Here is a 115,343-nt window from a genome sequence, read left to right on the forward strand (position 1 = left end):
AAGTTACATTCTTTAACAAAGGAGCCATACTCAAAGAGTTGGACAGTATCCCGGAAAACTCCTATCTTGAGTTGGATGTTAGGAACACCCGTTATCTGGACAACGATATCATTGAGATTTTGGATGATTTTTCGGAAAAGGCAAAAAACAAAAACTTGGATATCAAGTTGATATCCGAAAGAGGCATTGTGGAAAATCCCGAAAGTTATATCCAATTCTTTAGGCTAAATCCAAAAAAATAACACGTAACAGAAGAATAATGAAAGCACATACCAAAGAAACACAGGCCGCCATGACACCGGAAAAGGCCCTACAAGCCTTGAAAGATGGCAATCAACGTTTTCAACAAAACAAAAAGGCCAACAGAGACCTGTTGCAACAGGTGAAGGAAACCAAAGATGGACAATATCCCTTTGCCACTGTGCTAAGTTGCATTGATTCCCGGGTTTCCTCAGAGCTAATTTTCGATCAGGGCATGGGGGACATTTTCAGTATTCGCATCGCAGGTAACTTTGTGAACCAGGACATTCTTGGAAGCATGGAGTTTGCCTGCAAATTGGCGGGCACAAAACTGGTCTTGGTCCTGGGACATACATCGTGCGGGGCTGTAAAAGGAGCTTGCGATCATGCCCGTTTGGGAAACCTTACCATGTTGATCAACAAGATAGAACCAGCAGTTTATGAAACAAAGGAGCCAAAGGACGAATCGCTGCGAAATTCCAAAAATTTGGCCTTTGTTGATGCCGTTGCGGTAAAAAATGTGGAATTGGCCATAGAAAATATAAGGGGTCAAAGTGTTGTTCTTAAGGAAATGGAAGACAATGGAGAAATACAGATTGTAGGAGGCATGTATGACATAGCGGACGGGAAGGTCCATTTTCTGTAGTCCATTACCCAACAAACCCAAGGATAGGCCAATGTTTAACACTTTATTGGCCTATTTTGGTTTTCTAAAATCGCTATCTTAACCTGATACTAGAACCTAATCATGTTCAAACATTTACAAGGAGACCTTTTTGGTGGAATTACTGCGGGAATAGTGGCTCTGCCCTTGGCATTGGCCTTTGGTGTGAGCTCCGGGTTAGGCCCCAGTGCCGGACTTTATGGTGCTATTTTCATCAGTTTCTTTGCTGCCCTTTTTGGTGGCACCAACACCCAAATTTCTGGCCCAACCGCTCCCATGACGGCGGTGAGCATGGTCGTAATCGCCGGAATTGTTGCCATTAACGATGGGGATATAAATAAAGCCTTGCCTGCGATATTGACCATATTCCTATTGGCCGGTATTATGCAAATTGGTCTTGGTTTGATTGGTCTTGGGAAATATATAAAGTATATCCCCTATCCAGTGGTGTCCGGATTTATGACAGCGATAGGAGTGATCATTCTGGTCACACAAATTCTCCCTGCGGTCGGTTATTACCCCAAAGAGGATAAAGAATACGTTGGTCAATTTATGGCCGATGCCGAGGAAGAGATCCTTGAGAACATCCTACGCGAAGAAGCGGGAGAAGGTATTTTGGTTTTGGAGGATTTTGAGGAGACCATTAGAAGAGCCAGCAAGATTACAGAGGCAGATATGCTAAAAGAGGCAAAAACCCTGGCCGCTAAGGAAGCTTCAGGCGTTGTGGGCACTTTTAAGGTGCTCTCCCGGGCATTAAGGAATATAAATTGGTTGGAGTTGGCGTTGGCATTGGCCACGATTCTGATTATCTACGGTTTCAAAAGAATTACCAAGGCCATCCCCAGCACCTTGGTCGCATTATTGGTTGTTTCTGGGGTTGCCTATGGTTTTGGATTGAATTATCGCCCAATAGAGGAAATCCCAACGGGACTTCCCCTGCCAAATTTGGAGATCATAACGGGATTCAAGCTTAGTTCCATCACCCCCTACGTGTTCACTTCGCTTACCTTGGCGTTGCTTGGCGCCATAGATTCCTTATTGACATCGGTGGTTGCGGACAATATGACCCAGACCAAGCACCAACCCAACAAAGAATTGGTTGGGCAAGGCATAGGAAACAGTGTTGCGGCCATTTTTGGTGGTATCCCCGGTGCAGGAGCCACCATACGAACTGTAGTGAATATCAATTCGGGTGGAAAAACCAAACTTTCCGGAATGGTCGCAGGTGTTCTGCTATTGATTATTCTATTGGCACTGGGGCCGGTTGCCTCTCAAATTCCAGCTGCGGTTTTGGCCGGTATTTTGGTTACCGTGGGAATCGGGGTCATGGATTACAAAGGGCTCAAGGCCATTCCCTACCTTCCCAAGGATATAAAATTGGGTCCAATTGCCCTTAGTTCTGAGGTGCTCATCATGCTATCGGTAATGGTGCTTTCCTCCATCTGGAACCTAGTCTATGCCGTTGGAATCGGCCTTGTATTTGCCTCCCTGATGTTCATGAAAAAAATGGGGGACCTCACCGCCACACGCTCGGATGTAAGACCCCTACAGCGGGAGAAATTATGGGCCGACGAAAAGGACTTTCCAAAAGAATTGCAAAAGGAAGTATTCATAAAACACGTAAAAGGGCCTTTGTTTTTTGGATCTACCAATGAGTTTCAACAGTTGGCGGAGCAAATTCCCAACACGGCATCAACCGTGGTCATACGTTTGGGAAGGATGCAATACATGGATCAAACGGGGCTTTATGCCATGGAAGATGTTCTTCAAGACCTGATAAAGAAAAATATAACCGTGCTATTGGTGGATATTCTTGATCAGCCCCGATATATGATGGAACGTATTGACATTATTCCAGATCTTATTCCCGAGAAACACATTTTCAAGAATTTCGATACCTGCCTGCACTGGTTAAAAAATCACGTTGAAAATTCGCATAAGCCCTAATCCCAAATAACGGTTTGTTTCTTTTTTTAAAATTTCCTGAGGACTCCGGGCCCATCTACCTAGAAACAGTGGAGGGAAGATTGCCTGTGGAGCCTTTCAACACCTACAGCAATATGATTTTTCTATTGCTACTGGTTTATTGGGGCCTGAAGGTGTACAGGAGTCCAAAAAAACACCTCTTTCTTGCCTCAGTGCTCCCTATAATCGGCATAAGTTATATCGGTGGCACGGTATACCACGCCACCCGGAGCCATGAGTTTTGGCTTCGCTTGGATTGGATGCCCATAATGCTTTTGTGCATGGCTTTGGTTGTATATTTTGTCGTTAAGTTGGTTCATAAATGGTGGAAGCGGTTGGTGCTTCTTGTCGTATTGTTCGGCATCTCTTTTTTGCTTAGAGTGATCCCCATTCCTGTTACCCTTCGCATTTCGTTGGGATATGTCATCACCGCAATGACCATTTTGTTCCCAATAGTCTGGTATCTGATCCGGACCAGGGGGCAAAACATGATTTGGGTGCTATTATCCTTCAGCACTTTCGGGGTTGCCGTCTTCTTTAGAAGCATCGATTTGAAGCAAGATATCTTGCCCATGGGTACACATTGGCTTTGGCACTTGTTTGGTGGAGTTGCCGTTCATTTCCTGATTACCTATATATTCAAGGACAATTTGCTAAATTTGTCCGCCAATAGCGCCGACCATGATTGAGACCATTAAAAAGCATTTAGAGGAAGTCAAAACCTTTACATCCACGTCCAAAGATGAGATTGAAGCCTTTCGAATCAAATATTTGGGAAAAAAAGGGTTGCTGAACGAGTTCTTCGCCGAATTCAAAAATGTTGCCAACGACCAGAAAAAGGAATTTGGACAGGTTGTCAATCTGCTAAAGACCGCGGCCACCGAGAAGGTAAATTCGTTAAAATCGAACCTTGAGAACCAAGCGGAATCCGTTGGCAAATATGGGGATCTGACACGCCCTGGCGAACCTATTGAAATTGGGGCACGGCATCCCATCTCGATTGTAAAAAATCAAATTATCGATATTTTTTCCAGAATAGGGTTCAACGTTTCCGAAGGGCCTGAAATCGAGGACGATTGGCATAACTTCACCGCATTGAACCTGCCAGAGTACCATCCAGCGAGGGATATGCAGGACACCTTTTTCATCCAGACCGATCCCGATATTTTGCTGAGGACCCACACCTCATCCGTCCAAGTACGCTACATGGAAAACAACAAACCGCCCATACGCACAATTTCTCCTGGAAGGGTTTACCGGAACGAGGCCGTTTCGGCACGATCACATTGTTTCTTCCATCAGGTAGAAGGGCTATATGTGGATAAAAATGTTTCCTTTGCGGATTTGAAGCAAACACTGCAGTATTTTACTTCGGAAATGTTCGGAAAATCAAAAATCCGTCTTCGTCCTTCCTATTTCCCTTTCACGGAACCCAGCGCCGAAGTGGATGTGTATTGGGGCCTAGAAACCGAAACCGACTACCGCATGACCAAGGGCACCGGTTGGCTCGAAATTATGGGATGTGGTATGGTGGATCCCAACGTGCTTAGAAATTGCAATATTAATCCCGACGTGTATTCTGGTTTCGCTTTTGGAATGGGCATTGATCGTATTGCGTTGTTGTTGCACCAAATCTCGGACATCCGTCTTTTAAGTGAAAACGATGTGCGGTTTTTGGAGCAGTTCAAATCATCCTTCTAAAAAGGAATTGGTTCGTCCTATCCCTTAAAAAGCAAAATCCGTATCTTTCCAAATCTTCAATAATCATACCCAGCACTATGATCACACGAATGTTCTTACTGCTCACATTTTTTGGATTGAATGTGGTTTTGGCACAAGAGTTCTTGCCAAAAGTTGACCAGACCCGTTTGGAAAATCGCATATTCCAGCTCGCCCAATTTGGCATCCAGGAAAATGGGGAAACGGAGCGGGTAGCCTTCAGCGATGCCGATATTGCTGCTCGACAGTGGGTTATCAAGATTATGGAGGACTTGGGTCTGGACGTACGGATTGATTTTGCCGGGAACATCATCGGTCGCAGAGAGGCAAATGACAATTCAAAGAAACCTATTTCCTTCGGTTCCCACATAGACCGGGTGCCCAATGGTGGCAATTATGACGGATGTGTGGGCTCCATGGCTGCCTTGGAAGTGATTGAAACGCTAAATGAAAATCAAATTGAAACTGCACATCCATTAGAAGTCATCATTTTTCCCAATGAAGAAGGGGGTGTCATGGGGAGTAGGGCCATGTCTGGAAGTTTGGGGAAAGCGGCATTAAAAGTGGTCAACTCCACAGGTTATTCCATGGGAGAGGGAATTATGCGTATTGGAGGTGATACCACAAGAATTGCAGAGGTGGTGCGCCCCAAGGGCAGTATGGCGGCCTTTTTGGAGCTCCACATAGAACAGGGGGGCATTTTGGAGAAAGAAAAATTGGAAATCGGCATTGTTGAGGGTATTGTGGGATTGAATTGGTGGGACGTCGTCTTCACAGGCTTTGCCAACCATGCGGGCACCACTCCGATGGATGCCAGACAGGACGCTCTACTGGCCGCCGCCAAATTCATTGTTGCCGTAAATGAGGTCACCAACAGTTTTGAAGGCAGTCAGGTAGGTACGGTTGGGCGTATAAAGGCGGAGCCGGGAGCACCCAATGTAATTCCAGGAAAAGTAGTCGCTAGTTTGGAGATTCGTGATCTATCCTCGGAGATTATTGATAATGTTTTTCAAGCTATAAAAACGGAAGCTGAAAAAATTGCCGCGGAAAGTGAGGTGAAGATTGAATTCTTTTCTTTGGACACGACAGCAGAGCCTGCCCTGACAGATCCTAACATAAAAAAGGAGATTGAGATCGTTTCAAAAGCACTTGGCCTATCGTTCAAATATATGCCCAGTGGTGCTGGACATGACGCCCAAGATATGGCGAGGATAGCCCCTACCGGAATGATTTTCGTCCCGAGCAAGGGAGGCATAAGCCATTCCCCAAAAGAATTTACTTCGGCTGAAGACATGGCCAATGGGGCCAATGTGCTTATGAACACCATAATCGCTTTGGACCAAAAACTGGATTAAAAACGGTCAGCGTTGTTTCCTTTCGGATATGAGTTTTAAAAAAGCATTGGCAATCAGCCCAATGCTGAACCAATAGGTGGCCAATATAACGGGTGCCGACCAATATAGCTGTGTTTTAAACTTGTCAATAGCTATGAGCGTATCCGAAAACATAAACAACAAGACCGCAAGTCCAATCCAGGCATAAGCCTTTTTTCTTTGGGTCAAATACAGACTTGCTCCTCGCCATGCCATAAAAACAATTACCATCACATAAAGGGCCACGGGTATCATTAGGTCTCCCAAATCCTGCTTTAACCATAAAAACAACCCTGTTCCAATTCCAAAAAAAACTATAAGGGCCATCCCCTGGAACTGGAACCTCTCCAATTTGATAAACACTGAGGCGAAAAGCAAATGGGCCACCGAAAAAGAGGCCAATCCGAAAACGAAATAAGCGGGCCAGAGTAGAAGAATATCGCCCAACAAACAAAAGACCAAGGCTGCCAAAACCATATTCCAAAGGTTGGTTCTATTGGTTTTTGGGGTTAAAAACAGCAGGGACAATATCAAAATTGTGGTAAGCGGTTTAAAGAGTGCATAGCCGGATGCATTCCCAATAAGTTCCAAATAGATGGCGATACCACCGGACAGTGCGGCGAGCATATTCAGAACAACTTGTATCCTATGGTTTTGAACTACCATTCACTAAAGGGGTTTTTGCTCAACTGGGAGTTATAGTACTTCACATCCCCGGTTACCTCTTCCCCTAGCCATTGGGGTCTTTCAAAAACTTCATCTTCGTGTCCGAGTTCTATCTCGGCAATGACCAGTCCTTTGTTCTCTCCCAAAAATTCATCCACTTCAAAAGTATGTGCTCCCACAGGTACCTCATGGCGCATTTTTTCAAGAATAACGCCTTCGCATAGGTCTATTAGGTTGGTGGCCTCTGCAACACTGATTTGAATCTCCCATTCAAATCGGGTGGTCCCGGTATGGTTGCTTGCCCCTTTTACGGCAATGAACCCCGCAGTGCCCTTGATGCGCACTCGCACGGTCCGTTCTGGGTGTGTATTGAGAAATCCCTGTACAATCCGGGTGTGTGAAATGGTGAAATCCTTATAGGCATCCGATTCTACCAAAAACTTGCGCTCAATTTCAAGATGTTCCATTTTCTGCCAATGTTTTCAATTGTTCTGAAGTTATCCGTTCCTTTTCATATGGGTTGTTGGCCAACCAAAGTATAGCTTTTGCAATACTTTCCGGTGCTATGGTTTTATAGTGCCTAAGCGGCCCTATCATCAAGAAATCAATGGCGTTCATGAGCTTTTTGAAGAATAGTTCGCCTGGTCGCTTCTCTTTGCGCTCCCCTCCGATAAGCGAAGGCTGCAAAATGTGGGTTTTTCGTATTCCAAGCTGTAGCACTTCCCGCTCCATTTCTCCCTTTACCTTATTATAAAAAATGGAGCTTTCATGGTTGGCACCCATAGCTGAGATCACAATAAAAGTAGGTATTCCATTGATGCGGCACAGCTCCGCAGCCTGGACGGGTATCCCATAATCAATTTTCTTGTACATGGACCTATCCGGGGTCTTGGCCTTGGTGGTCCCTACACAGCAATGGACCTCATCGGCCTTGAAACGTTCCGAAAAAGTCTGGAGATCCAGTAAATCCCCAATGATTTTTTCCAGTTTTGGATGTTGGACGGGAAAGTCCCGCCGAGAAAACACGATTACTTTATGATAGCGTTGGTCTTGCAGGAGCAGTTCCAACAGTAGTTCCCCGACCAAACCGGTCGCTCCCAATACTATGGCCGTCTTTTTAGGATTGTCCATCAAACTAAATATACCCTAAATTTGAGTATGGACTTCGATTTTCCCTTAAGAAAGATTATCCATGTGGATATGGACGCCTTCTATGCTTCCGTGGAGCAACATGACAATCCAGAACTGAAGGGAAAGCCAATTGCCGTAGGTGGTGGTTCCAAACGGGGGGTGGTTTCCGCGGCGAGTTATGAGGCTCGAAAATTTGGGGTTCGCAGTGCCATGGCCGGGTACATTGCCAAAAGAAATTGTCCGGACCTGATTTTTGTAAAGCCCCGATTTGACCGTTACATTGAGGTTTCAAAGCGTATTAGAAACATTTTTTTTGAATACACCGATTTGGTTGAACCACTTTCATTGGATGAGGCCTATTTGGACGTTACCGAAAACAAAAAGGGAAATCCATCCGCAACATTGATGGCCCAGGAAATCAGGCAAAGAATCTTTGAGGAAACTGGCCTGACGGCTTCAGCCGGGATTTCCATAAACAAGTTTATTGCCAAGGTGGCCAGTGATTACAACAAGCCCAACGGGCAGAAAACGGTGAATCCCGAAGCGGTCATCCCATTCTTGGAGGCATTGGACATTAGAAAGTTTTATGGTGTCGGTAAGGTCACCGCTGAAAAAATGTACAAGCTCGGCATTTTTATGGGAAAGGACTTAAAAGGAAAATCCCTGGAGTTTCTGGAAGACAACTTTGGCAAAAGTGGCAGCTATTATTATCAAGTGGTGCGGGGCATCCACAGCAGTCCGGTGAAACCGCACCGTATCCCCAAATCGGTCGGTGCGGAGCGCACTTTCTCCGAAAACCTGAGCAGTGAGGTCTTTATGCTGGAAAAATTGGAAAGTATTGCCTCCGAGCTTGAAAGAAGGCTTCAAAAATCAACGATCTCGGGTAAAACCATCACCCTCAAAATAAAGTATAGCGATTTTACCTTACAGACAAGGAGCAAAACACTTCCATACTTCATTTCCCAAAAAGACCTGATCCTGGAAACGGCCAAAGAACTCCTTTACCAATCCGAACTTCAAAACTCGGTGCGTTTGTTGGGCATTTCATTGGCGAACCTCAATACGGATAAGAAAAAAGAACAGGAAAAAGAAGAAATGGTATCAGTCCAACTGCAGTTTGATTTTTAAACCTAATGTACTCTTGCTCAACCCATTATTTCTTGTTTACTTTGTATATATGCGACGTCCCGAATTGCACCAACATATCATATCAGTAGCTGGAAATCTTTTTTATACCCAGGGATACAATTCCACAGGCATCAACGAGATCATAGACAAATGTGGCATTGCCAAGGCCACGCTGTACAGTCATTTTAAATCCAAGGAAGACCTTTGCATTGCGTATTTGGAACATAGGCACGAGACCTTCATCAAAGACCTCGGGGACTATATCGGTCGTAGGAAAAGCGGCAGGAACCAACTTTTGGCCGTTTTTGATTATCTACAGGAGCTGTATCGCTCAGAGGCATTTCATGGCGGTTGGGGATTGCGGGTATTGGGGGAACTCTCTCCCAAACAGACAAGGATCTTGAGTGTACTCCAGAAACAGAAAAAAGCCTTTTTGTTGTTCTTGGGAGAAGTGGTAAGCCAGAACATTTCTAACGTTTCCAAGGCAGAGATCGAGAAAATATCTGGAGGGCTTTATCTTCTTTTTGAGGGTGCGATCATGGAGAGCCATTTGTTCAAGAACGATTGGCCCATCTATTTGGCCAAAAGCATAGCGCCATCCCTTTTTGCTGGTTCGGCCGTAAAATAAAACCCCATCTAAAGATGGGGTTTTTAACTTATAATCTATTGTAATTTCCTTTATTTCACAACCAACGTATTGTCCGTGCTGGTCGGGTTCAAGGGACAGAAATATACATACTCTCCCTGGGTCAACACCGTAGGCTTTGATGTTTGCTTTTCATTGGTGGAAACCGGTGCGGTAACATAGGCGGTTTGAATGTGGTTTTCGGGTTTGCTCACATCTTCTCCCTTTTTCACCAAAACAAATCCCACGTTGTGGTCCACCCCATTGTTGGCAATCTCAAAAACATAGGTGCCGGGGGCCACAGTGAGTGTCTTTTGAGTGAATTCCCCTGGAACCTGTTCCAAATGGATGGTCTTCACGGCCATATTGTCCATCGAATCTTGGGCATTTGCCATAAAAATGGCGCCGAAAACAAAAACTAAACTTGCAATTACTTTTCTCATTTTTTCTTTCTGATTTTTAATTGATTTGATTTAAATTTCTACTGTTTCCAATGGCTGGGCAACCGGAAAGTCAATTGGAGTATCAGCAGTATTGTTGATATAGTTGGATATGGTCTTATCTCCTACCAGAAGGATGGTGTCGATCAAATTTTCTTTGGTCCATCCAGCTTCGAAGAAGTTTTCCAAAACAGGGGCATCCGTTGCTCCCCTATTCTCGGTGATGTTCTTGGCCAAACGGGCCAATGCGTCAAGTTTGGCATCAAAAGAAGCCTTTCCATCCCTTAGTTCCAAGATCTGGCCCTCGGTGAAGCCGTTCATTTTGGCAATTGCCGTGTGGGCGGACAAACAGTACAAACATCCATTAACCTCACTCACGGCCAAGTTCACTACTTCTTTCTCCTTGGCTTTCAGTGATGTTTTGGCGTTGGCAAAGTTTAGGTAATTTGCCAAGGCATTTTCTGAATGTGCGTAGGTGGCATATAAATTTGGGACAAACCCCACCGCTTTTTCCAAGTTGTCAAAAATTGCCTGGTTACCGGTACTTACTTCTTCTCTTTTAGGTACGTTCAATGTGCTCATGTTCTATTTATTATGTTATTATGTATTAATTATTTTGCTACGAATGGTTTTTCGGCATCACAATAGAAATCGTGATGAAACTTTTGTTCACAATGGTTGGGTGTGATCAAGGTGCTTGTGGCCGCTTTTGGCGACATCCTGAAAATCGTTATCAGGTTAAAAATGGATTTTTCTATTTGGTTCATCTTCACTTCGTTTTAAATTACAAGGCAAAGATGCGGTGAATGAAGAGGTGGGTGTTAGGAACAATTTCCCGACTGCTTGTCCAACTTTCCCTTAGGCGGTCAAAAGCAGCTTTTCTCGATACTCCGTAGGGCTGATCTGAAACATTTTTTTGAAGAATTTGCTAAAATGCGCAGGGTCGTTGAACCCCAGCTCGTATGCTATTTCCTGATTTTGCCTGTCTGTATAGTTGATGAGTCGTTTTGCCTCAAGTGCAATCCGTTCCATGATTATCTGCTGTGGTGTTTTCTGGTTGTAGGTTGCAAAAAGATTGGAAAGCGTCTTGGGCGATTTGAACAACATTTCGGCATAGTCACTAACTTTTCTTTTGGTCTTGTAGTGCTTGTCCACCAAAAAATTAAACCTTCTTATAATATCGACTTGCCCATTGTCCAAGGACTTTACAATTAGCTGTTCCCTGGCCAAGCGTGTACTCATGATGATCAATCGCTTCAGGAGCATGCGCAGCATATCGCCCTGAATATTGTCCGGTGTGGCAAATTCTTCAATGAACATCCCATAGAGCAGGTCATATTTTATGGATTGGGCCTCAGGTATGGTGATAATGGGAAGATCCTGGGTTCCATAGAACAAAATTCCGTTGCATGACACCTCGCTGTCATGGTCAAAGACACAGTAAAATTCCTTGTTGAAAAGTATAGCTGCAAGCGGCAGGTCCATCTTGGCAAAAGAAACCACGTGCAGGTTGGTGATGGTTACCATTTGGTTGGGCAAAAGCTCCACATTAACCCCATCTACCATAAAGGTTACCGCTCTGTGGTTTTTGTTCCATAAAAATTTAATGGTGTTCGCCGTGGTCTCGAACGCATTTTCATCTTTGGCAATGTCATCCGTGAACCCCAAAATAGCTCCAAGTTTGGCATCGTTGAACTGGTGCTTCATACCTTTATAGTTTGTTGTAATTTCTTGGAAATTTGCATTCTCTTGAGCTTTAGTCATCAATATTTGTTGATACTTACAGCCTCATTTCAATCAGTTTGGGGCTAATATTTAAACAAGACTGTTAATATATTGCCCATGTTTTTCGGTTTTTATAGTATTGGGTATGAAAAAGATGCGGTTTTATGATGAGGCGGTGAACCGTTTCATGGCAGACAAGAGGTTTTCTACCTATCCCATTGGCTCCATTGAATTTTTTGCGGAGCGTTTCAACATTATCAACGGAAATTTATTTGACACACAGCACTTAAAAGTCCTGGCCGATAAGGAAAATTGGCGGGACAATTACCCCTTTCAGGACGAGATTATGGACAAGGAGCATGTGGTCGTGGTAACTGACAAACACCTCAACATTGTGTATGCCACACAGAACATGCGATTGATGAATGGATATAGACCGGAAGAGGTAATTGGCAAAACCCCCAAGCTATTTCAGGGAAGGGATACTTGCCAAAAAACCACCCAAAGGGTCGCAGAGGCGATTAAGGGCCTATTGCCTTTTGAGGAAATATTGACCAACTACAGAAAGGACGGTACTTCCTACCAATGCTGGATCAAGGGGTCACCAGTTTTTGACAAGCAAGGGAATGTTGTAAATTTCATAGCTTTTGAAAAGCAGGTAGCCTGATCTTCCCCGGTGCCTAAAAACTACAGGTCTCTATTTCGGTCACCCTAAGGGTATTCACCATTCCTTTTTCCTTGATAGGCATTGCCGCTAAGCTGATCAGCATATCCCCTACGTCCAAAAAGCCTTTTTTGCAGGCAATTTGGTTCACGTCCTCAATGGTTTCATCTGTGGAAACATACCTGTCATAATAAAAGGCCTTTACCCCCCATAACAGGTTGAGTTGCGTCAAAATCCTCCTATTGGATGTGAACACCAAAATATGTGCGCTTGGTCGCCAAGCAGATATCTGAAACGCGGTGTATCCACTATTTGTCAAAGTGGAAATGGCCTTTGCCTGAATTTCATTAGCCATTAATGCGGCATGGTAGCACACCGACTTGGTGATGTACCTTTTGGTCCTGATATGGGGTGGGGTCTGTGGCACCTTGATCAATGAGGAGCCTTCCACACTGGATAAAATGCTGCACATCTTTTCTATGACCTGTACGGGATAGTTGCCCACCGAAGTCTCCCCGGAGAGCATAACGGCATCGGCCCCGTCCATAACGGAGTTGGCCACATCGTTTACCTCGGCCCGGGTAGGGGTAAGGCTTGTGATCATGGTTTCCATCATCTGGGTGGCAATGATGACCGGAATCCTTGCCTTTTTGGCACGTAGGACCAGCTGTTTCTGGATCAGGGGAACCTCCTGGGCCGGTACCTCCACACCCAAATCTCCCCGAGCAACCATCAATCCATCACAGTAGGCGACAATTTTATCGATATTTTCGACCGCCTCAGGCTTCTCAATTTTTGCAATGATGGGGATTTTATGCTCAGAATGTTCCTCAATCAGCTTTTGAAGGTCGATAAGGTCCTGGTTGTGCCTTACAAAGGATAGTGCGATCCAATCCACTTCTTGTTCAATGGCAAATATGGCATCCTTGATGTCCTTTTTGGTCAATGCGGGCAGTGAAATGTTGGTATTGGGAAGATTGACCCCTTTTTTGGATTTCAAGGGCCCTCCCTGTACCACCACAGCCTTTACCTCATTTTCTCCATTGGTGGCCTTTACCTCAAAAATCAGTTTTCCATCATCCAGCAATATGCGCTCGCCCGGCTTTACATCTTTTGGAAAGTTCTGATAGTTCATGTAAACCCGTTGGGCCGTTCCCTCGAAGGGCTCTCCTGTTACAAAAGTTATCTCGTCGCCCGGTGAAACAACCGCTTCCCCGCCCATTACCCCTACACGGAGTTTGGGGCCTTGCAAATCTGCCAATATGGACGTGTTTACCTCCAGTTCCTCATTGAGCTCTCGAATCATTTTTATCCGGTTGGCCACATCATCATAGGCGGCATGGGAAAAGTTTATCCTGAAAACATCGACCCCGGCCTCTATCATTTGTTTCAAGACCTCCTTTTTACTGGTGGCCGGCCCGAGCGTTGCTACTATTTTGGTCTTTTTTCTTGTTGGCATTGTTAAAAGATTAAATTTCTTTTTGATTTTAAGGATTGTATCTCAACGGAATAAGCGGTAACCACATTGGGAATATTGTTGATTTTTCTGATCAATGGATCAATCAGGGATTCATCGGCAACTTCTACTTTAAGAAAATAGTCAACTTCTTTGCGCTCTTCTACCAGATAGCTTTTTTTTAGGGAAGTGCCGCTGGCAAAAAAACCTTCGGATGGTATCTCCTCCTCTACCTCACATATGTTGGAAACGAGGGTCCAATAATTGCCGTTCAGTTCATCATCCCAATCAAAAATTGAAAATGATACTTGTGCTCCCACCAGAAAATCATTTGCCATTCGCTTAAGCCGTAAGCCACAATCCCCATTGATCGCGTAGGCAATGGCATGATCCGCCAAACTGGAATGAATGGCAATGAGCCCAAATTCATCATCATAAAGGTCCGCCGATATCCTATGCGTTGTCAACATGTGCTAAAAACGAACTGTAAATATAGTCTTAATCCGTTTGAAACACCAGTTGGTGCGGGACAATACCCATTATAAAATCTACGAAAACGTTTGAGTCTGTGCTTTTTTGGGGCTATTGATTCTCTATTCGGTTCTGGAGTGCGAAGTAAGCTCTTTTGGAAGCCTTTTCCTCGGCCTTTTTCTTGGAAGTCGCCCTTGCCTTTGCCATTAACCGCTCCCCAATGGTCAATTTGACCGCAAAATGTTTTAGCTCGTCCTTGCCGGTATCCTCATACACCGTATAGTTGAAGGTCTTTTTCTGCTTTTGGCACCATTCAATCAGCAAACTTTTGTAACTGATTACCTTGCCCTCCAATTGTTCTATGTCCACATAGGGCTCTATGACCCTTTGGTTGATGAATTTTTCACAGTAGCTGTATCCCCTATCCAGATAGATGGCGCCAATCAACGCTTCAAACACATTGCCATGGATGTTCTCTCCAAAATGCGACTTGGGAATCCGGCTTTCCACATAACGCAGCAGGCCTAAATCCTTTCCAAGTTCGTTAAGATGTTTTCGGCTGACCACCTTTGAGCGCATTTTGGTGAGATATCCCTCATCGCCCTCCGGAACTTCGTTGTACAAATGTTTTGAAATTATGGTCCCCAGCATGGCATCGCCCAAAAACTCCAGCCTTTCATAGTTCATCGGATTCCCATTGGAATCTTTCTTGTTCACGGAGCGATGCAGAAAGGCCTTTTTGTAGATGTTAAGATTCTTTGGCCTGAACCCCAAGATTTTCTTCATCCCCAAAAAAAAATCCCCATCCTTTTTAGGATGGGAATTGAATATTTTTGAGGTGAGCTTCATAGCTACAAAACTACCCTATTTTTTTGAACAGTATGCAGGCGTTGTGTCCGCCAAAACCAAAGGTATTGCTCATGGCCACATTGACCTCCCGATCCTGTGCCTTGTTCAGCGTAAGATTTAGGGTGGGGTCTATTTCATTGTCCACCACGCTATGGTTTATGGTCGGGGGCACAATACTATGGTGCATTGCCAAAATGGAGGCTATGGCCTCAATGGCGCCTGCCGCCCCGAGCAAATGCCCGGTCATGGATTTTGTGGAATTAATATTGATGTTGGAGGCATGCTTGCCAAAAACCTGCGATATGGCCTTAAGCTCGGCCACATCTCCCAAAGGTGTCGACGTACCGTGTGTGTTTATCGCATCCACGTCTTCCGGTTTCATACCTGCATTTTCAAGACAGTTCTCCATCACCTTCACCACTCCAATACCATCCGGATGCGGTGCGGTCATATGATAAGCATCACTCGAGAGGCCTCCCCCGGCCACCTCGGCATAGATTTTTGCTCCCCTGGCCTTGGCGTGCTCATATTCTTCCAATATAATGGCACCGGCACCTTCTCCCAATACAAAACCGTCGCGGGTTGCATCAAAGGGCCGTGATGCTGTTTCAGGGCTATCATTTCTTGTGGAAAGGGCGTGCATGGCATTGAACCCACCCATTCCGGCTATGGTCACTGCGGCTTCACTTCCTCCGGTGACAATCACGTCGCAATGGCCCAATCGAATATAGTTGAGAGCATCTATCAATGCGTTTGCCGAAGAGGCACAGGCAGAAACCGTGGTGTAGTTGGGTCCCATAAATCCATGCTTGATGGAAATATTGCCTGGGGCTATATCCGCTATCATTTTGGGGATGAAGAAAGGGTTGAACCTTGGTGTTCCATCTCCCTGGGCATAGCCGATCATTTCATTTTGAAAAGTCTCCAGACCCCCTATTCCAGCTCCCCAAACAACACCTACGCGGAATTTATCTACAGTGTCGAGGTCCAAACCGGAATCGGCAATGGCCTCATCGGAAGATATAAGGGCATATTGGGTGAATCTGTCAAGTTTTCTGGCTTCTTTCCTGTCAAAGAAATCACTGGGGTCATATCCCTTGAGCTCGCAGGCGAATTTTGTCTTGAACTTTTCCGTATCAAAATAGGTAATTGGGGCAGAGCCACTCTTTCCGCTCCGCAGTCCTTCCCAATAAGCTTCCAAATTATTGCCGATGGGTGTTAGCGCACCCATACCGGTAACCACTACTCGCTTTAACTGCATTGAACTAAAATTTTACCCTTTTGAACCTAATTTATAAAAAAAATTATCCATGCGACCATCATCACATGGATAATTTATAGTCTTTAATAAATTATCATAAAATTACTTCGCTTCTTCTATATAGCTAATGGCCTGGCCAACAGTTGCAATGTTTTCCGCCTGATCATCAGGGATTTGGATATCGAACTCTTTCTCAAACTCCATGATAAGCTCAACAGTGTCCAAGGAATCCGCCCCTAAATCGTTGGTAAAGCTTGCCTCAGCAACAACTTCATTTTCATCAACACCCAGTTTATCAACGATGATTGCCTTTACTCTTGATGCAATGTCTGACATAATTATTTGGTTTTAAAAATTTAATCGTTGGCAAAAATATAAAACTTTGGTTTAAATACACCATTTGTCGTTAAAATGTGCCTCAAATTAAACATCATACGGTTGAGAGCATTACTTTAGCCTACAAATTTAGGTCGTAGAACGAAGCTTTTCCTTTCCCATGAAACGAATTGTCATCCTTGCATCTGGCAGTGGGTCCAATGCGGAAAACATCATCACCCATTTTAGCTCAAATCCGGAAGTGGAAATTGTCGCTGTGCTAACCAACCGTAAAGACGCAAAGGTATTGGAGCGATGCGCAAGGTTGGAGGTGCCGGCCCTTTACTTCAACAAAAAGGCGTTTTCAGGATCGGATGTATTGCTTCGGTTGCTTAAGGGTTTGACTCCAGATCTTATCGTTCTTGCCGGGTTCCTTTGGAAAATACCTTCCCATTTGATCCAGGCCTTTCCCAATAAAATAATAAACATACACCCCGCGCTGCTTCCCAAATATGGAGGAAAGGGGATGTACGGAGACCATGTGCACAGGGCCGTAAAGGACAATTCCGAATCCGAAACGGGCATTACCATCCATTATGTCAATAAAAATTACGACGAGGGCGCAATCATCCATCAGGCCAAAACTTCAATAACTCCCAACGATACCGTTGGCAACATTGCCCAAAAAGTGCACCAACTGGAATATGAGCATTTTCCGAAAGTGATCGAAAAAATAGTGCTGGAGCATGGCAAAGAAAGCTAAATTCTATGTGGTCTGGAAGGGCAAACGGCCTGGAATTTATGAGTCTTGGGATGACTGCAAAGCCCAAATTGAAGGTTTCAAGGGAGCCCAATACAAGTCTTTTTCCACATTTGCCGAGGCAAAAAAGGCCTTCAACGGTAACTATCTGGAATATAAAGGAAAATCCAAGGGAAAGGAAGAGTTGTCGCCGGAAGCACTTCTGAAGATTGGCGACCCCAACTACAATTCCATTGCCGTTGACGCAGCCTCCAGTGGAAATCCCGGAAAAATGGAATACCAGGGTGTGGATACCAAAACAAAAAGGGTCCTATTCAAACAGGGGCCATTTCCGGAGGGCACCAACAACATCGGCGAGTTTTTGGCCTTGGTGCATGGCTTGGCGTTCTTAAAAAAACAAAAAAGCAATCGTGTCCTGTATTCCGATTCGCGAATCGCGATAGGATGGGTGCGAAAGGGCAAGTGCGGTACCAAACTGAAAAAAAATTCTAAAAACCAAGCACTTTTTGAACTTGTTGCGCGCGCTGAGGACTGGTTGAAAAAAAATCGCTACACCACCCCCATTGTAAAATGGGAGACCAAGGCGTGGGGGGAGATTCCCGCTGATTTTGGACGAAAATAAAATCTCCCGGCAAGCAAATTCCCAAATTTTTGCAATTGAACCCCACGTTGTGCGAAATGGAATTGCTAAACCGTATATTTGCACAAAATTTTTGTGAATGGGCAAATTGCTGATCGTTGGAAGCGTTGCTTTTGATGCCATTGAAACACCGTTTGGAAAAACGGGGAAAATTTTGGGAGGTGCTGCCACCTTCATCGGATTGGCCGCTTCCCAGTTTAAGGTAAAGTCTGCAATCGTGTCTGTGGTCGGTGACGATTTTCCCAAATCCTATTTGGATCTGCTCGAGGATAGGAACATTGATATTTCTGGTATTGAGATCATAAAAGGCGGAAAGACCTTTTACTGGAAAGGTAAATATCACAACGACCTGAACTCAAGGGACACTTTGGTCACAGAATTGAACACCCTGGCCAATTTTAACCCCATTGTCCCAAATGGTTTCATGGATGCCGATGTGGTGATGCTGGGCAATCTGCATCCGAATATCCAGATGAGTGTAATTAACCAGATGGAAAAACGACCAAAGTTGACCATTTTGGATACCATGAACTATTGGATGGACAACACCTGGGATGAGTTAATGGCCGTGATTCAAAAAATAGATGTGATTGCCATCAATGATGCAGAGGCCCGTCAAATGACCCAGGAATATTCCTTGGTAAAGGCCGCTGCCAAAATCCAGGAAATGGGGCCCAAGTATGTGGTCATAAAAAAGGGGGAGCACGGTGCGCTATTGTTTCATGAAGAACATATCTTCTTTGCCCCGGCACTTCCTTTGGAAGAAGTTTTCGATCCCACAGGGGCGGGGGATACTTTTGCTGGTGGGTTTTCCGGTTATCTAGCGGAAGCAAGGAACATCTCCTTTGAAAATATGAAGAACGCCATTATACAAGGGTCGAACCTCGCCTCCTTCTGTGTGGAACGTTTTGGCACTGAACGAATGTTGGAACTACAGAGGCATGAGGTGGAGAATAGGCTAATGCAGTTTAAAGAATTGACTCAATTCAATATTGAATTGAACTAAATATGCCCTGGACACTGTCGGGGCTTTTTATTTTAGTTTTGTTATGAGTGACGCCATCAAGCACGAATGCGGGATATCATTGATCCGTTTGCTTAAACCCCTTGAATACTATAAAGAAAAGTATGGTACGGCTTTTTATGGGGTGAACAAAATGTACCTGATGATGGAAAAACAGCACAATCGCGGACAGGATGGTGCAGGTTTTGCCAGTATAAAGCTCGACATGAGCCCCGGGGAACGATATATGAGCCGTGTGCGATCCGCGGACCCACAGCCCATACAGGATATTTTTGATCAAATCAATGCCAGGATCAATACGGCAATGACCGAAAATCCCAACTATGCCGATGACGTGCAGTTGCAAAAAAAGAACATCCCCTATATAGGTGAACTGCTTATGGGCCATGTGCGCTATGGTACCTTTGGCAAGAACAGCATAGAAAGCGTTCATCCATTTTTAAGGCAAAACAACTGGATGCACCGTAACCTTATTGTTGCCGGAAACTTTAACATGACCAATGTTGACGAGCTTTTTGGCAATCTGGTGGAACTGGGACAACATCCCAAGGAAATGGCGGACACCATTACGGTAATGGAGAAGATTGGGCATTTTTTGGATGATGCCGTGGCCAAGCTATACAAACAAATAAAGAAAGAGGGCTATAACAAAAGGGAGGCCTCACCTTTGATAGCCGAACGACTGAATGTTGGAAAAATTCTGAGAAAGGCCTCCAAAAACTGGGATGGTGGCTATACCATGGGCGGCATGTTGGGGCACGGCGATGCCTTTGTTGTTAGAGATCCAGCGGGAATACGCCCAGCCTATTATTATAAAGATGATGAAATTGTGGTGGTAGCCTCCGAAAGGCCCGCAATCCAGACGGTATTCAACGTAAAATATGAAGCTGTACACGAATTGGATCCTGGACACGCCCTTATCATCAAGAAGAACGGCGCCACCAAATTGCAGCAGATCCTAAAACCCACGGAACGCAAGGCATGCTCTTTTGAGCGCATTTACTTCTCACGCGGAAGTGATAAGGAAATCTATCAAGAACGAAAGATGTTGGGGAAGTTGTTGTTTCCCCAGATCTTGAAGTCCATAGACCACGATTTGGTCAATACCGTTTTCTCCTATATTCCCAATACTGCGGAGACCTCATTTTTTGGTATGGTCAAAGAGGCGCAGAACTACCTCAACAAAAGAAAGGAGGAACAGATTTTGGCCATGGGGCCCAAGATTACCCGAGAAGAACTCCATGAAATATTGGACGTTCGGCCCCGCATTGAAAAAGTGGCCATAAAGGATGCAAAGCTCCGCACCTTTATTACCCAAGATAGCAGTCGCGATGACTTGGTTACCCATGTCTACGACATCTCGTACGGTTCCGTAAAAGAAACCGATAATTTGGTGATCATTGATGACAGCATCGTGCGGGGAACGACATTAAAAAAGAGCATTCTCAAAATCCTGGATCGCTTGTCGCCTAAAAAAATAATAGTGGTTTCCTCGGCCCCTCAAATACGGTACCCCGACTGCTATGGGATAGATATGGCCAAACTTGAGGACTTTGTTGCCTTCAAGGCGGCCCAAGCCCTACACCAAGATCATGGCACTACCGAGATAATTAAGAACATCTACGAAAAATGTGTGGCCCAGATACATTCCAAGGATAAAGACGTGGTAAACTACGTAAAGGAATTTTATGAACCATTTACGGCCCAGCAGATTTCCAAAAAAATCGCAGAGATTCTGAGTCCAGATGATATTAATGCGGAGGTCGACATCATTTACCAAAGCATTGAGAGCCTGCATGAGGCATGCCCGAACAACTTGGGCGATTGGTATTTTACCGGCAACTACCCTACCCCGGGGGGCAATCGGGTAGTCAACAGGGCATTCATCAACTTTTACGAAGGCAAGAACCAAAGAGCCTATTGAGGCACCCGCAAGGGCAAGAATACCATCTGTGCAGTTCATCGATGAAACGAGTAGATTAACGGGTTTTTGTACATTGGGCAATCCGCAAACCTACTTTAGTGTTGCCATAGCATAAGTAGGTTAAGTTCATGGTAAGATTTGGGGCAAAAAAGGTGGAAGCTATTCCACCTTTTTTATTTTTCCTTAGCCTCAAGCCACCCATTACTATTTATTTCCATTAAAGAATTTAGCGTTAGTACCGATAATGGCATTTCATCCGAAATTAAAGGGTTTCATCTAAAAGCTTTTTCCAAAAGGGGGCCTCTGCACTACATTTGGAGGACCATAGCATAAGTAGGTTAAGTTCATGGTAAGATTTGGGGAAAGAAGGCGGAGATCACTCCGCCTTCTTTATGTTTGAATACCAAGGATTTATCCATTTTAATGGAGAACTACCGAATCCATTTTTTTTCAAAAAATCAAAAATTTACCCAAAACCCTTTGTTATTTCTCACAATACCAGTATTTTAGTCTCGCCATAGCATAAGTAGGTTAAGTTTATGGTAAGATTTGGGACGAAAAGGGTGGGGGCTTCCCCGCCCTTTTCTATTTTGTTGTCATTTGCAATAAAAAAAGCCGTTCAACATAGTGAACGGCCATTCTTTTTTTTGGATTCCAGATATCTACCTGCCCGCCTTGTAATTGTCGGCCACCTTATCCCAGTTGATCACATTGAAGAACGCTGAAATATAATCCGGTCTCCGGTTTTGATAGTTTAGGTAATAGGCATGCTCCCAAACATCAAGTCCTAAAATGGGATGCCCGCCACAACCTACTCCGGGCATTATGGGATTATCTTGGTTAGGGGTGGAGCAAATCTCCAGCTTGCCCCCTTTGTGCACGCACAACCAGGCCCAACCCGACCCAAATCTTGTTGCAGCCGCCTTACTGAAATTTTCTTTAAATCCATCAAAAGAGCCAAAGGAAGCTTTAATGGCATCACCAAGGTCTCCACCGGGGGTTTCCCCTCCATTGGGAGACATCACTTCCCAGAAAAGGGAATGGTTGTAAAAACCTCCGCCATTGTTCCTTACAGCGGCATTGGACATATCCAGATTGGATAGAATTTCCATGATATCCTTTCCCTCCAAAGCGGTGCCTGCGATGGCCCCATTCAGATTTGTGGTATATCCGTTGTGGTGTTTTGTATGGTGAATTTCCATGGTGCGTGCGTCAACATGGGGTTCTAGGGCATCGTATGCATAAGGTAATTTTGGTAATTCAAAAGCCATGATCAATTGTTTTATTGTTAATATTTACTTCCCGTAAAAATACGGGTTTTAACACATATATTCCGCTAAATCCATGTTAAGTTAGGCTCGGGAATCCGTAATTTGCATCAAAAAGTTTTTTGGAAGATTCTTGTTTTAAAATATTCAGTGCCTCGGCCGGTTCCGGAAAAACATATGCCCTGGCCAAACAATATCTCAAGCTATTGCTTTCCCATCCTTCTCCCTCGGGATTTAGGCAGATTTTGGCCATGACATTTACCAACAAGGCCGTGAGCGAGATGAAGACCCGAATCTTGGATCAGCTCCATGCCTTTGGCAACGATCCAACACCAAAAAACCAGATTCCCTTGTTTCTACAGCTTTGTGAGGAGCTCGGAATGGATGAGAAACAGTTGAGGGCAAGGGCAAACCTCGTGCTAAAGCTGATCCTACACAATTATTCCTTTTTTGAGATATCCACCATTGACAAGTTCAACCACAAGATCATCAAGACATTTGCCCGGGACCTTCACCTTTCACAGAATTTTGAGGTGGAACTGGACACCGACCTGCTGTTGGAAGAAGCGGTGGGAAGGCTGTTGGAACGAACCGGTACGGACCAGCAATTGACAGAGGCACTAATAGCCTTTTCACTGGAAAAGATTGATGATGACAAAAGCTGGAACATTGCCTTTGATCTAAAGGAAATTGGAAAGTTGCTCTTTCAGGAAAACCATGCGGCCCATGTTGAGGCACTGCGTTCCAAATCGATTGATGATTTTCGGGAAATCCAGAAAAATTTGGCGTCCCAGATAGATGCGATGGAACAGAAAGCAAGGGCCGAAGCAGCAAATGTTCTACAAGAGATTCGCGGACAAGGTTTTGATTTTGAGGATTTTCCGAGAAAAACACTCCCCAACCACTTTCAAAAAATAATGGAGGGAAAATTCAATCCGAGGGAGCTTTATACCAGCAAAACCCTTGAGCCCAACTTGATAGAAGGCAAGATACTAAAGGCCAATGACAACCGGGATGTTTCTGTCCTGTCCAACACTATTCTTACAGCGTATCTATCCATCAAAAAATATATATACCGCCACAGCTACCTCAAGAACATGTATGGCAATATCGTTCCCATGACGGTTTTGAACGAAATAGCCAAGGAGATCAAAAATATTGAGTTGGAAAGGGATATCACTCCCATTTCATCCTTTAACACCATCCTTTCGAAAGAAATAAAAAACCAACCCGTGCCCTTTATTTATGAACGCATGGGAGAAAAATATCGCCATTATTTTGTTGACGAATTCCAGGACACCTCGAGGATGCAATGGGAAAATTTGATCCCACTCATCGGCAATGCCTTGGAAAGTGAGAATGAAAGGAGCGAACGGGGCTCACTTTTTTTGGTTGGCGATGTAAAACAAGCTATTTACCGTTGGCGTGGAGGAAGGACCGAACAATTTTTAAATCTCATCAATACCAGAACCAATCCTTTTGTGGTGGCACCCACCGTCCACTCCCTAGATACCAACTGGAGAAGTCTGGATGAGATCGTGGGGTTCAACAATGCCTTTTTTGCCGCTGTGGCGCCCACTTTGGAAAATGAGGATTACCGAAATCTATTTCTGAAGGATTCCCACCAAAAAACGAACAATAAGCCTGGAGGTTTTGTGCAGCTCACCTTTTTGGAAAAAAATGGGGAGAACCAAGATGCCGTTTACTGCGAAAAGGTTCTGAGCACAATTAATTATATTGTTTCGGCTGATTATACCCATTCCGATATTTGCGTGTTGGTCAGGGACAACAAAAAGGGAGTGCTCTTGGCCAATTTCCTTGCCCAGAACAATGTGCCTATCATTTCGTCGGATGCGCTACTGTTGAACAAAAATGAAAACGTGGCTTTTTTAATTGCGGTGCTCCGGGTTTTTGAGAACGAACAGGATCTGGAAGCTGCATACCTTATATTAAGGTACTTGTGCCAAGATAAAAGCGATAGGCATGGATTCATTTCCAAAAACCTGTTCCAAATAGCTGATTTTCTTTCTTCGGAACACGGATTCAATATTGGCGCGCTAAAAGGGCATCCAGTGCTTACCATCCTGGAAAATGCCATAGTGCAGTTCAAGCTTGCCAACGATGCCCCTGCCCATATTGTATCCTTAATGGATACGGCCCTTGAGATTGAAAAAAGAAAAGGTCCCAGTGTGCATGCCTTTTTAAATTATTGGGAAGTAAAAAAGGAGACCCTGTCCATTGCCGCTCCTGAAGGTGTTGATGCGGTGAACATCATGACCATCCATAAGGCCAAAGGACTTGAATTTCCATTTGTGATATTCCCATTTGCCAACACACTTTTGGATGATAAAAGAAAGAAGAAAAAGATATGGGCCCCCTCAAGCAATAAGGATATAGATCTGGGATTGGAGGAATTTCTGATCAACAGTACCAGGGACATGTTGACCTATGATGAAGAAGCGGCCCAAATCTATATTGATGAGGAGCAGAAGTCGATTTTGGATGCCATGAATGTGCTGTATGTGGCTCTAACCCGGCCAGTAATGGGACTTTATATATTCACGGACGAGGCCAAACCCTTGGCCTCCATTAATGAAGCGTCCTCCTATTCTGACCTTTTCCAATGGTATGTTCAGCAAGTTGATGTTCCAAAGAATGCAGATCTCATCTATACTTTGGGTGCATTTCCACAAAATCTAGGTACAACTGATAAGTCAACCACGTCTCAACAGGACATTACATACATAACAAGGGGCAAAGGAGATTCTGAATTTGCGATTTCAACAAAAACCGGGCGCTTATGGGACGATGAAAGGCTAGAGGCCATAGAAAAAGGTAACCTTATACATTTTGCGCTGAGCCAGATACATACCTTGGAAGATATTCCAAAGGTGATAAAAATGATGTTGGACTCCGGAGATCTGCCCCAAGCTTCTGCCGAGGAGATAAAACAAAAGATTCTCGATGTGGTAACCCACCCCCACCTAAAAGCCTACTATTCCGCCGGTGTCCAAATATTGAACGAACGGGAAATCCTCACCAGAACCGGCGTTTCCCTTCGACCGGATAGGATAACCATTTCCAGAAACCGGGCCACCATAATAGATTATAAAACTGGAAGTCCCATACCAAAACACAAGGCCCAGCTTATTCATTATAAAGAAGTAATAGAGGAAATGGATTTTGAAATAGAAAATGCCATTATTGTTTATATTGACGAAAAAATAAATCCTGTTTTTGTTTAAACTGAACTACCATGTACGGAAAAATTAAGGAACACCTGGCCGAGGAGTTGGAAACCATTAGGGAAGCTGGGCTTTTTAAGAAAGAAAGGGTGATTACCTCCCCACAAGGAGCGGTCATAAAAATTTCAACGGGCCAAGAGGTCATCAATTTCTGCGCCAATAATTATTTGGGGCTTTCATCCCATCCCGAAGTGATCCAAGCGGCAAAGGATACATTGGACTCCCACGGCTTTGGGATGTCCTCGGTACGTTTTATCTGCGGCACCCAGGATATCCATAAAGAATTGGAGCAAAAGATCGCAGACTTTTATGGCACGGAGGATACCATATTATATGCAGCGGCCTTTGATGCCAATGGAGGGGTGTTCGAACCGTTGCTTACCGCAGAGGATGCCATTATCTCGGATTCACTTAACCATGCATCCATTATAGATGGTGTTCGGCTTTGCAAAGCAAAACGATACCGCTACGCGAACAACGACATGGCCGATTTGGAGGCTCAGCTTAAACAGAGTGTCCAGGACCAAGCCCGTTTCAAGATCATTGTCACCGACGGGGTGTTTTCCATGGATGGGCTCTTGGCCCCGTTGGACAAAATCTGCGCCCTCGCTGAAAAATACGATGCCATGGTTATGATCGATGAATGCCATGCCGCCGGTTTCATAGGTGAGACTGGCAGGGGTACCCTGGAAGAAAAGGGCGTCATGAACAGGATTGATATCATAACGGGCACACTGGGCAAGGCACTTGGCGGGGCCATGGGTGGATATACCACCGGAAAAAAAGAAATCATTGAAATGCTCAGGCAGCGTTCCCGCCCCTACCTTTTCTCCAACTCATTGGCACCGGCCATAGTCGGAGCGTCCATCAAAGTATTTGAAATGCTCCAAAACGATACATCCCTTCGGGATAAGCTGGAGCAAAACACGGCATACTTTAAAAAAGGAATGAAAAATGCTGGGTTCGACATCATCGATGGGGACTCCGCCATTGTTCCTGTGATGCTTTACGACGCCAAAATGTCCCAAAAGATGGCGGATATGTTGCTTGAGGAGGGAATTTATGTCATCGGATTCTTCTACCCCGTAGTGCCCAAGGACAAGGCAAGGATTCGTGTCCAACTCTCTGCCGCTCACGAGAAACACCACTTGGATCAAGCCATAGAGGCCTTTGTTAAGGTGGGTAAAATGTTAAAAATCGTTTAACGGTTATAAAAGTTCTATGTAATGCATCAAAAAAAAAGAATGTTTGATTTTGTTAATAAGTCTTAACAACTTACATTTGCTGCTGATAAACACTTAAACTTAAAATTTTGAGCATGAAACATCTTAGCAAATTATTGGTTGTTGCCCTTGTCTTCGTAGGGTTTAACAACATACAAGCGCAAGACGAGAATAATCCATGGCAGATCAGTTTTGGTATAAATGCGATTGATGCTTATCCAACTAACGATCCAAACAATGCCTTCTCAAGTACTTCATTGTTTGACGAATACTTCAACGTTTCCGATCACTGGAATATCTTGCCGTCTGTTTCCTATGTTGGCGTTTCCAAATATATTGGAGATGGTTTTTCTGTAGGGGCCAGAGGTTCTATCAACAGAATTGAGAAATTGGGTGATGCCGTTGCTGACGACCTTTCTCACTACGCTATAGATGGTACCATTAAATATAATTTCCTAAAAAATACCACTGTAGATCCTTTCGTGGAAATCGGAGGGGGTTACACCTGGGTAGATAACATTGGTGCCGGAACTGCCAACGGAGGTGTTGGTGTAAACTTCTGGTTCTCAGAAAATATTGGTCTTACTTTACAGACCCAATACAAGCATGCCTTTGAAGATTACCTAATAAGACACTTCCAGCACATGGCTGGTATCAGCGTTCGTTTTGGAGGTACTGATACTGATGGTGACGGAATCTACGACAAAGACGATGCTTGTCCAGAAGTTGCTGGATTGGAAGCATTCAATGGTTGTCCTGATTCAGACGGTGATGGTATCGAAGATGGTAAGGACGATTGTCCAAACGAAGCTGGTTCAAAAGAACTTAACGGATGTCCTGATGCTGACGGTGACGGTATTGCCGACAAAGACGATGCTTGTCCAAACGAAGCAGGTCTTGCTGAATTGGCTGGATGCCCTGATGCTGACGGTGACGGTGTTGCCGATAAGGATGATGAGTGTCCTAACGAAGCTGGTCCAGCTGAAAACAATGGATGCCCATGGCCAGACAGTGATGGAGACAGCGTTCTTGACAAAGACGATCAGTGTCCTCAAGTAGCAGGTACTGTAGCCAACAATGGTTGTCCAGAAGTTACCGAGGAAGTTCAGAAGCAGTTGAACGACTACGCTAGAACTATCTTGTTCGACACTGGTAAAGCCACTATCAAAGCTGAGTCTACTTCAGTAATGGTTGACATCATCCAAATCTTGAATGAGTATCCTAATGCTAAGTTCACGGTAGAAGGACATACTGACAGTGTAGGTAGCGAGTCTAACAATCAACGTCTCTCTGAAGCACGCGCACTTTCTGTAAAAGACTTCTTGGTCGACAAGGGTATCGATGCGTTCAGATTGTCAGCAGTTGGTTATGGTGAGGCCAAGCCTATCGCCACAAACAACACAAGAGCTGGTAGAGCACAAAACAGAAGAGTTGAAATCAACTTGGTTAAATAATAAGAAATAACATTTCTTTTGAAAAAGGCGCTGCGATTGTAGCGCCTTTTTTATTTTTAGTATATGGCCGAGAGTTTTCTGGAATTCATCGTTGAGGATCTACATAGCAAGAAAATAGATGTGGCCAACTGTACTTTTGTCCTCCCTAGCAAACGCTCAGGAACCTTTCTAAAAAAGTACATTGCCGCTAAACTGGGTAGAACCATTTTCAGCCCAGAGATATGGTCCATTCAAGATTTTATTGCGGACATTGCCAGCATGTCGCCCACTTCCAATGTAGATTTACTCCTGGAACTCCACAATGCTTACAAAAAATCCGACACTTCTCAACCAGATGACTTCCCTTCCTTTTTAAAATGGGGAAACATATTGCTTCAGGATTTTAATGAGATTGACTCACACCTGATTCCTGCCACTGACATCCTTAACTATTTGTCGGCCATAAAAGAAATTGACCATTGGGCCGTAAATAAGCAGAAAACCAAACTTGTTGAAGACTATCTGCAACTATGGAATAATCTCGAGTCAATATATGGTCATTTCAATAAGGCCCTCATGGAAAAAGGCAAGGGATATCCTGGGTTGATTCAACGAACGGCGCTGCAAAAGCTGGAAGAATCCAGATATACCAAAAAAGACGAAAAGCTTGTCTTTGTCGGATTCAATGCGTTGAGTGCTGCAGAGGAAAAAATAATCCAACACTTTTTGGATTCTGAAAATGCGCTGATTTACTGGGACATTGATTCGTATTTTTTCAATGACCCAATTCATGATGCAGGGCTTTTTATCCGAAAATATCAAAATGAATGGCCCTACTATAAGAACAAATCCAGCATTACACCCCAAAACAACTTTCTCTTGGCTAAAAAAATCTCCATCACGGGAATCCCCAAAAATATCTCCCAGACAAAATACGTAGGTTCACTTTTACAGGATATTCAATCCAAGTCTACTTCAGTTCTTGAGAATACTGCCGTTGTGCTTTCCGACGAGTCATTGTTATCTCCCATGCTAAAAGCAGTTCCATCAAACATTGCCAACGTGAACATTACCATGGGGATGCCTTTGGACAAAACGGTTCTTTTCTCCTTTTTCCATGACTACCTGGAGCTTCATTTGTCCATGTCCGAGCGCGGCTATTTCTACAAACCTGTTCTGGAGTTCCTTTCAAATCCATACGCCGCAATACTTTCCAGCAACCACGCTCTGGATTTTGCACAAAAACTTGTTGAGCGCATTAAACAAAACAACTGGGTCTATGTTTCCGGCGATAACCTATCATATTTGGCCAAAGAAAATAATCTCGTCCCAGAGATTTTTCCAAAAAAGGCGATTTCACCCATAGGCTGGATCAACTCCAGTATTGAACTCATCACCCGCTTGAAGTACATTTTTCAAGAGCAGTCAAGCGCTTTGGAGCTGGAAAGACTATACCGGTTTTTCACCCTCTTCAACCAACTACGGCAATATCTACTTGATGGGAACGTCAAACTGGATATGAAATCCCTGAAGAGTCTCTATAAACAGTTGGCTTCCATGGAAACATTGGATTTTATCGGCGAGCCCTTGAACGGGCTCCAGATCATGGGGGTCCTGGAGAGTAGAAACCTGGATTTTGACACGGTTATCATTACCTCGGTGAACGAAGGCATTATCCCATCGGGAAAATCCGGCGGTTCCTTTATTCCGTTTGATGTGAAACGGGATTATGGTCTCCCCACCTACAAGGAAAAAGATGCCATTTTTGTATATCATTTCTATCGACTAATTCAAAGGGCTAAGAATATATACATTACATACAACACCGAACCGGATGTTTTGGAAGGTGGGGAAAAAAGCAGATTGGTGGCCCAATTGCTCTCGGATGTAAACCTTGAGCCTTATGTGACGCATACTATCGCAACCCCTGCAGTAAAACTGAAGGAATCCCCTGATCTACACATTTCAAAGCACGGTTTGCTTTTGGAAGACATAAAAGCATTCGCCGGAAAGGGATTTTCGCCAACCTCCTTGACCAACTATATAAAAAATCCCATCGAATTTTATACCAGGAACATACTAAGAATCAATGACCTGGAAGAAGTTGAGGAAAACATGGCGGCCAATACTTTTGGAACCATTTTGCACAACAGCTTGGAGGATTTATATACACCTCTGGTGGGAACGACCGTGTCCGTTGAACAAGTGACCAAACTAAATCTGTACATTGAGGATGTACTGAAGCACAATTTCCAAAAAGTCCTTCCCGGGCTAGATATCTCCAAAGGTTCTTATTTTTTGGTATATAACGTTTTGGCCAAATATCTGCGAAACTTCATTGCGCTGGAGGAGGACCAACTCAAGAACAACAGCATCAAACTGATTGCCCTTGAGAAAAAATATGAGATGAAACTGCACATCCCTGAATTGGATTTTCCGGTAGTTCTTAAAGGAACATTGGACCGTATTGATGAAATTAATGGAACAACCCGAATAATTGACTACAAAACGGGCCGTGTGGAGGCAAAAAATGTTACCATCAAGGAGTGGGAAGAATTGCTCACCAATTATGATAAAAGCAAAGCTTTCCAGTTGCTGAGCTATGCCTATCTATATAGCAAAAATGAACAAAAGGATGTCCTCCAAGCCGGTATTTACGCGTTTAAAACATTGGGTAAGGGGCTTCTGTACTTTAAAGACCAGAATAATGCACTTATCGACCCCTCTGTTCTTTCCACCTTCGAAAATCATCTAAAGACGCTTATACTCGAAATCTGTGATGTGCAAAAACCCCTTGTTGAAAAAAAGGAGGGTTCACTTTAGGTCCGGACGCGTTGGACGCACTTCTACCTTACTGGGCAACGTCCTCGGGTGCATCTTCAATAGATCAACCACCAATTTCCCAATATCCTCAGGTTGAATTTTCCAGGCATCCTTTTCAGAGGGCTCATTTTGGTTAAAATGGGTAGCGACGGAACCTGGCATAATGGTAGTAGCCTTAATATTGTATTTTCTAAGGTCCAACATGGCGGCTTGGGTAAAGCCAACAACACCAAACTTGGTGGCATTGTATCCCGCACCCTGGGCAAAAAAATTGGTCCCGGCCAAACTGGCCACTGTCATATAGTATCCCTCCGATTTCTTCAATGCCTCCACCGAGGCTTTTAAGGTATGGAAAACGCCATTCAGATTTGTGTTTATCATCTCATGCCAATCATTGCTGTTCAATTCATCCACCGATGCAAAATGGCCTATACCAGCATTGGCTATTACCACATCGAGCTGTCCCCATGCCTTCAGAATGGAAGCAATGGCGCGTTCTTCATCTTCCAAACAAGCAACATCGGAAGCTAAACCCAATACATTTTCACCATTCTTCAGTAGCTTGACAGCATCGCTTACGCCCAGTTCATTTCTTCCACTAATAGCCACCTTCATTCCATGCTCCAGCAAACTTTTTGCCACTCCAAAGCCAATTCCCTTGGTGCCTCCGGTTATATAGGCAACCTTCCCATTTAAATCCATAAGTACTCGTTTAGATCAAAGTTCGTGAAATAAAGTCCATAAAAAAAGCACCTCAACCGAGGTGCCTTGTGGAGAATACCGGATTCGAACCGGTGGCCTCTTGCATGCCATGCAAGCGCTCTAGCCAACTGAGCTAATCCCCCGGAGAGCGCAAAGGAAGTACTTTTTGCGAAAGTATCAAAATTTGTTGTTCCTGCCTCAGTCCTTTTTAACACTCAGGACCAATACGGGAATGGGAACATAAAACTCAGACTTCAGGACCGTGTTCTTTTCCCAAAGTTTTTTGAAAAAGCCCCGTTTCCTCCTAAAAACGCACAACATATCGGGGTGTTGGTTTTGATAGTGTTCCATGACACCGAGGTACGTCGTCGCATTCTCAGAAATGGTCAGGTGGCTGCTGATATCCATTAGGGCCGTGTTAACCTGCAGGTCCTCTTCAGAATATCCCGGTCTTTTGACCAAGAGCAATTCTATTGTGGCATCGAATTTATTTTTGATGGCAATAAGCGGGTTCAATGCCCGTGGCCTTTTCAAAATACCGGAGCCAAAAGCAGTCATTATCTTCTTTACGGGAGCAAACTGGGTGCCCTTGGGTACAATCAAGGTGGCAATATTGGTTTTTTTAATGATCCTGCCGGAGGTATTTCCCAAATACAACTCCTCTTGAATGTCGTTGCTCCTCGGTGCTATGATGATGAGATCTATCCCCAACTCTCTGTCAATTTCCGTTAGCCCATCAATAATGTCCCCATTGTAGGTGGCAATTTTTATTTCAACATTTTTGGTGTCCACCTGTCCAATAACTTCCATTAAATGCTCTTTGCTGCTTTTGGCCACCTTTTTCTCAACATTTGCCAGACTTCCTACGGTTGAGGTCACCGAAAACACATCCATCACAAAGACCTTTGAACCAAATTGCGCTGCAAAGTCAATGGCATATTGAAGAGTCAGGGATGAGTCCGGTGAAGTTCCAATGGGTACTAGTATATTATTCATTCTATGGTGGTTATGTTTATCCATTAAATTTACAACATAATTAAAACGAATCCATAAAAGGACATGCAAAGATACCCGAAATAAAGGATATTACCAGCATGCGTGGGCCGTGGACGCCATCTTTAGAGCGAACAAAGTGAACAACTCCTTCCTTATTATGCTCCAGTGCACTACCTTGCATCGGTTTTGAGCACGGAAGTCAGTTTAAAATCAATTAACCGCCTTGCCATTCCCGCCACCATTTCGGGGATTGCGGAACCTGTCCTTTCCATTACGGACACGGCCATTGTGGGTAATGTTCCAGTGGATGGCCTGGAATCTTTGGCCGCAGCCGGTATTGTGGGCTCTTTTTTGTCCATGCTAATTTGGGTGTTGGGCCAGACCCGAAGTGCTATTTCAGCCATCATATCCCAATATCTGGGAGCTGGAAAGCTTAACGAGGTAAAAAACCTCCCTGCGCAGGCAATATTTTTCAATCTACTGCTCAGTATCGTTGTGCTCCTATCCACAATTTTCGTCATTGAGGATATTTTTAAGCTTTTCGAAGCCTCCGGAAAAATCCTCGAGTATTGTGTGTCCTACTACTCCATTAGGGTTTGGGGATTCCCGTTGACACTGTTCACCTTTGCCGTGTTCGGTATCTTTCGCGGACTACAGAACACCTTTTATCCCATGGTAATCGCCATAATCGGGGCCGGACTCAATATTTTATTGGATTTTGTCCTGGTCTATGGGATTGATGGGTTTATCCCTGCCCTCTATTTGGAAGGTGCCGCCTGGGCCAGTTTGATCTCGCAAGGGGTAATGGCCATCTTGGTGTGCATTCTTTTGGTGAAAAAGACGGACATCAGCCTAAAATTGGTTTTTCCACTGAACAAAGAGATAAAACAACTGCTTTTTATGAGCCTGCACCTTTTTATAAGGACCCTAGCCCTGAATGCTGCCCTTATGATCGCGGTTCGCGAGGCGACGGTGTTGGGCGACCACCATATTGGAGCGCATACCATTGCCATTAATCTTTGGCTGTTCGCGGCTTTCTTTATCGATGGCTATGCTGCAGCCGGCAATAGTATGGGAGGAAAGTTATTGGGTGCCCAAGATTTTGTTCGGCTTATCGATTTGGCCAAAAAAATAATGTTGTATGGCCTTTTCATAAGCTTCATATTGATGGTGGCCGGATTCATTTTCTATCGCCCGATCGGACGTGTTTTTTCCAATGAAACCCTTGTGCTGGAAACATTCTATGATATTTTTTATATAGTCATTCTCAGTCTCCCAATAAATACGATGGCTTTTGTTTTTGATGGTCTCTTTAAAGGTATGGGCGAAATGAAATACCTGCGGAATGTATTGCTCTTGGCAACCTTCTTGGGATTTGTTCCCGTTCTTTACCTTGGCAAGTACTTTGGTTTGGGGCTTCATGCCATTTGGATTGCCTTTGTGGTCTGGATGATGGTCCGGGGTTTGGCATTGGTTTGGAAATTTAGGGTAAAAATCATCCCCTTGGCCCAAAACCCTTAATTTAGCAGCTATATTAAATTGTGAACATGCCCACGGACAGACCCAACGGAAGCCTTTACACTAAAATCGAGAACCACGTGGCTTGGGTGGAATTTGGACATCCTGCCAGTAACTCCTTTGTTTCCGAACTGTTGGAACGTTTGGCGAGGGAGTTCTATAAATTGTCCGAAAACGATGCCATTTCGTTAATCGTTTTAAAATCGGAAGGTGATCGTGCCTTTTGCGCCGGGGCCTCCTTTGATGAGCTTGTGGCCATTACCAATATAGAGGATGGGAGAGCTTTTTTTAGTGGGTTTGCCCATGTCATCAATGCCATGCGCAAATGTAGCAAACCAATTATAGGACGTGTTCAGGGGAAAACTGTTGGTGGCGGAGTAGGCCTTGCCGCTGCATGTGACTATGTGTATGCCACAGAAGCCGCCAGCATCAAACTTTCTGAAGTCTCCATAGGTATTGCGCCCATGGTGATTGCGCCCGCCGTGGAACGAAAAATGGGCAAAGCAGCTCTTGCAGAGCTTTCTTTGAACCCCGCCGAGTGGAAAAATGCCTATTGGGCCAGGGAAAAGGGGCTGTTCTCCAAGGTGTTTGATTCCATTTCGGATATGGATAAGGAGTTGGAGTTTCATGTTCAAAAATTGGCTTCCTATAATGCGGACGCCCTCGCAGCGATGAAGCGCATACTTTGGGAAGGAACCGACCATTGGGACACCCTTTTGCTGGAGCGTGCGGAGGCTTCTGGTCGACTTGCCCTATCCCCGACCACAAAAAAAGTATTGGCAAAGTTTAAAAAATAAACAATGGAAATAGTTTCGTTTTTTAACAGTGACCTTGTTTTTCCCCTAATGGCCCTGTTGGTCATTGTGGTGTACGTTTTGACCAGGATTCGCAATAGAAAGCGCTTTAAAAGATAAATGAAAGTCATTTCCCTACAAAAAGGTAAAAAGGTCTACTTCGCCAGTGACAACCATTTGGGTGCACCAACCCAAAAGGACAGTTTGCCACGGGAAAAGAAGTTTGTGGCCTGGCTGGATTCCATCAAACATGATGCGCAGGCCATTTTTTTGATGGGAGACCTTTTTGATTTTTGGTTCGAGTACAAAACAGTTGTCCCCAAAGGATTCACCCGTACCCTTGGCAAACTTGCCGAGCTCTCCGATAGCGGCATCCAGATAACCTATTTTGTGGGCAACCATGATTTGTGGATGAACGGCTATTTTGAGGAAGAACTGAATATCCCCGTTTACCACGAACCCCAGCATTTTTTGATCAATGATACCTCTTTCTTCATTGGTCATGGGGATGGTCTAGGTCCAGACGACAAAGGTTTCAAAAGAATGAAAAAAGTTTTCACCAATCCCATTGCGCAATGGTTTTTCAAGTGGTTGCACCCCGATTTGGGCGTGCGCCTGGGAAAGCATCTATCCGTAAACAATAAGATCATTTCTGGGGAGGCCGATGCAAAGTTTATGGGCGAGGACAAGGAATGGCTTGTTCTTTATGCCAAACGAAAATTGGAAACCCGGCATTATGACCATTTCATTTTTGGGCACAGACATCTGCCTATGGAAATCAAGTTAAGCAAAACATCAACCTATACCAATCTTGGGGATTGGATCTCCCATTTCACTTATGCGGTTTTTGACGGTAAGAATCTTTCACTCCATTCGCAAAAGAACATGTCCCAACCCCAGAAATAAAAGCTTTACCGGGGCCAGGGCATTCTCGTGAATATGGATTTTCACTATGGCATCTATTTTACTGCCGCCTGTGCCGCGGCAATCCGTGCAATGGGGACCCTAAAGGGTGAGCAGCTTACATAATTGATTCCTGTTTGGTAACAAAACTCCACAGAGCTTGGTTCACCTCCATGCTCACCACAGATTCCCACTTTAAGATCACTGTTGGACGCCCTGCCTCTTTTTGTGCCCATTTCAACAAGTTGTCCAACTCCTTCTTGGTCGAGAATTTCAAAAGGGTCTGCGGCCAATATTCCTTTTTCCAAATAGATTGGCAGGAACTTTCCGGCATCGTCCCTTGAATAACCGAAAGTCATTTGGGTTAGGTCATTTGTCCCAAATGAGAAAAACTCGGCTCTATTGGCAATCTCGCCCGCGATCAATGCTGCCCTTGGCACTTCTATCATGGTGCCTATGGAAAAGTCAACCTTGTCGTCATATTCTTCAAAAACAAGCTGGGCGGTTTCCCTGATCACCTTTTCTTGTTCCACAAATTCACTAACGGTCCCTACTAGAGGAACCATAATTTCAGGTTTGGCCGCAATTCCTTTTTGCTTTAAGCTTAGGGCTGCTTCCAAAATGGCCCGGGTCTGCATCTCGGTAATCTCGGGGTAGGTGTTTCCAAGACGACATCCCCTATGGCCCAACATGGGATTGAACTCTTCAAGTTCCGCCACCTTGGATTTTACAGCTCCCAAGGAAATATGAAGATCTTCTGCCAATTCCTTTTGCGTCGCCAATTGGTGTGGGACAAATTCGTGCAAGGGTGGGTCCAACAACCTTATGGTCACCGGCAAACCGTTCATCACCTCAAATATTTCCTCAAAATCTTTGCGTTGCATGGGCAACAAATCCTCCAAAGCTGCTTTTCTGCCTTTTACCGTGCTGGCCAAAATCATTTCCCTCATGGCCTTGATCCGGTCCACTTCAAAAAACATGTGCTCTGTCCTTGCCAGTCCAATACCGGTGGCGCCAAAGCTTTTAGCTATTTTTGCATCCTTTGGGTTATCGGCATTCGCTCTAACTTCCATGGTCCTGAACTTATCCGACAAGGCCATAATTTCGGCAAATTCTCCAGTAAGCTCCGGTTCCATGGTGGCCACTTTTCCCTCCAGGACATTGCCTGTCGAACCGTTCAAGGAAATCCAATCGCCCTCGTGGTATACTTTGCCATCAACGGTCATTGTTCTTTTTTTGTAATTAATCTTTAATGCGCCCGCACCGGAAATACAACATTTTCCCATTCCCCTGGCAACAACTGCCGCATGGGAGGTCATCCCTCCGCGAGCTGTCAAAATACCTTTTGCCAAGTTCATTCCCTCAAGATCTTCGGGAGAGGTCTCTATCCGAACCAGGATTGAATTCTTGAATTTTTTGGCCTCATCCGCAAAAAAAACAATCTGCCCAGTGGCAGCTCCCGGTGATGCTGGCAATCCCTGGGCAATCACATGGGCTCTCTTCAAGGCCTTGGGGTCAAACACGGGATGTAACAATTCATCCAATTTATTGGGCTCTATCTTTAGCAAGGCCTCTTTTTCACTCAAAAGGCCTTCCCTCAATAAATCCACAGCAATCTTGACCATGGCCGCTCCTGTACGTTTGCCGTTTCGGGTCTGGAGAATCCAGAGTTTTCCATCCTGAATGGTGAACTCCATGTCCTGCATATCCCTGTAATGCTTTTCCAGCACCTCTTGATAATTGAACAACTCCGTGTAGATCTTTGGCATGATTTCTTCCAAAGAGGGATAGTTTTTACGTCTTTCATCCTCATCTGTCTGTGCCAGTTCCGCCCACCGGATTGAACCCAATTTAGTAATCTGTTGGGGCGTGCGCACACCAGCCACCACATCTTCGCCTTGGGCATTGACCAGGTACTCGCCATTAAATTCGTTGGACCCGGTGGCGGCATCACGGGTAAAGCATACCCCTGTAGCCGAATTATCACCCATATTTCCAAAAACCATAGCCTGCACATTAACAGCAGTACCCCAATCTGAGGGTATTCCATTGATTTTTCGATAATATATTGCCCTATTGCCGTTCCAGCTGTCAAAAACAGCCATGACGGCTCCCCATAACTGCTCCCAAGGGTTATTTGGGAAGTTGCGCCCGGTTTTCTTTTTTACACTGTCCTTAAAATCATAAACAAGGTCTTGAAGGTCTTGCACGGTGAACTGTGTGTCGTGCTCAATGCGTCTTTTCTCCTTAAGATGGTCTATTATTTCCTCAAATGGATCTTCATCTTCCTTGGTCGCCGGTTTCATACCCAACACGACGCTGCCGTACATTTGGATGAACCGGCGATAGGAATCCCAGGCAAAGCGTTCATTATTGGTTTTCTTGGCCAGGCCAATTACAGAATCGTCATTCAACCCCAAATTGAGTACCGTATCCATCATCCCTGGCATGGATACCCTGGCTCCCGATCTTACCGAAAGCAATAGCGGGTTCTCATTGTCCCCGAACTGCGTCCCCATGTTTTTTTCAATTTTCCGGATTGAAGCTGCCACCTCTTCCTCAAGCAGTCCAATCACCATATCCCTACCTTGGCCATTGTACTCCGTACACACTTCCGTAGTGATCGTAAATCCCGGAGGCACAGGAATTCCCAACCTGCTCATTTCGGCCAAATTGGCTCCTTTTCCCCCGAGCAAATTCTTCATTTCGCTACTTCCATCGGCATTTTTGTCTCCGAATGTATAGACCCTTTTTTTTGTTTTTGTCAAAATCTCCATTGAAATTAGTCTTTAAATATCCGCAACTTCGAAGGTAAGCTGCTTGACAACGGGGATTTATGACCAAAGTCATGAAAGAGGAAAACAGTGTTAAAATTCTTGCTGAAATTCGGGCTTAATCCTGATCGTCCACATCTTTTGACAAATCCAACCGTCTAAATGCAGGAGATGCCAAGGCCGTTGTGCCAACGGTCAATAAGGTCATGATGCCGCCGAAGACCACAGCTTGGACCGTGCCCAAAAGCTTGGCGGCCAATCCACTCTCAAATGCGCCAAGTTCATTGGATGATCCCACAAAAATGGAATTTACCGAGGCTACCCTGCCACGCATATTGTCAGGGGTCTTCAATTGCAATATGGTTTGGCGAATGATCATGGAAACACCGTCAACGGCACCACTAAGGAACAGGGCCAACACTGAAAGCCAAAACAGTTCGGAAATCCCGAAAACGATAATGCACACTCCAAAGCCAAATACCGCCCAGAGTAATTTTTTGCCTGCATTTTTGTGCAGGGGAAACCTGGTAGAGCCCAACATGGTGATGGATGCCCCCACTGCTGGCGCAGCCCGTAATATGCCAAACCCTTCGGAGCCTACATGAAGAATATCCTGTGCATAAATTGGCAGGAGAGCCACGGCTCCGCCAAAAAGGACGGCAATCATATCCAGCGTCAATGCGCCCAAAATGGCCTTGTTGCCAAACACAAACCGGAGGCCATCCCTTAAACTTTGGAATACAGGCTCACCTATCTTAGGGTTTAAAATAGGTTTGGGCGGAATCTTCAGCAAAAACAGAAGCGCAAGTACTGAAAAGGCAAAAATGACGCACATGGACCAATGGATACCAATCCAACTAATGGAAAAACCAGCCACCGCAGGGCCCAAAACGGAAGCGAGCTGCCAAGTGGAACTACTCCAAGTGGCCGCGTTGGGATAGATTTTTTTGGGGACTATCAACGCAATCAATGAAAAGATTGTGGGCCCAATAAAGGCACGGACCAAACCGCCCAAAAAAACCAAAAAATAGATTGTATAAAGAATTTTGTCTTGTTCCAACGCTGCCTCCAGCTTGGGATGGCTTACCAAAAACAATCCAAGACTGATCACGGAAAAGCCAAGAATGCATTTGATCAAAAGGTTCCTTTTTTCCTTTTGATCTACAACATGGCCGGCAAAAAGCGCCATGCCCACAGCGGGAATCACTTCCATCAATCCGATAATGCCCAAGGACAAGGGATCTTTGGTAAGGGAATACACCTGCCATTCAATTACGATGAACTGCATGGACCATGCAAAGACCATGGCAAAACGGACCGCTAAAAAAATGTTGAATTCTTTAAAGCGAAGAGCGGCGTAGGGATCCATAAAGTTTAGCGAAGGTCTTTCAGTTTTAGTTGAAGGCTCACGGTGCCGTTCCATTCATTTTCATCCAGTGAAAATACGACATCGAACTTGCTTTTGTTCTTTACCAGGTTTAGTTTATGGCCCAAATTGAAACCGATGCCTCCGAAAACAGGGGACCCTTTTTGGTAAACCGAAAGCTTCAGGTGCTTTTCGTCTTCCCCAACACCTCGTGCATAGCCCGTATCCTGAACGCCTTCGGCCATGAAGACCGGGGTCATGTTCCCGGGGCCAAACGGAGCAAACTGGTTCAATATGCGCATCAATTTCGGGGTTATTTCATTCAAATCCATTTTTGCGTCAATGCTCATGTCTGGTTTTAACAAATTAGGATCTATGCTGCTGGAAACCACTTTTTCAAACTGTTGTTTGAATGTTAGGTACTGCTCTTCCAGCATGGTAAGCCCGGCGGCGTACTTATGCCCTCCAAATTGCTCCAAACAATCCGCGCATTCTTCCAACGCATTATAAATATCAAATCCTTTTACAGATCGTGCTGAAGCCGCGAGTCTGTCCCCGCTTTTGGTAAAGACCAATGTGGGGCGATAATGCGTCTCTGTCAACCTGGATGCCACAATGCCAATGACGCCTTTGTGCCAGTTTTCATTGTAGACCACTGAGGTATAGCGTTCCTCTTCTTGGTTATCCTTAATTTGCTTCAAAGCTTCCTCGGTAATCTCTTGGTCCAAATTTCTCCGTTCCGCATTGAAGGCTTCTATCTCCAGGGCAAACTGTTGGGCTGTGGAATCATCAACCTCCGTTAAGAGATTGACAGCGTGTTCCGCATGCTTCATTCGACCGGCGGCGTTAATTCTGGGTGCCAGGATAAAAACCACGTCGGAGACAGTTATTGCCTTCTTTTTAATCTGTCCCAATATTGCCTTGATACCTGGGCGTGGGTCTGTGTTGATAACCTTAAGGCCATAATGTGTCAAGATTCTGTTTTCCCCGGTTATTGGGACAATATCCGCGGCTATCGCCGTTGCCACGAGGTCAAGATAGGGAACCACGGACTCCAATGTGCCGCCCCACGTTGTGCTCAGGGCCTGGATAAGTTTGAAACCGACCCCACAACCACAGAGTTCTTTGTAAGGATAGGGGCAATCATCTTGTTTGGGATCCAAAACCGCCACAGCGTCGGGTAGAATATTTCCTGGACGGTGATGGTCGCAAATTATAAAATCAATCCCTTTATCCTTTGCATATTTTATCTGCTGCACAGCTTTGATGCCGCAATCCAAAGCAATGATTAGGGAGAAGTCGTTATCCGATGCAAAATCGATTCCATTAATGGAAATTCCGTACCCTTCAGCATAACGGTCTGGAATGTAGGTGGCCACATTGGGATATCTTTCCCTCAAAAATGAGGACATCAGGGCCACTGCTGTGGTGCCGTCCACATCGTAGTCCCCATACACCAAAATGTTTTCGCCATTCGCCATGGCCAATTCAATCCGAGTGACGGCCTTTTGCATATCCTTCATCAAAAAGGGGTCGTGCAATTCAGTAAGCTGTGGCCTAAAAAACCGCTTGGCCTCACTGTAATTGGTTATGCCCCGCTGAAGTAAAAGATGGGCTATTATGGGTTCAACTTTCAATTCCCCTGATAGCTTTTTTATTTCATTTGGGTCTGGCTTGGGTTTAATGGTCCAACGCATTTTTATAATGTTCAAGGGTTAAGTTCAATTCAAAGTTCAAGTTCAGGTTCAGGACTGCTTTTTTCGAATTATTGCGGAAATGATTTTAATCAATTGTTCTATTTCATCCAAAAGAAAATCTCTTGTTTGCTCACCGCCATAATCTATCTTGCCCATAATTCTAAGATTTACCCTGGACTCCTTCAGCTCTTTTAGGGTTGTGGAAGCTTTATGGCGATAATCTTTGCTGGTAAGGGCGCCTTGGGCCTCTCCAAAATTTAAAGCTGCGCTTCCCCCAGAACGAAGCAACTGGTTACCATAATATTGCCCTGTAAAATCCCTTGGAAGATCTTTACAAAAGATGGCGATGTTAGCAGCTAGTTCAACGAATCTGTCCTCCAAATCAAATTTTCTCTGTATCATGTTATTGCATGTTTTTGATTTGAGGTTGACCAAAATGTTTTGTTCCTATCTTATACTTGAACTTAAATCTTGTGATTGGACTTACGTGTCATCTATGATGAAAAAATGTCTGAATCTCTAGTTCGGCAAATCTCCGAAACATCTCCATGACACCACAATATTTTTCCACCGACAAATCCACTGCCCGTTGCAACTTGTCCTCTTTTAAATTGGACCCATGAAAATGGTATTCAATGGTAACCCTATCATAATACTTGGGGTGCTCATCGGTTAAATTGGCCACAGTTTCTATGCTAAAGTCATCCACTTCCAGTTTCATCTTCTTTATCAACGATGCCACGTCGAGTCCCGAACAGCCTGCCAATGCCGATAGCATCAATGCCTTAGGCCGCAAACCAGAGCCTTCTCCTCCATCCTCGGGCGCTGCATCGATTCGCAAAGTATGGTTTGATGGATTGGTGCTCTCAAAAGCCATCTCTCCCAACCACTTGGTGGTCACATGATTTGTATTTGCCATAATTTTTGTTTCTTGTGAAAGCTAAAAATACAATAAAATAGACCCACAATGGCATTAGTGAAACCCCTTGACCCGAATCATGATGTAGAGACCAAAAAACTGGCAGAATTCTTTAATGAAACCCTGGGTTTTTGTCCAAATTCGGTATTGACCATGCAGCATCGTCCTGCGATTTCCAAAGCTTTCATTAACCTGAACAAAGCAGTGATGGCCAATGAAGGCCGTGTTACTTCTGCATTAAAAAGAATGATTGCCTGGGTTAGCAGCAATGCCACAGGGTGCAGGTATTGCCAGGCACACGCCATCCGGGCTGCGGAACGCTACGGTGCGGAACAAGAGCAACTGGACCATATTTGGGAGTACACGACACATCCGGCTTTTTCCGAAGCGGAACGGGCCGCTCTGGATTTTTCACTGGCGGCCTCACAAGTGCCAAATGCCGTGAACGCCGAAATAAAGGAACGGCTTTACCAATATTGGAACGAAGGGGAGATTGTGGAAATGTTGGGGGTAATCTCATTGTTTGGGTATTTAAATCGTTGGAACGACTCCATGGGCACTTCCATTGAGGATGGCGCTGTGGAAAGTGCCGAGCAATATTTGGCCAAAACGGGATGGGAAAAAGGGAAACACGATGGGTCTAGGTATTAGATTCTAGAAGATAGACCGCTGCGTTTTTAGATTAATTTTTTTGGCATCACTCCATCATATTGTAACTATCATAGTCGCTGTGCATTCTTTAATAATAGATAATAAATATTATTTATTATATTTGCATAGATAAAAACTATGGAGATGTTATTTCATTTCAAAAACCCCCCAAAGTTTAAAGGAAAGTATTCTTTCAACATTACTTTAGTAATTGTTTTCTTTCTTGTATTTCTAACATTAGCAGTATTTTTTTTGATTGCTTTCTTTTCTAGTCAAATCGCTTCAATAATAGCGGCTGTTTAATACTAAATAAGCGAAAAAAGCTTATTACAAGCAGCATTTATTGATCTGAATCAATCTTTATCCGTGATCAATACCAGAACTTTGCTGTAATCAAAAAACGAACGGTCATGGCAAGCTTAATTGTTTCTCCCGAAAATCAAATTCAAAGGCTAAATGCGGTTCTTGCCGAAGTGGAGCAACTTCAAAAACTTGATCTGCAAACTTTGTCCACTCCGCCAGGGCCAAAATCATGGAGCATCGTTGAAGTACTTGAACACTTGAATGTTGCTTATGGATTATATCGACAAAAACTAGATCAGCTTCTTAAAGATGCTCCCGAGATCCAAAAGGATTCCAATACATTCAAAGTAAGAACTTGGCAGAAAATGATCATCAACATACAGCGTCCAAAAGGCGGTGTGCGAAAATGGAAAATGAAGACCTTGAAACGTTTTGAGCCCCTTTTGAACAGACAAGGTTTGGATGAAAAAACAGTTGCAGGAATCTTTATCAGTTTTTTTGATGCCCATTTGCATTTGAAGGACTGTATTTTGCAAAGCAGGGGGAAAGATGTGTCCCAACAACAGGTTACCTCGGCCATAGGCCCCCTGGTAAAGTTTTATCCGCCGGAGGCTTTTGAGTTTTTGTTAAGTCATTTGGAACGGCATATGGCCCAAATCGACGAAATCTTGCAAAAGAAGGAGGTAAGCGCATAAAGGGGTCTGTCGATTTTTACCAACTCCCTTTATTCTGTATTTTTAGGCCTCATTGATTCCTTAGATCAAATGGACGAAGAGGCCTACCAAAAGCTAAAAGTGTTGTTTTCTGATGTTTCCCTTTCCCAAAAGGAAGAAGAACATTTTAGGTCCCTTTGGTCAATCAAAAAATACAATCAATATGATCTGATTACCGAGGCGGGCAGTACGGAACGCTATTTTTATGTTGTGCTCACGGGTGTTCAGGCCATTTATGTCTTGAATGAAAAGGGAGAAAAAGTGGTGCTTGGTTTTTCCTATTCCGGTAGTCCTTCGGGTGCTTTTGATTCCTTTATGCTACAAAAACCTTCGGATACCTTTTTAGAAGCTCTGAAACCATCAGAAATGCTGGCCATCAACCTTCAGGATTATTTGTCGCTTTTTCAGAAATATCCTGATTTTTATATCTGGGGGAACAACTTTTTTCAAACTATTCTGTTCGGCCGTCTAAGTCGTGAGGTAGAGCTGCTGACACTCTCCGCAGAACAGCGCTACAAGGCTTTTATGCAGCGTTGCCCAGATGAGCTCAAGGTGATTCCGCAAAAATACTTGGCCTCATATCTGAATATGAAGCCTGAGACCTTCAGTAGGTTAAGGAGTTCCGTAATGTATTAGGATCCTAGATATTTGGAGATCTCAGTTTTCAATTCTGGTAACACTTCGCTTTCAAACCAAGGGTTCTTGCTCAGCCAAAATCGGTTTCTGGGTGACGGGTGTGGCAAAACGAAATATTTGGGAAGATAGTCCCTATAGTTTTTAACCGTCTCCGTCAAATTCCTATTCCGCTGCTCTTTTAGATAATACAGTTGTGAATGTTGTCCAATTAAAATGATCAATCCAGTCTTTGGCATGAGATTCAAAAGCGATTGGTGCCATTTGGGAGCACATTCGGGCCTTGGTGGCAGGTCACCAGACTTTCCCTTTCCTGGGTAACAGAATCCCATGGGCATCTGGGCAATCCTGGTTTCGTCGTAGAACGTCTCGTTCGACACGCCCATCCAACTGCGAAGTTGTTTTCCGCTTGGGTCGTCCCAAGGTATGCCCGTTCCATGTACTTTGGTACCCGGAGCATGGCCTATGATCAAAATCTTGGCGCTTGGGTTCGCGGCCACTATCGGCCTTGGGCCCAGTGGTAAATGGTGCGAACAAACAGTGCAATTTCTAATCTGTGAAAGTAGTTCCTTCATCCCGTATCATTATTTGAAAAATAACAAGAAATACCCTAACGGATCACCATTAGGGTATTTTCATCACACAATCAATCAGAAAAAATCGAAATTTAGTTGTGGGTCTTCTTCAACTTTTCCCAGTTGGAGTTGGCTTTCTTCACAAGTCCATTATGATTGTTCTCCGCCAACCATAGCTGTTGGGCATCGAGCTCCAGGTTGTAGAGGTACAAAAAGTATTTTCCATCTTTTACAATGAACTTGTTGGGGTCTGGCCTAAACTTTGCTCCAGCATAGACACCAAATGCGCAGTAGCCTCCATATTCTGGCAAATACCTGCCCGGATTTTTGTCAAACTTTGCTTTCTGCTCTGCATTGGTGAAGTAGTAAACCACCTTGTCATGTTCAGATTTGAATTCTTTGACACCTTTCTGTGCAATGCCCAGATCAAGATAGGATACCGGACTGTAGCCTTGGAGGGCAATATTGCTATTATCGATGTTGTTTGCCTTATTGTCTTGGGAAAAGGCTGTACTTGCAGTGATTACTGCAAAAATAAATAGTGATATGTTCTTTAAAGTATTCATTATTTGTGTTTTAAATTGTTTCGAATTATTTGCTTGCGCTGAGTGAGACCACCAGAAAAACGACAGTCGCGTTGAACCAATAGTAGACGGCATCAATACCTGTGAAGCCAAAAACAAAAGGAACAATCATAAAGGTTACTGCAACCGCCAGGTCTATGGCCAAGTGCCCTTGAAAAGGAATTATTTTCAGAAGACTTAGCTTATAGTCGGTCAATAAGCTGGCTCCAAAAACCGCCAATCCGGTGAAAAAGGAAAACCAGATGGCCATTGCCGAGGATTCTCCCAAATTAAGTAAAAAGGGGGCGACCACAAGGCCCAGTCCCGCTGAATAATCGGCCACGCCATGAAGTGTTGGTGTAATAAACCTAAGTTTCATTGGAGCGGTTTAGGCGTTAAAGTATTCCTCGTGTATCACTTGGCCCTGGTCATTCCAGATTCTCCTGATGACCTCATGCCAGTAGACCTTGCTGTCATCCTTCATCAAAAAGTCAAAGGTGAATTCTGAAGCGGAGACATTGCCATCCACCAAGGTCCTGTGCAGTTCAATGCCGTTTACCTTGGCTATGGCATCCAAAAAGCCCTTCATTTTTTCCACCATCTGCGCTTTGCCTGCGGTGGTCACGTTGTTGTAGTCCGAAGTATTTGCGTTTTGGGCAAAGTACTTCTCAACAGCATCAACAATTGCACCTTGTGCAACCATGCTGTCCATTTCTGTAGCTTGGGTTCTAATATCCATTTGCTATGCTTTTACTGATTAAACAATAGTTTTACTTGTAATTACACGGCAAATTTCCTGCTACTTTAAAAGCTGGTCGCTACAAAAAAAGCGCGTTTTCTTGTACTTTTTCCATTTTGAATTCGGTTGGGTTTACCCCGGTCTGATGTTTGAAGAACGTAGAAAAATGATTGGGCTCCTCAAATCCCAAATGAATCGCGACGTCCTTTATTGGGATGTCTTTTTCCAAAAGTTGTTTTGAGGTCTTGAGCACCTCATTGCGAATGAGTCTTCCGAGGGACTCGTTCATACGTTCCTTGGTCTTTTTGGCAAGTGCTTTCACGGACAGGTGCATTTTATCGGCGTAAAAAGCCAATGATCTTTCTTGTTGATGATATTTTTGAACGAGGTTCACAATGTCCTCCACGAATGTGTCTTTCCTTTCAAAATCAAAATTTTCCCGAAACTGGGTGGGACTGTACCCCGTGCTGTTTTTGAAAACCCTATTGAAATACGCTGGGTCCTTAAAGCCCATTTCATGGGACACCTCTTGTATGCTCTTATGGGTAAATACCACCTCCTTCTTGCTCTCGACCAATCTTTTTTCGCCCAACATGGCTTTTACAGTTACACCAACCTTGTTCTTGAACAGGGATTGCGCACGATTTCCTGTTTCATGGAACAATATGGTAAAATCTTGGTTGGTCAAATGGTTTGGGTACTCCCTGTCAATGATTTCCTTGATATCGAAAATGGCCTCATATTCATCCCTGCTGGAATTGAATGGATTTAGCGAGAACCACTGTTTTAAGGATGCATTTATGATTGCTTTGCTGTTTTCTTCAAAAATCGTTTTGGCAAGAAACTTTTGGCAGTCCGAACATGCTCTAAAATCGATATGCCCCAAAGAGATCAGATGTTTGAACAATACCCGCACATCCTTATCCTCAAAAACCTCACTATTTGGAAATTCCAGGGTTCCCACCTCAAAATCGTTGGAGAGAAACTTGATATACTGGCCCTTTTCCAAAAAAATGATCTTATCCATCCAATCCGTGTAGTTCTTAAAATCGACTTGGATAGATCCGCGTCCAGAGATTATATGGAACAGCGTGTGTTTGGTTATAAAATGGACTTTGTTGATTTCTGGATTGAATTTCCGGAACATGGTTCATCAACTTTTATGAATTGTCGGAAATTGGTTGTTTTTCTGACTTATTTGCCAAAGAAAATTTATCCCCAGAAATTAACGTATAAGGTGGATTGTGATCATACCCCAAAAAGTTCCTGTTGCCATACTCAAAATAGCAAGTATTATGGCATGGGGCATCCAGTTTTTTCTATAGGCAGCCGTAACGGCCGGTGCTGTTGCTATGCCTCCCACGTTGGCCATGCTTGCAATGGGAACCCAGGCCATGTTCACATTCATCAGTTTTGCAGCAAACACCATGAACAGGAAGTGTCCTAGCAGCCAAATAACTAGGAACCCGAAAAAGGACGGGTCAAAACCAAACAGGTCAAAACGAAGCTTTAATCCCAAAATTGCCATGACCACGAGGATCAGAATGCCTCCCATTTTAAGGGAAAAACGGAAGTTCCATCGTGGCAAAAAATTTCCCACAACTAATCCTAGCAGGGAAAGCACGACCACTTTGGCAACGAAAGTTTCGAACAACAGATGCGTTGCAAGCACAAAGGCTAAGAGCATCAAAAGGGTAAACCACTTCGGCATGGGTTCATGTTGTGCCTCTCGGATGGTTTCCGGGAGTAGACGATCTGTTATACCCAGAGCCGAATTCAGAGAGTCGCTCCTCTTAATGGTCTGGAACATGAGAATGGTCCATACGTTCACCAAAATATTGTCCATCACCAATATGGAAAGAAAAATGCCCTCTGGACATTCCACCAATTCCTTGAGCACCAATTGACTTGTACTGCCTCCAATCCAGCTTCCCACGATGGGGGGTATCCCTTTCCAGAACCCATTGGTGTAAAGGGTTGTTTCCACCAACTCGGTTTCACTGAAGAAGGTGATGAAGGCCGCAGGAAAAAGTGCTATGAACAATGACCCCGCCAGGAAAAGCAAAATAGGCCTATAGCCAATGGCCTTCAATTGCGCCAAGGAAAGACTTGCCATGACAGCAACAATGGTAAGCGGGATGAAGAAGTCCTTGCTGACATCATGTATGGATGCCTGAGAAAAATCCAGATCAAGCACATGTGACAAAATGGATGGGATTATGTAGCACAAGAGAATGGAAGGAATCCATTCAAAAATGGTTTTGATCAACTTGTTTTCCAGGCGGTCCAAAAGATAGATTGCCGCAACGGTTATGACAGTGATGCCCCATGGAAGCCAACTCATGGTTTCTCTAAAATTCCGAGGTGCAGGATTCTTCCGCCCGAGATGCTTACTGGGTTTGTACTCTTTCCAATTACGACACCATCCTCTGGAGCATAGTATGTTTTGATTATGGCTCCAAAAGAATCAAAGAGGACCGCTATTGGTTCGTCCTTTCCAATTTGCTGGTTCAATTCCGGCAAAACGTCCAAATAACCCCCTCGGTCTGTGTATACCCAATACGATTTTTTGCATACATTCCTTGTGGGGGGAATTTCGACCTTTCCATCAATAAACTTGAGCCAAATCAAAAGATTCTGAATCCCATTGACACCACGCTCTATAAATTCCTTTTGGAAAACCTGGGGGTTGCCATACTCCATGGTAATGCTTTTTACCCCGTTCTGGATGGCAAAAGCGCGCATCGTCAGCCCCGTGGCTTCGCCAAAACTTGCCTCCCCCTTATTGGATACGATGATGTCCGGTTGCAGTATTCGAAGCATGGTGGCCAAGGTATCATCATCCATGTTGCCCCGACCGTAAAGGCTGTTCACACGGCCAAAGCTCGCCGTATGCAGGTCAATATGGTAATTAAAGAGCGGGATAATTTTTTTTCCGATTTGAAAAGCCATCTGTTGGGAACGATTGCCCTTTTCCTTTCCAGGAAATAGTCGGTTTAGATCCTGCTGGTCTACAAATTCACGTTGTTGCCTTCCGATGGCCAAGGGATTCAATCCAGGAATCGCAATGATCGTTCCTTTCATTTTTGAAGCATCAATCCTGGAAAACACCTTATGGATAATCGCAATGCCGTTTAGCTCATTGCCATGGATTGCGGCCGTGAGTCCAAGTACCTGTCCTTTTTCAGTGCCCTTGGCAATCAAAACAGGAACCTGAATGGGTTCGTTGAAATTGTCCTCTCCCAACTTCAGCCAAACCTTGTGGGTTTTTCCCGTCTCAAAAATGGACAATACAAGCGTATCCAAAACCGGAATGGGGGTGGTTTGGGCACAAACCCCCATGGAAACAACAAAAAAGAAACATGGAAGCACCCAGGTTTTCATTGTTTCAAAATTTGATGCTAAAGATAGTTTTTATTTTTTCCCACCCACAACAAGGACAAACTCGCCTTTGGGCGGATTCTGAGAAAAGTGTTCCAGCAGCTGGGCCGAAGTTCCCCGAAGGGTCTCTTCATAGAGTTTGGTGAGTTCCCTGGAAATGGAAATGGGTCTATCCTCTCCAAAATACTCCACAAACTGGGTCAGGGTTTTGATCAATTTGTGAGGCGATTCGTAGAAAATCATGGTACGGGTTTCCCCTGATAGCTCCTGCAATCGGGTTTGTCGACCTTTCTTCAATGGCAAAAATCCCTCAAAAACAAAACGGTCGTTGGGCAGGCCACTGTTCACCAATGCTGGCACAAATGCAGTAGCGCCTGGAAGGCACTCCACATCAATATCGTGTTCCACACAAGCTCTGGTAAGCAAAAAACCTGGGTCCGAAATAGCTGGAGTACCTGCATCGGATATTAGTGCCATCTGAAAATCACCCTTTAATTTTTGAATCAAGCCATCCAATTGCCTGTGCTCGTTGTGCATGTGATGGCTCTGCAGGGGAGTGCCTATATCAAAATGTTTGAGAAGTTTGCCACTGGTGCGGGTATCCTCCGCCAAGATCAAGTCAACTTCGCCGAGGACTTTAATGGCCCTTAGGGTCATGTCGTTAAGATTTCCGATTGGTGTTGGCACCAAAAAAAGCTTTCCCATGGGCCAAAGTTACACCTTACATCCTAAAGAAACTTGGAAAAATCTAGGCAAACCTGCGGGATACCAGAGCCAATAAACGCGTCTCGTACTCTTCCTTACCTTCCCAATTATTGTATTCGGGCTTTACCATGTTCTTGATAAAGGCAATGGAGCGTTCTTCCGTGTCTATGGTGTTCAGTTGGGATAGTACACGATCGTAGTCCTCCATGTTCTGGTTGAACAAATGTTTCACAAAGGCCAATTTATCGTTCAATCCTATCTGTAATTCGTTTGCAAAGCTGTCATTTATGGATTTCAATTTTCCGGTACTGTCGGTAGGGCCAAGATTGTCCCTGTCATTTTTCATGTAATCGGGTTTGGCAACAAACTCCGTGAAAATATGTTCCAGGGCTTTTTCAGTGGGCATTTCCGATACCATATCCTTTATGGTGTCCATTCCCGGGGTTATGATGTCCTCTTCATGGGGATTGTTTTCTGGAACGGCCATATTGCCACTGAGCACCGCATGGGCCATTTTTTCAAATCTACTGGCTATCACATTTTTGGATACATCCACCTCAACATCGCTCAGCTTTTCATCTATGAACTTGAGTACCGCCAACTTTTCGTAAATCTCCTTGGCCTGGTCATACAGTTGTGTTAGGTCCCTATCTTCCCTCGTCGTTATTATCTCGGTTGACAGTTTAATCAACTCTTCCCTTAACTTCCTGATCATCGCTATACTTCTTTACCATAAAAATATAACCATTTTGTGGTTAGCCATACGAACAAAAGGTTAAATTTTGATACAAAAGCTAGGCGGTTTTTTTTAGTAGCTTTGTGCTTTGCCAGAACCAGGACAAAAACCGCCAAATTTCTGTAACAATTGCAATATGTTTCTTGAGAACACGGTCAACCCCAAAGAACAGTTCGGATGGATAGAGGTCATCTGCGGTTCCATGTTTTCTGGAAAGACGGAGGAACTTATCCGCAGGTTGAAACGGGCACAATTCGCCAAGCAAAAAGTGGAGATTTTTAAACCCATTGTGGACACTCGTTATAACGAAGAAATGGTGGTTTCGCACGATGCCAATGAAATTCGTTCCACACCCGTGCCGGCCGCGGCCAATATTAGATTGTTGGCGGATGACTGTGACGTAGTGGGAATTGACGAAGCCCAATTTTTTGACGATGAGATCGTAACGGTTTGCAATGACCTGGCCAATAAAGGGGTACGGGTAGTGGTGGCCGGGCTGGACATGGATTTCAAGGGCAATCCCTTTGGGCCCATGCCCGCACTCATGGCAACAGCGGAATATGTGACCAAAGTGCATGCGGTTTGCACCCGAACTGGAAATTTGGCCAACTACAGTTTTCGAAAGTCCAAGGACAACAAGCTGGTGCTCCTGGGAGAGACCGAGGAATATGAACCGCTCAGCAGGGCGGCTTTTTACAAGGCGATGCTCAAGGAAAGAATTAATCAATTGGATGTGGAGGCAGAAGAAATACAGGTAAAAAAGAAAATGGCCAATGAATAGAATTGGTGAGACCACCCTGGAAATTGACCTAAACGCCCTGGCGCATAACTATGCCTACCTGAAATCCAAGACCTTGCCAGAAACCAAGTTCCTAGCCGTGGTCAAGGCCTTTGCCTATGGCAGTGATATGGTCGCGGTCGCCAAAAAATTAGAAAACTTAGGAGTCGACTATTTTGCCGTGGCCTATGCCAAAGAAGGTGTTTTGCTGCGCGATTCGGGCATTGAAAGACCCATATTGGTATTGCATCCGCAACCTGCCCATTTGGACTGCATCATTGAGCGCTGTCTGGAACCCAGCCTGTACTCCACCAATGTATTTGGTCAATTTTTAAAAACAGCCCAGGAAAAGAAGCAACATGCCTATCCCGTGCACATCAAGTTCAACACAGGGCTCAACCGGCTTGGGTTCAGGGAGGAAGACGTTGAATTCATTTTGAAACAATTGTGGCAACACAATGAAATCAAGATCAAATCCATTTTTTCCCATTTGGCGGCTTCAGAAGACCTGAATGAACAAGAATTCAGCAAAAACCAAATCGCCACTTTCGAAAATATTTCATCCCTCCTAATTGAAAAACTTGGTTATAGCCCTTTGCGACATATCCTAAACACTTCCGGTATTTTGAACTACCCGCAAGCCCAATTTGAAATGGTGCGAAGCGGCATCGGGCTGTACGGATATGGAAATGATGCGGAAGCGGATGCCAAATTAAAGCCGATCGCCACCCTAAAAACCATTATTTCACAAATTCATAAAATCAAACCAGATGAAACGGTGGGATACAATCGAGCCTTTAAATCGGATGTGCCAAAAACTACGGCTACGCTTCCGCTGGGACATGCCGATGGTATTGGCAGGCAGTATGGCAACGGAAAGGGATATATAATGATCAATGGAAAAAAGGCCCCCATTATTGGCAACGTATGCATGGACATGATTATGGTGGATGTGGACGGTATTGATTGCAAAGAGGGTGATGAGGCACTCGTCTTCGGTCCAAAAAAATCAGCAGAGGCATTTGCGTCGGGCGCAAATACCATCTCTTATGAACTGCTCACGGCCATCTCACAACGTGTGAAGCGTGTAGTGATCGGAGCGTGATTTTGTCTGTTTTTTGCGCAAGCTATATTTTTTTTGATTATTTTGTTTTTCTATTAACCAATACCTTAACTATAACATGGGATTTTTAAAAGAGTTTAAAGACTTTGCGATGAAAGGAAACCTGGTGGACATCGCCGTAGGTTTCGTTATGGGTGCCGCCTTCAACAAAGTGGTGTCCTCTTTCACCGGGGGAATAGTTTCCCCATTGATCGGCCTTTTGTTCAATGCCGATTTCAACGATTTAAAATATGTAATCAGCGAGGGAACCGTGAATGATGCCGGAGAAAAGGTGGGAGAAATAGCCGTTATGTACGGTGAGTTCCTTACCAACGTAATCGACTTCTTGATTGTGGCCTTTGTCATGTTTGTCGTTGTAAAAGCTGTCAACAAGATGAAAAAGCCTGAAGAACCAGCTGCTCCTGCCGGACCTACCGCAGAAGAATTGCTTGCAGAGATTCGGGATGCACTGAAGAAATAAGATTTGATTTCCCATTGATTTGGGAAACCGCTACACCACAGTAACCCAAAACCGTCAGCGTGCTTCGCAACACGTTGGCGGTTGTTTTATTTATAACATTTTGTTAAATAATGATTACAAACCATATTTGGTCTTGTATAAATGATAGTCTGATTTACCTTTGCCCCAAGAATTAAAAAGATGAAAGTAGCAGTTGTAGGTGCCACCGGCATGGTAGGCGAAGTTATGTTGGCGGTTTTGGCGGAGCGCGATTTCCCAATATCGGAGTTGATATTGGTGGCCTCCGAACGTTCAGTTGGCAAAAAGTTGGTTTATCAGGACAAGGAATATACCATCGTCGGTCTTGAAGATGCCGTTGCCTCCCGACCTGATATTGCCATTTTCTCGGCGGGAGGGGATACTTCCTTGGAATGGGCTCCACGATTTGCCGAAGTTGGCACCACGGTCATCGACAATTCTTCCGCATGGCGCATGGACCCGACCAAAAAATTGGTTGTCCCCGAAATCAATGCCCATGTCCTTGCCCCGGAAGACAAGATTATAGCCAATCCCAATTGTTCCACCATTCAATTGGTCATGGCCCTGAATCCCTTGCACAAAAAATATAGAATGAAACGTGTGGTGGTCTCTACCTATCAATCCGTATCCGGAACCGGGGTAAAGGCTGTCCAACAAATGGAAAATGAAGCAGCGGGCATCAAGGGGGAGATGGCCTACCCCTATCCCATCAACCGAAATGCATTGCCCCATTGTGACGTGTTTCTGGAAAACGGCTACACCAAAGAAGAAATGAAACTGGCCCGTGAGCCGCAAAAAATATTGGACGACCGTACTTTTTCCGTAACTGCAACGGCTGTTCGGATTCCCACCGCCGGAGGGCATTCAGAATCCGTGAATGTGGAATTTCACCAGGATTTTGAGCTGTCAGAAATCCGAAAGTTATTGAATGAAACCCCGGGCGTAGTGGTACAGGACAATCCGGACACCAACACCTACCCAATGCCCATCTATGCCAATGGAAGGGACGAGGTGTTCGTGGGCCGTATCCGCAGGGATGAGACCCAGCGAAATAGCCTCAACATGTGGATTGTGTCGGACAACCTTCGCAAAGGCGCAGCTACCAACGCCGTTCAAATTGCGGAATACTTAGTGGAGCACAACTTGGTCTCTCCAACCACGGGCGCAATTTCATAAAATAAGTTAAAGACATTTCAGCGGCATCAGGATTGGTGGTTTTTGTGGTATTTTTATCGGAATCAATCCGAAAACATGCAAAAACCATATTTTATTGTCACAGTTTTTTTACTCGTGGCCTGTGAAACGGCTACACAAAGAGAGCCTATTATCGTGAACTATCCCCCAACTGAAAAAGTTGACACGGTGGACACCTATTTCGGAACCGAAGTAAAGGACCCCTACCGTTGGCTGGAAGATGACCGGAGTGAAGCAACCGAAGCTTGGGTAAAGCAGCAAAATATGACCACCTTTGGGTATTTGGAAAAGATTCCTTTTCGCCAAGACCTAAAAAACCGATTGGAAAAGCTTTGGAACTATGAAAAATTGGGCTCCCCGTTCAAAGAAGGGGATTACACCTATTTCTATAAAAACAACGGACTCCAAGACCAATATGTGGTTTATCGCAAAAAAGAAGGGGGAGAAGAGGAAGTGTTTCTTGACCCCAACACCTTTTCCGAAGATGGTACAACCTCACTTATGGGCCTGAGTTTTACCAAGGATGGTTCCAAGGCGGCCTATCTTATCTCCGAAGGAGGTAGCGACTGGCGCAAGGGCATTGTCATCAATACAGAAACCATTGAGGTCGTGGAGGACACCTTGGTCGACATCAAGTTCAGTGGAATTGCCTGGAAAGGGAACGATGGTTTCTTCTACTCTAGTTATGACAAACCCGACGGCAGCGAACTTTCTGCCAAAACAGACCAACACAAGCTGTATTATCATAAATTAGGAACTCCCCAGTCGGAAGATGAATTGATTTTTGGTGGAATCCCTAGCGAGAAACATCGTTATGTCTGGGGCTCGGTATCCGAAGATGAACGTTACTTGTTTATCCAGGCCGCTGTATCTACTTCTGGAAACAAATTGTTTATGAAGGACCTATCGGTTCCCGATGCCCAATTGATCACTATTTTGGATGATACATCTTCCGACACTTACTATATTGATAACGATGGGCCACAATTATTTTTGGTTACCAACTTAAATGCGCCCAATAAAAAGATAGTAACGGTCGATGCATCCAATCCTATCCCAGAACATTGGAGCGACATAATCCCCGAAACCGAAAACGTGCTGACCGCTGGCGCTGGTGGTGGGTATTTCTTTGCCGAGTATATGGTCGATGCCATCTCCAAAGTGTTTCAATACGATTATCAGGGCAAGTTGCTCCGGGAGGTTGAACTGCCCGGTGTGGGTAGTGCCAACGGCTTTGGTGGCAAAAAAGAAGAAAAAGAGTTCTATTTTTCCTTTACCAACTATAATACCCCAGGTTCATCCTATAAATTTAATGTGGAGACGGGCGAATATGAACAATATTGGAAGCCCGAAATCGACTTTGATCCTGATGATTATGAGTCCACTCAGGTGTTTTATACCTCTAAGGATGGGACAAAAGTGCCCATGATCATCACCCATAAAAAAGGCTTGGAACTTAACGGAAAAAACCCCACCATACTTTACGGGTACGGCGGATTCAACATTAGCCTAACCCCCTCTTTCAGCATAGTGAACGCGGTTTGGATGGAACAGGGCGGTGTTTATGCGGTGCCCAACCTTCGTGGGGGTGGGGAATATGGTAAAAAATGGCACCTTGCCGGAACCAAACTTCAAAAACAGAACGTTTTCGACGATTTTATTGCCGCTGCGGAATACTTGATCGAGAACAAATATACGTCCAAGGAATACTTGGCCATTCGTGGGGGATCCAACGGAGGGCTTTTGGTGGGGGCCACCATGACCCAAAGACCTGATCTGATGCAGGTGGCGCTTCCCGCAGTGGGCGTGTTGGACATGTTGCGCTACCATACCTTCACGGCAGGTGCCGGGTGGGACTATGACTATGGAACCTCGGAAGAAAGTGAAGAGATGTTCAATTACCTTAAAGGATATTCCCCCGTGCACAATGTAAAGGAAGGCGTTGCCTATCCGGCAACTTTGGTCACCACGGGCGACCATGATGACCGGGTGGTTCCGGCACACAGTTTCAAGTTTGCGGCAGTGCTTCAGGAAAAGCAGGCCGGGGCAAATCCGACCCTAATCCGGATTGAAACCAAAGCTGGGCATGGTGCGGGCACCCCAGTGAGCAAAACAATAGAGCAATATGCCGATATTTTTGGGTTCACTCTGTACAACATGGGTTTTGATAAGCTTCCAAACCAGGCAGTTTTAAAGGAATTCAAGGACTGACCATGTATTTGATTCATTTATGTTCTCTCTGATAGCATCACCATGTTAAAAGTTCATGTGGACTCTTTTGGTTATGAGGGCCAGACCGTTTTGAAGGACATTTCCTTTGAAGTGCCCAAAGGGCAGCATTTGGCCATAATGGGTGAAAGCGGTTCTGGAAAAAGCACTTTGTTGAAAATCATTTACGGTCTTTTACATGTTGAAAAAGGTGCCATATTTTGGGGAAATCAAGAAGTATTGGGTCCCAACTTCAACTTGGTTCCCGGCGAATCCTACATGAAATATCTTTCCCAGGATTTTGACCTGATGCCCCATACCACCGTAGAGGAGAACATTGCCCAACATCTTTCCGTATTTGAGCAGGATGCCCATCCACAGCGGGTGGCTACCCTTTTGGAACTTATTGAAATGGAAAAATATGCACGGGTAAAGGTTAAAAAATTAAGTGGCGGTCAACAACAGCGGGTGGCCCTAGCAAGGGTCCTGGCCCAAGAGCCGGAAGTGCTTTTGTTGGATGAGCCTTTTGGACACATTGACAACTTTAAAAGAAATTCCTTGAGGCGAAACCTATTCCAATATTTGAAGGAAAAAGGGATTGCCATCATCATGGCTAGCCATGATCCCAACGATGTGCTCCCGTTTGCCGACAGAACGCTTATCCTAAAAAATGGCCTGGTCGTTGCCCAAGGGCAAACCAGGGACCTCTACTCCAATCCTCCCGATTATTATACCGCTTCTTTGTTCGGCGAGGTAAACGAAGTACCAATCAGCCTGCTTAAATCCTACGCTGCCATTGACAGATCCGTATTGGTGTATACGCATGAGTTCAAGGCTTCGGACACATCTGGAGTAAAGGTGCTAGTGGTCAGGTCCTACTTCAAGGGAAACCATTTTTTGAATGAAGGTGTTGCGGATGAGAAAACATCACTTTACTTCAATACGCCAAATGAACTGAAAGTGGGCGACACGATTTTTCTTAATGTATCTTTGGAGACCATCAATCGGCGTCTTCATATTGGAAAGAAACCAAATAATTAAGGAACTGTCTTTTAAGGCCATTCGAAGTGGTGGTGCAGGCGGTCAACATGTCAACAAGGTCTCTTCAAAAGTGGAGCTTACCTTTGACGTTGTAAATTCCGAGGGGCTTTCGGACCAAGAAAGGGAGCGCGTGCTTTTAAAACTTGAGTCCAGATTGACCCAGGATGGGGTGCTGAAGCTGCAGTGTGATGAATCCAGAAGTCAACATAAAAACAAGGGGCTTGTGACAAGTCGTTTTTTTGAGATGTTAAAGAAGTCCCTGGAGGTTCCGAAAAAGCGAAAGCGCACAAGACCTTCCAAATCGGCCATCGAAAAGCGATTGAAAACAAAAAAAATAAAGGCTTGGAAAAAAGTGGGGCGAAAACGACCTCCTTTGGAATGACCATCACATGGTATCCAAAATCGTATATTTCTTCCCATTGAATGCAAATTCCTCTCCCATTTCCTTCCCAATAAGCAACCTTGCCATCGGTGAACCTGCCGAAATGCAGTACACGTGGTTCCCATTATCAATAAAAACCTCCGAGGAAATAGCTATAAAGTAATCGGCTAGGCTGGTTTTTACCAAACTTCCCAAACTGACTTTAGTGGTGTTTGAACCAATGCCGATTCGCCGGAGTACGCTTCGTGATTTTTCAATGTCCGATAATTGCTGGGAAAGTTTTTCCTGTTCCAACTGCACCATCGCCCTGCCGGTCTCGTGCTTGTCCCCAGCACTGCTTTTGGTCTCCGAATCCAAGGATTCGCGCAGACCAGCCATTTGTTTTAAGATTCGCTGTTCTCGATTTTCGAGCTGGGACCGACAATGTTGCAACAACCTTTCCTTGTTCATGCCAAATCAGCCAGTTCCTTGCCCACCAAACTGCCCAGGGCCACTCCCATGCCCCCCAATCGAACACCGCAGAAAACCCTCTCAGAAACTTGTTTTACAATCGGCACTTTTTGTTTGCCAATACCCATGATTCCGCTCCATCGTTGGTCAATTTCTACCTTTTGGTTTGGCAAGATTACATCCTTGAGCAATTCTTCAAGTCTTTGCTGAATAAGCGGAGTCTGTCCAAAATCTGAGGTTTCCTCTCCCTTTAAATCCAAGTTACGGCCACCGCCGAACAGTATGCGATTATCTATGTTTCTGAAGTAGTAATAGCCTTCATCAAAATGAAAGGTTCCTTTTATGCTTAAATCCTTGATGGGTTTTGTGATCAAAACCTGTGCCCTTGCGGGCCGGACAGTTTCGGTTTTAAGGAGTTTTGATGCAAATCCGTTGGTGGCCACAAATACATTCCCTGTATCAAATTCAAAGTCTTTGGTAATTATAACCGCCCCTTTACCGAAATCCCGGACCGATTCCACCTCGATACCGTTCAAAACGGGTATGCCATTGAGCAAGCACGTTTGTAACAAGGCTTGCATCATCTTACCTGTATCCAATTGCCCTTCAAGCTGATGTGTGATATACTTGCCTTGAATCTTGCCAAACTGGAACCTGTTGTTGTTCAAAATGAATGGCCCCTTGCCAAAAATTGGTCCGAGCATCCGGTTCATGCCCTCCATGCCATACAAACAGGATTGGTACAATTCTGAATGCCCTTCCAAAAAGAGTTCATGTCCCCCGAGCTGTTCAAAACCAATCTCCTTATCGCCCAACAATTTCCGTAAGGCTAGAATGCCCTCCCATCGTCTGCGGACCAAGTCCACCACTTCATCTTCAGTATGTGTTTTTAAATCGGACAATAGTTCCGATATACTTCCGAAACAGGCAAAGCCTGCATTTTTGGTGCTTGCTCCCTGGGGCAGGCTGCCCCGCTCCAAAACCAGTACCTTACTTTCAGGGTGCTTTTTCTTTAATTGAAGGGCACAGGTAAGACCGACAATGCCGCTTCCAACGATGGTAAAATCGACATTGGCAAACCATGTTTTATATTCCCAATAGCTTAACTGCATAAAACAAAAGCCCCGATATCTCAGGGCTTTTTTTAGTATTGATATTTTGGGTCCATTTTAAACCCTTCCATGAACTTGGTGGTGTAGTTTCCTGCCAAATAATCTGGATGGTCCATAAGTTGTCTGTGGAACGGGATGGTGGTCTTGATTCCTTCAATAACAAATTCATCCAAGGCCCTTCGCATCTTATTGATGGCCTCCTCCCTGGTCTGAGCGGTTGTTATCAGCTTTGCGATCATGGAATCGTAGTTGGGCGGAATCATATATCCGCTGTACACGTGGGTATCAAGGCGCACGCCGTGTCCCCCAGGGGTATGCAGGGTCGTTATCTTACCTGGAGAAGGTCTAAAATCGTTGTAAGGGTCTTCCGCATTTATCCTGCACTCGATGGAATGCAGTTTTGGATAATAGTTCTTCCCTGAAATAGGCACCCCACCTGCAACCAAGATTTGTTCCCGAATCAAATCGTAATCCACTACCTGTTCGGTAATGGGGTGTTCCACCTGAATACGGGTGTTCATTTCCATGAAATAGAAATTGCGGTGTTTATCGACCAAAAACTCCACAGTCCCGGCTCCTTCATACTTGATGAATTCCGCTGCCTTGACCGCTGCTTTACCCATGGCTTCCCGAAGGGAATCGGTCATAAAGGGCGATGGGGTCTCTTCGGTCAATTTTTGGTGCCTCCGTTGCACGGAACAATCCCGCTCAGATAGGTGACAGGCTTTCCCATATTGGTCCCCCACCACTTGAATCTCGATATGGCGGGGTTCCTCAATCAATTTCTCCATGTACATACCTCCATTGCCAAATGCAGCAGTGGCTTCCTTTACGGCACTTTCAAAATTCTTTTCTATTTCATCCTCGGACCAAATGGCACGCATACCTTTTCCACCACCTCCCGCGGTGGCCTTGATCATCACGGGATAGCCCATCTTTTTGGCCTCCTTCTTGGCATGGGCCACATCCTTTAGCAGCCCGTCGGAACCGGGAACGGTGGGAACACCTGCTTTTTTCATGGTTTCCTTTGCAGTGGCCTTGTCTCCCATTTTTTCGATCTGCTCTTCGGAAGCACCTATGAATTTAATCTTGTGCTCTGCACAGATCTTTGAGAACTTGGCATTTTCGGAAAGAAACCCATACCCAGGATGAATTGCATCGGCATTTGTGATTTCGGCCGCAGCGATGATGTTTGGTATCTTTAGATAGGATTCGCTGCTGGGCGCAGGTCCAATACATACGGCTTCATCTGCAAATCGGACATGGAGACTTTCCTCGTCGGCCTTGGAATAGACCGCTACCGTTTTAATCCCCATTTCCTTACAGGTGCGTATAATCCTTAGGGCTATTTCGCCTCTGTTGGCAATCAATATTTTTTTAAACATAACACCTTTTGATTTTCAAACCCCATATTCCATTTACCGCCAACCGTGGTGGCTCTGGAACATGGGCCGTGATATTTATGATGGGTCTACCAAAAACAACGGCTGATCGAACTCTACCGGGGAAGAATCCTCTGCCAAGATCTTGACAATTTTACCGGAAACTTCCGACTCAATGTCATTGAAAAGCTTCATGGCCTCGATAACACATAGCACATCCCCTTTTCCAATGGTGCTGCCCACCTCAACAAAAGAGGGTTTATCGGGAGAAGGCTTTCTGTAAAAAGTTCCTATTATGGGAGACTTGATGGTTATATATTTTGATTCATCATCGGCCTTTTTTGGTTCTGTTGGAGCCGGTGCAGCAGGTTCCGCTGCGGTCGGCGCAGGGGCGGTTGCAACAGGTGCCTGTGGCATTGGCAGCTGTTGTACGATGGTTGTCTCAGGAGTGCTGTAGGGGGTCCCTGTTCGGATAGTGATCTTAATATCCTCCATTTCCAGCTTTACTTCACTGGCGCCCGATTTTGCAACAAACTTGATCAAGCTTTGAATTTCCTTAATATCCATGGAATGTGATTTAGTTAGTTTTTATTTTGAATTATAGGCCCATTTCAAATAAATGGCACCCCATGTAAAACCACCACCGAAGGCGGCAAAAATTAAATTATCTCCTTTTTTAAGTTGTTTTTCATAGTCGCTCAACAACAAAGGCAGTGTGGCCGAGGTGGTATTGCCATATCGGTCTATATTGATCATGACCTTTTCCGGTTCCAGTCCCATTCTCTTAGCGGTGGCGTCTATGATTCGCCTATTGGCCTGATGGGGCACCAACCACTGTACATCCTCATGGGAAAGGTTGTTGCGCTCCATGACCAGAGCGGACACATCGGCCATGTTGGAAACGGCAAACTTAAAGACAGATTTGCCATCTTGGAAAACATAGTGTTGTTTGTTCTTGACCGTTTCCTCGGATGCGGGCAAAATGGAACCCCCTGCGTCTATTTTTAGAAATTGCCTGCCGACCCCATCTGTCCTCAAATATTCATCTTGAAGGCCCAACCCCTCGTGATTGGGTTCAAAGAGCACCGCTCCAGCACCATCGCCAAAAATGATGCATGTGGTACGATCGGTGTAATCAATGATGGAAGACATTTTGTCGGCTCCTATGAGAAGAACTTTTTTGTACCTGCCGGACTCAATATAGCTTGCCGCTGTGGACATACCGTATAGAAAACTGGAACATGCCGCTTGAAGATCGTACGAAAAGGCATTTACGGCCCCAATTTCCGATGCTACGTAGGCGGCCGTGGCTGCCACAGGAAGGTCCGGTGTGGCGGTTGCCACCAAAACAAAATCAATTTCCTTGGGGTCTACACCGCTTTTTTTGATAAGATCCTCTGCTGCTTTTATGGCCAAATAGGATGTTCCGGCGTTTTCCTTTTTAAGTATCCTACGTTCCTTTATTCCCGTTCGGGTGGTGATCCATTCGTCGTTGGTGTCCACCATGGTTTCCAGCACTTTGTTGGACAGCACAAAATCTGGAACGTAGCTTCCCACAGCTGTAATCGCTGCCGTTGTTTTTTTCATACTAGCGTCTTTTTATGTCAAAAACCTTGAAATTTGACCCAAAAGCTTTGAAAAATAGTCATTTTATATGACTTTTTTATTAAAATGGCCTCGTTTTTAAAAATTAAACTTGGTCCATAAAAAAACTCCCGCTGATGTGGTAACGGGAGTTGGTTCATTAAGGGGTACCGTGGTTTATGCAGCGGTTTCCTCTTCTGTTTTGTCAATCAAAACCTGGCCTCTGTAATAGAGTTTGCCCTCATGCCAGTGCGCCCTGTGGTACAGGTGCATTTCTCCGGTCACGGAGTCTTTGGCAATTGTGGGCATGGACGCCTTGTAGTGGGTTCTTCTTTTGTCCCTTCTGGTTTTTGATGTTTTTCTTTTAGGATGTGCCATTGTAACCTATTTGTCCGTTAATAATTTTTTTAAGCTATCCCATCTGGGATCTGTTTTTTCTGATTCTTTCTTTTTTTCCTTTGGCTGAAGTTCTTCCAGCTTTTCTAGAATATCCGATTTTAAAGTGCCGTCCAGTACCCCTGGATGCACCCTTTTTTGCGGAACGGCCAACACGAGCATTTCATACACATATTGGGCAATGTTGATTTGATGTTCCCCATGTGGGATGACCAACACCTCATCATTTTCATCATTGTATTCCTCCCCGAACTTTATGACCAAATGAAGCTCTGCGTCCACAGATTGATCAAATGGTTCGCCGGTCAAATCACAGTCCACATTCACCGTGCCCTTTGCCTCAAGTTTGAGTTCCATCATGGTACTCAACTTGTCCAAAACGGCTACCACCGATACTTTGGCACCATTAAATTCTTGATATTCAAAAGATTCAAAGAACGCATTGTCAATTTCATACTCAAACCTGTGTTTTCCCAGCTTTAATCCCGAAAAGGGAATAGAAAACTCCTTCTGCTTCATCGCTTCTACACTTAATGTTTGTGTACCAGCCCTTAAAGGCGGGGGCAAAGATACTATTTATTTGTAAAACTGCAATCTTGGGAAACAACAATTATCCTTTCCCCTAGATTTTTAGCTGGCGCGTTTTACCTTCTGCTTTTGCAGCGGATTCTTGGTCAGCTCTTCATACTCGGTTCTGTTCCTAAAAATCTGCATGGCCATAAAAACAGCTTCTTTAAAAGAGCTTTCATCGGCGATGCCTTTTCCGGCAATCTCATAGGCCGTTCCATGGTCTGGGGATGTGCGGACCTTTTCCAGCCCAGCGGTGTAGTTTACTCCTTTGCCAAAAGAAAGTGTTTTAAACGGAATAAGCCCTTGATCGTGGTAAGCGGCCAAAACCGCATCAAATTTTTGATGTGCATTGGAGCCGAAAAAGCTGTCTGCTGAATAAGGCCCGAAGACCATGGTACCCTTGTCAAAAATCTCCTGTATGGTCGGCCTCAACACTTTGTCGTCCTCTTCGCCGATGGTGCCGTGGTCGCCACTATGCGGGTTGATTCCCAAAAGGGCTATTTTTGGACGACGGATACCGAAATCCATCCTAAGCGATTTTTCCATAATAGCAACCTTGTCCCGAATTAGTTTTGGCGTGATGGCCGCAGCCACGTCCTTTACCGCGATATGGTCGGTCAACAGGCCGACCCTTAACGAATCGGCAATCATGAACATAAGGCTTTGTCCTTTCAGTTCTTTGGCCAAATAATCCGTATGTCCGGGAAACTTGAATTCCTCGGATTGTACGTTGTTCTTATTTATGGGAGCTGTGACGAGGACATCTATTTTTCCCTGTTTGAGCGCATCAACCGAAGCTTTCAGGGATGCAATGGCATATTGCCCTGCTTCTTTTGTCGCCTTTCCATATTCCATTTCCGGGGCATCTTTCCTGACGTTTACGACATTGATCTTTCCGTCAACCACATCAGAAGCATGCTGGACACCGTGAAAGGTAATGTCGATATTTATATCGGTCTTCTGCTGGGAAATTGTTTTGTTGGCGGCAAAGATCACAGGGGTGCAAAAATCCAACATTCTGATGTCCTGAAATGTCTTCAAAATCACCTCGCACCCTATTCCGTTAACATCCCCAACCGATATGCCCAACCGTATTTTTTGATCTTCGTTCATAGATTCTTTGCCGATATGGCTACTTTTACATCACAAAACTACTCAATTAATAGGATTCATGTTCACAGGTATTATAGAGACCTTGGGAAAGGTGGAGAAACTTGAGAAGGAAGGTGGCAATCTTCACATTACAATTGCCTCTCCCATGACCACAGAGTTGAAGATAGACCAAAGCGTTTCACACAACGGGGTTTGCCTTACGGTTGTTGCGTTGGATGAAGGTTGCTACACGGTAACCGCCATTGAGGAAACCTTGAGCAAGACCAATTTGGAAGATTTGAGGGTTGGTTCGGTCGTCAATCTTGAGCGTGCCATGAAACTCGGGGCAAGATTGGACGGGCATTTGGTGCAGGGCCATGTGGACCAGACCGCAGTCTGCTCTTCCATCGATCAAAAAGATGGCAGTTGGATCTTCAGTTTTGCTTATGACCCTTCGTTGAATAATATTACCATTGAAAAAGGTTCCATTACGGTTGATGGGGTAAGCCTAACCGTTATCGATTCAAAAAAAGACGGTTTTAGCGTTGCAATTATTCCCTATACCTATGAGCATACCCGATTCCATTCGTATAAAACAGGCACAAGGGTGAACCTGGAGTTTGATGTAATAGGGAAATATGTGGCCAAGTTGATGGGGGCCAGGAATTAAAAATGAGTGGGCAAACGCTGAAAGTCGCCCATTTGAAAAACCTTGTATTGAAATAATCCTTAATATTTCACTCAACAAAAATATAATCTTTCACCGCATTGATGCGAAGCGGTCCCATTTCCAATAACTCAGACTTTGATGAAAATCTTTCTTTTATACATCACATAGGCCACAAGACAATAAAAAGCGACCACGCTCAACCCATAGAGCAGTGATGAAAACTCCATGGAGATGAAGTCGTGCACATAAATTGTATTGAAAAGCCATCCGTGAAGCGAGGTTTCCCCATCCACTTTGATTGAATAAAAGAGTTTTGTGATAAAACTCGACAGGAAATACACCGCTATGGCATTGGCGCCAGCATATCTAAAAATGCTTCCAAACTTAATGCCCTTTACGTCGGTGAGATAATAAATCAAAGCCAATACAACATTGGCCCACCCTGCGGTTACCAAAACAAAACTGCTTGTCCAAAGTGCCTTGTTGATGGGAAAGATAAAATCCCAAAGGTGTCCAACAATCAACAACGCCCCTCCAAGTCCGAACAAAATTGTGGTCTTTTTTTCCTGTTTTGATCTCAATATCAATCCGGTAAAAATTCCGAGAAGGGAGCTTACTATGGATGGAATAGTGCTCAACAGCCCTTCAGGATCGTAGTCGGGCTTGTAATTGTGTGAACCAAATACTTTTACATCAATATAATTGGCCAAATTGTTAGGTGCACGATCAAAGGTAGATGCCACTCCTTCCACCTGAACGAATGCCATCAATGCCCAATAGCCCACCAGAAGAAATATGGCTACGCCAACCAGCTTCTTCCAATCCAAATTGAGAAAGAGGATTGCCGCAAAAAAGAAAACCACGCCAATTCGCTGCAGCACCCCAGGAAAACGAATTTCACTGAACTCCTTTATAAATGGAAAACTGATAGTAAAAGCTCCAAGAAAAAGTCCGAGGCCAATGAGTTTCAAGGTCCGAACGGATATCTTTTTATAGGTTGCTGCATTGGCCTCCTTGTTCTGATAGGCAAACACTATGGAAGTACCCACTATAAAAAGGAAAAATGGAAACACCAAATCGGTCGGTGTGTAGCCATGCCACTCGGCATGCAACAGTGGGGCATACACATTGGACCACGTACCCGGGGTATTTACCAATATCATCAATACTATGGTGGCTCCCCTAAAAATGTCAACGGACAATACCCTGTTCTTCATGATGTTCTTATAAGATGGTTTCTTTTATTCTATTCCAAACTTTTACCAACAAAATCCCTGAAATTGCTGCCACTCCGGTCAATATCGATGCCAAGACAGTTTCTCCATATATCCAATACCCGGTGGCGAACATAATGGAATAAATCAAAACCACACCGAGCAACATGGCCGTAATGCCGGAGGGCACACTCCACTTTTCGTTGGACTCCACGATGTGAACATTATCCGCTTGAGCTTCATGGACCACCTTGGCCCATCCTGGGCCTCCGGGCTGTATTCTTCTGTAAAAACTTCTTAGCACTTCCTTGGTTTCAGGTTGGGTGACAAAGGTGGCCGTAAGCCAAATAATGGTAGTAATGGCCATGATAAAGGGAAGCTCTCCCCATTCTGGCAATACTCCTGCTTCGGCACCAAAAAGAACGTCTCTCAGTGAAGTGGTCTCCAAAAGAATGGCCAATATTCCTGAAGAAAACATGGCTGTAATCTCGCTCCATGCGTTGATGCGCCACCAGAACCACCTCAAAATAAAGATGAGTCCCGTTCCTGCCCCAAACGACAACAGCAGGTTGAAAATTCCCATGGCATTCTGCATCGCCAATGCCAAAAAGGCGCTCAACAACATCAGTACTACCGTCGATAGCCTACCAACGGCTACCATTTGTTTTTCAGTTGCGTCTGGATTTACCTGCTGCTTATAAAAATCATAAACAATATAGGAAGAGCCCCAATTCAGTTGGGTGGAAATTGTACTCATGTAAGCGGCCACCAAAGACGCCAAAACCAATCCTAGCAATCCGCTGGGCAGTTTGGTGAGCATTGCTGAATAAGCCAGGTCATGGCCCAGCTTATCGGCTGCAACATTCGGAAAGGCTTCATGGATGCTTGCCACATCTGGGTACACGACTAAAGAAGCCAGAGCCACCAATATCCATGGCCAGGGCCTAAGGGCATAATGCATGATGTTGAAAAAAAAGGTTGCCCCTATGGCATGGTTCTCGTTCTTTGCGGCCAGCATTCGTTGCGCAATATATCCTCCGCCGCCGGGTTCTCCGCCAGGGTACCATGAACTCCACCATTGCACCGCCAATGGAATCACAAGTATGGTGATTACAGCTTTTGTGTCGCTCAAATCGGGAAGAATACTTATTTTGTCCTTAACATTTTCATTATCAATGATTGCCTGAATTCCGCCCACTTCAGGCAAATTGACCAGATAATAGGCCGCGCCGATTGCCCCGGCCATCGCCACGAAAAACAATAGAAAATCACTGTAGACCACGCCCTTGAACCCTCCCAGTGCACTGAATATTACCGTGATCAGTCCTGCAGCCACAACGGTTACCCAAGGTTCCAGGCCCAACATTACTCCCCCGATCTTTATGGCTGCAAGCGTAACCGCGGACATGGTAATCACGTTGAAAATGACCCCAAGGTATATGGCCCTGAACTTTCTTAAAAAGCTTGCCGCCTTTCCTCCATAACGTATTTCATAAAATTCCAAATCGGTTTTAACATTGGATTTCCTCCAGAGCTTGGCATAAACAAACACGGTGAGCATCCCGGTGACCAAAAAACACCACCAGCCCCAGTTCCCAGAAACCCCATTGGAACGTACCAAATCGGTCACCAGGTTTGGGGTGTCCGTTGAAAAAGTCGTGGCGACCATTGAAAGTCCCAACAGCCACCAGGGCATGGTCCTTCCCGACAGAAAATATTCTGATGAGCTTTTTCCAGATTTTTTTGAAACATATACTCCTATAAAAAGGACTATGGCGAAGAATCCGAAAATTATAAAATAATCTAAGGTTTGGATATCCATTTTAAATCATGATTGGTACGTGCTTAAAGGTATAGTTTTTTTAAAATACCTTTACATTTTGTTCGCTAAACCAATCCTTTGATTCTATTCGCTTCATCAGAGCCCACACTGTTTGGCTGGTTCTTGGCATCGGTTGCCACTTTTTTGATAGGTGCCTCCAAGGCGGGGCTCAAAGGAATGTCCATATTCAATGTCACTTTAATGGCCCTGGCCTTTGGTGCGCGCCAATCCACTGGCTTGATCATGCCCTTATTGTTGGCAGGAGATGTTTTTGCGGTGCTCTACTACAATCGGCATGCCCAGTGGAAGTATATTTTTAAGTTCTTACCTTGGATGGTTCTGGGCATTCTCATCGGTGTTCTTGTTGGGAAGGATTTGCCCGAAAAAGAGTTCAAATGGGGGATGGTGGTGGTGATTTTTATCAGCTTGGGGCTGCTTTATTGGTGGGAAAGAAGAAAATCCACGGTCACACCATCACACTGGGCTTTTTCGGGATCTATGGGGATTATGGCGGGCATCTGTACCATGATTGGCAATTTGGCCGGGGCCTTTACCAACATCTTCTTTTTGGCAATGCGCTTACCCAAAAATGAGTTCGTGGGAACGGCTGCTTGGCTTTTTTTCATTACCAATCTCTTTAAATTGCCATTTCATATTTGGGTATGGGAAACTATTTCCACGGAAACACTGGTCATCAACCTAAAGTTGCTGCCAGCAATCGGGGCTGGATTGCTTTTTGGTGTTTTTATTGTGAAGAAAATCAATGAGCGTAATTATAAGCGGTTTATCCTGATTGTTACTGCAATAGGGGCAGTGGCGATGCTTTTTAAATAATTCCAGTGGTTAATGGTCCATCCAAAATCTAATCTATAATCTTTGGCACATGAAACCACGTGCTTCCTCAATTCTTGAAGAGAGAACATATTGGTTGATGGAAAACCTTCGAAAGAAGTAAGTAATGTTTACTTTTTTTATGCACGCGTCTGTTAAACTTGGTCTCTTTATCAAATTTTAAAGAGATAATTGATAATTTAAAGGTTCAATCATCATTGCTGCTGTTCTTTCATTTCAGCGCCAAAAAACGTACATGGTAAAACAAGTTCTTTTAGGGGTTCTCTTCACGGCTTCATCTTTGTTGCTCTTCTCTCAAGAAACTGGGGCGCCATACAACATAACTTCGTTCATAGCCACTGAAAATGTGGAATACGGAGCTACTTTTAACCAATCCCAGGATACGGTGTATTTTGTCAAGGCCAATGGACAGTGGGGCATAGGAAATTTGAAGAGCACCATATATTTTTCATCCAAAAGCAAAAGCGGCTGGAGTGCTCCGGAGATAGCGTCGTTCTCTGGGGAATTTGATGATGGGGACCCCCATTTGGCACTGGATGGACAATCACTTTTTTTTACCTCCAAAAGACCCCCTTTTAAATCTACCGACATTTGGCGCACGGACAAAACAAAAGATGGTGTATGGTCCGCCCCTGTAAGGATTGAAGCCGTGAGTTCAGATTATGCTGAGTACAGTCCCGTAACCGATAGCAACAACAACTTATACTTTGCTTCCGATAGGCCTGGTGGCTTGGGGCAAGGAGATCTTTATGTGTCACTTGACAGGGACGGCGAAGTTTCGGCCCCCATAAACCTTGGGCCTGTGATCAACTCATCTTTTGGAGAGTGGAACCTTACCATGGCCAGGGATTCCATAATGATTTTTGAATCCTCCCAAAGATCCATGAACAAGTCTTCCTTTGGTGATCTTTACATTAGTTTCCTTAAGAAAGAGACATGGACAGCACCCCAGAATTTGGAGGAGATAAATACGACGGGGAGTGATCTTTATCCTTTTTTGGACCACAAAGGAGTATTGTATTTTACAAGCAGTGATAGTTTAAAGAGCAAGGACACCAACATTTATTCAGTTGAAGCTGTTGATTTATTGAATAGCTATTATCGGAAAGCAAGAAATCCCCAATCAAACATTTTGGTTGTCAACAGGTCCAGTCATAAGGTTAGTGTTGTCACTATGGAAGGTGATGTAATCAAGGACGTTAAGGTTGGAAAGGGACCACATGAAATATCGATGTCTAAAGACCAAAAAGTGGCTTTCGTGGCCAACTATGGCTCTTATCCAAATATCTCAGCTGGACAAAAGTCTTTGCAATGGATTGAAGAAAAGGAAAACACCATTACTAAGATAACACTCCCTGGAATGGTGGTACAGACGTTCTCCATTGCGCCACATCAGAATCCTCATGGAATACTTACGAACACCGATGGAAGTATTGTTTGGGTAACAGATGAAAATGAGGGAAAAGTTTTGGAAATGGATGGAAATGACGGGAGTATTAAAAAGGAATATGAAACCATGAAAGGCAGCCATATTATAAAGGCTACTTCGGATTTTAAAACCCTTTTTGTTTCCAATATTGAATCAAATACTATTTCAATCATCGATATCGAATCGGGCTCCGTTCGCCATATGGCGACCCCAAAAGGTCCGGAAGGCTTGGGTGTAACCCCAGACAATAAAAGGCTCTGGGTGCTTTGCAACGGGGCAGATAAAATCATGGTTTTAGATATTGAAAGCTTGGAAGAAATCAAAATCATTGAGAGCCCAGAGCGTTTCCCCATCAAACTGGCCTTCACAAAGGGGGAGGCATGGATAACCAACTCTTTCGGAAGGAGTATCTCCATTTATGACATGGAAAGGTTTGCTCTTTTGGATAAGATAGATTTACAAACCACTGCATTGGGCATAACTGCTTCCCAAGATTATGTCTTTGTTGCCCTTCCACGGAAAAATTCAATTAGGGTTTTTAAGAGATCAACTAGAGAAGTGGTAAAGGACATTTCTGTTGGGAAAGAGCCCGATGGGCTTATTATCAATTATGAATTCGAATAGGTTGGACATTTCGGATATTTTATTAATTGTACTTCTCATTTGCTTATTTCAGGTGCAATGGTAAATGAATAACTATACCTCCCAGGCTTAATGGTATATTCATCATGTACCATTCTACCCCAGGAGGTGTCGCCCCCTACGCCCATTTGCAGTAAATCGATGTTCCATTGTACAGTTTCACCTATTCTGATATCCGCTCCGTGCTTTTTGGTCACAGGCACCAATCCAGAGGCCGAGGCTGCTCCATCTTTTTCCGAATTGAAGTCCAGTTCTGTCAGAGCAAAAGGCCATACACTTGAATTCAAAAGGATATCTCCAACAACTTTTATCGATAAATCTGATGAAGTAACTTCCATCCAACGCACATCGGTTTTGTTTCCTGTTTCCTGGGGCCGGGAATACCGATGGAACTGATCTTCCACTTTTCCAGAATAAAGTCCCGTCTTTACCCCTGTTTTTCTATCCCAATAACTTTCATCAGGTCCATTTCCATACCAAGAAACCTTATCGAACTTTTTTGGAAGGGTAAGGTACATGCCCAATCGCGGAATGTTTGGTAAATCTTTTTGGTTGGGTGCAAAGCTGTAATCGAGTTTTAGGCTTCCATTTGACCTAAAAGTATAACCGATGTTGACCTTGGCTTCATCATTTGGAAGTGCGTACCCAACTTTGAACACTACACTACCATCTTTTGTCGTGGTTGGAGGTTCAATAAGTTTTGCTTTGTAGTTATAGGTCGCATCTTGCCAGATTTTCGCCCATTTCGGCATCCCGTTCCCTAGGTCGTTATCCGTGGGCGGACGCCAAAAGTTTGGTTGTATCGGTTGGTGGGTTATTTCGATATCATGATAAAGCCAGGAAACCAATTCTCCTGATTTTGCATCAATCTTTAGATTGACCTTATCATTTTTAAGCTCGAAAGTGTTTTCAACAGTAATTATTTGCAATGGATTGCTTTCAGATGCATTCTCGACAGGGAAGTCTCCTTTTTGAAGCACAAATTGATCCCATGCAATTTCATGTCCCGCGGGAATCAGGGACGAATCTTCTTTTTGAATCAAGCCCACCTCAAGAATATATTCTTTTTCAGGTATGAAGGTGGTTGGAATTCCCGCTATGCGAATATTTCTTGATTGCAGTGGTTTTACCTCTACTTCAACATCATTTATTTCTTGCTCCTGAATACCATCCACCAAAATTCGAACCCTCATCTCCTTATCTGAAAAATCCGCAAAGAAATTCTTGTTATCCACCTGAACAACACCATTGCCCAAATAGCTAAAATGTACAGGTTCATACACCTTTTTAACTTCTGAAAGATGCGGATGCGGATTGCGATAGGGGTCAACCAACCCGTTGTTCAAGAAATTGCCGTCGGTTGGCAAATCGGCATGGTAATCATGGCCGTAGGCCAAATAGGGTTTCCCGTTTTCGTCCTTGTATTCCAAACTTTGGTCCACCCAATCCCAAATAAATCCGCCTTGAAGGTTGGGGTACTTTTCAATGATATCCCAATAATCCTGCAAATTTCCAACGGAATTGCCCATCGCATGGGCATACTCTATCATTATTGAAGGTTTATCAGAATCGGATTCACCATGTGCAATCAAATATTCAGGTTTGGGGTACATGGGGCAGTACAGATCCGTATAATCTTCCTTGCCCGCAGGTTCGTATTGCACAATGCGGTTATCATCCTGTTCTTCGAGCCATTTATATGTCGTTCTAAAAATTTCTCCTTCGCCTGCCTCATTTCCCAAAGACCAGGAATAAATGCTGGGGTGGTTTCTATCTCGATAATACATCCGTTGGGTACGCATCATATGCGCAGGAAGCCAGCTCATCTCATTTCCAATCTGCGTTTTTTCGTCTATCGCCAACGGATGACTTTCAATATTGGCCTCATCAACAACATAAAGTCCATATTTGTCACATAAATCCAGCCAATAAGGGTCGTTTGGATAATGTGAACTTCGAACCGCATTGATATTGTTCTGCTTCATCAACTGAATATCCTTTTCAATGGATGCCTTGGAAACGACATGGCCGGTAAAGGGGTCCGTTTCGTGGCGGTCCACTCCCCTAATGTAAATGGGCTTGCCGTTGATCAATACCTGAGCATCTTTAATTTCGACCCTTTTAAACCCAATATGACTTTTTACATGGATGTTGTTTTCTAGATTGCTCGCATCCTCAAGTGAAATTTGGAGCTGATAAAGGTTTGGAATCTCAGCAGACCATTGCCTAACACTATTGATCAGATGTTCAAACACCACTTCTTTGATGCTGTCGGCTGGAATTTCAGCTTCTAAAGTTTGCTTATGGATGGATTCCGACCCATCAAAAAGCTCCAAAACAATGTTTCGGGATACATTTTCTTTAGATTGATTGGCTATTTTGACAGTTCCTTTAAAAATGCCATCAACATAGTCATCATCCAAATTGGTATAGGCATGATAGTCTGAAACAAAAACCTTGGGCTGGGCATACAAATACACATCGCGTTCAATTCCGCTCATGCGCAACATATCCTGACTCTCCAAATAGCTCGCATCGCTCCATCGGAACATTTGCAAAGCAATAAGGTTCTTTCCTGGATTCAAATACTCCGAAATATTGAATTCAGCTGGTGTTTTGCTTCCTTGGGAATATCCAACATACCTTCCATTTACATAAACATACATGGCGGATTTTGCTCCTGCAAAATGAAGGATGACATCCTCCTTTAAAAATTCTTCGGACAACTCGATTACTTTCCGATAAGTCCCGACTGGGTTATAATCTTCGGGAGCGTTGGGCCATTTAGTGTCAAACGGATACCGCTCATCCAAATAAATGGGGTGGTCATAACCTTCCACTTCCCAATTCGCAGGAACGGGTATGGTATCCCAATCACTATCATCAAAAGCCACATTTTGAAAAGTTGTGGGTCGTTGTTTTGGGTCTTTAACAAAGTAAAACTTCCAGTCGCCATTCAAGCTCATGTAACGTTTTGAATCTTCCATATCCTCCTTTTCAAAAGATTCCAGACCAAAAAAACTAGCTCGGGGCGGCAGCTTGTTCTCTTCAAAAATTTCGTGATTATAATGGTAGGTCTGTTCCGCTACTTCGGTCAGATATTCTTTTTTACAGCTTAGTGCCAAGCACAGCAAAAAACTTAAAAAAATATATCGCATTGAATTGGTTTTAGATTGATGCCTGCATAAAATCTTCGGCAAAGATTTTTCTTAGGTAGAAAATCAGTTCTTTGGCATTTTCGATTGAAAAGACAATGGGAGGTTTAATTTTCAGGACATTATGGTCTGGACCGTCGGTACTCATCAAAATGCCATGGTCTTTCATTCGGTTGGCCAAATAGTCGGCTTGGTCTCCCAGCGGATTCAGGTTGGAATCCACCAACTCGAAGCCCAAAAAGAGTCCTTGCCCCCGCACATCTCCCATAATTGGAAATTCTGCACTTAGTTTTTTCAATTCTGCCTTAAGGAAGTTCCCCACGGCAAGGGCATTTCCCTGCAATTTTTCCCGTTTCACGGTTCTGAGCACCTCAGCTCCAATGGCACAGGACACCGGATTCCCTCCAAACGTATTGAAGTACTCCATGCCATTGGCAAACTTTTCAGCCACTTCTTGAGTACATGCAACTGCAGCCAAAGGGTGTCCATTACCCAACGGTTTACCTATGGTAACAATATCCGGGATTACATTGTGCATTTGGAAACCCCAAAACGTTTTGCCCATACGACCGCAGCCCACCTGGACCTCATCTGAAATGCAAAGTCCCCCCGATTTTCTCACATTTTCATAGGCCAAGGGCAGAAATCCATCTGGGAGTTCAATTTGACCTCCGCAACTTATTATGGGCTCGATGATAAAAGCACCCACACCCCTGCCTTTGGCATGAACGGCATCGATTTGGTGCTGTACTTCTTCTGCATACTGCTTTCCAGTATCTGTTCCTCTATATTTTCCCCGAAAAGCATCTGGCAGTGGAAAAATATGGGTATGCTCTGGTGCACCTGAACCGCCTTTTCCATCAAATTTATAGGAACTAATATCGATACACATGTTGGAGTTGCCATGATAGCCCACTTCCGAAGCAATAATATCTCTTTCACCTGTGACCGCTTTGACCATTCGAATGGCCAGTTCGTTGGCTTCACTGCCCGAATTCACAAAGTGAAGCACTGAAAGTTCCTTTGGAAGGGTTTCGAGCAGTTCTTTTGCCAAGGCATTAATATTTTCGTGCAAATAGCGGGAATTGGTATTGAGAAGTGCCATCTGCTCTTGACCCGCCTTCACCACGGCATGGTTTTCATGCCCAACATGCGCAACGTTGTTCACCGTGTCCAGATATTTTCGCCCCAAATCATCAATCAAATAAGCTCCTGAGCCACGTACCATTTTAATGGGTATTCTGTACTGCAGGCTCAGGCTTTTTCCCAGATGTTTTCTTCGGTAGCCAAGCAAGGCATTGTTGCCGACATTTTGTGGAGGTTCCAAATTCTTGATCTTGAACAGTTGATTTGGGTCGGGGCACAATGCTTTCCAAACAGCTAATTGATTGGGATAGGCTACACCAGGAAAATCATCTTTATATCCCAGCAATGACAGCATAATTTGAAAATGCAGATGGGGCACCCAGTTTCCATTCTCTGGAAAATCGCCCAAAACACCTATGCTTTCCCCTTTTTTGATTTTGTCCCCATTTTTGTTTTTGGTTGCACTTTCCGGAGATAGATGCCCATACAGGGTATAAAATTCAAATTCTCCAAAACTATGTTTTAAAATCACCAATCCGCCATATTCCTTGTCTCCGTCATCATTTGTTGCAGTAACTACCTCCCCATCAAACATTGCATGTACATGAGTATCTTTTGGCAGCCAAAAATCGATTCCAAGATGCACTGTCCTGCTTTCACGTCCGCTATTTCCCATTTTGTCGTAGGAAGATGAAGTGTACAATGCCCTTGGTTCCAAATATCCGCCAGCGATAACTTTGTTAGGATGTTCTTTCTGAAGTCTATCAAATTTGAATTGAAGCAAATCCAAATCATTGAATTCGTCTTGATGCCCAACCCATAAACTGGAAACACTTAAATCGACCTGAAACACATCATTCCCAGGAGCATTTGGAAACAGGGATTGTAATGAAAAGCTATTTTCTTCTGTCCATTGATCAAACTTCTCTTTTTTAGGGTGTGCATCAAACCCGCAAGCTTGCCTAAAACTGTAATGGGCAAAATCCGGATTGATTCCAAACCATTTTCTAAGTACCTCCCAAGCTGGTTTTTCACTGACCAATAAATAGGTGTTGTCCGGCTCTTTGATTTTGTTCTGCGCAGATTTGGTGACCGAAATAGCCAATCGCATGGCAATGGCCACATATAAATGTTCCAATTCTTCTTCCAGTAAGGGAAAAGTGGAATGGTATCCTTTTACAATCGGTAAAGCTGCGTCCAAGGCATCATTATGACCCATAACGGCATAAGCACAGGCAATGGCCACGTCGTTGATGATTTGGGTATGCACCGAATCGCCATAATCTATAAATGCCCTGACCCTTGGGTTCACCAAATCGTCAGTAACAATAATATTGTTATCGTTGGCATCGTTGTGCACCACGGCCTTTCTAAGTTTTTTGTACGATTCTCGGTTTTTCTCGAAAAGCTCGATGAAAAATGAAAGGATTTTCTTTTCCCCTCCATCGAATAAATCCAAATGTGGTTTTATCCAAAGGGATTGGGCAACATCCCATTCAAATTCACGATGCGCTTGGAGATGGTCAAAACCTTGAAGTGCTGTGGTCAATAGGCCACATTGTTCGCCCAAGGTAAAACGTAAATCATCCAATTTTGGATTGACCTTGCTCCAGATACGCCCTGGAATCCAACTGAGCAGACGGACCTTTCGAGTATTTCCATGGGTATCCAAATATTCAGAAATCTCCTGTCCATTTTTATCCATAACCACAAGGGGAGAAATTAAATCTTTACCCTTCCTTTCTACATATTGCAGCAACTGTTGCTGATAGTCTAGATAATCCAAATCTTCATCGGTGCGGGAAACTTTTAGGATATATCCATCGCCCCTTGCTGTTTTTATCCTAAAATTAAAATCAATCTCACCGGGCAAGGGAGTTGCATTGCCTTCAATATTGAACAATTGGCGGGCAATATTTTCTGCTTGCCCAGGTGCAATTTTCAGTGTTAGGTATTCCATTTTTATTCGTCGCTTGTCAGCATCATTAATAAATGTGCGGCACTCCAACTAAAGTTGGGCGCATTGAGTCCCTTTCCGGTCAAAGGGTGATAATTTTCATAAATCGGCGAGCCTTTGTCCAAAAGTCCTTCCGCTCCATTCAATAATTTTACTGTGGCCTCATCGGCTTCTTGGCCAAAACCATAGTTCCGAAGACCCTTTATTCCAAAATAGGCTTGGTCCAACCAATTGGGACCTCTCCAATATCCTTTTAAGGGATTGAATTTGGGATGGTCCGCAGCCATCGTCTGAAAAGGTACCTTTACATAGAACTTTTTCGGGTCCATCATTTGGGCTTTGACGGCTTCAGCCTGTTGTTGCGTTGCCGCTTTGGCCCAAAGGGGAATCCAACCTTCGCTTCCTGCTCCTTTTATAAATGTATCACCTTTTAGGTTTGTGTCATAGAACCATCCGTCGTCGTCGTCAAAAAATTGTTGTTGGATGCGTTCCTTCAATATTGCAGCCTCATCTTTCCACATTTTGGCTTCTTTATTGTTTTCCAATACTTCCGCTAAAGTTGCCAGATGTAATTTTTCCGCATAGAGATAGGCGTTCAAGTCCACACTTTCTTGATCAAGGGAAAACGCATTTTCCGAATTTTTCAGGATTTTGGAGTCATCAAAACGAATGGCATTGTCCATACCACTCTCCCATTTGGCCGCAATCAAAGTACCGTCCGTAGATCCGTATTCGCAAAGTCCATCTTGGTCGTGATCACGATCTGCATACCACCAATTGTGGTATTTTACCAGTTTGGGGTACATTTCTTTGACAAAACTGGTATCCGAATCCTTCTCCATTATTTTGGCGACGGCCCAAGCTGAAAGCGGTGGCTTAGTGTCGCGATAATTATGTGCTTCAATCGTGGTATCGCGATAAACGCAGTCCACAATAAATCCATTTTCTCTTTGAAAGTCGAACATGGCCCTCATCTGATCCTTTGCCAGTTCTGGATTGTAAAGTGACAGCCCTACGGCATGTTTCCAGGAATCCCATGACCAAAATCCATGGAACCATTCATAATGATAGCTTGGAAACAATCCTTGGTGCTTGAGTTCGCCGGCAGGAATTCTCCAGTTATTTTGTAATGTCAGATGTGCCTTGGAAACCAATTGCTCATAAACACTGTCCCTAAAATTGTCTTTCAAATTTTTGCCAAGGGCAGAAAGTTCCCTTTCTTTTTCCCTTTGTCTGAATTTTAAAAGTGTATCAAAATCGACCTGTGAGATTTCCCGCTTCTCTTCTTCCCAAGAATACTCGGGAAAAATGAAAGTCTGCGAGACCAAAAAGGATTTCGAATCCCCGGGCTCCAGCGTAAATTGTTCTGAGCTGGCATTGAAAGAGGATTCATTCTCCACCGAAATGTCCATAGGCTTATTCAAAAATTGAATATACCCGACGGCATCACTCTTTCCGGAAACCAGTTTTAAGCGGTCTTCTTCTTTTGAAATATGTAGGTCAAGGTCGAAAAGGGTTCCCAAAAAATGGGCCTTTAAGGTTACGGGAGCTTTTGATCTATTGGTCACGACACTGCGCTGAATGGCGGTATGGCCTGATTTAAAGACCAATTGCTGCCAAATGCCCAACAAGGAATCCGCAAAAACCTGTTCCAATTGTCCGGTAAAGCTCTTTTGGGTGACCAAAGCATTTTTCCAGCCCAAAACTTTATTGCCATTGATAGATAGTTGCAAATTACCCAACCCTTGACTCGCCCAAACCCCATTTTCCTGAGTCATTAAAAATGGACCGGAAAAACCAATACCATTGTCCGTAGCATCTTGAAGGCCGTAGGCGAACCATGCACCCAGATCGGAAAACATCAACATGCTTCGATCACGGGGGGTTTTGGGAACTCCAATATAGTCAAGGATGTTTTCGGAAACCTCATATTTTTTTTGGGGTTCCTGAATCTGTATATTTTGTTCGCAGCCGAACAAAACCAAAATTAAAATAAGGTAAGTGAAGATATATTTGTCCATAGTTCTGCTGTCATATGAGATTTACATGACTCGGTTAAAGGTGAAAATTCCTTCAAGTGCTATACGAACGATATGATAAAACACAACGAAAAGAAAAACGTTGCTCAAATTGGACAAGACCAAAGTACAAAAAAATCCATTTTAACAAGGGCCAATGTTTAAAATCATAGTTAATTCATACTTTTAATATTGCCATTTTAAAAAGGGAAAGCATTGAACGGATATATTGTAACTGCAAATCCAGTTGTTTTGCATTGGCACAAAAGTCTTATGCAGGGAACAAAGTTTTAATTCGTTTTTAGCCTGAATTATTTTGGATTCAAACTCAATCTTAGAAGAAATAAAAAACCGAAATCGGTTTGTCTTCAAAAAATTTTTTGAAGACGCTTATGAAGAATTGGTCCATTATGCCAATAGCTATCTTTTTGATCAGGGTTGGAGCGAGGATATTGTACAAGAAGTGTTTATCCATATTTGGGAAAAAGCAGATGATCTGGATATCAAGACTTCTTTAAAGGGTTATCTCTACGCAATGGTAAGGAACAAATGCCTCAACTTTCTGAAAACCTTAAAAATTACAGATAATACCAAGGTTTTGGATGTGCAATCCATGATCAGTTCAGACTATAATTTGGAGTTTTTCTCCGATGAAGATCTCAAAATTATTCATCATCAATTGCTAAAGGCGGTGGAGGGCCTGCCAGCAAAGATGCAGCAAATCGTCAAAATGCGATTCATAGAGAACTACAAGTATGTAGAGATTGCCAACGAGCTAGGCGTTTCGGTGAACACGGTCAAAACACAATTGCAGAGGGCCAAATTGAAAATAGCCCAACAAATGACCTGTATAATCACTTTACTGATTACTCAATAAACCCCAATTTTATTGGGATATTCACTCTTTTGGCATCAAATTTTTAAGTTTTTGTCATTTTTTTGTCACCCGTTTTGAGATTTTGGTTGTCTTAAGAAAAAGCAACTGGAATTATAATGGAGTTTAAGTTAATTCTCAAGAAACTAAACAACAACCTTACTCAAGAAGAAGAAGAAATCTTTAATGCTTGGTATTCCGAGTCGGAAACCCATAGACTCTACTATAAAAAAGTAGAGGAAAGCTATTCAAAAGCTCTGGATATTGTGGATATTCGAAAGGGATGGGAAGCCATCAACTCAAAGATATATCCGAAAAAGGGGGTGTCTAGGTATTTAAAATATGCGGCGGCGGCCATTGTTTTAGCTTTGCTGAGCCTCCCCTTTGTACTCACAAATCAAGAACCTACCACACAGCCAGCTATCAGTGTTGGCAACACTGTTATTGAAATTGGCACCGATAAGGCAACTCTGACCCTGGAGGACGGAACAAAAGTGCCTTTGGAAAAAGGCAAAGCGTTCAACACCCAAACACTGACCAGCAATGGGAAGCAGTTGGTATACAAATCCAAGGCCGATAAGACAGAGCCCTTAAAATACAACACGCTTACCATTCCCAGGGGTGGACAATTTTATCTTGTTCTTGCAGATGGCACCAAGGTGTGGTTGAATTCAGATTCGGAATTAAGGTATCCGGTTACTTTTGCCAGCAATCTTCCACGAAAAGTGGAACTGTTGTATGGCGAGGCTTACTTTGAAGTATCCCCGAGCACCGAAAACAATGGCACCCACTTTTTGGTTGCCACCCAAGAGCAAGAAGTCGATGTTTTGGGCACTGAATTCAATGTCAGGGCCTTTAAAGAAGATAAGTTCATAGAAACTACCTTGGTCAACGGGAAAGTTGCCGTAAAAAATGGCGGTAACATCAGCAATTTGACTCCTGGCTATCAGTCCAAATTGGACAAGGGCACACAAGAAATAAGTATTGCCAAGGCAGATGTGCGCAATGTTATCTCATGGAAAGATGGTCTGTTCAGTTTCAAGAACATGCCCCTGAAAGATATTATGACCGTGCTTTCCAGATGGTACGACGTTGATGTGGAAATCGTGAACGAAGATGTTTCAAAGATTACCTTCAACGGGGTGTTTAACCGAAATCAAGATTTGGAAAATATTCTTTCCATAATACAAAATACGAACGAAGCGAAATTAACAACTAAAGGAAAAACAATTATGGTAGAATAAAAAAAGGGGACGGAGCTTAGACCTGGACAATTTAAACTTCCATCCCCAAGTCGATCAATTAATTAAATATTAACTAACTAACGCAATCAAATTTATGAAAACAAAATTTGTTGGGCCACCTATTTCATATAGGAACAAGCTATTACTTGTCATTATGAGGACATTCATTTTCTTATTTTGCATGACAACCTTTGGTTTTACCGCCAAAATCGGATTTTCCCAAGACAAAAAAATCGTTATTAAATCCACCGAGGATCTCACCGTTGAAGAAGTATTTGACCTTATAAGAGAGCAAACCGATTATTCCTTTATTTACAGATCCGATCTTTTTGAGGACGCGCCAAAGGTTAAGGTAGAAAAAGGACGGACAAAAATAAGTGTGTTACTTCAGAAGACCTTATCCTTTGCCAATTTTGATTATCAGGTGTCTGAAGATGGGTCAATTCTGTTAACCAAATTGCCAGAACCTGTGACCCCAATAGTGGAGAAACTACAGCGGACCATTTCAGGTGCGGTTACCGATAAGCAGGGTGCCCCGTTACCAGGTGCCACTGTCAATGTTAAGGAAGACTCTTCCGTTGGCACCCAGACAGATTTTGATGGAAATTACACCATTGAAGTCGACGGAGGGGCTGTCACACTTGTATTCAGGTATCTGGGATTCATCTCTCAAGAAGTTGTAATAGGTAACCAGACCTCAATCAATGTTACGCTTGAGGAGGATGCACAGGGGCTTGAAGAAGTTATCTTGGTTGGTTTCGGCACACAAAGAAAAGCCGAGGTAACCGCATCCATTTCATCGGTAAATGTTGCTGAAATACAAAAAATACCCACTGCAGATGTTGCAACATCATTACAAGGCCAGGTAGCCGGTCTTAACGTCGCCATAGCAACTGGTGCTCCAGGTAGTGATCCTGTGATTAGAATTAGGGGATTGGGTACAATTGGCAACAACAATCCCTTGGTGGTGATCGATGGTATTCCAGGAGACCTATCATACATAAACCCGTCGGATATTGAGGATATCAGTATATTGAGGGATGCCTCAGCGGCCACAATTTATGGATCAAGGGCATCCAACGGAGTCGTCATTGTGACAACCAAGAGGGGTAGAACAGGTGACCCGAAGGTTACCATAGGTTCGTATGCAAGTACACAATGGTTTAGCAATAATGTAAATGTGGCCAACAGGGACCAACATAATCAGATTAAATTGGAGGCTTTTGCCAATGGCGGTGAGACTCCTGCACCCTACTTGACCAACGGTCAGCAATATGCCGATTCTGATTGGGTTGGTGCTTATATAGATAATGCCTTTGAGCAAAAACACGACATTGGCATATCTGGAGGTACCGAAAACATGAAATACAATTTTTCCGCCGGTTACTTCGAAAATACTGGAACTGTTGTCAATACAGGATTTGACAGATTAAGTACACGATTGAACGTAGACTTTGATCTACTCGATGGAAGGTTGAAAATTGCTCCTGGAATAAGTTATACCCGTGAGAACACAAGGGGTATTTTTGAACCCATTGGAGGCGGTAATGCCAGTTTCTCTCCATTTTTGCAGATTTACCAACAGTTGCCCCATAAATCTATTTTTGATTCCAATACCCTTAACGGTTTTGCGGTTCCACCACCCGAATTGGGTTCGGGAAACCCTGTTGGCGAGTCGGAATTGGAAGACAGGAAAGATCAGGACGATTACATGCAGTTCAACGTAACTGCCAAACTAAAGCTTTTTGATGGATTGGATTATCAGTTCCAGTACGGGGCTAACATAGAGAACACCCATTTTGCCTTTTTTCTGCCGACCTATAACTTTGGGCCACAGGCCGTCAATGACAGACCCTTTTTGTCCGAAAACCGATCCAGGACCAACGAATGGACCCTTAACAACACTCTTAATTACAGAAAATCTTTCGACAAGCACGATTTGGAAGTATTGTTGGGTATTTCAAGGGAGAAAAGTGAGTTTAGATCCATAGGAGCTTCAAACAACGAACTGGCATCAGACCAACTAAGGGCATTAAGTGCGGGTATCGGAGATGAATCCGCTTCGGGATTCAATTCGACAAGTACGCTGCAATCCTACTTTGGTCGATTGAGCTATGACTTTGACAACAAATATTATGTACAGGGAAGTATTCGGCGCGATGGATCATCACGCTTTGCGGAAACCAACAAATATGGAACTTTCTATTCCCTTTCTTTGGGATGGGCTGTTCACAACGAGGCCTTCTTTGATTCAGATTTAATAAGCCAACTTAAGCCCCGTTTTAGCTATGGAACCTTGGGCAACCAATTGATCGGTGACCATTTGTTCTTGGCCAGGGTTGGTTCCGGAGGCGAACAGCTAAACTATCCCTTTGGTGAAGGACAAAGTCAACCCATCGTTGTAGGCTCCATAGCCACTTCATTGCCTACTCCAGATATACAATGGGAAGAAACTTCTACAACAAATTTTGGTCTAGATCTTGGGCTGTTGGAGAACCAAATCAAATTTTCCTTTGATTACTTCACCTCCGAAACAACCGACATGTTGGTCCGTGTACCCATTCCGGCAACTTCCGGGATCACCACTTTTCCATTGACCAATGGAGGAAATTTGGAGAACAAAGGCTGGGAATTTTCAGCATCCTACAACAATGGTTCCAACAGCGATTTTACTTATAATGTAAGCGCGAATATAAGTGGCTCCTCCAATGAAGTAACCAAATTGGGGATTGCCGGAGAGTCGTTCACCGATGGATTCATAGAATTTAACAACTTCCCTACCACCCGTACTGAAGTTGGTGGCGAAATAGGTCGCTTCTATCTGTTCAAGGCTGATGGAATCTTCCAAACCCAGGCAGAAGTTGATTCACATGGCGTACAACCCAATGCGGCACCTGGCGATATCCGCTTCGTCGACACTAACAATGATGGGGTCCTTGACGACGACGATAAGCAATTTATGGGCAGTGGGCTTCCGGATTTTGAATACGGAATAAACCTGAATGCATCTTACAAGAATTTTGATGTAAGTCTGTTCTTTCAAGGCACGCATGGCAACAACATCTACAATGGTGTGAAAATGTGGTTGTATCGTACTGACCGAAGCAATATGTCGGCCGATCTGGTCAATGCATGGTCTCTACAGAATACTGGAAGCAACATCCCTAGGAACGTATTTGGTGATCCCAACAATAACATCCGCCCATCCAGCTACTTCCTGGAAGATGGTTCCTATTTCCGGTTGCGAAATCTACAGGTGGGGTACACTTTTCCAGAGAAAATAATGGATAACCTTCCTTTGGGATCTATACGATTGTATGTAACAGCGACCAATTTGTTCACCATTACCGATTATTCAGGTTTTGATCCCGCACTGGGCAATGGTGGAACTTTTACAAGAGGTGTTGATAGAGGTTTCTATCCGTTGTCCAAGTCCCTTATTTTGGGATTGAACGTATCACTTTAATCGAAAAAAAATGAACCTAAAAATAGTTATGACCATGAAAAAGAATAAATATTTGATCATAGTATTCTGTGCGCTTTGGGCGCTTGGGTCTTGCAGCGATGATTTTATTGATGTTGAGAATAGGGAAGTACTAACAGAGGAAAGCTTTTGGCAAACCGAGGAGCATGCCTTGCAAGCGCTTACATCCACATATGCTGCATTGCACAGTTCAAGCGGTAGTAAATGGGCCTTTTTTGAGGAAATGTATACCGCAATGGCCTATAGAGGGGACGACATGGTGAACAATACCGCTGAAATATATAGCCGTTCCATTGCCAACTTCACCAATACCACTGAGGAAAGCGGCCCTTTTAATATTTGGAGCGCAGCCTACGCAGGCATTGGTAGGGCAAACCAGGTTTTGCAACAAGTTCCAAACATGGAGGCCCTTTCACAAGAGTCCAAGGACGTTATCATGGCGGAAGCCAAGTTTTTAAGGGCATACTTTTATTTTTGGCTGGTCACCGGTTTCGAGAATGTGCCCTTGGTAACCACCTATGAGGTAGATCCTGAAAATCTTTTTCCAAGTCAGGCCACTACAGCCGAAATATGGGCACAAATGGAGAAAGACCTCTCAGAGGCAGAGCTGGATATGGTGCTTGAGCATAGCGGCGAATGGAAAGGGCGGGCTACCCAGGGTGCTGCGAAAGCCCTGTTGGGAAAAGCTTACCTGTTCCAAGAAAAATGGGCTCAGGCAGAAGCCAAATTTGCAGAGGTGGTGGCCATGGACTATGCCCTACTGGAAAACTATGAGGACAACTTTAATGGTAGAGCCGAAAACGGTAGTGAAAGTGTCTTTGAAATCCAATTTACGGGAGACAGATCCAACGGAAACGATGAGCGACAAGTTTTCAATTTTGAGGTTTCCCCATACGCTTTTGGTGGTTGGGAACTTTTTTATCCTTCCCAGTGGTTGGTCGATGAAATGAAAACGGACGTAGATACCAACGGAAATCCTAGCGAAAGAGTGTACGCCAGTATTTTCTTTGACGATCCCGGTTCAGAAATGTACAGTAGGGATACCGATGAAAATGTCCCATATACCGATGTGGCGGGTGATTTGAACCACCCCAAGTACTTCAAAAAGTATTCCTTTAATGAAGACACCAATTTCTATAACGGAACCAATATTGCCGTTATTCGTTTCGCCGACGTACTGTTGATGTACGCCGAGGCATTGAACGAAAATGGCAAAACCGCCGAGGCCATTGTCGAAATCAATAAGGTTAGGGAAAGAGGCGGGGCAGTGCCTCTCGGAGCATTGACCCAGAGTGCATTAAGAACACAGATCAGACATCACGAAAGACCCGTGGAACTTTCAATGGAGTTTGGCATCAGGTGGTTCGATCTATATAGATGGCAACGTGGTGGCACGGCAACGGAATCTATAAAGACAACACTTGAAAACCATGGAAAGCCCTTTGCGGAAAACTTCCAGGACAAACACATTCTGTTCCCAATACCATTACAGGAAATAAACATCAATGAAAACCTCAATCAAAATCCTGGTTGGTAGCAAAACATATAGTTTGAGTTAGTTTTTTTTCAAAATCACCCAGGGATAAGTTGTGTCTCTGGGTGATACCTTTACAACCTCCCCGAAAATTAATTTTATCAATATCAGCAATGGCCAACAAAACAAAGTTCATTGTATTGCCCATCATAATTGTATTGTTTGTGGCTTGCAGCACCAATCCTACAAAAAAGCACGTCGTATACGACGGATATGCCACCAAAATCTATTTCGCAGATTCCATTGAGGTTTCCTTCTATGGGCCCACCATGTTTCGATTTAGGACTTCGGCGTTGGACAGCCTAAAATTTCCAAAAAAATATGAACTCCCATTTTTGATTGGGCATTTGGAACCTTGGGAAAAAGTGGATTGCAGTTTTGAGGAAAATCAGGAAAACTATCAAATTCAAACTTCCAAGATTAAACTGATTATTGACAAGAACACTTTGGATTGGACCATTTTTGATATTGATTCAAAAAAGATATATCCTTCCGAAGGCCCTGTTTATGGTATGTTCAAAGATGGGTATTCAAAATTTGACAATGCAAGTGCATTCAACGAATACAATCTCAACAGTAGATATTCCCATTGGTTTTACAACCAGGAAACTAAGAGCTATACTGATACTTTTGTCAAGGACAGCCTCATAAAAGATGCGTATTTTATCTACGGTTCTGACTATCCCAGTATTTTTAAACAATTCAACGATTTGGTGGGTCCAGAACCGCTTCTTCCCAAAAAAGGTTATGGTTTTTTTCAGACCCAGCATTTGAGCTGTTCTGGTAATCAAGATGATTTTATGCAGGTAGCCCATTTATTTAGGGAAAAGGATATTCCCTGCGATAACTTGATTCTTGACTTTGGTTGGGGAGATGCCTGCATTGGGGACAAGGAAATCACTTGGGGCAGTAGCTTGGATTGGTCCGAAAACTATATACATCCGCTTTCTGCGGGGCAAATGATAGATTCCCTAAAAAACATGGACCTGGATTTGATGCTCATCCATCACAACGCTCCCAATCACCCCAACCGGATAAACCATGGTTGGACCGAGACCCTTTTTGACGAAGAGGTTTGGTGGAAGCGATACAAGGAAAAACTGGATATGGGCATTATGGGCACATGGCAAGATACCCGACGCAACAACATAACCGATGCCGAAATCTGGAACGGCACCCAAGACTATATCGGCGAAAATAAAAGGGTGTTGTTCATGGGATGCCGAAGGATGCAAGAAACCAACCCTTGGGACGATGGACCAACCCAACTGCCCGTAAACGCCATGATCGGACAAAGACGGTATCCCTTTAGGTGGGTCGGCGATTCCGACTTTACATGGTCGGAGATGAAATGGCAGATAAACGCCATCACCAACACCCATGGATCCATGAAAGGAATATCCCACCTTACTTGGGATGTCTATGGAAAAACACCTCTGATCCAAGCCCGTATGAACCAGTTTGTCGATTTTCTGGGGGTGTCCCGTTCCCACAATTTAAAACCTTGGTCCGTGAGTTCAGATATCAATCAATGGAAAGAACGAATTGTCATCGAACGCTCTTTGGTCAAATCCGACAATCAGGAAAATGCCGAACGAATGGCGATGGATGGTGAATATACCGCCGAAAATAGCATCCGAAGGCACAGAAAATTGAGGTATCGTCTCTTGCCGTATATCTATTCTTTGGCCCATGAAAACTATTTAGAGGGAATGCCCATGTGTAGACCAATGCTTTTGCAATACCCATATGACGAGCAATGCAATGCAAACCAGTGGCCCTACCAATATATGTTTGGACCTTCGCTGTTGGTCGCCCCTGTTTATCATCCAGGGCAGGTCCATGAAATCTATCTTCCAGAAGGACAGTCATGGTACGATTACTGGTCGAAGCAAAAGTTTGAAGGTGGACAAGTTATCCAATACGATTCAAGCGACCCAGATAAATTGCCCCTTTTTGTTCCTGAAGGTGCCACTCTTTATTATGGAAAGGAAAGAAATTGGATAGAACCCGGAGAACAGGATGAAACACTATGGGTCGAGATATATCCAGGTCAAAATGGGGAGACAACTATTTATGAAGATGATGCACAGTCCATAGCTTATCAAAAACGTGCATTTTCAAAAACCAGAATCCATTGGAAAATGGAACAAAAAACGAGCGTACTCAAAGTCAACATTGATGGGGCGGTTGGGGATTTTAAAAACAAGCTATCCAAAAGAACATGGAAAATAAGGATTTTGGATGCCAAAAACCGATTTAGTTCCGCTACTTTAGATGGAAACTCATTGCCTTTTGAAACACCATCAATCATAGACAAAACGCTGTTGGCAGACAATAGTGGATTTAAGGAAATTACCCTAAGTGCAACTTTGGACAAGGACATCGAAATCACATTTCAATAGGAAATGAAAAAAATCAGATCCATAAAACCTCTTTCGTGCCACACGGCCATTGTTTTGGTCTTGATAGGCCTTGTTTCCTGTAACAACTCCATCGAAAGGCCCAAGATTGGGGCTCCATATCTTTTTTCGGAAGTTCCATCAACCGAAACCAGGATTCATTTCATCAATGAAATCCCCGAAAACAGTGCCATGAACAGCATGGTCTATGAGTATTTCTACAATGGTGGAGGAGTGGCCATAGGCGATATTGATAACGATGGACTACCCGATATTTACTTTACGGCCAATCTTAAGGGCAGTAGCCTCTATAGAAATCTTGGGAATTTAAAATTTGAGGACATCACCACAGAAGCAGGGGTCGGGAGTACGTTCGGATGGACCACCGGTGTTACCATGGCCGATATAAATGCCGATGGTTGGCTGGACATCTATGTTTGCAAATCCGGAAAGGGAAAAGCAGCGAACAGAAAAAACCTCCTCTACATCAACAATCAAAATGGCGCCTTTTCCGAAAAAGCATCGGAATATGGCCTTGATTTTTCAGGCTACAGCACCCAAGCCTCTTTTTTTGATTATGACAAGGATGGTGATCTGGATATGTTCTTGCTGAACCACAATGTTGACCCGGTCAACACCAACAATCCTGAGGTATTCAAAAACGACAAAAATGAACTGGTCGGGGACTGCTTGTTCCGAAACGATAATGGAAAATTCACAAATGTTTCAAACGAGGCGGGAATAATCCAAAACACCTTGGGCTTTGGCCTGGGAATTTCCATTGGAGACCTAAACCAAGATGGTTGGCCCGATATTTATGTCGGAAACGATTACATCGAACAGGATTATCTCTACTACAACAATGGGGATGGCACTTTTTCCGAGCAGCTAAAATCCAAAATCGGACATACCTCCAATTTTTCCATGGGGACCGACATTGCCGATTTTAACAATGATGGTTTTCTCGATATCATTTCCTTGGATATGGTCGCCGAGGACAATTACGGCATCAAAACCGGCATGAGCGGCATGAATCCCAAAGCGTTCAACCATGCCGTGGACAACGGTTTTCACTACCAATATATGTTCAACGCCCTACAGCTGAACAATGGCAATGGGCATTTTAGCGAAGTAGGTCAAATGGCCAATATTTCCAACACCGATTGGAGTTGGGCGCCCCTGTTTGCGGATTTTGACAATGATGGATTGAAAGATCTTTTTGTCACCAATGGGCTAAAACGTGATTTTAGGAACAACGACTTTAAAAAATACAAGCTTAAAAGGCTTCAAGAAGCCCAGGACAATGGAGAGAAAATGTCCAAGGTCATTGAGGAGTTGGTCAAAAAAACGCCGCAGCGGAAAATAGAGAACTATTTTTTCAAAAATAACGGCAACCTTACCTATACCAAAACCTCCGCGGCCTGGGGCCTCAAAAGCCCAACATTTTCAAACGGTGCGGCCTATGGCGACCTCGACAATGATGGCGATTTGGACCTCGTCATCAATAATATTAATGAAAAGGCCTCCATTTTAAGGAACGATAGCCATCTGAACTTTATACAGTTTCAATTGAAGGGGAACGATGAAAATCCGTTTGGGATAGGTACAAAAATTTCCATTGAGACCGAAAAAGGGAATCAACATATCGAAAATTATCCTACCCGCGGTTACCAATCTGCAGTGGAACCCCTTGTACATTTTGGCCTCTCCGATGCCGAACGTATCAAAAAGGCAACAATTGCATGGCCCGATGGTAAAATGCAGGTGTTGACAGACATTCCATCAAACCAACGGTTGACCATAGATTATCGGGATGCGGTTGTTCAATCGAAACAAAAAGCAAAAGCAAGTCCCATTTTTACAGAAATTACCCAAAAAGTAGGCCTGGAGCACAGGCATCAAGAAAATCCCCATAACGATTTTGAATTGGAGAGCCTGCTTCCCCATAAAATGTCGGAATTTGGCCCTGCTTTAGCCGTTGCTGACATAAATGGTGATGGTCTTGAGGACTTTTTTGTGGGGGGAGCCAAAGGATTTTCGGCTTCTTTATACGTGCAAAATTCTGTTGGCAATTTCTCTGCTTCAAACCATGGAACATGGCTTCAGGACAAGGATTTTGAGGATGTGGGTGCCATTTTCTTTGACGCGGACAATGATGGGGACCAAGATCTATACGTGGTGAGTGGCGGAAATGAACAGCAAGCAGGTCATCCATATTATCAAGACCGTTTGTACATTAACAATCAGGGGAAATTCAGAAGAGAACCTCAAAGGCTTCCAAAAATTTTACTGAGTGGAAGCTGTGCAAAACCTTTCGATTTTGACCAAGATGGCGATCTGGATCTGTTTGTGGGAACCCGGCAACAGCCCCAAAAGTATCCATATTCCGAAACCAGTTTGCTATTGGAAAACGTTAACGGTGTCTTCAGAGATGTTACAAATGACAAAGCTCCTGATTTGGCAAAAGCAGGAATGGTCACCGATGCCATTTGGTCCGATTTCAACCAAGATGGCCAAACAGATTTGATTGTGGTTGGTGAATGGACAAAAATCAATTTTCTCAAAAACAAGAGTGGTACTTTGGAGCTTGACAATTCCATCCTACCCAATACCGAGGGCTGGTGGAACACTATTGCCGAAACCGATTTTGACCAAGATGGCGATATGGATTATGTGGTGGGCAACCTTGGCCTAAATTACAAGTACAAAGCCTCGGAAGAAGCTCCGTTCGAAGTCTATTCCACTGATTTTGATGACAATGGTACCAACGATATTGTCCTGGGCTATTATAACCAGGGCAATCTTTTTCCGCTTCGTGGAAGGGAATGTTCGTCACAACAAATGCCCTTCATCAAAGAAAAGTTCCCCACCTATCACAGTTTTGGTTCGGCTAACCTGACCCAAGTTTACGGAAAGGAAAAATTGGAGCAATCGTTACATTTAAAATCCAACACCTTTGCTTCGGCCTATGTTGAAAATTTGGGGAACGGCAAGTTCAAAATGCATTCCTTACCAAACGAAGCCCAGCTTTCTTCGGTCAATGCGATTCAAATAGATGATTTTGATGGTGATGGCCTTATGGATATTCTAGTTGCTGGAAATCTGTATCAGTCGGAGGTTGAAACGCCTCGAAACGATGCAGGCATAGGACTATTAATGAAAGGTTTGGGCAATTCTGATTTTGAAGCACTCAGATATGCTCAAAGTGGTGTTTTTTTGGAAGGTGATGTTAAACAAATGCGCGTTATCCGATTGGGTGCTGAGGGTTCGAAAAAAGGAATATTGGTTGCCAGGAACAAGGGTGCCTTAAAGCTTATAGCGCCAGATTAAAATGCCAGGGCAGCGCTTGGTCGACCCATAAATCATTTTTGCTCCGTTGCATGATAGTCAACTTGTCTATCCCACATAGAAGCGGCAAAGAAATCCTTTTGAACAACAATCAGGTCATTTTCCATTTCCCAAAGCGTAATAAAGGGCACCTTAAAAGGCTTACCCAAATAGTTGCCGGACCATGTGCCATGAATTACGATGTTATTATCCGAAGTGATGACCTTCAAAATGTTCCACCCAATATTTGAATAATTGCTCTTGGAGCTTCCGGTTTGGGCGTAGAGTTTGCTCACTTCTTCCGTGCCATGTACCTCAATTTCAAAAGTGGGGTCGGCAAACTCTACTTGCGGATGATAGAAACTCATCAAATCGTCGATACTGAATGGGCGTTGTGAAAAGATTCCATAATACCTTGCGACCATGTTCTTCGCTTTTTGGATATCCATGCCGTCGGTTTCATTTGATGGACCGTTCTTAACCTTGGCGCATGATAAGGCAAGGAACAACGACATTATTATCACAATAGATTTTCTCATACTTGGGTATTTTTGTTTCAAAGCCAAAAATGAGCATCTAGTTTTTATAAAACGTCTCACCCAATTGGATGGGCCGCGTTCTTTTTTAAATATTGGGAAGGTGTTGTGCCTGTAAACTTTTTAAAGTTTCTTGCCATTGAGCTTTTACTGTTGAACCCAACGTCATATCCGATGGCCAACAAGGTCAAATTTTTATATCGATTGTCGCAAAGTCTACGTTTCATTTCTTCAACCCTGTATTTGTTCACCAAATCTGTAAAAGTCATTTCAACCCCAGCATTTAGAGCCTGGGACAGGTTGTTGTTCGAAATTCCGATGGCATTGGCCAGTTGACTTTGATTGAAGAAGGGGTCTAAAAAAGGTCTCTCTTTCTCAAAACACTGCTTCACCAGAGCTGTATATTCTTCAATTTGTGCCCTGCCCATCTTCGAGTTTTTGTATTTAAAAGCCACTTGAGTAGCCTTTATCAGCTCTGACCGATACATGAGATTGTAGGCAACAATCAGAATTAAAAATGCCAGCCCAATATATTGGAGATAGGCGTAGGAGAAGGAGTAAACCGGCTCAATTCGCATTAATATGGTCCCAGCGAGATGAATAAAAATCACTGGGACAAAAGCGTATGACAGTTTCTTGGCCCACAACCATTGATGTTTGTTTTTATCACCATTTATCAACCGTATTATAAGGATGACATACACAAGACTTACCACGGTTTCAAAATAAGTGGGGAGCAGATTGATCCCAAATTTGCCTTCTATAAAAGAATCCTCATAAAAACGGATTTTTTCATCCTCAGATGACAAATACAGCGGCAACCTCATATAAAGTGGCACAATCAGCGGCAAAAATGCCAATAAATAAGTCCATCTCCAGCTATAGCCCTTTATGCTAAAACGAAAAAAGAAATAGTGGAGTGGACAAATCAAATAGTTAAGCAAAAAACCAATGCCGATTATATGGGGAAATTGTTTATATAATAAGCTATGTCTTAGCGTTGTGTCCAAAAGGATAAGGGAAATACACAACAAAAGCATTCCGAAGAGATGGTATTTCCAATCGCTCAGCCCTAGCCTGAAAAAAACAAAGGCAAGCATTAGGGATTGAATCATGGCGAACAAAAAGACAACTAACCAAAAATCCATATTTGTTTAATTGATGTCGGCATGCTGCATGTTGAGCTAAGTTGTGCCAAAGCCCAACATAATGTGATGTACTAAACTACACAAAAGCTGGCGAATACTTTTTGATGGTAAAATAAAAAAGCCTCAAAACCATATGGCTTCGGGCTTTTAATAACTTAAATTTCTATGTGGTCCCACCTGGGATTGAACTGTTCTTGTATTTGGTTGATTTTCAATGTCTTGTAAATCACCAGAGCTATTTACTCACCGAATAACTCACCAAAACTATGCCGGATTTTTAATGAACTTATTTGCTTTTAAATATAACCATAATATATTTTAAGAGTCATATTTAGCTAAAAGTCGGTTTGATTTTATAATATTTAATTATTCTTTATTGTTTCTTGATAGGCATCATGCGCATTGTTGAGAAAGGACATAAAATTGATATGTGTGGTGTTCAATTTACTGTGCCCGGGCATTGCCTGGATTGCCGGCAGGGGGAAATTGTTGAGCATGGCATGGGTCGCAAAGCTGTAGCTGGACACGTAGGAGGTCAATTTTTGATTGATAAGGCACAACCTGGTAATCTCCTTAAGCCCCTTGTTTTAATGTATAAGGGTCCATTTCTCGTCCCTGTACTGGAGTTTCAGGAACCGTCTTTTCATTCATTGACATACCAGGTTTTGAACAATTATTAGCAAACGGCAAACGCTGTTTAATAAAACAACCGTTTCAAATCATTAATATTCTTAGAATCAAAGGTCTTTTCATTCAAAATATGGGAAACATTCAAATTATATTGCCTTGACAAAAATTTCACCAATTTTTTCTCCCTTTCTGGTAAAACATGTAATTCTGTTAAATATGGTTTTCCGATAAGGTAATTTATTTTTTCAACAAATTTAGGAGGTATTTCTTGCGCTAAGGAATTAGCAGGTGTCTTGCCTTTAATATATACCTTGTTTTTTTTTGAGTACAAAGAAAATTTGTCTCCTTTATATTCTTCAATAACATAACCAAGTCCTTGTTTTCCATCAGAGTCTTTAAAGCTTTTATAATGGAATACTTTGTTTTCGATTCTACAACTTATGTTTATTGATTTTAATAGTTCCAAGGGCGCTTCTTCCTCGGATGGACTATTTTTAACTTCAATCAAATCTCTAAAAGCATTATATCTTAAATAATAAATACGAGGCGTTTTCTCATCATTATAAAAAATTTCTCCTTTACGGAAGGTCTTGTCGAAATATGGCGAGCCTTGTATTAAGCTTTCATCGAATGGATTTATTGGTTTGCCAAGGCTCTTCAACCAAAGTTCAGTCATTACTCCTTCTGCCCCCGAGGTTGCAAACTGAGTATTTGGGATTACTTGCCCATAATCCCTTGATATCCCTTGTGAAGACAAAGCTAAGTGACAACAGGTGGTTAATATCGCTAAAGCTATTTTCTTAGGTTTCACTTCTTCTTTTAATTAATAGTTAAAAAAAGAGCCCTATTCATGATTAGGCATTTAGGGCCCTTTATTCAAATCATTATAGCTGATTTTAGATTTTCACCAATCTTATTGCAGCAGGTGTGGCACTAGCACAATCATTAGTCTCGTCCGAAATATAGTAGAGAATAAATGAACTGTCATCAGGAGTATCAAGATCATAAGTGTCGTTGGTTTCTCCTGAACCAGACAGAATTGCTGTATTACATCCGATTCCTAGGCTTTGCGCTGGTGGAAAAACTATTTTCCCACAAACCAATTCAAAAGTTACATCTACTGGGCCAAAAGGACCAAAATCTGGTAACGTTGGTACTCCCCTAATAACACGCACAGTATTGCTGACAGCCTCGATAGTATATACTCCTTCTTCGTAATCAGGAGCGCCCAAAGCCCCAAGTTGTTCACTGATTAACTGATACTGCCCAGTGAATAACTCTTCTGAAGCTAAAAGCGCGATTAGAGATGCCCTGTAAAAATAAGGTGAAGCAAAAAATTGACCGCCTGAGATATTCGGATTGGTATCTCCCTTGGTAAAAACCTGACCGGTTGTTAGTTCTACTTCGAACCGTAATTCAATTTGATCCCCACAGTTATATTCACCCTCAGAAACCCCTATTGCAGAAGTCATTTCCTGAAGAGTAGCAGAAGCACCTATCCTTGGAAGGCCTAAAGGACCAATTTTAAATTCGGATGGGGCGAAAGTTTTAACAAAAGCCTCACCTGAAACGGTGGTACCATTTTCAGGTGTATTATCTATTAAAGTTGCAAACAGCCTCATTTCTTTTAGGAGTCCCCCATCTTTCAAATCCTGGGTTTCAACCTCGACTGCCCAAATAGCATCAGGATTTAACACATCCATTGCAGGACTTATCACTTGGACAGTTCTCAATATCGAGCCCCGCCCTACTGTTGAAAGAACGTCGTCAACTGTCTTCTCCTCTGTACTACATGAAAAGAAAGTAAGAAGAGAGCAAAAAGCTAAACTATAATTTGTGATTCTATTTTTCATATTTTCTTGTTTTGTATTTACTTGCATATTAATTGGCAACCGGTGCCGATGCATTAGTATCCCAAAATACTGGTTGTGTTTGATCAGGTTTTTGGTTTATGTTCGAATTTGTGTTTGTTACGTTCGAAGGATAGTACATTGACCTCACAAAGATCCCTGGCGAAGGGGATCTATTGGGCTGTAGTGTGGTGGGATAACCTGTACGTCTGTAAAAGTTATAGGCTTCCACGCCATTTCCGTAGACAGCAGTAAAAAACTGTTCTCCAAAAATGTCCCATTTTCCATTAGTAGATGCGGAATCCCATTCAGAAGAAATGTTGTCAATGAATTGGGTGACCTGCGTTTCAGTTGGTGCAAAAGATAAATCGGCATCTGTATCAAGGGGGCCAAAGCTTTGAACTTTTGCGATAGATTTAGTAATCCCGGAAATCAATGCGGCTTTAGCAGCTGCCACATCTCCACTGGCCATGGCCATCTCACCTATCATAAAATCTGTCCAAGCGTCAGTAAGTATGGGTGTAATTCCAGCACCTGATCCACCTGTAACCAATGTTACCCCTTCAAAACGGTCGTCATCAAATCGGCCTCCAACTGGATATACTCCCCATGCTGTTACAAAGAAGGCATCTGGATCGCGACCATCGTTCTGTCCATGATCTCTTCCCCATAAGCCATCGGGCAGGCTACAGAATGTAAAACCTCCATCCACATAATGCTGCGGTGGTGTTTGTGTTGAGCAACGGATAGTTTGTTGATTCGGTGGTATCTCCTGTCCCGGAACCGCGTCTGTCTGACGGTAAAAATAATATCTGAGTCTTGGATCATTCGATGTTCGCAGAAGATTCATAAACCAATTCGATTGAAAATCCCCAACACCCGCAGGACCATAATTCAAACCATACCTTGGATGCCTGGTATCTGGATTGGAAGCGTTGGTGCCCGGCCAGTTGTATTCAAAATCTTCATCTGGGCTTGTAATATAATTTCCTGAGCTTACAATCGCATTAAAGCTGGCTTGGGCATTAGAGTCGACAAGCCTCCTCTGCAAATATATTCTCATCTTCAAAGTATTGGCCGCCTTTACCCATTTGGTATAATCATTACCATAATAGGCATCAAAAGATGGCTCTGAAGAAGTTGAATTAGTAAAATTCACTATGGCCTGATCCAATAAAGCCAAACAAGCTTCATAAATTGATGCACCACTATCTGCTTTGGGATTAAGCACCCCTTGATCACCTTGGAAAGCTTCAGTATATGGCACATCTCCAAAAAAATCTACCATTGAAACCATTAAATAAGCTTCAATGAACTGTGCAATTCCTAAATGCCTTGTTTGTCCGGCTTCTTCAGCCAATGGCGTCATAAGACGTATATCTTGAAGTATGCCTGTGTACGCATTTGTCCATTCATCTGTAAAATCGCTATCCTGATAGGTGGCTTGATAATTTTGAGAATTTCCATTGGTCATTGCAGTAATTCTTGTTAGCTCCAAGCCATGGACATTGAATCCATCTCCATTGGTTGCACCCCCTGACACCCAGTTATCGTTGGCATCAGAATCTGCGTCACCCTCCAATTGTCGCACAAAATCCTCTTGGATGGAATTCAGGAAGAAATCTACGCTAGCTTGGTCAGAAGACAATGCGTTTGGGTCTTGCGTAAGATCTAATTCAGTTGTTTCACAACCCAAAACACTCGTGATTGCGAAGACTATAACTACTATTTTATATCTGCTATTTCTTTTCATGTTAATCATTTTTTAAAAAGTTGCTTTTACGCTAAAACCATATCGTCTAGAACTCGGCCCATTCAAAAAGTCAAATCCAAATCCATTGCCAACACCGGTTCCAGATGTATTTGGGTCGAAGTTTGCTCCATTGGGGGTATTAATGGCATCATACCATAAATTGAACCCTGAAACGGTAAATGTCAGCCCTCCCAATGGAGTTTTGTCGAGGAACCTTTTAGGAATATCATAACTAAATGAAGCCTCTTGCAATCGAATTGTTGTAGCATCATAAACCTGGAGTTCAGAGGGTCCAAAAAGGACATTTGTGAAGAAAAAATCCGAATTATTGATTTGAACATTGTTGGGTTGACCGTTTGGTCCCAAACCATTGAGTATAAATGATTCCCGACGATTTGTTGTTTCGGGAATTAGACCTCTTCCCAACAATGTTGAAATGGTACTGGAATATACATCCCCACCATGAACATAGTTGAACTGGAAGTTGAGCCTAAAATTTTTGTAAGAAATAGAATTTGTAAGGTTGGCCGTCCAATCTGGATTAGGATCTCCTATTATTCCATTTTCGGGATCTGTCAAATAGTTGCCATTGGCATCCACTAAATATTCTCCCGTCTCATTATCCCTGTCTATTCTAGATCCAAAGAAGACACCCAAGGGTTCACCTGGAATTGCCGCATTGCCAAGATTGGAAAATCCGGAATACACCACTTGATCTGTATCAAGCCCTAGGTCGGTAACCTCGGTTTCAAAAGCGGTAAAATTAAGATTCGTGTTCCATTTAAAACCGTCTCCTTCCGTTCCAAACCAATTTGCCCCTAAGTCTATTTCAATACCTTTGGATTCAATTTCACCAACATTTGTATCTGTTGTAACAAAACCAGTTGATGGATCTAATGGACGATTTACAATCAAATCTTCCGTTATCCTTCTGTATACTGACAAATCCAAAGTAATGTTATTATTGAAGAATGCAGACTCCAAACCTAGCTCTAACTCTGTGAGTGTCTCTGGTTTAAGATTAGGATTCCCAAGCCTCTGTCCAGAGGTGTTTGTTACAACATTGGTCCCTCCACCGGTCTGAAGGTCGTTGGTTACTAGAACCAAGGTTGACGCAACCGGGTAAGGATTAAGAGTGTTAAACCCTGCGGAAGTACCGTATCCGGCCCTTAGTTTCAAGTAATTGAGCCCATTTTCACTTTTTAAACCATCAAAAACTTGCGTTGGGATAAAGGATATGCTTGCACTTGGATAGAACAAAGTTCGATTGTCCCTTGCAAAATTGGATGCCCAGTCATTTCGACCAGATAGGGTCAAATAGAGAAAACCATCATAATCGAAGTCCAATTGTCCATAAGTACCAACCAAGTTCCTTTCTCTAGAAAATTGGATTTCATCATTATTCAAGAAGTTAAAGTGTCTCAAAACTCCAAAAACCTGTTGACCATCACTTGTTATTCCATTACGGTCAAATATTTCAGCTCTTGTTGTGCCACCTACATTAAAGCTAAAGTCAATTTTGTCAGAAAGCGGAAAGTTTCCTGTCAAAACTAGGTTGTGGTCCCAAATGGTACTTACATTGTTCCATGTTGAATAAATCCCACTCAATAGTCTTGCATCTCCACTATTGCTATTTATACCTCCTTTGTTTTGAAAATTAACGTTGGATTCATTATAAATATCAAGACCAGCCCTATAGTTGATATTCAGGTTTTCCGTTAAATCATAGTTGACCCCGACTTGGCCAAAAACTCTATTGGTTAGCTGCGTACTTCCAGCATTTGCAATGGTCCATAAAGGATGTTGGATGTCGTTAGTTTGTCTGTAGTATACACTCCCTCCGGTAACTGGGTTTTGAAAAGGAAAGCTTTGGATATCTATGTTTCTGGGCGTAAACCAAAGGTCGCCGAAAGCAGAAGAACCCGTCCCAGTTGCTCCATTCCCCGTACTTAAGGCTACTGGCGGAGAGATAAACTTAGTTCTGGTAAAGTTCAGGGTTCCAGTAACATTAAATTTGTTGGTTAATTGAGCGTTCCCCCCTACACTTATATTATTTCTAAGCAATGAATTACCCGGAGTAAACCCTTGGTCTTCTAAATGTCCATAATTTAGGTTATATGCGACTTTACCATCATTGGTTGTACCACGGGCATTAATGGAGGTATTTATTACCGTTCCTGTTCTAAAGAACTTTTCAACACTATCATAAGGTCTCCACTCATATCTCGCACCTTGAAATTCTGGAAAGGCCTGTGGGATCCCAGTTACTGGATTGGCCGTGGAATATGGATGTGGTAAGGTGCCTTGCGCATCAAACGCTGGGTCATTCCCCCAACCATCAACACCATCACGATTAAAGCTTGGCCCCCAATTACTAAAAAACCAACCAAAAGCTTGATCAAAGCCACCGCCATACTCATTTTGATAGTCTGGCAAAGAAGCAATTTCATTAAAGAATATGGATGAACTTATGGAAATCTCATTCTTTTGAATTTGTCGTCTGTCAGCACCTCCTTTTGTAGTGATTAGCACCACGCCATTTTTACCTTGAGATCCATATAAAGTTGCAGCGGCCAAGCCCTTTAAAACGTTAACACTTTCGATGTTGTTTGGATCTAAATCCAAAAACCGGCTCGATCCATTATTGCCATTGATAAAGTCTTGGCGATCTCCCTGTAATCCTTGAGAGTTTGTTTGGCCACTAAATGGAACACCATCAACTATAAAGAGTGCCTGGTTATCTGTGCTAAAAGAATTGTAGCCTCGTATAATGATGTTTGTTCCTGAACCTGATAGACCGCTTTGTTGATTTATTTGTACACCAGATGCTTTACCTGTAAGTATTCTAGCTATATCACCTTCTGATCTCTGTTCCACCTGTTCGGAACCTACTTCGGCCACCGCATAACCAAGTGCTTGTTTTTCCTTTTTAATGCCCAAAGCAGTAACCACAACTTCTTGCAAGGCCTGTGTGTCTTCTTGCATCTGCACATTAAGAGTATTTTGGACACCTACTTGTCTTAATTCTTCTTTCTGTCCTATATAAGTAAACACTAATGTTTGGCCTTCGTTTGCGGTAATAGCATAATTACCATCGAAATCGGTTTGGGTACCACTGGAAGTGCCTTGCACGACAATATTCACCCCAGGGAGCGGGAGACCATTCTGATCCGTAACTGAACCCGTAATGGTCCTTTCTTGGGACAGAACGGATGATAAAGTGAATAACATCAGAACAAATGCCCCATACAGTTTCTTTACTTTCATAGAGTTAAAGTTTTGTTAGTAATTAAATGAGTTAGTGCAACTGAGAAAGGCGGGCGGGAGATGCGTTTGATAGCTAATTCAAATACTCAAAAAACGAGAACAAAACTTAAAGGATGTTCCTTTTTGGTAAGGCGTCTCACCACCCTACCTTTACAATTGCGAGGTAAAACAATTGATAAAAAACTGTTAATTTGTCTTGGCCTATCAATCCAGTTTCTTTTGCCGCTGAATCCAGACATTATAAATATTCTGAGCCTTCAAACACCGATATTAAATGAATGTGTCAGAAATTTGAGTCACAATCAAAAGAAGATCATCAACAATGTTTTTACAACCCATTTGGTGTTCCTTCGACGGGGCAGTTTTATGCTCGTCTTGTTTGAATAGCATATCAAAAACACATAATAAATATTAATATCGATCTATCCTCTTTTAAAAAATCCAGAGAGTGTTGGTAGTAAAACGATCATTGTACAAACAGGATGGATGAATGGCTGTACATGTTGGGAATAGTTATAAATTCAAATGACATAACCTATTTAGGCAACGGCTACAGGTCTTTGTGCAAGTTTTTTTCTTTTATAGACGATGGGGGAATTGCCGTTAAATTTTTTAAAAGCCACATAAAATGTAGCCCTACTGTTGAAGCCACTCTGAAATGCAATTTCCTTTACACTTGAGTTGTCATTTTGTAAAAGCCTCTCCGCTTCGCGTATTCTGTACGAGTTTATAAAATCATGAAATCCCATCTCATAATGTTCGTTAATTATTTGAGATGTATGATGCCTGGAAATGTGCATTTTTTCAGCGAGTTGATCCAAGCACAGATCTTGATTTAAATACGGTTTTTCATTGGCCATAAGCTTCTCCAATATTCCCTTTAACTCTGCTGACAATGATATTGAAAGACCGGATTTGCCATATCTAGGGTAATCTTTGTTAGTGCTTCTTAAATGCAAATTTTTATCATAAAGAAAATTGGGCTTGGTAATTGACAAAAAGGAAAATACAGTTAGAAATATGCAGATTGCCCCCGTGGTTAGGAGTGCAATCTCAGCTCCAATCATATTGAATACTTTGAGTGGGAAAATCAGAATAAATATAGCCGTTAAACAAAAAAGGGCGTAAGCTAAGAATTTGGACAAATAACCAATTTTATGGTTCATAACTGTCATTTCACCAATTACGACATAAGACATCAAGGAATAGACAACAAGCAAGGTTGTAATCAATATATGGAATAAAGTCCCTTTTTCGATAGTAATATGCTTGACCAAAAATGCTGATTCAAACTTCGACAATCCATGAAATAGTCCGTATAGTATAATTATAACGAGAAATTGCACAGCTAAATGAATTAGTAAAGTAACTATCAGGCTCTTTCTTTTTATGAAGCAGTCACTAACAAATAGATATAGAATTGGACCAAGAAGTCCATATAAGAAAGGATTTGAATGGTAAGACTTCAATTCCCTGAACGATTGGAGAATATGAAATTTATATATGTCATGAAATATTATGGCAGAGGACAAAAGTATTACTGCAAGCAGCATATACTTACTTAAAGTAGCGCTAAAAGTTTTATGAAACATTATTGAAACGGCCAAAAAGATACCTTGAAAGCCAAAAAACAAAAAAAATGTTTTATAAATCCACTCCATTTTTCGATCCTTCTTACTAAGAATTTCATCCTATTATGTAAGTTTTATCATTGTATTCCTTAAGGTTTGGAAGCAATAGGACACTAACATCATCAAATTTAATGGGCAGCTTATGGTATATCAACCAAAAGCTTTGAATTATATTCAACGAACCGATTCAAAATATTCATCACCGATTGTTTAAATACACTGCTTTAGTTTTTAATTTCAAGATAAATCTGAGTCTATCCCGATAGGCGTTGACTACTATCTTAGAAGGATTTCCTGTAGAAAAGCTAAAATTTGGAATTAAAACATTTTAAACTGGTAAAAGCAATAGCAGAGTGTGGAAGTTTGCGGAAGGCTTCCGATATACTTTTTTTATCCCAATCCGCGCTAAGTTATCAACTTAAAGAACTTGAAACAGAATTAGGGAAAAAAGTGTTTTATAGAGTGAACAATAAACTAGTCATTTCCGAAACGGGGGAATTAATTCTTAGCTATTCACATAAAGTATTATCGGAATTAATAGAACTAAAGAATTCAATCGAGGAGGTTACTGGCAAATTTAGGGGTAGAATCAAAATAGGCCTTGAAGCATATACCTCATATTTTTGGTTGCCTCAAGTTTTAAAAACTTTAAGAGCACATTGTCCTGATACGGATATAGTTCTAAACACAGAAAGCCCAACTAAGCCGTTATTCTTACTTGAGGAAAGAAAACTTGATTTTGCTATCGTCCTCTTTCGCTTTGAAAACATGAATTTCAACTTTGAAAAGCTATTTAATGATGAACTTATTGTTGTTGCTTCCAATAAGCATTCTTTTGCAAGTAAAGAGTATGTATGCATAAAAGACTTTAACAATGAAAATATTATTACACATAGTGCAAAATCAGAAAGAGATAGAGTACTTGAAAGTGAACATGAACTACAACAGCTTACTCCCAAAAAATACACGGTCATAAAACATACACAGACAATCCTTGAAATGGTAGACCAACAATTGGGAGTGGCTATTCTCTCCAAATGGGCCATTGGGCATTACATTCGAGATAAAGATTTGGTTTTATTGAAATTAGGACCTAAAGGCACCTTTAGGAGTTGGTATCTGGCATACTTAAAGAATAAGAATCTCAAACCATATGAAAAAACATTTTTGAGAATTTTAAAGGAAAATATTAGCGTCCAGAAAGTCTGACTGGAGTCTTTGTCTCATTCAAAGTACAATGAATTTTAAAAATCTGGTTTATACAGTTCAAAATCCCCCCTTAAAACATCCAAAAAGTATTTTTCAAACTTACTTAGGTTTCGATTTTTCAGATATACCCAATACCAGTTTCTAAACGTTCCATTTTTACCAAATTTTATAAGCTTTAGTTTTTTTTCACCAATATATTTTGAAATTGCCCATTTAGAGAGAATAGCCACCCCAAGACCTTCATTAACCATTTCCAAAATAGACTGTGTGTTCCCAATATGAATATATTTTAAAGGATTTATTTCCTTTGCCCCAAATGCTTTCTCCAAAACTTTATCCTTTTGATTCTTACCGCTGTGGGTAATGATTACCTCTTCAACAAAATCCCTAGCCTCTAGATAGTTGCGCTTGGAAAGAATGTGAGAATTTGGCAGAACAACGACCAATTCGTCCCGTAAAACCGGAACAGATTCGAAATAAGATTCGCTAGGCTGGTACACCATAATTGCAAAATCTAAATTATTGGATTCTAACAAATGTAAAGGTCTTGTAGAATTTTCGGTGTTGATTGTAATTTCTATGTTCGGGTAAGTTTTATGAAATTTTCGCAAGATTGACGGAAACCAGTAATATGAGGTATATGCTTCAAGTGATATTCGGATAGAACCCTTTTCCTCACCTTTGATTTCCATTAAGCTTGAGTTTAATTCTTCCAACCTCTTGAGAATTAGCTTTGCATATCTCAGCACAACTTCACCAGTTTCCGATATAACAAGTCTTTTATTCACTCGGTGAAAAACTACCATTCCAACTTCTGCCTCAAATTCCTTTAATTGATGACTCAAAGCAGATTGCGACAAACACAAAACTTCAGAAGCTTTACTCAAAGTCCCCAATTTATGTACCTCGACCACTAACCTTAAATGCCGTATTTCCATGTTGGAATGTAATTGTATTCAATTTCAAATTACCACATTTTGAGTTGTATTAAAACATTCAATGAATATTATTCAAGTACCTGTTGAGAAAAATACGATGACAAAAAAAATGTTCAAGATGAAAACATATAGTTTTGTCATTCATTTGGCTTTTCTTATGAAAGATTCTCATGTTGCACAGATAAATATTAGCAAGCTAAAAAAACCATTGGAGCATCCTTCTATTAAGGACTTTGTAGATATGTTGTCTCCCATCAATGAAGAGGCAGAAAGGTCTCCCGGTTATGTTTGGCGATTAAAATCAGAATCGGGTTACTCCTCAGATTTGATTGTTTTTCCAGATCCTTTAGTGATAATAAATTTGACCGTATGGGAGAGTCTAGATGATTTAAGGAATTTCACCTATAACAATGGTCTTCATCTCCAAGCATTAAAAAATAGGAAAAAATGGTTTCATTCTATAAAGCCGTCATATGCCATTTGGTATATTAGGAAGGGAGAACTGCCTACCATAGAAGAAGGAAAAAAAAGGCTCCTACACATAAAAAAACATGGAGCAAGCGAGTATTCCTTTGATTTTACATGGCAATCGGCTGAGTAATGTAATTACTCTTCTTCCTGTTGGGTTTAAATTAAAGTAGAGCGAAAAACAACTTATTTACTCTGTTGTTAACTTCAGTCTATGTCTTGCTTTTTCGAGAGCCGCTGTATGCGTAGAAATGTTTTTCGATGTAGCAGCTTTGAAAATTTTTTCAAGTGCAGTTTTAATCTTACTTACTTCACGTATCATTTCTTCATTGCTCCAGTTATACAGCTCCATTCCTGTAATTCCTATCGCACCGCCACTATTGATAACAAAATCTGGGGCGTACAGTATGCCTTTGTCTTTTAGAAAGTCCGCCATTTCTGGTGAGGACAATTGGTTGTTCGCGGCTCCAGCAACTGCTCTGCATCTCAGTTTTGGTAAAGTATCTGGGTTTAGTACATTACCATCCGCGCAGGGTGAAAAAATATCACAAGGAAAATCATACACATCCTCAGGATGGACATACTCTATATTATCGTTGTGTTTCAAGGCGGCTATAGCCCTTTCCGAGGTATCGGAATAGTATAATTTGACTTCGTCGTCAATAAGATACCTGACAAGATTCAATCCAACATTCCCAACACCTTGAATTAAAATACTTAACCCCTTCAAAGAGGAATTTCCAGTAAAATATTCCGTTGTGGTCTTGATTGCCTGATAAACACCGAAGGCCGTAATTACTCCTGAGTTGCCCGCTCCTCCATTGTTTCTCGTCCTACTGAAAACATAGGGGTTTCCTGTCTCTGAAATCACATTCATATCCTTTGAAGAAGTTCCAATATCAGGCCCCGTAAAAAAAGTGCCATTTAGATCTTTAAGAATTTTTCCATATCTCAATAACAAGCCTCTCTTTTCTTTTTTACTTAGTACCTGAGATATAGAAATTACCGCCTTGCCGCCGCCTCTAGGGAAATTAGCCAATGCAAACTTGTATGTCATATCTTCTGCAAGCCTCAATGCGGTCCATAAACCTTGCTCATGAGATTCAAACATCATCATTCGAGTACCTCCAGTGGCGGGCCCAAGTGCATTGGAATGCACCGCAATAAAAATCCAGGAATCTGTTGGTTCATCGTAGTTCGTAATTACAAACTGACCATCCCAAGTTTTTATAACATTCTTCATGGATCAAATTATTATTAGGATCCTAAACTCTTCAAATATCCAAGAAATTTCAAATCTATATTATGAAATTAATTTATGTTGAATGATCAAATAAATCATGTTCTTTTTTAACAAGTGAAATACTTTGCAACATAGTAGTATTGGGACCTTGGATTATGGTTATTCTTGGGAAAGCTTTTCTATTTGCTTTTTTTGATAGTTAGAGTTAAAGTTAAGAGAATCAAGTCTTAGGGCTTTATTATACCAAAAAATCGCTTCTTTATTCATTCCCATTTTGGCAAGGATTGACCCAAGATTATCACATGCTTTCCAAGATTTTGGATTTTCATCCAAATTAAACCGATGTATTTTTAATGCCTCTTCCAATCTCCCAAATGATTCTAATTCATACGCTAGCTCTGTCCATTGGTATTCAGAAATTCCACTCCACCAAGGTGTAGCCCCAAAAGCTTCTTTTCTTTCTTGAAAAACCTCAATCCCCTTGTTTACATTTTCATTAAGAACAATATCTCTAATCGAAACATATTTGTCTTTAACGATGAAATCCAATATTGGGTCTTTTTTACCGAAATAGTCCGTGGAAGTAAATTCAATTGGGACGTCCAAAGGAATTAATCTGCGTTGGTCGTTTATAGAATAGGATTGGTGCCATTCTGATGACACATATAATTCCATTTTTGAGTTTGGCAAAAAAAATCCCTCAGAATCACCACAATGATTATAAAATGCACTTGGTGGGGAGCCAATAAAGGTTGCGTTGGTGTGTTTTTTCAGGGAAGAAGTCAACATCACTGCGGCACTAAATGTTGTTCTACCGAGGATTACAAAAAATTGTCCAGACTTATTTATGTGAGGTCTGCAAATTATACTATGGACAATCTTATTGACCTTACTCCCATCCCCACCAACATTATATCTAATATCAAGAATAAACTTTTGAACTTTTTTGTCATCTAAGACTCCCCATATCTTTTGAAGAAAACTGTCGAAAGTTTCATTTTGCGAGTCGGAGATGGAGTTGATCTGCACATATAGATATTCTTTTTGCACGTTGTAATTCATCCAGAATGTACTTCTATATCGGAGATGCAACGGCAGGGAATCATTATCTTTGTTGTAATAGCTTCTAGAAGGCAGACCATTGATTCCCGTAATATAATTAACATCTTGACCATTGGGACCCCACATTTCCCCCCAATATATAAAGTCCATATTGAAATCCCGGACCATATTTTTAATGGCAAACTTTTTGGTTTGCCCATTTCGAAGCCGCACCTTCAAATTGAGTTTGTCGATATCTTTTATGATATCAAGTTCTTTCATTGCCTCAGGGTAGGATAAATAAAAGACACTGCCCTCAAGCTTTCTATATTCATTTTCATTGTTCCATAGTTTGCTAATCCTTAAAAGAGCTTCTTCCACACTGACCTCGCCAATTTCCAAAACTTTGGCCCCCGCCAATTGTGGATATCCCTTTTCAACCGCCGTAACAAACAGACCATCCTTAAATTGATAAAAGCGTACAGGAAAAATATAATTAAAACCAAAGGGGCCATTTGGTACTAATCTTGTATGACCATCTTTTATAGCCGCAACCAGTTCTATGAACCTTATCTTTATCCCCAGGTCATCTTGTAATAAAATATCCTTTTTAATATTCTTTATTCTAAGATCAAAATCATTCTTTGATATCCTTCTATAGAGCATAGGATGTACTTCCACCAATTTTCTTGCTAAAAAATTAACATCTTCCAGCCATTGCTTTTTTGAAGGTTGAATGTTTTCCTGAGAGAAACTTGAGGTCCATGTAAAGATGACAGTAATGATGATAACAGCGTTTTTCATTGCTACCCTTATTTAAAAACTAATACTAAAAAGAGAGTTGTTTTCTTAATCCGTTACACTTTTGTTGAAATCAGGGCTCCACTTTTTTGTAAATGCTGTCAACTATAAATCTAGTACGGGTCTAATTTCAATTATTTGATTCTTTTGACGTATACAACTGCGCATTGCCTTTTTGAGGCTATATCAATTTACGGGGCCGAAATAAGATGAACGGCGGTAACAATATAATCTGCATGTTCAAGGCATTTTTTTTCTGCCTTTTTTATTTGAATTGAATACATGACCATGTTCTCCCAACCAAACACCGAAAGAAGAATCACCTTTCTTACCTTGTTTGTCTTAGTATGGTTCATAGGATTTGATCAAATCCTATATTTGGTCGCAACTAGGGCCAAATACCCCATTGATATGCTGCCTTATAATAACTGTAAACTTTTTCAGCTATAGACCATCTTTCACATCTATTCTATCGAAATATCAATAGAGATCTTGTTTTTAACAATTCAAAATTCTTGAGATATTCATGAATTTATTTCAATGAAAATGACTGATAAGTCCGATTAATTAGGGTAATTTCCCTTTAGATCTACTAAAGGATTGATACTTTTTTTAAACAAAAATTTTTAAACCCTAAATGAAAATACTTCTATCCTTGTTAACTGCATTTTTACTGGTCTGCTGTTCAAGTTCAGTAGTAACAAACGATTACAAAAACTTAGAAAAAGCAAAGGTACAAGTGCTTGAAACTGAAAGGGGTTTTTATGAAATGGCACGGGAAAAAGGTTTAAGGGAAGCATTTTTAGCCTACGCCGATTCAAATGCAGTATTAAATCGACAGGGTAAAGCCATAAAGGGCAAAGAAGCCATTCGGGAATATTTTGAAAATCAAACCCTGCAAAATGTCTCTCTACAATGGAGGCCAGAATTTGTTGATGTTTCTAAATCAGGAGATATGGCTTACACCTATGGCCCATTCACATTTAAAGCAATCAAACCTGATAGCACTGAGGTTTCTGCAGAAGGTATATTCCATACGGTTTGGAAAAAACAGAATGACGGTTCTTGGAAGTACGTATATGATTGAAGAAAACAATAAAATGAAAAACATACTGACGCGTTCACTATTTGCACTGGTATTTTGTGCCAGCTCTTATTCACAAAAAACGGATGAAAGGACCTATCTGAAATCAATGCAAAAAGGGTAATATCCGCATGGGGCATCAGGAGTGCCTGTAGAGAAACAAAAAGTTGCTATGATGAGTCAGTTTCAGAGGCACATCCTAATAAATGGTCGCAAAGTTATTGGGCCTTCTATTTATACCCCCAACTGACAAGCATATATGGGAGAGTGACGGATAGCCTTGGGGATATCTCGAAAGATGATTTAGTTTAAAAAGCCCAAGTGCAGTTGGATACCGCCAAAAAACACTTTACGGGAAACAACGCAAAACCCAATGGAAAATGCCAATAGGTATTTAAACAAAGTAATGAACATAGGGCCCACATCACTCAAGTGAATGAAGAATGGTTGAGGTCTTTTTTGCCAGCTCAATCTGTGTGACAGAATTCTTGAGCAAAGCCTAAAATAACATTTTAAATGCCTTATTGTTTTGTCCAATAAGATAGATAAAAGTTAACGCAAAGTATTCTTGTCAATATTAAGCAGATAAAACCGGTATTCAAATGAAGATTTATGAATCTTTGAACTTTATTGTAGAGGCTGTACAATCACCTTTGGTTACTAGAAAAGATGGTGGCCACATCTCAATATCACCAAAAACTCGACTGGACAATAGGACATTATTAGAGCCCATGATTGCAATCGAACTTATGCGTTTGACTATGCTAATAGGTGAGGCAATGACATTGGGTTTAAAAAATAGGGGTGTTGATATAGGAAGAATAAACTATCAAGATAACGGAAATTGGGGCGTATTTAGACCTGAAGGTCCTTATTTGCATGTACATTTATATGGTAGGGCCAAAAGCGCAGAAATACAGAAATATGGTGAAGCTTGCTATTTTCCGTTTCCAGAATCTGGCTTTTATGAGACCTTTGAACCCTTAAATCAAGATGACATAACCGAAATTCAAATGCAGATAGACTCACTATTGGAACTTGAAAAATACTCATTATCAAAATGGGGGATTAAGTAAATGGAGACTTTTCCTTTCTCCCTTGTGTTGATTTCCATTTTCACCCATGCCTATTGGAACTATCTGATAAAACGTGCCAAAAACAAACATATCTTCACCGCACTAAGCAAATTGGCGGAAGTTCTAATCTTTTTATTTCCAGCAATCTACTTTTTTTTGGTGACTAATTTTCAATCTGAATTTTTGTTTCTAATTCTGATTGCTGGGGTCATTACTTTCCTAAACTACTTTTTTCTTTCGAGCGCATACAAGTATGGAGATCTTTCATTGGTTTATCCCATTGCAAGGTCAAGTATTATTTTCTTACCAATCATAGCTTTTTATTTCATTGGTGAACGAATTGATACAGTTGGCATTCTGGCCATTAGCCTAATCCTTCTTGGTACGTTTGTTATGCATATGGAATCATTTGACAGACCAGGTATACGAACAATCTTTAAAAATATTGGAAACAAGGGAAGCATGTATGCAGTATTGGCTGCATTCACCGTGGCTTGCTATACTATATGGGATAAAATCTCAATTTCCAGGATGCAGCCGTTTTTATACTTTTATTTATACACTTTCATCGTGGCCATTTTGTACAATGCTATTGCATTTTACAAATTTGAAAAAGACGAAATAAAAACTGAATGGCAATTGAATCGTTGGAGAATAATCAAAGTGGGGTTTTTCAACAGTTTTACTTATATATTAGTTCTAATTGCCTTGACAACAAGTAAAGCTTCCTATGTGGGAGGATTGAGGCAACTAAGCATTGTTATTGGAGCCTTTTTTGGTTTTAGATTCCTTAAAGAAAAGTTAGGAACACCTAGATTGGTTGGTATTTTGATCTCCATTTTAGGTGTTTGTTTGATTTACTTTGCAAAGTAATTCCAATCATGTCCTTTTAGCCGGGGATTGTGCTAAAAAAAAAGAACATGATAAAAGATTATATAGTTACTTTTCTCATTAATTTAATGATGCAATTCCTAGCGAAACGGAATTTGCTGAAGGCTCCAATCGAAAAGTGTATCGAGACTCAAGAGATTTGAAAAGTTCATAGAACATTTCTGGAGAAGTGCTTTGCAGCTTCATTTGTTTTTCCTACCAATCTTTTAGGTCTTCATAAGCGCATATTATTATAACTAGATTTTTATTCTGAATAACCGAGGAGATACCAGATTTGTTTGTATGAGTATCTCCTTCAAAAGCTCCTAAAAATTAATTCTCATATTTACCTTGGCTCCATGCATTTTATTAATGTAAAATGATACAAACTCATCCTTTTTTCCAGGATAAGCGATATAATAGTCAATAACAATCAAAGGTTTTTGTTCATTTTTATCGACCTTTTTAAATCTTGAATAATCAACCAACTGATTTTGCAAGCCTTCAAAGGGTCTTACGAAATGTTTTATGAATTCATTGTCAACCATTGACTTGTCCTTGGCCCATCGCGCTTCCATATCGGACCATTATAAAACTTATCCGGAGCAGTTACCCTATCCTCTATACTTCGAAACCCGCTAATCCAAAAAAATCTATAATGATTACCAATAATTTGAAATTGACCCAAAACATAGATAGCAGTTTCAAACTGAGAGTCAAAAAAATCAAGGAACTCAAAATACTTGACAGATTTGAGCTGGTAATTACTGAGCTCAAAGGTGGTCAATTCTTGTGCACATATTGAAATACCAACAATTGAAAAGAGGATTAATATGATATTTTTCATTTTAGTGCTGCTAAATGCGCTTTTTATGACTCATTTCATTGCAATAGCCCATATTCAGCTTCAAATTTTGACTGATTGATAATGTCCCATCCTAATCTATCGAGACTTTCTTCATATTCTCGCGTTGATACCCTAGAATTAAGAAGGATTACCCAACAATACCCATCTTGATTTCGTATTACTATTGAGGATGAGCCGGGAATACCGCCTTGGTGCCACCAGTTGCCCAACGGGTTGACCGCCCATCCTTTTGCATAATTTGAATTTTGAGGTGATGCAGTAGTCATTACCTTAATCGTTTCTGGTTTTAGGATATCGTCAACTGAGCTGAACCCATCAACCCTTACTGTAAACTTCAAAAAGTCCAATGCGGTCATTACCCAACCACCATGGGAGTCCATCCTTTTAATATTAAAACTATATGGGTCTAGGTTTTCCTTAGAATAATATTCAACTTCATTTGGGTGTTTTTGTCGACTATTATTTGATACATATGCATTTTTGACCCCTAATAAAGCTAGCTTATTTTTCACATAGACTTCATAATCCTGCCCTGTTACTTTTTCGATAATTCTTCCCAGAATACAGTAACCGAAATTCGAATATTCCCAATTTGTGCTAGGTTCATTCTTCAGAGGAATCTCATCCAAGGTACTCGAAATAAGTTGGTCATGGTTAAAATCAAAAGTTAAAAACATGGGGTCTTCAAGATCATTGCCCCAACCTCCGGAAGTATGTTCCAACAAATCCTTTATAGTTATCTTCTGGATCCAAGGACTATACGGCTCTGTGCCAAATTCATTTTGCAAAATACCTTCATCTCCAAAAACATTATTCTCAATTGATATTGCACCATCTTCAACTAGCCCCATTATTGCAACGGAGGTCATTGGTTTAGATAAACTTGCAATTCGGAATAGGTTAGAAGTGACAACTGTATCCTTTTTTTCAATATTTGCATACCCGTATCCCTTAGCATAGATGAGTTTTCCAGACTTGGCTATTGCCAAAGACACCCCTGGTATATTATACTTTTTTATGAACTGAAACATTATCTCATTAGCCGTTTCATTATCTGGAATGGCCAATGGTTCTTTAGAAGAATTGATTGGTATGTCAGAATATTCTGGGTTTCTCTCTCCATCATGAGTACAACAGCAAAACAGTAATAAAAAACAAAGAAGATAGGTGAAGTATAATCTCCTTGGTAAGAAATTCATCCAATTACTATTTGAAGGTTTCACAATCAAAATTTTGGAATACATTAATCCGCTAAAAGGACTATACCATTAATTTATGCATTAATCCAAGATGCCAAAACTGGGGACTACGAAATAAATTCAGGCGAGTATTGAATTTTGTTAATCATGTTTTTAAATAAGTAATGTTAGTCTATGGCTTATATACGTTGTTGTAGAATTTTTCTCATTCCAATACAACCTTTATTTCTTTTGGCTCAAAGGTCTTGCCCTCTATTCCGTAGACCGTTCTGCAATTTCCCTTTACTAAAACTGTCGGATTTTCATATAAAATCGATTTGTCTATTCTGTCCTTTATTTTCATTTCAGGTATCTCAAATAGAATTTCATTTTCCAATTCATAAATGGTTCCCAAAAGTTTTTTTTCATATGGCTTTTTTTCGGTGATAGTAAATTCATCAATGTACTCAGAATCGTAGCCAGTAAGACTTGGCCCTTGTATGAATCGCTCATTTAATACCTCTTTAAAGCCAAGTTGTCCCTCTTTAGGAA

Annotated in this window: 100 protein-coding genes and 1 tRNA gene (2 of these 101 only partly in view); 44 read left to right on the forward strand and 57 right to left on the reverse strand. The window is 42.7% G+C overall.

Features of this window, described 5'->3' with window-relative positions:
• The 6 genes from K7G75_RS02080 to K7G75_RS02105 all read left to right on the forward strand — a co-directional run.
• On the forward strand, positions 1–242 hold the 3' portion of the coding sequence (locus K7G75_RS02080; protein ID WP_222982264.1) for a SulP family inorganic anion transporter. It extends 1,336 nt beyond the left edge of the window; 242 of the gene's 1,578 nt are visible here — the last part of the coding sequence; its start codon lies off the left edge, out of view; its stop codon occupies positions 240–242.
• 17 nt (positions 243–259) lie between these two features.
• Positions 260–886 (forward strand): carbonic anhydrase family protein, encoded by a 627-nt coding sequence (locus K7G75_RS02085; protein WP_222982267.1) that lies wholly within the window; start codon positions 260–262, stop codon positions 884–886.
• A 102-nt stretch (positions 887–988) separates the two neighbouring features.
• Positions 989–2,851, forward strand: a complete 1,863-nt coding sequence (locus K7G75_RS02090; RefSeq protein WP_222982269.1) for a SulP family inorganic anion transporter — start codon at positions 989–991, stop codon at positions 2,849–2,851.
• A gap of 14 nt (positions 2,852–2,865) precedes the next feature.
• Entirely contained in the window at positions 2,866–3,558 is a 693-nt protein-coding gene (locus tag K7G75_RS02095; RefSeq protein WP_222982271.1) for a hypothetical protein, read from the forward strand.
• Complete coding sequence (pheS, locus tag K7G75_RS02100) at positions 3,551–4,570, forward strand: phenylalanine--tRNA ligase subunit alpha (RefSeq protein WP_222982272.1); 1,020 nt, start codon at positions 3,551–3,553, stop codon at positions 4,568–4,570. Before K7G75_RS02095 ends, pheS begins: the two co-directional genes overlap by 8 nt.
• A 77-nt stretch (positions 4,571–4,647) precedes the next feature.
• Positions 4,648–5,943 carry a Zn-dependent hydrolase gene (locus K7G75_RS02105; protein WP_222982274.1) on the forward strand — a complete coding sequence of 432 codons (1,296 nt, stop codon included), beginning with the start codon at positions 4,648–4,650 and terminating at the stop codon, positions 5,941–5,943.
• A 6-nt stretch (positions 5,944–5,949) separates the two neighbouring features.
• Here the strand turns inward: K7G75_RS02105 and K7G75_RS02110 are convergent, their stop codons facing one another.
• Genes K7G75_RS02110 through K7G75_RS02120 form a run of 3 tightly spaced genes read right to left on the reverse strand, consistent with a single transcriptional unit; the run spans position 5,950 to position 7,758 of the window.
• Entirely contained in the window at positions 5,950–6,627 is a 678-nt protein-coding gene (locus K7G75_RS02110; protein ID WP_222982276.1) for a lysoplasmalogenase, read from the reverse strand.
• Entirely contained in the window at positions 6,621–7,094 is a 474-nt protein-coding gene (locus K7G75_RS02115) for a CYTH domain-containing protein (protein WP_222982278.1), read from the reverse strand. The genes K7G75_RS02110 and K7G75_RS02115 overlap by 7 nt, the downstream gene beginning before the upstream one ends.
• Positions 7,081–7,758, reverse strand: a complete 678-nt coding sequence (locus tag K7G75_RS02120) for an NAD(P)H-binding protein (protein WP_222982280.1) — start codon at positions 7,756–7,758, stop codon at positions 7,081–7,083. Before K7G75_RS02120 ends, K7G75_RS02115 begins: the two co-directional genes overlap by 14 nt.
• 27 nt (positions 7,759–7,785) lie before the next feature.
• On the opposite strand from K7G75_RS02120, the gene dinB reads away from it, so the two are divergent.
• Together dinB and K7G75_RS02130 are read left to right on the forward strand one after the other, a co-directional pair.
• Positions 7,786–8,886, forward strand: coding sequence for a DNA polymerase IV (gene dinB / locus K7G75_RS02125; protein ID WP_222982282.1), 1,101 nt, complete (start codon positions 7,786–7,788; stop codon positions 8,884–8,886).
• Between the two features lie 49 nt (positions 8,887–8,935).
• Positions 8,936–9,514 carry a TetR/AcrR family transcriptional regulator gene (locus tag K7G75_RS02130; RefSeq protein WP_222982284.1) on the forward strand — a complete coding sequence of 193 codons (579 nt, stop codon included), beginning with the start codon at positions 8,936–8,938 and terminating at the stop codon, positions 9,512–9,514.
• A gap of 50 nt (positions 9,515–9,564) precedes the next feature.
• On the opposite strand, the gene K7G75_RS02135 is transcribed toward K7G75_RS02130, so the two are convergent.
• The 4 genes from K7G75_RS02135 to K7G75_RS02150 all read right to left on the reverse strand — a co-directional run bounded on the left by K7G75_RS02135 (position 9,565) and on the right by K7G75_RS02150 (position 11,658).
• Complete coding sequence (locus K7G75_RS02135) at positions 9,565–9,954, reverse strand: plastocyanin/azurin family copper-binding protein (RefSeq protein WP_222982286.1); 390 nt, start codon at positions 9,952–9,954, stop codon at positions 9,565–9,567.
• 30 nt (positions 9,955–9,984) lie between these two features.
• Positions 9,985–10,533, reverse strand: a complete 549-nt coding sequence (locus K7G75_RS02140) for a carboxymuconolactone decarboxylase family protein (protein WP_222982288.1) — start codon at positions 10,531–10,533, stop codon at positions 9,985–9,987.
• Between the two features lie 29 nt (positions 10,534–10,562).
• The gene (locus K7G75_RS02145; protein ID WP_222982290.1) at positions 10,563–10,718 is read right to left on the reverse strand and encodes a hypothetical protein; all 156 of its coding nucleotides are present in this window, start codon (positions 10,716–10,718) and stop codon (positions 10,563–10,565) included.
• A gap of 91 nt (positions 10,719–10,809) precedes the next feature.
• Positions 10,810–11,658 carry a helix-turn-helix domain-containing protein gene (locus K7G75_RS02150; RefSeq protein WP_222982292.1) on the reverse strand — a complete coding sequence of 283 codons (849 nt, stop codon included), beginning with the start codon at positions 11,656–11,658 and terminating at the stop codon, positions 10,810–10,812.
• Between the two features lie 163 nt (positions 11,659–11,821).
• On the opposite strand from K7G75_RS02150, the gene K7G75_RS02155 reads away from it, so the two are divergent.
• Positions 11,822–12,343: a PAS domain-containing protein gene (locus K7G75_RS02155; protein WP_222982294.1), complete on the forward strand. Its 522-nt coding sequence runs from the start codon at positions 11,822–11,824 to the stop codon at positions 12,341–12,343.
• A 13-nt stretch (positions 12,344–12,356) separates the two neighbouring features.
• On the opposite strand, the gene pyk is transcribed toward K7G75_RS02155, so the two are convergent.
• The 5 genes from pyk to K7G75_RS02180 all read right to left on the reverse strand — a co-directional run bounded on the left by pyk (position 12,357) and on the right by K7G75_RS02180 (position 16,713).
• The gene (gene pyk, locus K7G75_RS02160) at positions 12,357–13,799 is read right to left on the reverse strand and encodes a pyruvate kinase (RefSeq protein WP_222982296.1); all 1,443 of its coding nucleotides are present in this window, start codon (positions 13,797–13,799) and stop codon (positions 12,357–12,359) included.
• 2 nt (positions 13,800–13,801) lie between these two features.
• Positions 13,802–14,266: an IPExxxVDY family protein gene (locus K7G75_RS02165; RefSeq protein WP_222982298.1), complete on the reverse strand. Its 465-nt coding sequence runs from the start codon at positions 14,264–14,266 to the stop codon at positions 13,802–13,804.
• Positions 14,267–14,378: 112 nt separating this feature from the next.
• Positions 14,379–15,116, reverse strand: a complete 738-nt coding sequence (gene rnc, locus K7G75_RS02170) for a ribonuclease III (protein ID WP_222982299.1) — start codon at positions 15,114–15,116, stop codon at positions 14,379–14,381.
• 10 nt (positions 15,117–15,126) lie between these two features.
• Positions 15,127–16,377, reverse strand: coding sequence for a beta-ketoacyl-ACP synthase II (gene fabF / locus K7G75_RS02175; protein WP_222982300.1), 1,251 nt, complete (start codon positions 16,375–16,377; stop codon positions 15,127–15,129).
• A 102-nt stretch (positions 16,378–16,479) separates the two neighbouring features.
• Positions 16,480–16,713 (reverse strand): acyl carrier protein, encoded by a 234-nt coding sequence (locus K7G75_RS02180; protein WP_009778413.1) that lies wholly within the window; start codon positions 16,711–16,713, stop codon positions 16,480–16,482.
• Positions 16,714–16,873: 160 nt separating this feature from the next.
• Here K7G75_RS02180 and purN point away from each other — a divergent pair, with 160 nt between their 5' ends.
• From purN to K7G75_RS02200, 4 genes are all read left to right on the forward strand, one after another.
• Positions 16,874–17,455, forward strand: coding sequence for a phosphoribosylglycinamide formyltransferase (purN, locus tag K7G75_RS02185; RefSeq protein WP_222982301.1), 582 nt, complete (start codon positions 16,874–16,876; stop codon positions 17,453–17,455).
• Positions 17,439–18,074 (forward strand): ribonuclease H1 domain-containing protein, encoded by a 636-nt coding sequence (locus K7G75_RS02190; protein ID WP_222982303.1) that lies wholly within the window; start codon positions 17,439–17,441, stop codon positions 18,072–18,074. The genes purN and K7G75_RS02190 overlap by 17 nt, the downstream gene beginning before the upstream one ends.
• Before the next feature lie 97 nt (positions 18,075–18,171).
• Complete coding sequence (locus tag K7G75_RS02195; protein WP_222982305.1) at positions 18,172–19,098, forward strand: PfkB family carbohydrate kinase; 927 nt, start codon at positions 18,172–18,174, stop codon at positions 19,096–19,098.
• A gap of 43 nt (positions 19,099–19,141) precedes the next feature.
• On the forward strand, positions 19,142–21,040 hold the full coding sequence (locus tag K7G75_RS02200; protein ID WP_222982313.1) for an amidophosphoribosyltransferase: 1,899 nt from the start codon (positions 19,142–19,144) through the stop codon (positions 21,038–21,040).
• 662 nt (positions 21,041–21,702) lie between these two features.
• On the opposite strand, the gene K7G75_RS02205 is transcribed toward K7G75_RS02200, so the two are convergent.
• Positions 21,703–22,311, reverse strand: a complete 609-nt coding sequence (locus K7G75_RS02205) for a superoxide dismutase (RefSeq protein WP_222982315.1) — start codon at positions 22,309–22,311, stop codon at positions 21,703–21,705.
• 119 nt (positions 22,312–22,430) lie between these two features.
• Here K7G75_RS02205 and K7G75_RS02210 point away from each other — a divergent pair, with 119 nt between their 5' ends.
• The 4 genes from K7G75_RS02210 to K7G75_RS02225 all read left to right on the forward strand — a co-directional run bounded on the left by K7G75_RS02210 (position 22,431) and on the right by K7G75_RS02225 (position 31,032).
• Entirely contained in the window at positions 22,431–25,553 is a 3,123-nt protein-coding gene (locus tag K7G75_RS02210; protein WP_222982317.1) for a UvrD-helicase domain-containing protein, read from the forward strand.
• Positions 25,554–25,564: 11 nt separating this feature from the next.
• Positions 25,565–26,758 (forward strand): glycine C-acetyltransferase, encoded by a 1,194-nt coding sequence (gene kbl / locus K7G75_RS02215; RefSeq protein ID WP_222982319.1) that lies wholly within the window; start codon positions 25,565–25,567, stop codon positions 26,756–26,758.
• 113 nt (positions 26,759–26,871) lie between these two features.
• Complete coding sequence (locus K7G75_RS02220; RefSeq protein ID WP_222982320.1) at positions 26,872–28,230, forward strand: OmpA family protein; 1,359 nt, start codon at positions 26,872–26,874, stop codon at positions 28,228–28,230.
• Positions 28,231–28,293: 63 nt separating this feature from the next.
• Positions 28,294–31,032 (forward strand): PD-(D/E)XK nuclease family protein, encoded by a 2,739-nt coding sequence (locus K7G75_RS02225; RefSeq protein ID WP_222982322.1) that lies wholly within the window; start codon positions 28,294–28,296, stop codon positions 31,030–31,032.
• Here the strand turns inward: K7G75_RS02225 and K7G75_RS02230 are convergent.
• From K7G75_RS02230 to K7G75_RS02240, 3 genes are all read right to left on the reverse strand, one after another.
• Positions 31,024–31,734 carry an SDR family oxidoreductase gene (locus K7G75_RS02230; protein ID WP_222982324.1) on the reverse strand — a complete coding sequence of 237 codons (711 nt, stop codon included), beginning with the start codon at positions 31,732–31,734 and terminating at the stop codon, positions 31,024–31,026. The two genes, K7G75_RS02225 and K7G75_RS02230, sit on opposite strands and share 9 nt — an antisense overlap.
• A 69-nt stretch (positions 31,735–31,803) precedes the next feature.
• Positions 31,804–31,877 (reverse strand) — tRNA-Ala (locus K7G75_RS02235).
• Positions 31,878–31,932: 55 nt separating this feature from the next.
• On the reverse strand, positions 31,933–32,730 hold the full coding sequence (locus tag K7G75_RS02240) for a universal stress protein (RefSeq protein ID WP_222982326.1): 798 nt from the start codon (positions 32,728–32,730) through the stop codon (positions 31,933–31,935).
• A gap of 186 nt (positions 32,731–32,916) precedes the next feature.
• On the opposite strand from K7G75_RS02240, the gene K7G75_RS02245 reads away from it, so the two are divergent.
• From K7G75_RS02245 to K7G75_RS02255, 3 genes are all read left to right on the forward strand, one after another.
• Positions 32,917–34,251, forward strand: a complete 1,335-nt coding sequence (locus K7G75_RS02245; RefSeq protein WP_222983437.1) for an MATE family efflux transporter — start codon at positions 32,917–32,919, stop codon at positions 34,249–34,251.
• 26 nt (positions 34,252–34,277) lie between these two features.
• Positions 34,278–35,045, forward strand: a complete 768-nt coding sequence (locus K7G75_RS02250; RefSeq protein ID WP_222982328.1) for an enoyl-CoA hydratase/isomerase family protein — start codon at positions 34,278–34,280, stop codon at positions 35,043–35,045.
• A gap of 117 nt (positions 35,046–35,162) precedes the next feature.
• Positions 35,163–35,948: a UDP-2,3-diacylglucosamine diphosphatase gene (locus K7G75_RS02255; protein WP_222982330.1), complete on the forward strand. Its 786-nt coding sequence runs from the start codon at positions 35,163–35,165 to the stop codon at positions 35,946–35,948.
• Between the two features lie 53 nt (positions 35,949–36,001).
• Here the strand turns inward: K7G75_RS02255 and ppdK are convergent, their stop codons facing one another.
• The 5 genes from ppdK to K7G75_RS02280 form a co-directional block, all read right to left on the reverse strand.
• Positions 36,002–38,722 carry a pyruvate, phosphate dikinase gene (gene ppdK / locus K7G75_RS02260; protein WP_222982332.1) on the reverse strand — a complete coding sequence of 907 codons (2,721 nt, stop codon included), beginning with the start codon at positions 38,720–38,722 and terminating at the stop codon, positions 36,002–36,004.
• Positions 38,723–38,837: 115 nt separating this feature from the next.
• Positions 38,838–40,088: an MFS transporter gene (locus K7G75_RS02265; protein ID WP_222982334.1), complete on the reverse strand. Its 1,251-nt coding sequence runs from the start codon at positions 40,086–40,088 to the stop codon at positions 38,838–38,840.
• A gap of 5 nt (positions 40,089–40,093) precedes the next feature.
• Positions 40,094–41,782, reverse strand: a complete 1,689-nt coding sequence (recJ, locus tag K7G75_RS02270; RefSeq protein ID WP_222983438.1) for a single-stranded-DNA-specific exonuclease RecJ — start codon at positions 41,780–41,782, stop codon at positions 40,094–40,096.
• A gap of 48 nt (positions 41,783–41,830) precedes the next feature.
• Positions 41,831–42,184 carry a four helix bundle protein gene (locus tag K7G75_RS02275; RefSeq protein WP_222982337.1) on the reverse strand — a complete coding sequence of 118 codons (354 nt, stop codon included), beginning with the start codon at positions 42,182–42,184 and terminating at the stop codon, positions 41,831–41,833.
• Positions 42,185–42,272: 88 nt separating this feature from the next.
• Positions 42,273–42,701 (reverse strand): OsmC family protein, encoded by a 429-nt coding sequence (locus K7G75_RS02280; protein WP_222982339.1) that lies wholly within the window; start codon positions 42,699–42,701, stop codon positions 42,273–42,275.
• A gap of 48 nt (positions 42,702–42,749) precedes the next feature.
• On the opposite strand from K7G75_RS02280, the gene K7G75_RS02285 reads away from it, so the two are divergent.
• From K7G75_RS02285 to K7G75_RS02295, 3 genes are all read left to right on the forward strand, one after another.
• Positions 42,750–43,352, forward strand: a complete 603-nt coding sequence (locus K7G75_RS02285; RefSeq protein WP_222982342.1) for a carboxymuconolactone decarboxylase family protein — start codon at positions 42,750–42,752, stop codon at positions 43,350–43,352.
• Positions 43,353–43,762: 410 nt separating this feature from the next.
• Positions 43,763–44,350, forward strand: coding sequence for a DinB family protein (locus K7G75_RS02290; RefSeq protein WP_222982343.1), 588 nt, complete (start codon positions 43,763–43,765; stop codon positions 44,348–44,350).
• A 69-nt stretch (positions 44,351–44,419) separates the two neighbouring features.
• Positions 44,420–45,004 (forward strand): Crp/Fnr family transcriptional regulator, encoded by a 585-nt coding sequence (locus tag K7G75_RS02295; RefSeq protein ID WP_222982344.1) that lies wholly within the window; start codon positions 44,420–44,422, stop codon positions 45,002–45,004.
• Here the strand turns inward: K7G75_RS02295 and K7G75_RS02300 are convergent.
• The 9 genes from K7G75_RS02300 to K7G75_RS02340 all read right to left on the reverse strand — a co-directional run bounded on the left by K7G75_RS02300 (position 45,001) and on the right by K7G75_RS02340 (position 51,679).
• Positions 45,001–45,576, reverse strand: coding sequence for a uracil-DNA glycosylase family protein (locus K7G75_RS02300; protein WP_222982345.1), 576 nt, complete (start codon positions 45,574–45,576; stop codon positions 45,001–45,003). The genes K7G75_RS02295 and K7G75_RS02300 overlap by 4 nt on opposite strands.
• A 92-nt stretch (positions 45,577–45,668) precedes the next feature.
• Entirely contained in the window at positions 45,669–46,142 is a 474-nt protein-coding gene (locus K7G75_RS02305; protein WP_222982346.1) for a YHS domain-containing (seleno)protein, read from the reverse strand.
• Positions 46,143–46,167: 25 nt separating this feature from the next.
• Positions 46,168–46,518, reverse strand: a complete 351-nt coding sequence (locus tag K7G75_RS02310; RefSeq protein WP_222982347.1) for an SPW repeat domain-containing protein — start codon at positions 46,516–46,518, stop codon at positions 46,168–46,170.
• 9 nt (positions 46,519–46,527) lie between these two features.
• Positions 46,528–46,878 (reverse strand): hypothetical protein, encoded by a 351-nt coding sequence (locus K7G75_RS02315; RefSeq protein WP_222982348.1) that lies wholly within the window; start codon positions 46,876–46,878, stop codon positions 46,528–46,530.
• 79 nt (positions 46,879–46,957) lie between these two features.
• The gene (locus K7G75_RS02320; protein ID WP_222982350.1) at positions 46,958–48,025 is read right to left on the reverse strand and encodes a helix-turn-helix transcriptional regulator; all 1,068 of its coding nucleotides are present in this window, start codon (positions 48,023–48,025) and stop codon (positions 46,958–46,960) included.
• A gap of 78 nt (positions 48,026–48,103) precedes the next feature.
• The gene (locus K7G75_RS02325; RefSeq protein WP_222982354.1) at positions 48,104–49,222 is read right to left on the reverse strand and encodes a DUF819 family protein; all 1,119 of its coding nucleotides are present in this window, start codon (positions 49,220–49,222) and stop codon (positions 48,104–48,106) included.
• On the reverse strand, positions 49,219–50,262 hold the full coding sequence (locus K7G75_RS02330; RefSeq protein ID WP_222982356.1) for a succinylglutamate desuccinylase/aspartoacylase family protein: 1,044 nt from the start codon (positions 50,260–50,262) through the stop codon (positions 49,219–49,221). The genes K7G75_RS02325 and K7G75_RS02330 overlap by 4 nt, the downstream gene beginning before the upstream one ends.
• A gap of 30 nt (positions 50,263–50,292) precedes the next feature.
• A complete protein-coding gene (gene rsmI / locus K7G75_RS02335) occupies positions 50,293–50,964 on the reverse strand; it encodes a 16S rRNA (cytidine(1402)-2'-O)-methyltransferase (RefSeq protein WP_222982358.1) in 672 nt (223 codons plus the stop codon).
• 43 nt (positions 50,965–51,007) lie between these two features.
• Positions 51,008–51,679: a hypothetical protein gene (locus K7G75_RS02340; protein ID WP_222982360.1), complete on the reverse strand. Its 672-nt coding sequence runs from the start codon at positions 51,677–51,679 to the stop codon at positions 51,008–51,010.
• 157 nt (positions 51,680–51,836) lie between these two features.
• On the opposite strand from K7G75_RS02340, the gene K7G75_RS02345 reads away from it, so the two are divergent.
• From K7G75_RS02345 to arfB, 7 genes are all read left to right on the forward strand, one after another.
• A complete protein-coding gene (locus K7G75_RS02345; RefSeq protein ID WP_222982362.1) occupies positions 51,837–52,481 on the forward strand; it encodes a thymidine kinase in 645 nt (214 codons plus the stop codon).
• A complete protein-coding gene (gene alr, locus K7G75_RS02350; RefSeq protein ID WP_222982364.1) occupies positions 52,474–53,583 on the forward strand; it encodes an alanine racemase in 1,110 nt (369 codons plus the stop codon). The genes K7G75_RS02345 and alr overlap by 8 nt, the downstream gene beginning before the upstream one ends.
• A 76-nt stretch (positions 53,584–53,659) precedes the next feature.
• On the forward strand, positions 53,660–54,061 hold the full coding sequence (mscL, locus tag K7G75_RS02355) for a large-conductance mechanosensitive channel protein MscL (protein WP_222982366.1): 402 nt from the start codon (positions 53,660–53,662) through the stop codon (positions 54,059–54,061).
• 180 nt (positions 54,062–54,241) lie between these two features.
• Positions 54,242–55,255 carry an aspartate-semialdehyde dehydrogenase gene (locus tag K7G75_RS02360; RefSeq protein WP_222982368.1) on the forward strand — a complete coding sequence of 338 codons (1,014 nt, stop codon included), beginning with the start codon at positions 54,242–54,244 and terminating at the stop codon, positions 55,253–55,255.
• A gap of 75 nt (positions 55,256–55,330) precedes the next feature.
• The gene (locus tag K7G75_RS02365) at positions 55,331–57,484 is read left to right on the forward strand and encodes a prolyl oligopeptidase family serine peptidase (RefSeq protein ID WP_222982371.1); all 2,154 of its coding nucleotides are present in this window, start codon (positions 55,331–55,333) and stop codon (positions 57,482–57,484) included.
• A gap of 42 nt (positions 57,485–57,526) precedes the next feature.
• Positions 57,527–58,522 (forward strand): ABC transporter ATP-binding protein, encoded by a 996-nt coding sequence (locus K7G75_RS02370; RefSeq protein WP_222982373.1) that lies wholly within the window; start codon positions 57,527–57,529, stop codon positions 58,520–58,522.
• Entirely contained in the window at positions 58,500–58,904 is a 405-nt protein-coding gene (gene arfB / locus K7G75_RS02375) for an alternative ribosome rescue aminoacyl-tRNA hydrolase ArfB (RefSeq protein ID WP_222982375.1), read from the forward strand. Before K7G75_RS02370 ends, arfB begins: the two co-directional genes overlap by 23 nt.
• A 3-nt stretch (positions 58,905–58,907) precedes the next feature.
• Here arfB and K7G75_RS02380 read toward each other — a convergent pair whose 3' ends face one another.
• From K7G75_RS02380 to pdxA, 8 genes are all read right to left on the reverse strand, one after another.
• A complete protein-coding gene (locus K7G75_RS02380; RefSeq protein ID WP_262420224.1) occupies positions 58,908–59,282 on the reverse strand; it encodes a GreA/GreB family elongation factor in 375 nt (124 codons plus the stop codon).
• A 68-nt stretch (positions 59,283–59,350) separates the two neighbouring features.
• Positions 59,351–60,466: an NAD(P)/FAD-dependent oxidoreductase gene (locus K7G75_RS02385; protein ID WP_222982385.1), complete on the reverse strand. Its 1,116-nt coding sequence runs from the start codon at positions 60,464–60,466 to the stop codon at positions 59,351–59,353.
• A gap of 32 nt (positions 60,467–60,498) precedes the next feature.
• Positions 60,499–61,851: an acetyl-CoA carboxylase biotin carboxylase subunit gene (gene accC, locus K7G75_RS02390; protein WP_222982388.1), complete on the reverse strand. Its 1,353-nt coding sequence runs from the start codon at positions 61,849–61,851 to the stop codon at positions 60,499–60,501.
• A gap of 75 nt (positions 61,852–61,926) precedes the next feature.
• A complete protein-coding gene (accB, locus tag K7G75_RS02395) occupies positions 61,927–62,415 on the reverse strand; it encodes an acetyl-CoA carboxylase biotin carboxyl carrier protein (protein ID WP_222982390.1) in 489 nt (162 codons plus the stop codon).
• Between the two features lie 21 nt (positions 62,416–62,436).
• Positions 62,437–63,435, reverse strand: coding sequence for a beta-ketoacyl-ACP synthase III (locus tag K7G75_RS02400; RefSeq protein ID WP_222982392.1), 999 nt, complete (start codon positions 63,433–63,435; stop codon positions 62,437–62,439).
• A 174-nt stretch (positions 63,436–63,609) separates the two neighbouring features.
• Positions 63,610–63,810, reverse strand: a complete 201-nt coding sequence (gene rpmF, locus K7G75_RS02405; RefSeq protein ID WP_222982394.1) for a 50S ribosomal protein L32 — start codon at positions 63,808–63,810, stop codon at positions 63,610–63,612.
• A gap of 6 nt (positions 63,811–63,816) precedes the next feature.
• The gene (locus tag K7G75_RS02410) at positions 63,817–64,347 is read right to left on the reverse strand and encodes a YceD family protein (protein WP_222982402.1); all 531 of its coding nucleotides are present in this window, start codon (positions 64,345–64,347) and stop codon (positions 63,817–63,819) included.
• Positions 64,348–64,458: 111 nt separating this feature from the next.
• Positions 64,459–65,511, reverse strand: a complete 1,053-nt coding sequence (gene pdxA / locus K7G75_RS02415; protein WP_222982404.1) for a 4-hydroxythreonine-4-phosphate dehydrogenase PdxA — start codon at positions 65,509–65,511, stop codon at positions 64,459–64,461.
• A 58-nt stretch (positions 65,512–65,569) separates the two neighbouring features.
• Here pdxA and K7G75_RS02420 point away from each other — a divergent pair, with 58 nt between their 5' ends.
• Complete coding sequence (locus K7G75_RS02420) at positions 65,570–66,160, forward strand: riboflavin synthase (RefSeq protein WP_222982406.1); 591 nt, start codon at positions 65,570–65,572, stop codon at positions 66,158–66,160.
• A gap of 128 nt (positions 66,161–66,288) precedes the next feature.
• On the opposite strand, the gene K7G75_RS02425 is transcribed toward K7G75_RS02420, so the two are convergent.
• Both K7G75_RS02425 and K7G75_RS02430 read right to left on the reverse strand, forming a co-directional pair.
• Positions 66,289–67,377 carry an acyltransferase family protein gene (locus tag K7G75_RS02425; RefSeq protein WP_222982408.1) on the reverse strand — a complete coding sequence of 363 codons (1,089 nt, stop codon included), beginning with the start codon at positions 67,375–67,377 and terminating at the stop codon, positions 66,289–66,291.
• A 7-nt stretch (positions 67,378–67,384) separates the two neighbouring features.
• Complete coding sequence (locus K7G75_RS02430) at positions 67,385–69,196, reverse strand: sodium:solute symporter family protein (protein ID WP_222982410.1); 1,812 nt, start codon at positions 69,194–69,196, stop codon at positions 67,385–67,387.
• 78 nt (positions 69,197–69,274) lie between these two features.
• Here K7G75_RS02430 and K7G75_RS02435 point away from each other — a divergent pair, with 78 nt between their 5' ends.
• Complete coding sequence (locus K7G75_RS02435) at positions 69,275–70,030, forward strand: sulfite exporter TauE/SafE family protein (RefSeq protein ID WP_222982412.1); 756 nt, start codon at positions 69,275–69,277, stop codon at positions 70,028–70,030.
• Between the two features lie 253 nt (positions 70,031–70,283).
• The gene (locus K7G75_RS02440; RefSeq protein ID WP_222982414.1) at positions 70,284–72,101 is read left to right on the forward strand and encodes a YVTN family beta-propeller repeat protein; all 1,818 of its coding nucleotides are present in this window, start codon (positions 70,284–70,286) and stop codon (positions 72,099–72,101) included.
• 35 nt (positions 72,102–72,136) lie between these two features.
• Here K7G75_RS02440 and lacZ read toward each other — a convergent pair whose 3' ends face one another.
• From lacZ to K7G75_RS02455, 3 genes are read right to left on the reverse strand one after another with little or no spacing between them, the layout of a single operon-like run.
• Positions 72,137–75,277: a beta-galactosidase, LacZ type gene (lacZ, locus tag K7G75_RS02445; RefSeq protein ID WP_222982416.1), complete on the reverse strand. Its 3,141-nt coding sequence runs from the start codon at positions 75,275–75,277 to the stop codon at positions 72,137–72,139.
• Positions 75,278–75,287: 10 nt separating this feature from the next.
• Positions 75,288–78,320, reverse strand: a complete 3,033-nt coding sequence (locus K7G75_RS02450) for an aminotransferase class III-fold pyridoxal phosphate-dependent enzyme (RefSeq protein WP_222982418.1) — start codon at positions 78,318–78,320, stop codon at positions 75,288–75,290.
• 2 nt (positions 78,321–78,322) lie between these two features.
• Positions 78,323–80,338, reverse strand: coding sequence for an MGH1-like glycoside hydrolase domain-containing protein (locus K7G75_RS02455; RefSeq protein ID WP_222982426.1), 2,016 nt, complete (start codon positions 80,336–80,338; stop codon positions 78,323–78,325).
• A 313-nt stretch (positions 80,339–80,651) separates the two neighbouring features.
• On the opposite strand from K7G75_RS02455, the gene K7G75_RS02460 reads away from it, so the two are divergent.
• The 6 genes from K7G75_RS02460 (at position 80,652) to K7G75_RS02485 (ending at position 93,203) form a co-directional block, all read left to right on the forward strand.
• Positions 80,652–81,212 carry an RNA polymerase sigma factor gene (locus tag K7G75_RS02460; RefSeq protein ID WP_222982428.1) on the forward strand — a complete coding sequence of 187 codons (561 nt, stop codon included), beginning with the start codon at positions 80,652–80,654 and terminating at the stop codon, positions 81,210–81,212.
• 116 nt (positions 81,213–81,328) lie between these two features.
• Positions 81,329–82,453: a FecR family protein gene (locus K7G75_RS02465; protein WP_222982430.1), complete on the forward strand. Its 1,125-nt coding sequence runs from the start codon at positions 81,329–81,331 to the stop codon at positions 82,451–82,453.
• 181 nt (positions 82,454–82,634) lie between these two features.
• A complete protein-coding gene (locus tag K7G75_RS02470) occupies positions 82,635–85,919 on the forward strand; it encodes a SusC/RagA family TonB-linked outer membrane protein (protein ID WP_222982432.1) in 3,285 nt (1,094 codons plus the stop codon).
• Positions 85,920–85,953: 34 nt separating this feature from the next.
• On the forward strand, positions 85,954–87,474 hold the full coding sequence (locus K7G75_RS02475) for a RagB/SusD family nutrient uptake outer membrane protein (RefSeq protein WP_222982434.1): 1,521 nt from the start codon (positions 85,954–85,956) through the stop codon (positions 87,472–87,474).
• 110 nt (positions 87,475–87,584) lie between these two features.
• The gene (locus K7G75_RS02480) at positions 87,585–89,876 is read left to right on the forward strand and encodes a TIM-barrel domain-containing protein (RefSeq protein ID WP_222982436.1); all 2,292 of its coding nucleotides are present in this window, start codon (positions 87,585–87,587) and stop codon (positions 89,874–89,876) included.
• Positions 89,877–89,879: 3 nt separating this feature from the next.
• The gene (locus K7G75_RS02485; protein ID WP_222982438.1) at positions 89,880–93,203 is read left to right on the forward strand and encodes a VCBS repeat-containing protein; all 3,324 of its coding nucleotides are present in this window, start codon (positions 89,880–89,882) and stop codon (positions 93,201–93,203) included.
• Between the two features lie 32 nt (positions 93,204–93,235).
• Here the strand turns inward: K7G75_RS02485 and K7G75_RS02490 are convergent, their stop codons facing one another.
• The 8 genes from K7G75_RS02490 to K7G75_RS02525 form a co-directional block, all read right to left on the reverse strand.
• On the reverse strand, positions 93,236–93,739 hold the full coding sequence (locus tag K7G75_RS02490) for a nuclear transport factor 2 family protein (RefSeq protein ID WP_222982440.1): 504 nt from the start codon (positions 93,737–93,739) through the stop codon (positions 93,236–93,238).
• Positions 93,740–93,795: 56 nt separating this feature from the next.
• Positions 93,796–94,563, reverse strand: coding sequence for a helix-turn-helix domain-containing protein (locus K7G75_RS02495; RefSeq protein WP_222982442.1), 768 nt, complete (start codon positions 94,561–94,563; stop codon positions 93,796–93,798).
• A gap of 683 nt (positions 94,564–95,246) precedes the next feature.
• Positions 95,247–95,423 carry a site-specific integrase gene (locus tag K7G75_RS02500; RefSeq protein ID WP_222982444.1) on the reverse strand — a complete coding sequence of 59 codons (177 nt, stop codon included), beginning with the start codon at positions 95,421–95,423 and terminating at the stop codon, positions 95,247–95,249.
• A 158-nt stretch (positions 95,424–95,581) separates the two neighbouring features.
• Positions 95,582–96,325, reverse strand: a complete 744-nt coding sequence (locus K7G75_RS02505) for a hypothetical protein (RefSeq protein WP_222982446.1) — start codon at positions 96,323–96,325, stop codon at positions 95,582–95,584.
• An 85-nt stretch (positions 96,326–96,410) separates the two neighbouring features.
• Positions 96,411–97,367: a hypothetical protein gene (locus K7G75_RS02510; protein ID WP_222982448.1), complete on the reverse strand. Its 957-nt coding sequence runs from the start codon at positions 97,365–97,367 to the stop codon at positions 96,411–96,413.
• Positions 97,368–97,395: 28 nt separating this feature from the next.
• The gene (locus tag K7G75_RS02515) at positions 97,396–99,117 is read right to left on the reverse strand and encodes a SusD/RagB family nutrient-binding outer membrane lipoprotein (protein WP_222982451.1); all 1,722 of its coding nucleotides are present in this window, start codon (positions 99,115–99,117) and stop codon (positions 97,396–97,398) included.
• Between the two features lie 12 nt (positions 99,118–99,129).
• Positions 99,130–102,384: a SusC/RagA family TonB-linked outer membrane protein gene (locus K7G75_RS02520; RefSeq protein WP_222982462.1), complete on the reverse strand. Its 3,255-nt coding sequence runs from the start codon at positions 102,382–102,384 to the stop codon at positions 99,130–99,132.
• Between the two features lie 539 nt (positions 102,385–102,923).
• The gene (locus K7G75_RS02525; RefSeq protein ID WP_222982464.1) at positions 102,924–103,661 is read right to left on the reverse strand and encodes a helix-turn-helix domain-containing protein; all 738 of its coding nucleotides are present in this window, start codon (positions 103,659–103,661) and stop codon (positions 102,924–102,926) included.
• Positions 103,662–104,327: 666 nt separating this feature from the next.
• On the opposite strand from K7G75_RS02525, the gene K7G75_RS02530 reads away from it, so the two are divergent.
• Complete coding sequence (locus tag K7G75_RS02530; RefSeq protein WP_222982465.1) at positions 104,328–105,224, forward strand: LysR family transcriptional regulator; 897 nt, start codon at positions 104,328–104,330, stop codon at positions 105,222–105,224.
• 35 nt (positions 105,225–105,259) lie between these two features.
• Here the strand turns inward: K7G75_RS02530 and K7G75_RS02535 are convergent, their stop codons facing one another.
• Complete coding sequence (locus K7G75_RS02535; RefSeq protein WP_222982466.1) at positions 105,260–106,162, reverse strand: LysR family transcriptional regulator; 903 nt, start codon at positions 106,160–106,162, stop codon at positions 105,260–105,262.
• Between the two features lie 61 nt (positions 106,163–106,223).
• Between K7G75_RS02535 and K7G75_RS02540 the strand changes: the two genes are divergently transcribed.
• The gene (locus K7G75_RS02540) at positions 106,224–106,763 is read left to right on the forward strand and encodes a DUF3291 domain-containing protein (RefSeq protein WP_222982468.1); all 540 of its coding nucleotides are present in this window, start codon (positions 106,224–106,226) and stop codon (positions 106,761–106,763) included.
• A 57-nt stretch (positions 106,764–106,820) separates the two neighbouring features.
• On the opposite strand, the gene K7G75_RS02545 is transcribed toward K7G75_RS02540, so the two are convergent.
• A complete protein-coding gene (locus K7G75_RS02545) occupies positions 106,821–107,873 on the reverse strand; it encodes a Glu/Leu/Phe/Val dehydrogenase family protein (protein ID WP_222982470.1) in 1,053 nt (350 codons plus the stop codon).
• Between the two features lie 159 nt (positions 107,874–108,032).
• Complete coding sequence (locus K7G75_RS02550; protein ID WP_222982472.1) at positions 108,033–109,718, reverse strand: S41 family peptidase; 1,686 nt, start codon at positions 109,716–109,718, stop codon at positions 108,033–108,035.
• A 634-nt stretch (positions 109,719–110,352) separates the two neighbouring features.
• Here K7G75_RS02550 and K7G75_RS02555 point away from each other — a divergent pair.
• The 3 genes from K7G75_RS02555 to K7G75_RS02565 all read left to right on the forward strand — a co-directional run bounded on the left by K7G75_RS02555 (position 110,353) and on the right by K7G75_RS02565 (position 112,748).
• Positions 110,353–110,802: a YybH family protein gene (locus K7G75_RS02555; RefSeq protein ID WP_222982474.1), complete on the forward strand. Its 450-nt coding sequence runs from the start codon at positions 110,353–110,355 to the stop codon at positions 110,800–110,802.
• A gap of 599 nt (positions 110,803–111,401) precedes the next feature.
• On the forward strand, positions 111,402–111,875 hold the full coding sequence (locus K7G75_RS02560) for an HIT family protein (protein WP_222982475.1): 474 nt from the start codon (positions 111,402–111,404) through the stop codon (positions 111,873–111,875).
• The gene (locus K7G75_RS02565) at positions 111,876–112,748 is read left to right on the forward strand and encodes a DMT family transporter (protein WP_262420225.1); all 873 of its coding nucleotides are present in this window, start codon (positions 111,876–111,878) and stop codon (positions 112,746–112,748) included.
• A gap of 323 nt (positions 112,749–113,071) precedes the next feature.
• Here the strand turns inward: K7G75_RS02565 and K7G75_RS02570 are convergent, their stop codons facing one another.
• From K7G75_RS02570 to K7G75_RS02580, 3 genes are all read right to left on the reverse strand, one after another.
• Positions 113,072–113,323, reverse strand: coding sequence for a hypothetical protein (locus tag K7G75_RS02570; RefSeq protein WP_222982477.1), 252 nt, complete (start codon positions 113,321–113,323; stop codon positions 113,072–113,074).
• A 304-nt stretch (positions 113,324–113,627) separates the two neighbouring features.
• Positions 113,628–114,812: a serine hydrolase domain-containing protein gene (locus tag K7G75_RS02575; protein WP_222982478.1), complete on the reverse strand. Its 1,185-nt coding sequence runs from the start codon at positions 114,810–114,812 to the stop codon at positions 113,628–113,630.
• Between the two features lie 205 nt (positions 114,813–115,017).
• On the reverse strand, positions 115,018–115,343 hold the 3' portion of the coding sequence (locus K7G75_RS02580) for a hypothetical protein (protein WP_222982479.1). 211 nt of this gene lie beyond the right edge of the window; 326 of the gene's 537 nt are visible here — the last part of the coding sequence; its start codon lies beyond the right edge, outside the window; it ends in the stop codon at positions 115,018–115,020.

It is taken from the genome of Flagellimonas meishanensis (assembly GCF_019880545.1).
Taxonomy (GTDB): domain Bacteria; phylum Bacteroidota; class Bacteroidia; order Flavobacteriales; family Flavobacteriaceae; genus Flagellimonas; species Flagellimonas meishanensis.

What these genes read in the sequence shown, in the direction of transcription:
- K7G75_RS02085 (WP_222982267.1), top strand. Translation starts at nt 260, where the DNA reads ATGAAAGCACATACCAAAGAAACACAGGCCGCCATGACACCGGAAAAG.
- K7G75_RS02090 (WP_222982269.1), top strand. Translation starts at nt 989, where the DNA reads ATGTTCAAACATTTACAAGGAGACCTTTTTGGTGGAATTACTGCGGGA.
- pheS (WP_222982272.1), top strand. Translation starts at nt 3,551, where the DNA reads ATGATTGAGACCATTAAAAAGCATTTAGAGGAAGTCAAAACCTTTACA.
- K7G75_RS02105 (WP_222982274.1), top strand. Translation starts at nt 4,648, where the DNA reads ATGATCACACGAATGTTCTTACTGCTCACATTTTTTGGATTGAATGTG.
- K7G75_RS02110 (WP_222982276.1), bottom strand. Translation starts at nt 6,627, where the DNA reads ATGGTAGTTCAAAACCATAGGATACAAGTTGTTCTGAATATGCTCGCC.
- K7G75_RS02115 (WP_222982278.1), bottom strand. Translation starts at nt 7,094, where the DNA reads ATGGAACATCTTGAAATTGAGCGCAAGTTTTTGGTAGAATCGGATGCC.
- K7G75_RS02120 (WP_222982280.1), bottom strand. Translation starts at nt 7,758, where the DNA reads ATGGACAATCCTAAAAAGACGGCCATAGTATTGGGAGCGACCGGTTTG.
- dinB (WP_222982282.1), top strand. Translation starts at nt 7,786, where the DNA reads ATGGACTTCGATTTTCCCTTAAGAAAGATTATCCATGTGGATATGGAC.
- K7G75_RS02130 (WP_222982284.1), top strand. Translation starts at nt 8,936, where the DNA reads ATGCGACGTCCCGAATTGCACCAACATATCATATCAGTAGCTGGAAAT.
- K7G75_RS02135 (WP_222982286.1), bottom strand. Translation starts at nt 9,954, where the DNA reads ATGAGAAAAGTAATTGCAAGTTTAGTTTTTGTTTTCGGCGCCATTTTT.
- K7G75_RS02140 (WP_222982288.1), bottom strand. Translation starts at nt 10,533, where the DNA reads ATGAGCACATTGAACGTACCTAAAAGAGAAGAAGTAAGTACCGGTAAC.
- K7G75_RS02145 (WP_222982290.1), bottom strand. Translation starts at nt 10,718, where the DNA reads ATGAACCAAATAGAAAAATCCATTTTTAACCTGATAACGATTTTCAGG.
- K7G75_RS02150 (WP_222982292.1), bottom strand. Translation starts at nt 11,658, where the DNA reads ATGAAGCACCAGTTCAACGATGCCAAACTTGGAGCTATTTTGGGGTTC.
- K7G75_RS02155 (WP_222982294.1), top strand. Translation starts at nt 11,822, where the DNA reads ATGAAAAAGATGCGGTTTTATGATGAGGCGGTGAACCGTTTCATGGCA.
- pyk (WP_222982296.1), bottom strand. Translation starts at nt 13,799, where the DNA reads ATGCCAACAAGAAAAAAGACCAAAATAGTAGCAACGCTCGGGCCGGCC.
- K7G75_RS02165 (WP_222982298.1), bottom strand. Translation starts at nt 14,266, where the DNA reads ATGTTGACAACGCATAGGATATCGGCGGACCTTTATGATGATGAATTT.
- rnc (WP_222982299.1), bottom strand. Translation starts at nt 15,116, where the DNA reads ATGAAGCTCACCTCAAAAATATTCAATTCCCATCCTAAAAAGGATGGG.
- fabF (WP_222982300.1), bottom strand. Translation starts at nt 16,377, where the DNA reads ATGCAGTTAAAGCGAGTAGTGGTTACCGGTATGGGTGCGCTAACACCC.
- K7G75_RS02180 (WP_009778413.1), bottom strand. Translation starts at nt 16,713, where the DNA reads ATGTCAGACATTGCATCAAGAGTAAAGGCAATCATCGTTGATAAACTG.
- purN (WP_222982301.1), top strand. Translation starts at nt 16,874, where the DNA reads ATGAAACGAATTGTCATCCTTGCATCTGGCAGTGGGTCCAATGCGGAA.
- K7G75_RS02190 (WP_222982303.1), top strand. Translation starts at nt 17,439, where the DNA reads ATGGCAAAGAAAGCTAAATTCTATGTGGTCTGGAAGGGCAAACGGCCT.
- K7G75_RS02195 (WP_222982305.1), top strand. Translation starts at nt 18,172, where the DNA reads ATGGGCAAATTGCTGATCGTTGGAAGCGTTGCTTTTGATGCCATTGAA.
- K7G75_RS02200 (WP_222982313.1), top strand. Translation starts at nt 19,142, where the DNA reads ATGAGTGACGCCATCAAGCACGAATGCGGGATATCATTGATCCGTTTG.
- K7G75_RS02205 (WP_222982315.1), bottom strand. Translation starts at nt 22,311, where the DNA reads ATGGCTTTTGAATTACCAAAATTACCTTATGCATACGATGCCCTAGAA.
- kbl (WP_222982319.1), top strand. Translation starts at nt 25,565, where the DNA reads ATGTACGGAAAAATTAAGGAACACCTGGCCGAGGAGTTGGAAACCATT.
- K7G75_RS02220 (WP_222982320.1), top strand. Translation starts at nt 26,872, where the DNA reads ATGAAACATCTTAGCAAATTATTGGTTGTTGCCCTTGTCTTCGTAGGG.
- K7G75_RS02225 (WP_222982322.1), top strand. Translation starts at nt 28,294, where the DNA reads ATGGCCGAGAGTTTTCTGGAATTCATCGTTGAGGATCTACATAGCAAG.
- K7G75_RS02230 (WP_222982324.1), bottom strand. Translation starts at nt 31,734, where the DNA reads ATGGATTTAAATGGGAAGGTTGCCTATATAACCGGAGGCACCAAGGGA.
- K7G75_RS02240 (WP_222982326.1), bottom strand. Translation starts at nt 32,730, where the DNA reads ATGAATAATATACTAGTACCCATTGGAACTTCACCGGACTCATCCCTG.
- K7G75_RS02250 (WP_222982328.1), top strand. Translation starts at nt 34,278, where the DNA reads ATGCCCACGGACAGACCCAACGGAAGCCTTTACACTAAAATCGAGAAC.
- K7G75_RS02255 (WP_222982330.1), top strand. Translation starts at nt 35,163, where the DNA reads ATGAAAGTCATTTCCCTACAAAAAGGTAAAAAGGTCTACTTCGCCAGT.
- ppdK (WP_222982332.1), bottom strand. Translation starts at nt 38,722, where the DNA reads ATGGAGATTTTGACAAAAACAAAAAAAAGGGTCTATACATTCGGAGAC.
- K7G75_RS02265 (WP_222982334.1), bottom strand. Translation starts at nt 40,088, where the DNA reads ATGGATCCCTACGCCGCTCTTCGCTTTAAAGAATTCAACATTTTTTTA.
- recJ (WP_222983438.1), bottom strand. Translation starts at nt 41,782, where the DNA reads ATGCGTTGGACCATTAAACCCAAGCCAGACCCAAATGAAATAAAAAAG.
- K7G75_RS02275 (WP_222982337.1), bottom strand. Translation starts at nt 42,184, where the DNA reads ATGATACAGAGAAAATTTGATTTGGAGGACAGATTCGTTGAACTAGCT.
- K7G75_RS02280 (WP_222982339.1), bottom strand. Translation starts at nt 42,701, where the DNA reads ATGGCAAATACAAATCATGTGACCACCAAGTGGTTGGGAGAGATGGCT.
- K7G75_RS02285 (WP_222982342.1), top strand. Translation starts at nt 42,750, where the DNA reads ATGGCATTAGTGAAACCCCTTGACCCGAATCATGATGTAGAGACCAAA.
- K7G75_RS02290 (WP_222982343.1), top strand. Translation starts at nt 43,763, where the DNA reads ATGGCAAGCTTAATTGTTTCTCCCGAAAATCAAATTCAAAGGCTAAAT.
- K7G75_RS02295 (WP_222982344.1), top strand. Translation starts at nt 44,420, where the DNA reads ATGGACGAAGAGGCCTACCAAAAGCTAAAAGTGTTGTTTTCTGATGTT.
- K7G75_RS02300 (WP_222982345.1), bottom strand. Translation starts at nt 45,576, where the DNA reads ATGAAGGAACTACTTTCACAGATTAGAAATTGCACTGTTTGTTCGCAC.
- K7G75_RS02305 (WP_222982346.1), bottom strand. Translation starts at nt 46,142, where the DNA reads ATGAATACTTTAAAGAACATATCACTATTTATTTTTGCAGTAATCACT.
- K7G75_RS02310 (WP_222982347.1), bottom strand. Translation starts at nt 46,518, where the DNA reads ATGAAACTTAGGTTTATTACACCAACACTTCATGGCGTGGCCGATTAT.
- K7G75_RS02315 (WP_222982348.1), bottom strand. Translation starts at nt 46,878, where the DNA reads ATGGATATTAGAACCCAAGCTACAGAAATGGACAGCATGGTTGCACAA.
- K7G75_RS02320 (WP_222982350.1), bottom strand. Translation starts at nt 48,025, where the DNA reads ATGTTCCGGAAATTCAATCCAGAAATCAACAAAGTCCATTTTATAACC.
- K7G75_RS02325 (WP_222982354.1), bottom strand. Translation starts at nt 49,222, where the DNA reads ATGAGTTGGCTTCCATGGGGCATCACTGTCATAACCGTTGCGGCAATC.
- K7G75_RS02330 (WP_222982356.1), bottom strand. Translation starts at nt 50,262, where the DNA reads ATGAAAACCTGGGTGCTTCCATGTTTCTTTTTTGTTGTTTCCATGGGG.
- rsmI (WP_222982358.1), bottom strand. Translation starts at nt 50,964, where the DNA reads ATGGGAAAGCTTTTTTTGGTGCCAACACCAATCGGAAATCTTAACGAC.
- K7G75_RS02340 (WP_222982360.1), bottom strand. Translation starts at nt 51,679, where the DNA reads ATGATCAGGAAGTTAAGGGAAGAGTTGATTAAACTGTCAACCGAGATA.
- K7G75_RS02345 (WP_222982362.1), top strand. Translation starts at nt 51,837, where the DNA reads ATGTTTCTTGAGAACACGGTCAACCCCAAAGAACAGTTCGGATGGATA.
- alr (WP_222982364.1), top strand. Translation starts at nt 52,474, where the DNA reads ATGAATAGAATTGGTGAGACCACCCTGGAAATTGACCTAAACGCCCTG.
- mscL (WP_222982366.1), top strand. Translation starts at nt 53,660, where the DNA reads ATGGGATTTTTAAAAGAGTTTAAAGACTTTGCGATGAAAGGAAACCTG.
- K7G75_RS02360 (WP_222982368.1), top strand. Translation starts at nt 54,242, where the DNA reads ATGAAAGTAGCAGTTGTAGGTGCCACCGGCATGGTAGGCGAAGTTATG.
- K7G75_RS02365 (WP_222982371.1), top strand. Translation starts at nt 55,331, where the DNA reads ATGCAAAAACCATATTTTATTGTCACAGTTTTTTTACTCGTGGCCTGT.
- K7G75_RS02370 (WP_222982373.1), top strand. Translation starts at nt 57,527, where the DNA reads ATGTTAAAAGTTCATGTGGACTCTTTTGGTTATGAGGGCCAGACCGTT.
- K7G75_RS02380 (WP_262420224.1), bottom strand. Translation starts at nt 59,282, where the DNA reads ATGGCTGGTCTGCGCGAATCCTTGGATTCGGAGACCAAAAGCAGTGCT.
- K7G75_RS02385 (WP_222982385.1), bottom strand. Translation starts at nt 60,466, where the DNA reads ATGCAGTTAAGCTATTGGGAATATAAAACATGGTTTGCCAATGTCGAT.
- accC (WP_222982388.1), bottom strand. Translation starts at nt 61,851, where the DNA reads ATGTTTAAAAAAATATTGATTGCCAACAGAGGCGAAATAGCCCTAAGG.
- accB (WP_222982390.1), bottom strand. Translation starts at nt 62,415, where the DNA reads ATGGATATTAAGGAAATTCAAAGCTTGATCAAGTTTGTTGCAAAATCG.
- K7G75_RS02400 (WP_222982392.1), bottom strand. Translation starts at nt 63,435, where the DNA reads ATGAAAAAAACAACGGCAGCGATTACAGCTGTGGGAAGCTACGTTCCA.
- rpmF (WP_222982394.1), bottom strand. Translation starts at nt 63,810, where the DNA reads ATGGCACATCCTAAAAGAAAAACATCAAAAACCAGAAGGGACAAAAGA.
- K7G75_RS02410 (WP_222982402.1), bottom strand. Translation starts at nt 64,347, where the DNA reads ATGAAGCAGAAGGAGTTTTCTATTCCCTTTTCGGGATTAAAGCTGGGA.
- pdxA (WP_222982404.1), bottom strand. Translation starts at nt 65,511, where the DNA reads ATGAACGAAGATCAAAAAATACGGTTGGGCATATCGGTTGGGGATGTT.
- K7G75_RS02420 (WP_222982406.1), top strand. Translation starts at nt 65,570, where the DNA reads ATGTTCACAGGTATTATAGAGACCTTGGGAAAGGTGGAGAAACTTGAG.
- K7G75_RS02425 (WP_222982408.1), bottom strand. Translation starts at nt 67,377, where the DNA reads ATGAAGAACAGGGTATTGTCCGTTGACATTTTTAGGGGAGCCACCATA.
- K7G75_RS02430 (WP_222982410.1), bottom strand. Translation starts at nt 69,196, where the DNA reads ATGGATATCCAAACCTTAGATTATTTTATAATTTTCGGATTCTTCGCC.
- K7G75_RS02440 (WP_222982414.1), top strand. Translation starts at nt 70,284, where the DNA reads ATGGTAAAACAAGTTCTTTTAGGGGTTCTCTTCACGGCTTCATCTTTG.
- lacZ (WP_222982416.1), bottom strand. Translation starts at nt 75,277, where the DNA reads ATGCGATATATTTTTTTAAGTTTTTTGCTGTGCTTGGCACTAAGCTGT.
- K7G75_RS02450 (WP_222982418.1), bottom strand. Translation starts at nt 78,320, where the DNA reads ATGGAATACCTAACACTGAAAATTGCACCTGGGCAAGCAGAAAATATT.
- K7G75_RS02455 (WP_222982426.1), bottom strand. Translation starts at nt 80,338, where the DNA reads ATGGACAAATATATCTTCACTTACCTTATTTTAATTTTGGTTTTGTTC.
- K7G75_RS02465 (WP_222982430.1), top strand. Translation starts at nt 81,329, where the DNA reads ATGGAGTTTAAGTTAATTCTCAAGAAACTAAACAACAACCTTACTCAA.
- K7G75_RS02470 (WP_222982432.1), top strand. Translation starts at nt 82,635, where the DNA reads ATGACAACCTTTGGTTTTACCGCCAAAATCGGATTTTCCCAAGACAAA.
- K7G75_RS02475 (WP_222982434.1), top strand. Translation starts at nt 85,954, where the DNA reads ATGAAAAAGAATAAATATTTGATCATAGTATTCTGTGCGCTTTGGGCG.
- K7G75_RS02480 (WP_222982436.1), top strand. Translation starts at nt 87,585, where the DNA reads ATGGCCAACAAAACAAAGTTCATTGTATTGCCCATCATAATTGTATTG.
- K7G75_RS02485 (WP_222982438.1), top strand. Translation starts at nt 89,880, where the DNA reads ATGAAAAAAATCAGATCCATAAAACCTCTTTCGTGCCACACGGCCATT.
- K7G75_RS02490 (WP_222982440.1), bottom strand. Translation starts at nt 93,739, where the DNA reads ATGAGAAAATCTATTGTGATAATAATGTCGTTGTTCCTTGCCTTATCA.
- K7G75_RS02495 (WP_222982442.1), bottom strand. Translation starts at nt 94,563, where the DNA reads ATGAGGTTGCCGCTGTATTTGTCATCTGAGGATGAAAAAATCCGTTTT.
- K7G75_RS02510 (WP_222982448.1), bottom strand. Translation starts at nt 97,367, where the DNA reads ATGAAAAATAGAATCACAAATTATAGTTTAGCTTTTTGCTCTCTTCTT.
- K7G75_RS02515 (WP_222982451.1), bottom strand. Translation starts at nt 99,117, where the DNA reads ATGAAAAGAAATAGCAGATATAAAATAGTAGTTATAGTCTTCGCAATC.
- K7G75_RS02520 (WP_222982462.1), bottom strand. Translation starts at nt 102,384, where the DNA reads ATGAAAGTAAAGAAACTGTATGGGGCATTTGTTCTGATGTTATTCACT.
- K7G75_RS02535 (WP_222982466.1), bottom strand. Translation starts at nt 106,162, where the DNA reads ATGGAAATACGGCATTTAAGGTTAGTGGTCGAGGTACATAAATTGGGG.
- K7G75_RS02540 (WP_222982468.1), top strand. Translation starts at nt 106,224, where the DNA reads ATGAATATTATTCAAGTACCTGTTGAGAAAAATACGATGACAAAAAAA.
- K7G75_RS02545 (WP_222982470.1), bottom strand. Translation starts at nt 107,873, where the DNA reads ATGAAGAATGTTATAAAAACTTGGGATGGTCAGTTTGTAATTACGAAC.
- K7G75_RS02550 (WP_222982472.1), bottom strand. Translation starts at nt 109,718, where the DNA reads ATGAAAAACGCTGTTATCATCATTACTGTCATCTTTACATGGACCTCA.
- K7G75_RS02555 (WP_222982474.1), top strand. Translation starts at nt 110,353, where the DNA reads ATGAAAATACTTCTATCCTTGTTAACTGCATTTTTACTGGTCTGCTGT.
- K7G75_RS02560 (WP_222982475.1), top strand. Translation starts at nt 111,402, where the DNA reads ATGAAGATTTATGAATCTTTGAACTTTATTGTAGAGGCTGTACAATCA.
- K7G75_RS02565 (WP_262420225.1), top strand. Translation starts at nt 111,876, where the DNA reads ATGGAGACTTTTCCTTTCTCCCTTGTGTTGATTTCCATTTTCACCCAT.
- K7G75_RS02570 (WP_222982477.1), bottom strand. Translation starts at nt 113,323, where the DNA reads ATGGAAGCGCGATGGGCCAAGGACAAGTCAATGGTTGACAATGAATTC.
- K7G75_RS02575 (WP_222982478.1), bottom strand. Translation starts at nt 114,812, where the DNA reads ATGAATTTCTTACCAAGGAGATTATACTTCACCTATCTTCTTTGTTTT.